The 115,343-nt window shown below is 71.1% G+C and carries 75 protein-coding genes and 2 pseudogenes (2 of these 77 cut by a window edge); 29 read left to right on the forward strand and 48 right to left on the reverse strand.

What is annotated here, in order from left to right:
- The 4 genes from ACIP63_RS26370 to ACIP63_RS26385 all read left to right on the forward strand — a co-directional run.
- Positions 1-8,638, forward strand: the 3' portion of a protein-coding gene (locus ACIP63_RS26370; protein WP_401520156.1) for an amino acid adenylation domain-containing protein. 5,867 nt of this gene lie to the left of the window's left edge; 8,638 of the gene's 14,505 nt are visible here — the last part of the coding sequence; its start codon lies beyond the left edge, outside the window; it ends in the stop codon at positions 8,636-8,638.
- Positions 8,635-16,206 carry an amino acid adenylation domain-containing protein gene (locus ACIP63_RS26375; protein ID WP_401520158.1) on the forward strand — a complete coding sequence of 2,524 codons (7,572 nt, stop codon included), beginning with the start codon at positions 8,635-8,637 and terminating at the stop codon, positions 16,204-16,206. The genes ACIP63_RS26370 and ACIP63_RS26375 overlap by 4 nt, the downstream gene beginning before the upstream one ends.
- Positions 16,207-16,275: 69 nt before the next feature.
- Positions 16,276-16,728, forward strand: coding sequence for a GNAT family N-acetyltransferase (locus ACIP63_RS26380; RefSeq protein ID WP_401520161.1), 453 nt, complete (start codon positions 16,276-16,278; stop codon positions 16,726-16,728).
- Between the two features lie 418 nt (positions 16,729-17,146).
- Positions 17,147-18,214 (forward strand): NlpC/P60 family protein, encoded by a 1,068-nt coding sequence (locus tag ACIP63_RS26385; protein ID WP_401520163.1) that lies wholly within the window; start codon positions 17,147-17,149, stop codon positions 18,212-18,214.
- A 64-nt stretch (positions 18,215-18,278) separates the two neighbouring features.
- Here ACIP63_RS26385 and ACIP63_RS26390 read toward each other — a convergent pair whose 3' ends face one another.
- The 15 genes and pseudogenes from ACIP63_RS26390 to ACIP63_RS26460 all read right to left on the reverse strand — a co-directional run bounded on the left by ACIP63_RS26390 (position 18,279) and on the right by ACIP63_RS26460 (position 37,406).
- Positions 18,279-19,331 carry a hypothetical protein gene (locus ACIP63_RS26390; RefSeq protein WP_401520165.1) on the reverse strand — a complete coding sequence of 351 codons (1,053 nt, stop codon included), beginning with the start codon at positions 19,329-19,331 and terminating at the stop codon, positions 18,279-18,281.
- A gap of 29 nt (positions 19,332-19,360) precedes the next feature.
- A complete protein-coding gene (locus tag ACIP63_RS26395) occupies positions 19,361-20,641 on the reverse strand; it encodes a TRAP transporter large permease subunit (protein ID WP_401520167.1) in 1,281 nt (426 codons plus the stop codon).
- A 4-nt stretch (positions 20,642-20,645) separates the two neighbouring features.
- Entirely contained in the window at positions 20,646-21,236 is a 591-nt protein-coding gene (locus ACIP63_RS26400) for a hypothetical protein (RefSeq protein WP_401520169.1), read from the reverse strand.
- The gene (locus ACIP63_RS26405) at positions 21,233-23,362 is read right to left on the reverse strand and encodes a hydantoinase/oxoprolinase family protein (protein ID WP_401520171.1); all 2,130 of its coding nucleotides are present in this window, start codon (positions 23,360-23,362) and stop codon (positions 21,233-21,235) included. The genes ACIP63_RS26400 and ACIP63_RS26405 overlap by 4 nt, the downstream gene beginning before the upstream one ends.
- A gap of 141 nt (positions 23,363-23,503) precedes the next feature.
- The gene (locus ACIP63_RS26410) at positions 23,504-25,114 is read right to left on the reverse strand and encodes an FAD-dependent oxidoreductase (RefSeq protein ID WP_401520173.1); all 1,611 of its coding nucleotides are present in this window, start codon (positions 25,112-25,114) and stop codon (positions 23,504-23,506) included.
- A gap of 48 nt (positions 25,115-25,162) precedes the next feature.
- A complete protein-coding gene (locus ACIP63_RS26415; RefSeq protein ID WP_401520730.1) occupies positions 25,163-26,239 on the reverse strand; it encodes a LacI family DNA-binding transcriptional regulator in 1,077 nt (358 codons plus the stop codon).
- A gap of 548 nt (positions 26,240-26,787) precedes the next feature.
- Complete coding sequence (locus tag ACIP63_RS26420) at positions 26,788-27,381, reverse strand: GNAT family N-acetyltransferase (RefSeq protein ID WP_401520175.1); 594 nt, start codon at positions 27,379-27,381, stop codon at positions 26,788-26,790.
- Between the two features lie 21 nt (positions 27,382-27,402).
- Positions 27,403-28,668, reverse strand: a complete 1,266-nt coding sequence (locus tag ACIP63_RS26425) for a hypothetical protein (protein ID WP_401520178.1) — start codon at positions 28,666-28,668, stop codon at positions 27,403-27,405.
- Positions 28,669-29,289: 621 nt separating this feature from the next.
- Complete coding sequence (locus tag ACIP63_RS26430; protein ID WP_401520181.1) at positions 29,290-31,632, reverse strand: tetratricopeptide repeat protein; 2,343 nt, start codon at positions 31,630-31,632, stop codon at positions 29,290-29,292.
- Positions 31,629-32,081: a hypothetical protein gene (locus ACIP63_RS26435; RefSeq protein ID WP_401520183.1), complete on the reverse strand. Its 453-nt coding sequence runs from the start codon at positions 32,079-32,081 to the stop codon at positions 31,629-31,631. The genes ACIP63_RS26430 and ACIP63_RS26435 overlap by 4 nt, the downstream gene beginning before the upstream one ends.
- A gap of 276 nt (positions 32,082-32,357) precedes the next feature.
- Positions 32,358-32,711: pseudogene (locus tag ACIP63_RS26440) on the reverse strand (hypothetical protein); the annotation flags it as partial.
- A gap of 338 nt (positions 32,712-33,049) precedes the next feature.
- Positions 33,050-34,579, reverse strand: coding sequence for a helix-turn-helix domain-containing protein (locus tag ACIP63_RS26445; RefSeq protein ID WP_401520186.1), 1,530 nt, complete (start codon positions 34,577-34,579; stop codon positions 33,050-33,052).
- Positions 34,580-34,759: 180 nt separating this feature from the next.
- On the reverse strand, positions 34,760-34,954 hold the full coding sequence (locus tag ACIP63_RS26450; RefSeq protein WP_401520189.1) for a DUF4236 domain-containing protein: 195 nt from the start codon (positions 34,952-34,954) through the stop codon (positions 34,760-34,762).
- Between the two features lie 93 nt (positions 34,955-35,047).
- Positions 35,048-35,710, reverse strand: a complete 663-nt coding sequence (locus tag ACIP63_RS26455; RefSeq protein WP_401520192.1) for a GNAT family N-acetyltransferase — start codon at positions 35,708-35,710, stop codon at positions 35,048-35,050.
- A 124-nt stretch (positions 35,711-35,834) separates the two neighbouring features.
- Entirely contained in the window at positions 35,835-37,406 is a 1,572-nt protein-coding gene (locus ACIP63_RS26460) for a helix-turn-helix domain-containing protein (RefSeq protein WP_401520194.1), read from the reverse strand.
- 447 nt (positions 37,407-37,853) lie between these two features.
- Here ACIP63_RS26460 and ACIP63_RS26465 point away from each other — a divergent pair, with 447 nt between their 5' ends.
- The 8 genes and pseudogenes from ACIP63_RS26465 (at position 37,854) to ACIP63_RS26500 (ending at position 49,375) form a co-directional block, all read left to right on the forward strand.
- Positions 37,854-39,329, forward strand: a complete 1,476-nt coding sequence (locus ACIP63_RS26465; RefSeq protein WP_401520196.1) for a purine-cytosine permease family protein — start codon at positions 37,854-37,856, stop codon at positions 39,327-39,329.
- A gap of 102 nt (positions 39,330-39,431) precedes the next feature.
- Entirely contained in the window at positions 39,432-39,938 is a 507-nt protein-coding gene (locus ACIP63_RS26470) for a nucleoside deaminase (protein WP_401520198.1), read from the forward strand.
- Positions 39,935-41,293 carry an amidohydrolase family protein gene (locus ACIP63_RS26475; RefSeq protein WP_401520200.1) on the forward strand — a complete coding sequence of 453 codons (1,359 nt, stop codon included), beginning with the start codon at positions 39,935-39,937 and terminating at the stop codon, positions 41,291-41,293. The genes ACIP63_RS26470 and ACIP63_RS26475 overlap by 4 nt, the downstream gene beginning before the upstream one ends.
- A gap of 291 nt (positions 41,294-41,584) precedes the next feature.
- Positions 41,585-44,305, forward strand: coding sequence for an aconitate hydratase AcnA (gene acnA, locus ACIP63_RS26480; RefSeq protein ID WP_401520202.1), 2,721 nt, complete (start codon positions 41,585-41,587; stop codon positions 44,303-44,305).
- 167 nt (positions 44,306-44,472) lie between these two features.
- On the forward strand, positions 44,473-45,186 hold the full coding sequence (locus tag ACIP63_RS26485; protein ID WP_401520205.1) for a response regulator transcription factor: 714 nt from the start codon (positions 44,473-44,475) through the stop codon (positions 45,184-45,186).
- Positions 45,183-46,768, forward strand: a pseudogene (locus ACIP63_RS26490) (sensor histidine kinase). The gene ACIP63_RS26485 and the pseudogene ACIP63_RS26490 overlap by 4 nt, the downstream one beginning before the upstream one ends.
- Positions 46,765-48,087 carry a DUF3500 domain-containing protein gene (locus ACIP63_RS26495; RefSeq protein ID WP_401520207.1) on the forward strand — a complete coding sequence of 441 codons (1,323 nt, stop codon included), beginning with the start codon at positions 46,765-46,767 and terminating at the stop codon, positions 48,085-48,087. Before ACIP63_RS26490 ends, ACIP63_RS26495 begins: the two are co-directional and overlap by 4 nt.
- A 58-nt stretch (positions 48,088-48,145) precedes the next feature.
- A complete protein-coding gene (locus ACIP63_RS26500; RefSeq protein ID WP_401520210.1) occupies positions 48,146-49,375 on the forward strand; it encodes an ROK family protein in 1,230 nt (409 codons plus the stop codon).
- Positions 49,376-49,413: 38 nt separating this feature from the next.
- Here ACIP63_RS26500 and ACIP63_RS26505 read toward each other — a convergent pair whose 3' ends face one another.
- The 6 genes from ACIP63_RS26505 to xylA all read right to left on the reverse strand — a co-directional run bounded on the left by ACIP63_RS26505 (position 49,414) and on the right by xylA (position 56,436).
- Positions 49,414-50,475: a YihY/virulence factor BrkB family protein gene (locus ACIP63_RS26505; protein ID WP_401520212.1), complete on the reverse strand. Its 1,062-nt coding sequence runs from the start codon at positions 50,473-50,475 to the stop codon at positions 49,414-49,416.
- Positions 50,476-50,626: 151 nt separating this feature from the next.
- On the reverse strand, positions 50,627-52,006 hold the full coding sequence (locus tag ACIP63_RS26510) for a GH1 family beta-glucosidase (protein WP_401520215.1): 1,380 nt from the start codon (positions 52,004-52,006) through the stop codon (positions 50,627-50,629).
- A gap of 9 nt (positions 52,007-52,015) precedes the next feature.
- Positions 52,016-52,870, reverse strand: coding sequence for a carbohydrate ABC transporter permease (locus ACIP63_RS26515; RefSeq protein ID WP_401520218.1), 855 nt, complete (start codon positions 52,868-52,870; stop codon positions 52,016-52,018).
- 5 nt (positions 52,871-52,875) lie between these two features.
- Positions 52,876-53,847, reverse strand: coding sequence for a carbohydrate ABC transporter permease (locus ACIP63_RS26520; RefSeq protein WP_393764494.1), 972 nt, complete (start codon positions 53,845-53,847; stop codon positions 52,876-52,878).
- Positions 53,848-53,858: 11 nt separating this feature from the next.
- Positions 53,859-55,121, reverse strand: coding sequence for an ABC transporter substrate-binding protein (locus ACIP63_RS26525; RefSeq protein ID WP_401520221.1), 1,263 nt, complete (start codon positions 55,119-55,121; stop codon positions 53,859-53,861).
- A 145-nt stretch (positions 55,122-55,266) separates the two neighbouring features.
- Positions 55,267-56,436: a xylose isomerase gene (gene xylA / locus ACIP63_RS26530; protein WP_401520224.1), complete on the reverse strand. Its 1,170-nt coding sequence runs from the start codon at positions 56,434-56,436 to the stop codon at positions 55,267-55,269.
- A gap of 324 nt (positions 56,437-56,760) precedes the next feature.
- On the opposite strand from xylA, the gene yicI reads away from it, so the two are divergent.
- A complete protein-coding gene (yicI, locus tag ACIP63_RS26535; RefSeq protein WP_401520227.1) occupies positions 56,761-58,998 on the forward strand; it encodes an alpha-xylosidase in 2,238 nt (745 codons plus the stop codon).
- Between the two features lie 76 nt (positions 58,999-59,074).
- Here the strand turns inward: yicI and ACIP63_RS26540 are convergent, their stop codons facing one another.
- On the reverse strand, positions 59,075-60,409 hold the full coding sequence (locus ACIP63_RS26540) for a diaminopimelate decarboxylase (protein WP_401520229.1): 1,335 nt from the start codon (positions 60,407-60,409) through the stop codon (positions 59,075-59,077).
- A gap of 181 nt (positions 60,410-60,590) precedes the next feature.
- Positions 60,591-62,231 (reverse strand): PucR family transcriptional regulator, encoded by a 1,641-nt coding sequence (locus tag ACIP63_RS26545; protein ID WP_401520232.1) that lies wholly within the window; start codon positions 62,229-62,231, stop codon positions 60,591-60,593.
- A gap of 160 nt (positions 62,232-62,391) precedes the next feature.
- On the opposite strand from ACIP63_RS26545, the gene ACIP63_RS26550 reads away from it, so the two are divergent.
- Positions 62,392-63,015, forward strand: a complete 624-nt coding sequence (locus tag ACIP63_RS26550; protein ID WP_401520234.1) for a histidine phosphatase family protein — start codon at positions 62,392-62,394, stop codon at positions 63,013-63,015.
- 6 nt (positions 63,016-63,021) lie between these two features.
- On the opposite strand, the gene ACIP63_RS26555 is transcribed toward ACIP63_RS26550, so the two are convergent.
- The 7 genes from ACIP63_RS26555 to ACIP63_RS26585 all read right to left on the reverse strand — a co-directional run bounded on the left by ACIP63_RS26555 (position 63,022) and on the right by ACIP63_RS26585 (position 71,853).
- Positions 63,022-63,228 (reverse strand): DUF397 domain-containing protein, encoded by a 207-nt coding sequence (locus ACIP63_RS26555; RefSeq protein WP_401520236.1) that lies wholly within the window; start codon positions 63,226-63,228, stop codon positions 63,022-63,024.
- Positions 63,212-64,057 carry a Scr1 family TA system antitoxin-like transcriptional regulator gene (locus tag ACIP63_RS26560; RefSeq protein WP_401520237.1) on the reverse strand — a complete coding sequence of 282 codons (846 nt, stop codon included), beginning with the start codon at positions 64,055-64,057 and terminating at the stop codon, positions 63,212-63,214. Before ACIP63_RS26560 ends, ACIP63_RS26555 begins: the two co-directional genes overlap by 17 nt.
- 17 nt (positions 64,058-64,074) lie before the next feature.
- Positions 64,075-64,740 (reverse strand): signal peptidase I, encoded by a 666-nt coding sequence (gene lepB, locus ACIP63_RS26565; protein WP_401520239.1) that lies wholly within the window; start codon positions 64,738-64,740, stop codon positions 64,075-64,077.
- Positions 64,741-64,850: 110 nt separating this feature from the next.
- Entirely contained in the window at positions 64,851-65,489 is a 639-nt protein-coding gene (locus ACIP63_RS26570) for a class F sortase (protein ID WP_401520242.1), read from the reverse strand.
- 64 nt (positions 65,490-65,553) lie between these two features.
- Complete coding sequence (locus ACIP63_RS26575) at positions 65,554-66,279, reverse strand: hypothetical protein (protein WP_401520244.1); 726 nt, start codon at positions 66,277-66,279, stop codon at positions 65,554-65,556.
- A 184-nt stretch (positions 66,280-66,463) separates the two neighbouring features.
- Complete coding sequence (locus ACIP63_RS26580; protein WP_401520246.1) at positions 66,464-67,924, reverse strand: hypothetical protein; 1,461 nt, start codon at positions 67,922-67,924, stop codon at positions 66,464-66,466.
- An 80-nt stretch (positions 67,925-68,004) separates the two neighbouring features.
- The gene (locus ACIP63_RS26585) at positions 68,005-71,853 is read right to left on the reverse strand and encodes a GH92 family glycosyl hydrolase (protein ID WP_401520249.1); all 3,849 of its coding nucleotides are present in this window, start codon (positions 71,851-71,853) and stop codon (positions 68,005-68,007) included.
- A 499-nt stretch (positions 71,854-72,352) separates the two neighbouring features.
- Between ACIP63_RS26585 and ngcE the strand changes: the two genes are divergently transcribed.
- The 9 genes from ngcE to ACIP63_RS26630 all read left to right on the forward strand — a co-directional run bounded on the left by ngcE (position 72,353) and on the right by ACIP63_RS26630 (position 84,476).
- Positions 72,353-73,801 carry an N-acetylglucosamine/diacetylchitobiose ABC transporter substrate-binding protein gene (gene ngcE / locus ACIP63_RS26590; RefSeq protein ID WP_401520251.1) on the forward strand — a complete coding sequence of 483 codons (1,449 nt, stop codon included), beginning with the start codon at positions 72,353-72,355 and terminating at the stop codon, positions 73,799-73,801.
- Positions 73,802-73,851: 50 nt separating this feature from the next.
- Positions 73,852-74,775, forward strand: a complete 924-nt coding sequence (locus ACIP63_RS26595; RefSeq protein WP_401520254.1) for a carbohydrate ABC transporter permease — start codon at positions 73,852-73,854, stop codon at positions 74,773-74,775.
- A gap of 97 nt (positions 74,776-74,872) precedes the next feature.
- Positions 74,873-75,790, forward strand: a complete 918-nt coding sequence (locus ACIP63_RS26600; RefSeq protein ID WP_401520256.1) for a carbohydrate ABC transporter permease — start codon at positions 74,873-74,875, stop codon at positions 75,788-75,790.
- 268 nt (positions 75,791-76,058) lie between these two features.
- Positions 76,059-77,258, forward strand: coding sequence for an ROK family protein (locus tag ACIP63_RS26605; RefSeq protein WP_401520259.1), 1,200 nt, complete (start codon positions 76,059-76,061; stop codon positions 77,256-77,258).
- A 119-nt stretch (positions 77,259-77,377) separates the two neighbouring features.
- Positions 77,378-78,490, forward strand: coding sequence for a sugar ABC transporter substrate-binding protein (locus ACIP63_RS26610; RefSeq protein WP_401520260.1), 1,113 nt, complete (start codon positions 77,378-77,380; stop codon positions 78,488-78,490).
- 189 nt (positions 78,491-78,679) lie between these two features.
- Positions 78,680-79,468, forward strand: a complete 789-nt coding sequence (locus ACIP63_RS26615) for an ATP-binding cassette domain-containing protein (RefSeq protein ID WP_362939014.1) — start codon at positions 78,680-78,682, stop codon at positions 79,466-79,468.
- Complete coding sequence (locus ACIP63_RS26620) at positions 79,465-80,742, forward strand: sugar ABC transporter permease (protein WP_401520263.1); 1,278 nt, start codon at positions 79,465-79,467, stop codon at positions 80,740-80,742. The genes ACIP63_RS26615 and ACIP63_RS26620 overlap by 4 nt, the downstream gene beginning before the upstream one ends.
- A gap of 173 nt (positions 80,743-80,915) precedes the next feature.
- Positions 80,916-82,829, forward strand: coding sequence for a 1-deoxy-D-xylulose-5-phosphate synthase (dxs, locus tag ACIP63_RS26625; protein ID WP_401520266.1), 1,914 nt, complete (start codon positions 80,916-80,918; stop codon positions 82,827-82,829).
- A gap of 144 nt (positions 82,830-82,973) precedes the next feature.
- Positions 82,974-84,476: an amino acid permease gene (locus ACIP63_RS26630; RefSeq protein WP_401520269.1), complete on the forward strand. Its 1,503-nt coding sequence runs from the start codon at positions 82,974-82,976 to the stop codon at positions 84,474-84,476.
- Between the two features lie 5 nt (positions 84,477-84,481).
- On the opposite strand, the gene ACIP63_RS26635 is transcribed toward ACIP63_RS26630, so the two are convergent.
- Positions 84,482-84,889 carry an NTP pyrophosphohydrolase gene (locus ACIP63_RS26635; protein WP_401520271.1) on the reverse strand — a complete coding sequence of 136 codons (408 nt, stop codon included), beginning with the start codon at positions 84,887-84,889 and terminating at the stop codon, positions 84,482-84,484.
- Between the two features lie 17 nt (positions 84,890-84,906).
- On the reverse strand, positions 84,907-86,001 hold the full coding sequence (locus ACIP63_RS26640; RefSeq protein ID WP_401520274.1) for an LCP family protein: 1,095 nt from the start codon (positions 85,999-86,001) through the stop codon (positions 84,907-84,909).
- 329 nt (positions 86,002-86,330) lie between these two features.
- Here ACIP63_RS26640 and ACIP63_RS26645 point away from each other — a divergent pair, with 329 nt between their 5' ends.
- Positions 86,331-87,455, forward strand: coding sequence for a hypothetical protein (locus tag ACIP63_RS26645; protein ID WP_401520277.1), 1,125 nt, complete (start codon positions 86,331-86,333; stop codon positions 87,453-87,455).
- An 84-nt stretch (positions 87,456-87,539) separates the two neighbouring features.
- Here the strand turns inward: ACIP63_RS26645 and ACIP63_RS26650 are convergent, their stop codons facing one another.
- From ACIP63_RS26650 to ACIP63_RS26690, 9 genes are all read right to left on the reverse strand, one after another.
- Positions 87,540-89,549 (reverse strand): glycosyltransferase, encoded by a 2,010-nt coding sequence (locus ACIP63_RS26650; protein ID WP_401520279.1) that lies wholly within the window; start codon positions 89,547-89,549, stop codon positions 87,540-87,542.
- Between the two features lie 34 nt (positions 89,550-89,583).
- Positions 89,584-91,080, reverse strand: coding sequence for an SDR family NAD(P)-dependent oxidoreductase (locus tag ACIP63_RS26655; RefSeq protein WP_401520282.1), 1,497 nt, complete (start codon positions 91,078-91,080; stop codon positions 89,584-89,586).
- A gap of 86 nt (positions 91,081-91,166) precedes the next feature.
- Positions 91,167-93,182 (reverse strand): hypothetical protein, encoded by a 2,016-nt coding sequence (locus tag ACIP63_RS26660; protein WP_401520285.1) that lies wholly within the window; start codon positions 93,180-93,182, stop codon positions 91,167-91,169.
- A 313-nt stretch (positions 93,183-93,495) separates the two neighbouring features.
- Positions 93,496-94,497, reverse strand: coding sequence for a signaling protein (locus tag ACIP63_RS26665; protein WP_401520288.1), 1,002 nt, complete (start codon positions 94,495-94,497; stop codon positions 93,496-93,498).
- Positions 94,498-94,680: 183 nt separating this feature from the next.
- The gene (locus ACIP63_RS26670) at positions 94,681-96,810 is read right to left on the reverse strand and encodes a 3-hydroxyacyl-CoA dehydrogenase NAD-binding domain-containing protein (protein WP_401520290.1); all 2,130 of its coding nucleotides are present in this window, start codon (positions 96,808-96,810) and stop codon (positions 94,681-94,683) included.
- On the reverse strand, positions 96,807-98,033 hold the full coding sequence (locus tag ACIP63_RS26675; protein ID WP_401520292.1) for a thiolase family protein: 1,227 nt from the start codon (positions 98,031-98,033) through the stop codon (positions 96,807-96,809). The genes ACIP63_RS26670 and ACIP63_RS26675 overlap by 4 nt, the downstream gene beginning before the upstream one ends.
- Positions 98,034-98,292: 259 nt before the next feature.
- Complete coding sequence (locus ACIP63_RS26680; protein ID WP_401520295.1) at positions 98,293-99,567, reverse strand: HRDC domain-containing protein; 1,275 nt, start codon at positions 99,565-99,567, stop codon at positions 98,293-98,295.
- A gap of 117 nt (positions 99,568-99,684) precedes the next feature.
- A complete protein-coding gene (locus ACIP63_RS26685) occupies positions 99,685-100,347 on the reverse strand; it encodes a response regulator transcription factor (protein ID WP_033300087.1) in 663 nt (220 codons plus the stop codon).
- Between the two features lie 224 nt (positions 100,348-100,571).
- A complete protein-coding gene (locus ACIP63_RS26690; protein ID WP_401520299.1) occupies positions 100,572-101,231 on the reverse strand; it encodes a DUF3000 domain-containing protein in 660 nt (219 codons plus the stop codon).
- Positions 101,232-101,323: 92 nt separating this feature from the next.
- Here ACIP63_RS26690 and hemE point away from each other — a divergent pair, with 92 nt between their 5' ends.
- Positions 101,324-102,433: a uroporphyrinogen decarboxylase gene (hemE, locus tag ACIP63_RS26695; protein WP_401520302.1), complete on the forward strand. Its 1,110-nt coding sequence runs from the start codon at positions 101,324-101,326 to the stop codon at positions 102,431-102,433.
- Between the two features lie 52 nt (positions 102,434-102,485).
- On the opposite strand, the gene ACIP63_RS26700 is transcribed toward hemE, so the two are convergent.
- A complete protein-coding gene (locus tag ACIP63_RS26700) occupies positions 102,486-103,865 on the reverse strand; it encodes an FAD-dependent oxidoreductase (protein WP_401520304.1) in 1,380 nt (459 codons plus the stop codon).
- Between the two features lie 83 nt (positions 103,866-103,948).
- Complete coding sequence (locus ACIP63_RS26705; protein WP_401520307.1) at positions 103,949-104,929, reverse strand: DUF4349 domain-containing protein; 981 nt, start codon at positions 104,927-104,929, stop codon at positions 103,949-103,951.
- 127 nt (positions 104,930-105,056) lie between these two features.
- Here ACIP63_RS26705 and hemG point away from each other — a divergent pair, with 127 nt between their 5' ends.
- Both hemG and hemQ read left to right on the forward strand, forming a co-directional pair.
- On the forward strand, positions 105,057-106,544 hold the full coding sequence (gene hemG, locus ACIP63_RS26710; RefSeq protein WP_401520309.1) for a protoporphyrinogen oxidase: 1,488 nt from the start codon (positions 105,057-105,059) through the stop codon (positions 106,542-106,544).
- A gap of 4 nt (positions 106,545-106,548) precedes the next feature.
- On the forward strand, positions 106,549-107,262 hold the full coding sequence (gene hemQ, locus ACIP63_RS26715; RefSeq protein WP_401520311.1) for a hydrogen peroxide-dependent heme synthase: 714 nt from the start codon (positions 106,549-106,551) through the stop codon (positions 107,260-107,262).
- Between the two features lie 278 nt (positions 107,263-107,540).
- Here hemQ and ACIP63_RS26720 read toward each other — a convergent pair whose 3' ends face one another.
- From ACIP63_RS26720 to ACIP63_RS26730, 3 genes are all read right to left on the reverse strand, one after another.
- Positions 107,541-108,317 (reverse strand): TIGR04222 domain-containing membrane protein, encoded by a 777-nt coding sequence (locus tag ACIP63_RS26720; protein ID WP_401520314.1) that lies wholly within the window; start codon positions 108,315-108,317, stop codon positions 107,541-107,543.
- Between the two features lie 117 nt (positions 108,318-108,434).
- Positions 108,435-109,448 carry a TIGR04222 domain-containing membrane protein gene (locus ACIP63_RS26725; protein ID WP_401520316.1) on the reverse strand — a complete coding sequence of 338 codons (1,014 nt, stop codon included), beginning with the start codon at positions 109,446-109,448 and terminating at the stop codon, positions 108,435-108,437.
- Positions 109,449-109,454: 6 nt separating this feature from the next.
- Complete coding sequence (locus ACIP63_RS26730; protein ID WP_401520318.1) at positions 109,455-110,747, reverse strand: DUF692 domain-containing protein; 1,293 nt, start codon at positions 110,745-110,747, stop codon at positions 109,455-109,457.
- Between the two features lie 530 nt (positions 110,748-111,277).
- Here ACIP63_RS26730 and ACIP63_RS26735 point away from each other — a divergent pair.
- On the forward strand, positions 111,278-112,636 hold the full coding sequence (locus ACIP63_RS26735; RefSeq protein WP_401520321.1) for a family 43 glycosylhydrolase: 1,359 nt from the start codon (positions 111,278-111,280) through the stop codon (positions 112,634-112,636).
- Positions 112,637-112,642: 6 nt separating this feature from the next.
- Here the strand turns inward: ACIP63_RS26735 and ACIP63_RS26740 are convergent, their stop codons facing one another.
- Positions 112,643-113,395 (reverse strand): DUF4142 domain-containing protein, encoded by a 753-nt coding sequence (locus ACIP63_RS26740; protein ID WP_401520733.1) that lies wholly within the window; start codon positions 113,393-113,395, stop codon positions 112,643-112,645.
- A gap of 192 nt (positions 113,396-113,587) precedes the next feature.
- Positions 113,588-114,535, reverse strand: coding sequence for a LysR family transcriptional regulator (locus ACIP63_RS26745; protein WP_401520323.1), 948 nt, complete (start codon positions 114,533-114,535; stop codon positions 113,588-113,590).
- Between the two features lie 114 nt (positions 114,536-114,649).
- On the opposite strand from ACIP63_RS26745, the gene ACIP63_RS26750 reads away from it, so the two are divergent.
- Positions 114,650-115,343, forward strand: partial view of an NAD(P)H-binding protein gene (locus ACIP63_RS26750; RefSeq protein WP_401520326.1) — the 5' portion only. 200 nt of this gene lie beyond the right edge of the window; only the first 694 of its 894 coding nucleotides appear in the window; the start codon lies at positions 114,650-114,652; its stop codon lies beyond the right edge, outside the window.

Below are 115,343 nucleotides of genomic sequence, written 5' to 3' on the forward strand. Positions count from 1 at the left end.
GACCGCCGCCCGGTTCGTCGCCGACCCGTTCGAGGCGACCGGCGCCCGCATGTACCGGACAGGCGACCTCGTACGGTGGAACCGGCACGGTCAGCTCGACCACGTGGCCCGCGCCGACGACCAGGTCAAGCTCCGCGGCTTCCGCATCGAACTGGGCGAGGTCGAGGCCGCGCTCCAGGCGCGGCCCGGAGTCACGGCCTCCTGCGCCGTGATCCGCGAGGACCTACCCGGCCGGCGCCGGCTCGTCGCCTACGCCGTCACCGGGGACCCGGCCCTGCGCCCCGCCACCCTGCGCGACGGCCTCGCCGAGACTCTTCCCCACTACATGGTGCCCGGCGTCGTCGTCGTCCTGGACGATCTCCCGCTCCTGCCCAACGGCAAGGTGGACCGGCGTGCCCTGCCCGAGCCGGAGCCGGGCGACGGCGCTCCCGCCGGACCGGGACGGCGCACCCTCCAGGAGGACCTGCTCGCCGGGATCTTCGCCGACGTCCTGCACCGGCCGCTCGTGGGCCCGCACGACAGCTTCTTCGACCTCGGCGGCCACTCGCTCCTCGCCATGCGCGTCGTCAGCCGTGTCCGCACCGTCCTCGGCGCCGAGATCGCCGTACGCACCCTCTTCGAGCACCCGACCGTCGCGGGTCTCGCCCGCGTCCTCGACACGCCGGGCGGGGCCCGCCCGCCGGTGGTGCCCGCGGCGCAGCGGCCCGATCCGCTGCCGCTGTCCTCCGCGCAGCAGCGCCTCTGGTTCCTCAACCGGCTCGAGGGCCCCAGCTCCGCCTACAACATCCCGCTCGTCCTCGAACTGGACGGCACCCTGGACACCGACGCCATGCGGGCCGCCCTCCGCGATGTCGTGTGCAGACACGAGGCGTTGCGCACCCTCTTCCCTGAACGGGACGGCGTACCGCACCAGTTGATCCTCCCCGTCGACACCGCCACGCCCCGCCTGCCTGTCGTGGCCGTGGCCCCGGGGGAACTGGAGGAAGCCGTCCTGGCCGCCGTGCGCGAGCCGTTCGACGTCGTCGTGGATCCGCCGCTGCGTGCCCTGCTGCTCCGCACGGCGCCGGGACACCACGTCCTGGTGCTGGTCCTGCACCACATCGCGGGCGACGGCTGGTCCCTCGCCCCGCTCGCCCGCCACCTCGGCGACGCCTACCGGGCCCGTATCGAGGGCCGGGACCCCGGGCTGTCGGCCGGTACGCCGCTCCAGTACGCCGACTACACCCTCTGGCAGCACGCGGCTCTCGGCGACGGCGTCGCACCGGAGAGCGCGCTGCGGCAGCAGCTCGACCACTGGCACTCGGCCCTGGCCGGTCTGCCCGGGCTGATCGACCTGCCGCTGGACCGGCCACGCCCGGTCACCACCGACCCGAGGGGGGCCGTCCACACCTTCGACGTGCCGCCCTCGGTGTACGCCCAACTCCTGCGTCTGGCACGTGAGTCGGGAAGCAGCCTCTTCATGGTGCTCCAGGCGGCGGTGGCCACCCTGCTGCACCGGCACGGCGCGGGCGACGACATCCCGCTCGGTTCACCCGTCGCCGGCCGCACGGACGAGGCGCTGGAGGATCTGGTCGGGTTCTTCGTCAACACACTCGTCCTGCGCACGGACCTGTCCGGCAATCCGACCTTCCGCGCACTTCTGGTACGCGTCAGAGAGTTCGACCTCGCCGCCTACGCGCACCAGGACGTCCCCTTCGAGCGCCTCGTCGAGAGCGTCAACCCCGTCCGGGCGCGCAACCACCACCCGCTGTTCCAGACGATGCTGGTCCTGCAGAACCAGGAGACCGACCGCCCCGACCTGCCGGGTCTCACCGTCGAGGACCGGCTCGTCCACAACGGCCTGAGCAAGTTCGACCTCACCTTCGCCTTCACCGAGGAGCAGGGCACGGGCGGCGAGGAGCAGGGCGCGGGCGGCCTCACCGCCGGGATCGAGTACGCCACCGCCCTCTTCGACCGGGCCACCGTCGAAACCCTCGCGGCGCGCCTGGTCCGCCTCCTGGAGCAGGTGGCCGCCGACCCCGGCCGGCCCCTGGCGGGCTACGGCCTGATGACGCCGGACGAGCACACCCGGGTCACCCACTGGGGCACCGGCCGCGGCCTGCCGGACAGCGCGGACGCCACCCTGCCCGCGCTCTTCGCGGCCCAGGCGCACCGCACACCTGACGCCGTGGCCGTGACCGACGGCCACGACACCCTCACGTACGCCGGGCTGGAGGGCGTCTCCGCCGCCCTCGCCCACACCCTGGCGGGCCTCGGGGTGGGCCCCGAGTCCGGGGTCGGCGTGCTGCTCGCCCGGTCGCCGGCCGTGGTGTCGGTGTCCCTGGGCGTGGTCCGCGCGGCCGGCGCCTACGTCCCGCTGGACGCCCGCTGGCCCGGGGAACGGCTCGACCAGGTCGCCGGGGTGGCGGCCGTGCGGGTCCTCGTCGTCGACGAGGAGGCCCGCGCCACCCCCTGGGTCACCGCGACGGCACGCCGGATGCCGGTCGTGGTGGTGGACCGAGCCGGGCGGGTCCTCCTGGGCGCCCCCGAGCAGCCCGGCCGCCCGGCAGCGGTGCCGGGCCCCGACGCGCTCGCCTACGTGATGTTCACCTCCGGCTCGACCGGTTTGCCCAAGGGCGTCGGCGTCACGCACGGCGACGTGGCCGCGCTCACCGCCGACTCCGCCTGGCGCGGCGGCGCCGCCGACGCGGTCCTGATGCACTCGGCGTACGTCTTCGACGCCTCCACGTTCGAGATCTGGGCCCCGCTCCTGAACGGCGGCCGGGTCGTCGTCGCACCGGCCGGCGTCCTGGAGGCCCGGGTCCTCGGCGACGCCGTCCACGAGCACGGCGTGACCGCGGTGTTCCTGACGACGGCCCTGTTCAACGTGTTCGCCGAGACCGACCCCGGCGCCTTCTCCGGTCTCCGACTCGTCTGCGCCGGCGGGGAACTGGCCTCACCCGACGCGATGCAGCGGGTCGCCGGCACCGCACCCGGCGCACGCGTCCTCCACGTGTACGGGCCCACCGAGACCACCACCTTCGCCACCCGCCACGACGTGGCGGCCGACCTGCCCCCGGGGCCGCCGCCCATCGGGCGCCCCCTGGACGGCATGCGCGGTTACGTCCTCGACGGCTCCCTGGGCCCGGTCCCGCCGGGTGTCGTGGGCGAGCTGTACCTGGCCGGACGCGGCGTGGCACGCGGGTACACCGGGCTCCCGGGCCTGACCGCCGCGCGCTTCGTGGCCGACCCGTTCGACCCGGCGGGCGGGCGCATGTACCGCACCGGCGACCTCGTCCGGTGGACCCACGACGGCCGGATCGCGTACGTCGACCGCGCCGACGGGCAGGTGAAACTGCGCGGCTACCGCATCGAACTCGGTGAGATCGAGGGCGTGCTCGCCTGCTGCGAGGGTGTCGCCGACTCCTTCGCAATCGTCCGCGAGGACACACCCGGCGACCGCCGGCTGGTCTCGTACGTGGTGCCCGCCGGCGGCGCACGCCCCGAACCCGGCGAGCTCGCCCGGGCCGTCGGCAGGTCCCTGCCCGCCTACATGGTGCCCTCCGCGTTCGTCCTGCTCGACGCGCTTCCGCTGACCGTCAACGGCAAGGTGGACCGGCGCGCTCTGCCCGCCCCCGACCATCGCGCTCCGGCCCGCGGGCGCACCGCGCGCACCGCCCGCGAGGAGATCCTGTGCGGGCTCTTCGCGGACCTGCTGGGCCTCGAAGGGGCGGGCGTCGACGACGACTTCTTCACCCTGGGCGGCCACTCCCTGCTCGCCACCCGCCTCGCCGCGCGCATCCGCACCGTGCTCGGCGTGGAGGTCCAGGTCAAGGCCGTCTTCGAGCACCCCACGCCGGCGGCGCTCGCCGCCGCGCTGGACGGCGCCGAAACGGCCAGAAGACCCCTCGTGCGCGCCCCGAGCCGCCCCGATCCGCTGCCGCTTTCCTACGCGCAGCAGCGCCTGTGGTTCCTCAACCGGTTCGAGGGGCCCAGCGCCACGTACAACGTGCCGCTCGTGCTCCGCCTGCACGGACCGCTGGACCCCGACGCCCTGGAGAGCGCCCTGTCGGACGTCGTCGAGCGCCACGAGAGCCTGCGCACCGTCTTTCCCGACACCGACGGTGTGCCGCGTCAGCTCGTCCTCGACGCCGGCGGCGCCGACATCGACCTGACGCCCCGCGACACCGCGCCCGCCCGCCTCGACGAGGTCCTGGGCGCCGAGGTGGCGCACACCTTCGACGTCGGCACGGACATCCCCGTACGGGCCAGGCTGCTCCGGGCGGGGGCCGAGGACCACGTCCTCGTACTGGTCGTCCACCACATCGCGGGCGACGGCTGGTCCCTCGCCCCGCTCGCGCGCGACCTGGGCGAGGCGTACCGCGCGCGTACCGAAGGGGTGGAGCCCTCCTGGACGGAACTCGGCGTCCAGTACGCCGACTACACCCTGTGGCAGCGCGCGCTGCTCGGCGACGAGAGCGACCCGGCCGGCCAGGCCGCCCGCCAGCTGGAGTTCTGGCGGACCGCGCTCGCCGGCGCACCCGAGCTGCTCGGCCTTCCCTGCGACCGGCCGCGCCCCGCCGTCACGAAGCACCGCGGCGACGCGTTCGCCTTCCCCGTCGACGCGGACACCCACCGGGCCCTGGCGGAACTCGCCCGTGCCCGTGGATGCAGCCTCTTCATGGTGCTCCAGGCGGGTCTGTCGGTGCTCCTCTCCCGGCACGGCGCCGGCGAGGACATCCCGCTCGGCACCGCCGTCGCCGGACGCACCGACGAAGCCCTCGACGACCTGGTGGGTTTCTTCGTCAACACGCTCGTCCTGCGCACCGACCTGAGCGGGGACCCCACCTTCCGCGACGTACTCGACCGGGTACGGGACTTCGACCTCGCGGCCTACGCCCACCAGGACGTGCCGTTCGAGCGGCTGGTGGACGCTCTCGGTCCGGTCCGGGCGCAGAACCACCATCCGCTCTTCCAGACCATGCTCGTCCTCCAGAACCAGGGGGGCGCCGTGGTCGACCTGCCCGGGCTCACGGTGACGGAACAGCCCGTCCGCACCGGCATCAGCAAGTTCGACCTGACCTTCACCTTCACCGAGAAGCACGACGGCACGGGCCGCCCCGCCGGCCTCGACGGCGTCCTGGAGTTCTCCACCGAACTCTTCGACCACGACACCGCGCACACCCTGGCCGGCCGGCTGACCCGCCTGCTCGCCTCACTCGCCGCCGACCCGGGCCGCCGCGTCCACACCACCGACGTCCTGGACCCGGCCGAGCGGCGGGACCTCGACCGCGCCGCCCACGGCCCGGTGCGGCCGGTGGCGGCACGTACGGCGCCCGAGGCCTTCCGGGCGCAGTGCGCACGGACCCCCGCGGCCACCGCCGTGGTGGACGGCGCGCACCGTCTCACCTTCGGCGAACTCGACGTGCTCTCCGACGATCTGGCGCACCACCTGCGCGCCAGGGGCATCGGGCGCGGCGACCTCGTCGCCCTCGCCCTCGAAGGCACCGCCGACCAGGTCGTGGCCATGCTGGCGGTGGCCAAGGCCGGGGCCGCCTACCTGCCCGTCGATCTGGAGTATCCCGAGGCGCGCGTCGCCCACATGCTCGACGACGCCCGTCCGGCCCTGCTCCTCACCCATGGAACCGCACGTGCCGCGCGGTACGGACCGTCCGTACCCTGCCTCGCCCTGGACGACCGGGCCGCCTGGTCCACCGGCAGGACCGGGCCCCCGGCCGCCGCGCCGGACCCGCGCGACGCGGCGTACGTCATCTACACCTCGGGCTCCACGGGGCGCCCCAAGGGCGTCGTCGTCACCCACGCCTCCCTCACCAACCACATGGCGTGGATGGCGGACCACCTCGGCCTCACCGACGAGGACCGGGTGCTCGCCCGCACCTCGCCGAGCTTCGACGCCTCGGTCTGGGAGACGTGGCTCCCGCTCCTGCACGGCGGCTCCACCTGCCTCGTGCCGCCCGCCCTCAACCACGACCCGGCGGCTCTGCTGGCCCGGATGCGCGAAGTGGGGACGACCCTCGTCCAGTTCGTGCCCTCGCACCTCTCGCTCGTCCTCACCGAGACGTCTCCCGACGAGGCGCCCACGACGCTGCGGGCCGTCCTGTGCGGCGGCGAACCCCTGCCGCGGAACCTGGCGGAGCGCGTCGGGCGGACATGGCGGACCGAGGTGCACAACCTCTACGGGCCCACCGAGGCGACCATCGACGCCACCGCCCACCACCACCGGCGTACGGACGCTCCGGCGGGGGAGGGGAACGTGCCGCTCGGCCGCCCCGTCGACAACACCCGTGCGTACGTGCTCGACGCGGGTCTCCTGCCGGTGCCCCCGGGCGTCACCGGCGAGCTCTACGTCGCGGGCGAGGGCCTCGCGCGCGGCTACCTGGGGCGCGCGGGGCTGACCGCCGCACGCTTCGTGCCCGATCCGTACGGCCCCGCCGGCAGCCGCATGTACCGCACGGGCGACCTCGTCCGACGGGACACCGACGGCCTGCTCAGCTATGTCTCGCGCGCCGACGACCAGGTCAAGCTGCACGGCTTCCGCATCGAACTCGGCGAGATCGAGGCCGCTCTCACCGCGCTCGACGGCATCACCGCCGCCTGCGCCCTCGTCCGCGAGGACCGGCCGGGCGAGCGGCGTCTGGTCGCCTACACCGTCTCCGGCGGGACTGCCGGCGCCGTAGCCCTCACGGACGGCGAAGTGCGCGCCCGTCTGATGACGGCCCTGCCGCCGTACATGGTGCCCGCCGTCCTCGTCCCCCTCGACGCGCTGCCGCTGCTGCCCAACGGCAAGACGGACCGGCGCGCCATGCCCGTCCCGGAGCGCCCCGCCGCCCTCCGGCCGGGCGGAGAGCCGCGCACCGCGCGGGAACGCGTCCTGTGCGAGGTGTTCGCCTCCGTCCTGCGCGCTCCCGCCGTCCGCGCCGACGACGACTTCTTCGCCCTCGGCGGCGACAGCATCCTCTCCATCCAGCTGGTCAGCCGCGTCCGCGACGCGGGCCTCGGCGTCACCCCGCGCGATGTCTTCGTCCACCGCACGCCCGAGGCCATCGCGGCCGTCGCCACCGCCCTCGGCCGGGAGACCGCCGTACCGGCCGGGCAGGGCACCGGCGAGATGCCCCCGACGCCCATCGTCGCCTGGTTCCTGGAGCGTCCCGGCACCACCGACGGATACAACCAGTCCGGGGTGCTGCGCACACCCGCGGGCGCCGACGAGGACTCCCTCGTAGCCGCCCTCCAGCTCCTCATCGACCAGCACGACATGCTCCGACTGCGGACCAACCGGTCGGCCGACGGCGCACCCGTCCTCGAGGCCCTGCCGCCCGGCGCCGTCCCCGCACGGCGCCGCTTCACCCGGGTCGACGTCGCGGGTCTCGACGCCGAAGCCGTCCGCGCCGCCGTCACCGAGGCGGGAGAAAAGGCCCGCAGACGGCTGCGGCCCGCGCACGGGGAGGTGGTCGAGGCCGTCTGGTGCGACGCCGGGCCCCGCACCCGCGGGCGGCTGCTGCTCGTCGTGCACCACCTGGCCGTCGACGCGGTGTCCTGGCGCATCCTCGCCGCCGATGTGGCGCACGCCTGGCAGGCCGTCACCGAGGCCGCGAACGAAGGAGGACGGCCGCCCGCACCACGCCCGGCCACCACGTCCTACCGGCAGTGGGCGCGGCTCCTGGACTCCCAGGCGCGTGAACCGAGGCGTGAGAACGAACTCGCCCTGTGGCAGACGGCGTTGAGCACACCCGACCCCCAGCTCGGATACAGGCCGCTCGACCCCGACCTGGACACCGCCGACCGGACGCGGACCCTCGTCACCCACCTGCCCGCCACCTGGACGAAGTCCCTGCTCACCACCGCCCCCGCCGCATTCCACGCCGGGGTGGACGACGTCCTGCTCACCGGCCTGGCCCTCGCCGTCTGCTCCTGGCGTGCGGAACGGGCCGCCGCCCTCGGCGGGTCCCAGCGGGGCAGCACCGCCGTCCTGCTCGACCTGGAGGGACACGGCCGCGAGCAGATCGCCGACCACCTCGACCTCTCCCGTACGGTCGGCTGGTTCACCAGCCTCTACCCGGTCCGGCTCGACCCCGGTCCCGTCGACGCCCGAACCCCCGGACGCTTCGACGCCGCTCTGGTCGAGCGTGCTCTCAAACGCGTCAAGGAGCAGCTGCGCGCCGTCCCCGACCACGGTGTCGGCTACGGAATGCTGCGTCACCTCAACCCCGCCACCCGCCGGGTGCTGGCGGCCTCGGCCGATCCTCAGATCGGCTTCAACTACCTCGGCAGGTACGCCGCTTCGCCCGTCGAGGCGGGCGGGGGCGACGGCGCCGACTGGGACGTCCTGCTCGACGGCGGCGGGCCACGCGCCCAGGACCCCGACATGCCCGTGCACCACGTCCTCGACATCAACGCGCACACCGAGGACCTGGCGGACGGCCCGCGTCTGGTGACCCGCTGGACCTGGCCCAGCGACCTCCTCAAGGAGGAGGACGTGGAGGCCCTGTCCCACGCCTTCACCCGCGCCCTGCGCGCCGTGGCCGAACACGCCGAACGACCCGACGCGGGCGGCTACACACCGTCCGACCTTCCCCTGGTCTCGCTCGGCCAGGCCCAGATCGACCGACTGCAGAACAAGTGGGGTGGCCGCAAGTGACCGGGTTCCGACTGGAAGACGTACTGCCGCTGACGCCGTTGCAGGCGGGCATGCTCTTCCACGCGCTGTACGACTCCCGCGCTGTGGACGTCTACACCGCGCAGTTCGTCTTCGACCTCGAAGGCGCCGTGAGCCTTCCCGCCCTGCACGCCGCCGTGGGCGGTCTGCTGCGGCGGCACGCCAACCTGCGGGTGGGATTCCTCCACGAGGACCTGGACGAGCCCGTGCAGGCCGTCGCCGCCGAGGTGCCGGTTCCGCTGGAGGAACTGGACCTGACCGGTCCGGACGGTGCCGGCACGGCACAGGAGCGCCTCACCGCGTTCCTCGCCGCCGACCGGACCCGCCGCTTCGACCTCACCACCCCGCCGCTGATGCGGTTCACCCTCGTGCGCACCGCCCCCGAGAGCCACCGGCTCGTCATGACGAGCCATCACATCCTCCTCGACGGCTGGTCGATGCCGCTGCTCGTGCGGGAGCTGTTCGAGCTGTACGCACACGAGGGCGACGACAGCACTCTGCCGCGCGTCGTCCCCTACCGCACCTACCTCGCCTGGCTGGCCCAGCAGGACCGTACCGCCGCCCTGGACGCCTGGCGCACCGCCCTCGCCGGTGTCGAGTCGCCCACCCTGCTCGCCGGCCGGCACGGGGCGGACGTGCCGGGCTCCGGCGAGCTGCCCGAGACCCTCGTCCTCGGTCTGGACGCGGCCACGACGCACCGGCTCCGCGAGACGGCCCGCGCGCACCGCCTCACCCTCAACACACTGGTCCAGGGCGCCTGGGGCCTGCTGCTCGCGTACCGCACCGGACGCTCCGACGTCGTGTTCGGCACCACCGTCTCCGGCCGCCCGCCGGAGATCCCCGGCATCGAGTCGATGGTCGGCCTGTTCATCAACACCGTGCCGGTACGGCTCCGCCCGGCACCCGGCGAGACGCTGGCCGCGCTCCTGACCCGGCTCCAGGAGGAGCAGAGCCGCCTCCTCGGCCACCAGTACGTGGGCCTGACCGAGATACGCGGTGTCACCGGGCTGGACGAACTCTTCGACACCCTGGCCGTGTTCGAGAACTACCCGATGGACGCGGAGGCCCTGCGCACCGCGCGGCAGGGGCTGCCCGGTCTCGCCGTCACCGGCTTCAGCGGCACGGACGCGGCCCACTACCCGCTCACCCTCACCATCGCTCCCGGCGACACCCTTAACATCACCTTCGGTTACCGGGCCGCCGTCCTCGACCATGACGAGGTGGCCCGCACGGTCGCCCGCATGCGACGCCTGCTGACGGCGATGGCGGACGGGCTCGACAGCCGCGCCGACGCCGTCCCCGTCCTGCTGGACGGCGAGCGCGAGACGTTGCTCTCCCGGGGGACCGGCGCCGCACTCCTGCGCGGCACCCTGGACGAGAGCATCCCGGCCGCCGTCGCCCGGCGTGCCGCCCTCCACCCGGAGGCAGTGGCCGTTTCCGGAGCCGGCGAGCGGCTGACCTACCGGCAGCTCGACGGGCTGTCAGCCGAGCTGGCCGGCGCGCTGACAGGGGCCGGAACCGGTGTCGAGGACGGCGTCGGCATCCTCATGGGCCGCTCGACGGCCCTGGTCACCGCGTCCCTGGCGGCCCTGCGGGCGGGCGCCGCCTACGTACCGCTCGATCCGGGCTGGCCCGCCGCACGGCTCACACGCGTCGCGGAGGTGGCGACCCTCCGCGCCCTGGTCGTCGACGGGACCACCCGCACGCACCCGTGGGTGCGCGGCCTCGGACCTGAGGTGCACGTGGTGACCGTCGACGCGGCGGGCCGGGTGGTGGAAGGAAGTCCTCCCGCCCCGGGGGCCGGGCACGCCGTCGCGGGCGGCGGCCGGCTCGCGTACGTGATGTTCACCTCCGGTTCCACCGGACTGCCCAAGGGGGTCGGCGTCACCCATGCCGACATCACCGCCCTGGCGTCCGACCGGACGTGGGGTGACGGCGCCGCCGACGCCGTCCTGCTGCACTCGGCGTACGTCTTCGACGCCTCCACCTTCGAGATCTGGGCCCCCCTCCTCAACGGGGGCCGTGTCGTCGTGGCTCCCGAGGGCGCCCTCCAGCCCGCGGTGCTGCGCGACCTCGTCGCCCGCGACGGCGTGACGGCGGCCTTCCTGACGACGGCCCTGTTCAACGTCATCGCCGAGACCGACCCCGGCGCCCTCGGACTGCTCCGCCTGGCCGCCTCGGGAGGCGAGGCCGCGGCGCCCGGCGTCCTCCAGAGCCTCGCCGCCGCGCACCCCGGCACCGCCTTCCTCAACGTCTACGGACCCACCGAGACCACCACGTTCGCCACGCTCCACCGCGTACGCCCCGGCGACACCCCGGACGTCGTGCCCCCGATCGGCCGCCCGCTCGACGGCATGCGCGCCTACGTCCTGGACGGGGCGATGCGGCCCGTGCCGTCCGGCGCCGAGGGCGAACTGTACGTCGCGGGCCCGGGTGTCGCGCGCGGCTACCTGGGCCGCCCCGGCCTCACCGCCACCCGCTTCGTCGCCGATCCGTTCGCCGGTACGGGGGCGCGGATGTACCGCACCGGCGACCTCGTGCGCCGGGACCCCGACGGCACCCTGCACCACGTGGCCCGGGCCGACCAGCAGATCAAGCTCCGGGGCCACCGCATCGAGCCCGCCGAGATCGAGGCGGTGCTCCGCACCGACCCGTCCGTGCGCGCCGCCTGCGTCCTGGTCCGCGAGGACCTGCCCGGCGACCGCACCCTGACCGCCTACGTCGTCCCGGCGCCCGGACGTACCCCGGACCCGGAGCTGCTCGCCGCCCATGTCGGAAGTCAGCTGCCCGCCTACATGGTGCCGTCAGCCATCCAGCCGCTCGACGCGCTCCCGCTGACCACCAGCGGCAAGCTCGACCGGTCGGCCCTGCCCGCCCCCGCCACCCTGCGGGGCGCCGGCAGACGCCCGCCGCGCACCGCCCACGAGGAGATCCTCGCGGGGCTGTTCGCCGATGTGCTGGGTGTGGACCGCGTCGGTATCGACGACGACTTCTTCGCCCTGGGCGGCCACTCCCTGCTCGCCACCCGCCTCGTGGGCCGCGTCCGCACCGCCCTGGACACCGAGACGGAGATCCGCACCCTCTTCGAGAACCCCACCGTCGCCACGCTCGCCACCGCCCTGCGGGACGCGGACCGTCCCGCCCGCCCCGCTCTCGTCCCGCAGGAACGCCCCGCCGCGCTCCCGCTGTCCTACGCCCAGCGGCGCCTGTGGTTCCTCCACCGGCTCGAAGGGCCCTCGGCCACCTACAACATCCCCTTCGCCCTGCGCATCGACGGACCGCTCGACACGGAGGCACTGCGCCTGGCCCTCCGCGACGTCGTCACCCGGCACGCCGCCCTGCGCACCGTCTTCCCCGAGTACGACAGCCGGCCGCGCCAGCACATCACCGACCCGGACGACGTACGCCTGCCGTTCTCGGTCGAAGCCGTCGACGAGCAAGGACTGTCCGACCGGATCAGGGCGGCCGCGGCCGCACCGATCGACATCGAGCACCGTCTCCCGCTCCGGGCGACCCTGCTGCGCCTGACCGAGGACGCCCACGTCCTGGTCCTCGTGATCCACCACATCGCCGCCGACGGCTCGTCCCTCGCACCGCTCGCCCGCGACCTCGGCGCCGCCTACCGCGCGCGCGTCCGCGCCGAGGCGCCGGGGTGGACGGAACTCCCCGTCGACTACGCCGACTACACGCTCTGGCAGCGCCGCCTGCTCGGTGACGAGCACGACCCCGAAAGCCTCGCGGCACGACAGCTGGCCCACTGGAGAGACGCGCTGGACGGGCTGCCGGAGATGGTCGCCCTGCCCTGGGACCGGCCGCGCCCCGCCGCCCCCCGGCACACCGGCGCCACCCACGACTTCGCACTCGGCCCCACCACCGCCCTGCGGGTCGCGGCCCTCGCCCGCAGCACCGGATGCAGCGTCTTCATGGTGCTTCAGGCCGCCCTCTCGACCGTCCTCTCCCGGCACGGCGCCGGCCACGACATCCCGCTCGGCACGGCCGTCGCCGGGCGCACCGACGAGGCGGCGTCGGACCTCGTCGGCTTCTTCGTCAACACACTCGTGCTGCGCACGGACCTGACGGGCGACCCCACGTTCCTCGAACTCCTGGACCGGGTGAAGGAGTTCGACCTCTCCGCGTACGCGCATCAGGACGTCCCGTTCGAGCGCCTGGTGGAACTGCTCAACCCCGCCCGCTCGCAGAACCACCACCCGCTGTTCCAGACCATGCTCATCCTCCAGAACCACACCCCGGCCGCCCCCGTGGACCTGCCCGGTCTCACCACGAGCGGTGTGCCGGCCGCCCCCGGCGTCAGCAAGTTCGACCTGTCGTTCACCTTCACCGAGACGTACGACGACGGCGGCACGCCCAGCGGCATGCGGGCCGCCGTCGACTACGCGACGGAACTCTTCGACGCGGCCACGGTCCGCGACCTCGCCGCACGGCTCGTCCTGCTGCTCGACTCCGTGACCGCCGACCCCGACCGCCCGCTGAGCACGTACGACGTGCTCACGGCCGCCGAGCACACCCGCCTCGCCGCCTGGGGGACCGGCCCCGTCGAGAACCTGCCGGAGTCGACCGTCCCCGCGCTCTTCGAGCAGTGGGCCCGCCGCACCCCGGACGCCCCGGCGGTCCGCGACGCCGGCACCACCCTCACCTACGGCGAGCTCGACGCCCGCGCCGACGCCGTCGCCCGGCACCTCGCGGCGCGGGGCATCGGCCCCGAGGACCGGGTGGCGGTCGCCCTGCCACGCACCCACGACCTCGTGGTGACCCTGCTCGGGGTCCTCAAGGCCGGGGCGGCGTACGTGCCGCTCGACCCCGACTATCCGGCCCCGCGCCTGTCGTACATGCTCGACGACGCCCGGCCGCGCCTCCTCCTCACCACGCCCGCCATCCGCCGCCGTCTCCCGGAGTCCCCGGTGCCGTGCCTGTACACCGGCGACCTGGAGACCGGCACGCCGGCGCCCGCGCACACCGGTCCCGCCCCGGCCCTGCTCCCGGCACACCCGGCGTACGTCATCTACACCTCCGGCTCCACCGGCCGCCCCAAGGGCGTCGTGGTCACCCACCGGGGCGCCGGCGCCATGGCCAGGACCCAGACCGAGCGGCTGCGCGTCGCCCCGGGCAGCCGGGTGCTGCACCTGGCCTCCGTCAGCTTCGACGCCGCGTTCTGGGAACTCTGCATGGGGCTGCTCTCCGGGGCCTGCCTGGAGATCGACGAACGGGAAGCGCTGCTGCCCGGCCCCACCCTCGCCGCACTGGTCCGCGAGCGGGGCGTCACCCACCTCACCCTGCCGCCCGCCGCCCTCGCGGTCATGCCGCCGGGTTCGCTGCCCGCCGGGACGACGATGGTCCTCGCCGGAGAGGCGTGCGCGCCGGCCCTGGTGCGCGCCTGGGCGGGAGACCGGTACCTCGTCAACGCCTACGGCCCGACCGAGACCACCGTGTGCGCGACCATGAGCACCTTCCAGCACGCGGACGGGCCGCACGCCCCCGGCCGCACCGTGCCCATCGGGGTCCCCGTCAACGGCACCCGCGTCCACGTCCTGGACGACAGGCTGGCCCCCGTACCGCCCGGCGTCGTCGGCGAACTGTACGTCTCGGGCGAGGGCGTGGCCCGTGGCTACCACGGCCGGGCGGCCCTGACCGCGACCCGCTTCGTGGCCGACCCGTACGACCCCGCGGGGGGCCGCATGTACCGCACCGGTGACCTGGTGCACTGGACGGCCGACGGGGAGCTCGTCTACGTCTCCCGCGTCGACGACCAGGTCAAACTGCGCGGCTTCCGGATCGAGCTGGGTGAGATCGAGGCAGCCCTCACCGCCCTGCCCGGCGTCGCCGCGGCCTGTGCCGTCGTCCGCGAGGACCGGCCCGGCGACCGGCGCCTGGTCGCCTACACCGTGCCCGCGGACGGTGCGGACGGCCCGGACGACGCCCGGATACGGGCGCACCTCGCCGCCACCCTGCCCGGCCACATGGTCCCCGCGGCCCACGTACGGCTCGACGCCCTGCCCGTCACCCCCAACGGCAAGACCGACCGGCGCGCCCTGCCCGCACCCGGCCGTGCCGTACCGGCCGGCGGCCGTGCGCCGGACACCGCTCTCGAACGCGCCCTGTGCGAGGCCTTCGCGGAGACGCTCGGCGTACCCGAGGTCGGCGTCACCGACGACTTCTTCGCCCTCGGCGGCCACTCGCTGCTCGCCGTGACCCTCGCCCGGCGTATCGAGGAACGCTGCGGCCGGCGCCCCTCCCTGCGCGCCCTGTTCGCGGCGCCGACCGTCGAGGGAGTGGCCCGCCTCCTGGAGAGCGAGGCGGGGGAGGAGGACCAGGCGGGCTCCGCCCCACCGGACCTCGCCGCCGAGGTCCGCCTGGCCGCGGACATCACCGGCACCGGGCGGGACGGCACAGCGACGGGCCGGAGGATCTCCCGCCCTTCCTCCCGGCCGCTGCTGACCGGTGCCTCCGGATTCCTCGGCGCCTTCCTCCTGCGCGACCTCATCGAGGCCACCGACGGCCCGGTCGACTGCCTCGTACGTGCCGAGGACGAGCAGCGCGCCGCACACCGGCTACGGGCCAACCTGGAGCGCTACGGCCTGTGGCGCCCCCGGTACGCGGGCCTGATCCGCCCCGTCCCAGGGGACCTCGCCGCCCCCGGCCTCGGCCTGTCACCCGAGGGCCGGGCCGCCCTGGTCCGTCGCCTGGGACCCGTCGTCCACAACGGCGCACGCGTCAACTTCGCCGCCGGTTACGGCGATCTGCGCGCCCCCAACGTGGCGGGCACCGAGGAACTGCTGCGTCTGCTCTCCGACTCCGCGTCGCCCGGGATGCATCACGTCTCGACCACGAGCGTCTACGCCCCGGTGGCCGGCCCGGATCCCGTCACCGTCACGGAGTCGACCCCCACAGGACCGGCGTCCGGCCTGCCCGACGGATACGCGCAGAGCAAGTGGGTCGCCGAGCAACTGGTCGGCCTGGCCCGCGAACGCGGGCTGCCGGTGACCGTCTACCGGCCCGGCCGCATCAGCGGCGACACCACCACCGGCGCCTGCCAGGACCGCGACCTGCTGTGGCAGCTCATCAAGGGGTGCCTTCAGGCGGGCGCTGTGCCGGACCTGCCGTACGGGTCGACCGACTGGGTGCCCGTGGACCACGTCAGCGCGGCAGTGGTGGCGCTCGCGCTCTCCGCGTCCGGCCGGACGGGTGCCGAGACCTACCACCTCACCAACCCGGACGCACCGGGCCTGGACCGTGTCTTCGACGCGGCCGCCCGCCTGGGCCACGAGCTGCGCACCGTCCCCGCACCGGACTGGCAGGCCCGCGTCGCGGCGCAGCACGACAACGCGGCTCAGCTGTTCCTGGGCGACGCGGGGCAGACCGGGCACGAGGCGATGGACCACCGCGACTTCGACTCCAGCCGCACGGCCAAGGCGGCAGCGGCACTGGGCGTCCACATGCCGCTCCTGACGGACGACACCCTGACGCGCTACCTGACCTACTTCCAGGAAACGGGTTTCCTGCCCACTCCGCGGGGTGTACGGGCGACGAGGTAGCCGGCCGCGCGCCGGAGGCCGACGTTCCGCCGCCGGGACTGTCAGTGGCGGGTGCCAGACTCCGTCGGCATGAGTGAACAGGTGCGTCTGAGAGATGTGGATGAGTCCGATCTGGAGGTGTTCTTCGCGCAGGAGCACGACCCGGAGTCCGTGCGCCGGTCGAACTTCCCGCCCCGGGAACGCGAGGCCTTCATGAGGCACTGGAGGACGAAGGTCCTGGGCGAGCCCTCCAACCTGGTGCAAGCCGTCACCGTGGACGGGGAGCTCGCGGGCAACCTGGTGGCGTGGTGGGAGGAGGACCGGCGCTTCATCGGGTACTGGCTCGGCCGGCAGTACTGGGGCCGGGGCATCGGCACCCAGGCGCTGGCTCTCTTCCTCGACAGGGAGACGGCACGGCCCCTGCACGCCGACCCCTTCGCGGGGAACACCGGCTCGGTGCGGCTGCTGGAGAAGCACGGTTTCCGTCGCACCGGGACGGTCATGTACGGCGAGCAGGAGCACATCATGCTGGTGCTCCCCTAGCCCGCCGACGCGGCACCAGGGCCAACTCATCGGCGTCGTCGACGAGTTCGTGGCCGGTCTGAAGGCCGGTCGACGAGGTGCGCGCGAACGACGAACCGGTCTCGCATCCGGGAGTCACGTACCGGCGCGGCTCGGGCGACGCGGCGCGCTGAACAAGCCCCTTCCCGGACACGCCGTCAGGTCGCCGCCGCGCGGCGTGTGTTGACAGCCCGCACATGCCGCCCGTGTCGACATTCACGCTGTGAAGATTGCATGGATAACGGGATGGTTACTAAGGTCAGGCCTCGAACCTTCGCACGGTTGATTGCCCACCCGGGGTGACGGCGAAGGAACCGCCGAGTCCGTGACCTGCACGGAGCCGGGGATCACTTCCCCCCACAGCCCGGTTGGCGGCTCGAGGAAGAAGGAGCCCGCCTCCGTGGCGTCCCACCGTCGTCCCAAGCAGCCGAGCCGCACCCGCGTGACCGTGCTCACCGCGACCGCCGCCGCGGCCGTGGCCCTGACCTCCCAGGCCGCCCACGCCGACCCCAAGCCGACCAAGAGCGAGGTCAAGGCCAAGGTCGACAAGCTCTACCACGAGGCCGAGGTCGCCACCGAGAAGGCCAACGGCGCCAAGGAGCAGCAGGACAAGCTCAAGAAGCAGGCCGACGCGCTCCAGGACAAGGTCGCCCGCGGCCAGGACGAGCTCAACACGCTGCGCGGTCAGCTCGGTTCGCTCGCCACCGCGCAGTACCGCTCCGGTGGCCTCGACCCGTCGGTCCAGCTGCTGCTCTCCTCGGACCCGGACAGCTTCCTCGACCAGGCCTCCGCGCTCGACCAGCTGTCGGCCAAGCAGGCCGAGTCGCTGCAGAAGATCCAGGCGAAGCAGCGCACCCTGGCGCAGCAGCGCAAGGAGGCGCAGGGCAAGCTCACGGCCCTCGCCGAGGTCCGCGAGACGCTGAACGAGAACAAGAAGAAGTCCCAGGGCAAGCTCGCCGACGCCCAGAAGCTGCTGAACACCCTCACGGCCGCCGAGCGCGCCAAGATCGCCGAGGACGAGCAGCGCGCCAGCCGCGCCGCAGGCGAGCGGGTCGACATCGGCGACAAGACCTCCACCTCGGGCAGCGGGCAGGTCGACCTCGGCAACGAGGTTCCCGCCTCCGCCCTCGGCGCCGCCGCCCTCCAGGCCGCCCACACCCAGGTGGGCAAGCCGTACGCCCGCATGGGCACGGGCCCGGGCTCCTACGACTGCTCGGGGCTGACCCAGTGGGCCTACGCCCAGGCCGGTGCGCAGATCACCCGCACCACCTTCACGCAGATCAACCAGGGCACCCGCATCGCACGCAGCCAGTTGAAGCCGGGCGACCTGGTCTTCTTCAACAACACCTCGCACGTGGGCCTCTACGCGGGCAACAATACGGTGCTGCACGCCCCGTACCCGGGCACGTACGTCCGCTACGAGTCGATGAGCACCATCGGCAGCTTCCAGGCCGCCGTGCGCATCTGACCACGCCCGGGGCTGCGCCTCCGGGAGAGCGGCGGCCCGTCCACGGACGGGCCGCCCCCTTTCGCTACCTGCCGCGCGCGACGGCGATCGCGCCCTGGAGGCGCTCGCCGGCTTCGTAGATCATGTACGGCACCCCGTTCTCCGTACCGAAACTCGGTGACGCCGTGCGGCCGTTGTCCTGGGCGCCGTCCATCGAGTCGTGGAAGACGCCCAGGTGGTCGCGGCGGGAGAAGTCGTTGCCGACCTCGGTGATCAGCAGGTCGCCGCCGCTCGCCTTGTCCTTGTTGTAGACGACGTACGCGCTTCCGCCCCGGGTGAGCAGATGCGGTCCGCCCACGTTGACCGCTCCGACCTCGGAATGCCGGATCAGCGGCTCCTGGTCGAAGGTCCAGTCACGCCCGTCGGCCGACCAGCCCCAGGCGATGTCCCGGTGGTTGCTGGTGTTGTTCAGCATGAAGAGCATCACGTACCGCGCGCCGCGTGCCGGCAGGTCGTGCCGGAACACCCGCGCGTAGGACGTCTCGGTGGACCCGGCAGGCAGCATCGAGGTGGAGAGCACGACCTTGTCGTACGTGAAGTGGATGCCGTCCTTGGACCGGGCGAGCCGGGTGGTGGTGTTCTCCCCGTGGAAGTACAGCCACATCTCCTTCTCGTCCTCGTTCCACAGGACGTGCGGGGAGGAGACGTGGCTGACCTTGTAGTGCGGCTGCCAGTCGTTGGTGACGAGCGGATTGTCCGGATGCTCGGTGAACGGGCCCTCCAGCGAGTCGCCGTAGGCCAGGCAGATGCCACCGGGCGCGTCGTGCGGCGCGTAGTAGAGGTAGTACCGGCCCAGGGCCGAGGAGAGCCGGTTCACCGTGCCCCGGACGCACGGGAAGATGATCTCCCCGGTGGGGTTGTACGCGAGGTCCTCGGGCCTCAGCAGGGTCCTGACGTAGGTGTAGTCGGGAAAGCCGCCGGGTGCCGCCGAGGCGGAGGACGCCGTACCCGCGCCGATGGCGAGGGCCGTGCCGGTGGCCGCCGCGCCGCGCAGGAAGACGCGGCGGGAGAGGAAGGCGGGGAGGCTGTCCCGCTGCGGGATGGCGTGCGGCTCGTTCGTGTTCTGTGGCTCGTTCATGTTCTGACTCCGTCCCGGGAGAGGGGTGTTCAGAGGTAGGTGGCGGCCGTGACGCAGAAGCCGGCCAGGGCAACGGCCCACACGTAGGGCAGGGTGCGCACCATCACCTGCTGCGGGCCGACGCCCGCGTACTGGGCGCTCCACACGGTCTGGGTGCTGGTGGGGTCGGCGACCCCGAAGACCTGGTTGTAGGAGGCGGCGATACCGAGCACCGCGACCGCGGGGTAGATGCCGGCAGCGATGAGGACTCCGGCGATACCCGCGCCGAGGCCGTAGACGTTCAGCGGGCCGCGGTAGAGGCACAGCGGCACCAGCAGGGTGAAGACCAGGACGAACAGCACCGGGTTCTGCGGGCTGACGGCCTTCACCAGGGGTTCGAGCGCCTCGATCGCGCCGGGCAGCTTCACCGCGGCGAGGAGGATGCCGATGGCGATGAACAGCGCGATGGGCGGCGCCGCGACCTCGAACCCGCCGTAGAGGGTGCGCAGCAGCCGCTTGTTCATCTCACGCGGCCGGGTCGTGGTGACCAGGGCGTAGAGGACGCCGCCCAGCAGCGAGGGGATGATCGCCACCTCGAAACCGAGGGCCAGGACCAGCGGTACGACCGGGGTGAGCAGGGCGTACCAGGGCGCGTCGCCGAGCCGCTCACGGCGTGAAGGCGGCTTGTCGGCAGCCGTCTTCAGCGACCAGGCGTGCTCGACGCCCCGGCGGCGGGACTCGATCAGCACGAACGCGACGGCCGCGACCAGCGCCGGCGGGAACAGCTTCACCATGAAACCGCGCACGGTCTCCACCGGCAGGTCGAGGGCGGTGGAGAAGAACTGCCAGATGGGCAGCTCGAACGGGACGCCCACGGCTATCCCCATCAGGATGGTGCCCGCGGCCGTGACCTTCGGGATGCCCACCGCGACCATCGCCGGGATCCCGATGATGCCGGCGAGCATCGCGGCGGGCGCCGAGCCCGTCACCGTGCCGATCAGCGCGGACACCGCGAGGACGCCGAGCGCCACGACCGTCGGCCGGTCGCCGCCGAACTCCACGATCTTGCGGACGATGGTGCCCGCGATCCCGGTCTCGTCGAGGAGCTTGCCGAGCCACGATCCGAGCAGCACCGCGATCATCGTGGAGGCGAGCATCGGGGCGCCCTCCTGGAGGACCGTGTCCAGGACGCTCTCCTTGCCGGTGAGCGGTGCCCCGGCGACGAACGCGATGACGACACCCAGCAGGACGAGGGCGAAGGCGGTGGGGAGTTTACGGGTGAGCATCGCGGCGACACCGGCCGCCATGACGATCAGGATGACTACGCCCATGGCGCTACTTCTCTCTCTGGGTCACGGCGTCGGCGAGCGCGGCCGTGAGATGCAGGGGGCTGCGGCCGAGTCCGCAGACGGTACGGGCGTAGGCGTGGGCGGCGATCTCCTCCGCGCCCGCCACGTGCCCGAGGATCCGGAAGCGGCCCGCGCGCAGGACCACATGGCCCAGGGCCCGCTTCAGCGCGCCCTTCGCCGGGCCGTGGTGGAGCTGTTCGTGCACCGCCTCATGGGCGAGCGCCGCCTCGCGCACCGAGCCGTGCGGGTACCAGTGCCGCCAGCCCCGCGCGTCGATCAGCGCCTCGGCCGCCGCGATCGTGTCGGTGTAGAGCTCCACGGCCGGAGCGGGCCGCGAGGTGTAGCGGGCCAGCAGGCCGCGCTCCAGGCCGTCGGCGCGCTCGGTGATCCTGGCCCGGCACGGCACGGGGGCCAGCGCCGAACCGAACGCCTCGGCCGTACGCGCCCAGTGGCGCAGCAGTTCCGGGTCGCGGCCCTCGTGGGTGGGGGTCGCGGCCAGCAGCCGCACCGCGAGACCGAGATCGTCGGTGTCCTCCCGGCCGGTGTTCTCCCACGAGGTCACCGCGGGCGCGTTCATATGCGTACCTCCAGCACGGCGACCACCGGTTCGTCGGCGCCGCGGGCGTCCAGCTCGCTGCGGGCGAGCGCGAGCAGCGGCTGCGGGTCCAGCACGCCCGACAGGTCCGCGATACGGGAGCCGAGCAGCAGCCGCACGGCCGGGGCGCGGACCCCGCCGTCGCCGTACGACGTGGTCTCGCGCACCAGGCGGGCCAGCACCTCGGGCGCCTCGGCGACACGCGTGGTCTCCACCCGTGCGTCGGAGACGTGCAGCCGGATCACCCCGTCGGCGTCGACGATCCGCACCGGGTGCCGGGTGGTGCGCAGAGGCCGGCGTATCTCGGCCCCGTACACCGTGTGGGCGGGGGTCCCGGCGAGGACCGTGACCCGTGACGGGTCGGTCCTGAGGCTGGCCGCCGCCGTGCGGAGCCGCTCGGCCTCGTCCGCGCGGTGCGCCCGGTCCTGGGTGCGCAGCTCGGTGGCGCCGGTGGCCACGGCCCGTACGGTGCTCGTCTGCGGGTCGACGGTGACCTCGACCTCCACCCCGTCGGCCGCCGCGCCCTGGGCGATGACGGCGGCCTCCGCCTCGGCGCGTACGGCGAGTATCTGTTCCTGCCCCGCGCCGGGGATGATCCGCTCGACCTGCTCCCGCACCAGGGCGAGCGCCACCCCGATGGGGCTGATCACCTCGCTGTGCCGGGCGATGCGTCCCTCGAGACCGCTGACCGCGGCCAGGTGCGGGGTGACGGAGGCGGCTCCGCCGCCGCCACCGACGAGGAGCGCGGTGTCCTTGTCCAGGCGGTAGTCCCGGATCATCGTGTCGACGACCGCCTCGACCTGTGCCGTCCCCGCGTCGAGGAGCCGTGCCGCGGCCGTGGCGGTGTCCACGCCGAGGGCCGCGGCGAGCGGGGCGAGCGCCGCCCGGGCGACCTCCTGGTCGCTGCGGGCGAAGTCCCCCTCGGGGACCCGGCCCAGGGCGTTCGCCGCACAGGTCATGGTGATCGCGAAGCGACCACCCGCCGCGTCGAGCACCGCGTAGTCCTCCGGGTCGCCCGCCATCGGACTGACGGTGGTGAGCCTCGCGTCCCGCAGGTCCTTCGCTGCGGCGAAACACGCGTAGGGCAGGCCCGCGATGTGAGCGCTGCGCGGCCCGACCCCGGTGACCTTGCCACCGCCGATCCGCACCATGGAACCGCCGCCGACACCGACCGTGCGTACGTCCAGGGCGTTGAGGTAGGACTTCCTGCCGAGGATCGTGGCGTGCCGGACGGCCACCTTGCCGCGTCGCACGACGCTGATGTCGGTGGAGGTGCCGCCGGTCTCCAGGAACACGCCCTCGCTGATCCGTTCCTGCATCAGCGCGCCGGCGACACCTGCCGCCGGACCCGACAGGACCGTCAGCAGAGGCCTGCGCCGCATCTCGTCCAGGGACATCACCCCGCCGTCGCAGCGCATCACCATCAGCGGGGAGCCGACCCCGGCCTTGGTGATCGAGGCGTCGACGAGATCGGCGGTGGCGAGCATGCGCGGCAGGATCGCCGCGTTGACCACCGCGGTACGGGTGCGCTTGTGCAGCCCGTACAGGGAGGTGATCTCGTGCGCGGCGGTCAGCGGCAGCCCGACGGAGCGGGCGGCCTCCATGACGGCCTGCTCGCCCTCCGGCCGGTCCACGCTGAACGGCTCCGTGGCGACCAGCACCTGGGCGCCGTCCTGGGCCAGCGCCTCGGCGGCACGCCGGACCGACGCCGCGTCGTCGGGGTCGGGGACATGGGCGTAGACGAGCGGAAGGGTCTTGCCCGGGGTGAGTTCGAGCCTGCCGAGCGCGGCGAGCCGGCGGGTGAGCGCGGCGGACGGGCCGCCACCGATCCCGATCAGCCCCACGGTGGCGACATCGCCCTCCAGCAGGGCGTTGGTAGCCTGGGTCGTGCCGTGCGCGAGGAAGGCGACGTCCTCCGGCGCGCGGCCGGTCTCTTCCAGCAGACGGTCGAGTGCTTCCACGATGCCGTGGGCCACGCCGTCCTCGTGATGATGGCTGGTGGGGACCTTCACCTGTCCCAGGAGTTCCAGGGTCGTGGCGTCGACAGCCACGGCGTCGGTGAAGGTTCCGCCCACGTCGATGCCGACGCGGATGCGGTGGGTGGTCATGGTTGGGCACCTCCTTGTGCGGGTGGGCAGTGCGCGGGCGGGCCGGGTGGGACAGGTGGAGCTGTCCCGCCCGGCATTTCCGCGTGGTGGAGCGCCGTTCAGGGGTGGTGACGGGCCTCGTCGCCCTTGGGCGGGCCGTTCTCAGTAGCCGCGTACGTCGGGCCAGTGGCGCTGGACCCCGTTCGAGTCGAGCAGCCGGGCGAACTCCTCGAACCGCTTGTCGTCGGCCTGGACGGCGTGGGGTTCGACGCCCTCGGAGACACAGTGCGCGGCCAGCGCGCCCGCGACCTCGCCGATGTTCCACTCCACCGGGTGGAGCCGGTAGCAGCCGTTGGTGATGTGCGTGGTGCCGATGTTCTTGCCCGCGGGGAGGAGATTGCGGACGCGGCGCGGCACGAGCGCGCCGAGCGGGATCTCGAAGGGCACCGAGCCGATGTCGATGTAGTTGTCGCCGCCCGTCGAAGGGTGCAGGTCGATCCGGTAGTTGCCGACCCCCACCGAGTCCCGGTACGCCGTCCGCCCGTAGGGGCCGACGGCGTCGATCGCGACGTCCTGCTCGACGACGGTGGTGACGGCCTTGATGCGCCGCGATTCCCGGACGTAGGGCGCCTTGGCGAGCCCGTCGGCCGTACCCGTGACGTCGGGGCGCGGCCGCAGACCGGGGAAGCCGATCCCGCCGTCCTCGCGGGGGGCCTCGGTCTGGAGCCAGTGGAGGACCGAGAGCGACAACTGCCGGGCCTCCGCGACCGCCTGGGCCGAGGTCTCCGGGCCGCCGCCGATCAGCGGCTTCAGCCAGTAGTCGTTGAGCGGCCAGTTGGCCAGGGTGACGTCGGAGTCGAAGGAACCGGGCCGGTGCATCTTGCGGGCCAGGATGCGGCGGAAGCCCCACAGCTCCTTGTCGCCCGCGTCGGCGCTCTGGTCGGCGTTGACGGCGAGCGGATCGACCTCCGGGTTCGGCACGAACGTACGGGGCACGGCCTCCAGTGACCGCGGGTCCGGGGCGAGGAAGCCGAGGAGCGGGCCCGGCCAGAAGTCCGGCCGGTAGGAGCGCCAGAAGTCGTAGTCGGCGGGCCGGTCGATGACGTGGTTCTCGCCCTCGTGGTGGGAGACCGCGAAGCAGACGGTGATGCCCTGCTGGTTGAGGGGCTGCGCCTCCTCGGGGGCGTGCGGCTCCCCGAACTCGGCGCGCGACTCGGCGCCCACGGCGTGCTCGACACCGCCGAGTTCGAGGAGCTCACCGGTCTCCGTGGCGTCGATGACGTACCGCGCCCGGATCGTGGTCCGGGACCCGTCGCGCAGGCTCTCCAGGGTGACCGGGCCGATGACATCGTTGTCCGACTCGGCGGCGACCGCCCGGTGCTCGGTGAGCAGGGTCAGCCGCCCCGACGCCCGGTGGGGAGCGATCATGCCCTCCAGGACGGCGAGGGCGACCCGCGGCTCGTGGCAGAGCTTGCTGACCCGGCCGGCCCCCGGGTTGAGACCGGGCAGCGCGAGCGCCTCGGAGCGCATCGGGTACCACTGCCGGTAGTAGTCGCGGATGCCCTCGCGCAGCGCCCGGTAGGTGGCGGTGGTGCCGAACTGCTCCACCCAGGGATGCTCGTCCGGCGGGACGGCCTGGCTGGTGAGCTGGCCACCGATCCAGTCGGTCTCCTCGGTGAGGACGACGGTCCGGCCGGCCCGGCAGGCGGCGAGCGCGGCGGCGACGCCGCCCAGGCCGCCGCCGACGATGAGGATGTCCGGTTCGGGGATCACAGTTCTCCTTGTGCGGTACGGGGTCGTGCGTGTGATGGGGTGTACGGGTCAGCCGGGATCCGGTCGTGCGCCGGGCGGCGGACCCGCCGTGGCGCCGGCCCGGTAGGCGCAGGCGACCAGCGCCACCAGCCGCTCCGGGACGTCCTCCCCGGCGACCAGCGTGGCGAGCAGGCGTACGGCCTCCGCGCCCAACTGCGCCCGGGGGATGTCGAATCCGGTGGGCTCCGGATCGCCGGCGAGGTCCGGCGGGGGACTGCCGAGCAACGCCAGGGAGAGATCGCGGGGACTCTCCAGGCCGGCTTCACGGACAGCCGTGCTCAGCGCCCGCCAGGCGGCGCCGCTGTCGGTCTCCTCGGCCACGAACGCGGTGACGCCATCGGCCAGCCACCGCCGAAGGCGCTCCGGGGTGAGGTCGAGTGCCGGGTCCGCACTACGGAACACCGCCTCGGCGTCAGGGAGTTCCGCCGCCCGAAGGCCCTCCAGGAACCCCTGTTCACGGTCGGTGGAGGCCGGCGCCTCGTCGTCCTCGCGCACGAGGACGATGCGGCGGTGCCCGAGCGCCGCGAGCTGCTGGACGACCTCGCGACTGGCGCTGACATAGTCGGCGCCGACCCAGGCGAGGCCCTCCGGTTCGTCCCTGCGGCCCAGGTGGACCACGGGGAACCCGTCGTCCACCAGCCTGCGCAGTTCGTCCACCGGCGCGTGACGTCCGAGCAGGAGACAACCGTCGGCGAGCCGCGCCCGGTTCAGGGCGTGCGGGCCGGCCGCTCCCGCGCCGCCGGAGCTGGACCCGGTGAAGAGCACCAGGTCGTACCCGCGCGCGGCCGCTTCCCGCTCCACGCCGACCAGGAACGGGTAGTACGAGTGCTGGACGTCGGTGGGGAAGGTGGCCGTGAAGCTGAAGACCCCGAGAAGGTCGTTGCGCGCGGCGGCCAGCCGGCGGGCCGCGGGATCCGGTACGTAACCGAGGCGGCCCGCGGCGTCGAGCACGTTCTGCCGGGTCTCCTGCGAGATGGCGGCGCCCTGCGGCTTCCCGCCCAGGACCAGGGAGACCGTCGCCTGCGAGACCCCCGCGAGCCGGGCGACCTCCGCCTGACGCGGCCGCCCGGTACGCCCGGCCGGCACGGCCGCCCGGCCTCGCCTGACCCGCTTGGTGGGTTCCTCCGGCACTGTTCCTCCAGACTGTTAATGCGTATTAGTGATGCGCATTAACGAGTACTGTGCGCGCGCCGGGAACGCGGGTCAAGAGGTGGAACACAACTTTGTGGCCCGGGGATCCGGCTCGGCGGCTCAGGGGCCGAACGCGGCGGGGAGGCCGACGGGAGCGCGAGCGCCTTTCATGCCGTGGGCCTCGGCGGAATCGCCGTCATCGGCCGCGTCCGGCCTGCGAGGTGTGCGGCGTGCGGGCGTGCCCTCACCCTGCATGTGTCGGGGCGCTGCACGTCGAGCGATGAGAACTACCACTGGGACTATGGCGCCAAGACCGCAAAGTGAAGTCCAACTTCCACACCGTGACCTGCAACTGCCGCTCCTGCCGGCAGCCTTGACCACCGACGACCGGTCAGGTTCCGGCGTCTCCGGCCCCGGGAGCCCAGCAGGCACCGCCGGCCCCGGTGCTGGCTACGGCTGAAGGCTCCCAGGGCAGCCCCGGCGCGCGCCGGCCTGGGGGCGGGTCAGGTCGCTCCTGCCGCGAACCCACCCGCCGGAGCGCCTGCCTTCGCGGTGCGATCGGTCGCGAGGTAGAGCGTGTCCACTCCGTCGGCGCGGTCGTCCTGGAGACGGAGGATGGTGGTGAACCCGAGTCGGTCGAGGAGTTCGAGGTGGCCGGTGTTGGTGGACCACGTGCGCAGTACGACCCACGGGGGCAGGGATGCCGGGAGGGCGAAGAGCTCCTCGTAAAGGGCGCGTGCGATGCCGTGCCGCCGGTGGCCGTGCCGTACGGCGATGGTGCTCACGTACAGGCAGGGGCAGAGATCGGCGTAGCGCGGGTCCTGGTGGTTGCTGCGGAAGGAGACGAAGCCGGCGACCTCGTCCTCGCGCCGGGACATGATGAGCTCCTGCTGGAGCATCTCGTCCAGGTAGCCGTTCCCGGGGGAGGGCGCGGCCCCGGGGCCGCGCTCGCGAAGGTCGGACACGGCGGTCCCACCGCGCAGGGTGAGCGGGGGGACGAACTCGCCGGCGACCTCCGTGAACATGTCTGTCAGCTCACGGACCTGGACGGCGGGGATCGCCCCCGGCCGGTACCACCGTGTGCTGATGTCGTTCACGCCACTCCTTCGCCGGGCCGCTCACGGTCGTCGGCGCCGCCTCCCGAACCGTCGGCGCACACCGGTGAAATCTACTGCGAACAAGGCCCAGAAACCAAGCAGGGGAATGACCGTGGCCACCACGTGGAGCAGGGTGAATCCGACGTCGGTGAGGGAGGGCACGAGGCTGGCTATGCCGGCGGCTGCCGAGATCGCGAACAGCACCTGGACCCGGCGCAGTTCGGTCTCGTTGTTGTGGTCCGCCAGCTGACGGGAGTGATTCTCGAGGGCGTGCAGGAGCGACATGGCGGTCTCCTTGTGCCTGCGGACCTTGAAGTTGGTCTCCAGGTACTCCGCGACCCGCAGCAGGACGGGGTCCTTGAGCATGACGTCGAGATTGTCGATCTCGGAGAGGTCCTGCACGAGGGCCGTCTGATTGGCGGAAAGGACGTGGGCGCCCGCCAGCCGACGGCCCGCGCCTCCTTGCCCTCCCCGCAGGTCGTGGGCGTTGATCCACAACTGGCATACGTACCACTGGGCGTGGACGAGGTTCAGCAAGGTGGTGACCGTCTCGGCCTCGGCGGCCACCGCTCCGGGCTCCCCCCGGACCACCGTCGACCAGCCGGAACTCGCGACCTCCAGGCCCCTGAACCCGAGCGGGTGGGTGAGTCCGTCCTCAGGGAGGGCGGCCTCACCGTCGGACAGCCACAGCAACTGCCGCACCCGCTCGTCGGGGAGGCTGTCGGAGTCGCCGATGAAGCACAGGCGGAAGTCGTGGAAGGCGTAGAGGAACGGCCTTGGCTCGATGATCCCGGCCGTGGCGCTCCGCAGGGCCCGCACCGCGGAGCCGTGCGCCTCGGAGTCACCGGCCCGCAGGCCAGGGGGGATCCGGAGGCTCAGGTTGTCGCTGAGGGCGTGGCACCGCTCGAGGTAGGGCAGGTAGTCCCGGTTCTTCCACTCGACCAGATCGTCGTAGAAGCGCTCGATGTCGGCTACGCCCTCGACGAGGGTGAACGTGTAGTCGACCGAGACCACGCCGAGCCACGGGTACACCCGCATGCGGCAGTCGAAGGACCACTTGGCCCCGGCGAGCACCGTCTCCCCTTCGGAGAGCGCGCACGAGAGGACCGGTGAGTGCCCGGCCAGATACGACAGGTTCCAGCTGCGCAGCATGGTCATGTCCACGCCTACGGTGCCGTGACGGGCCTCCACCGCCTGCATCAGGCGCCTGGTGTCGAAGATGGTCCCGCCGAGGTCGTACTTGATGGGTACAAAAACCTTCAGCTCTGCAGTGCGATGCGCATCCACGCACCCTCCCCCGAGTCGGAGCCCCCAGCCGGCGCGCAGCCCAGACGTCCAGCATACGTCCTGTGGCTGGCGGAAGCTGCAACTCCCCTTCTGGCGAGGGTACTTGGCGCGCGCCTGCTTGCTGTGCAACCCGGCGTGTTCGCGGCCGGGATCGAGGCTGCAACACCGAACGGCGAGAATTCTGCTCTCCGTGAGAACGCGGTGGACGAACTCCGAGGCGGAAATGTCGAAACGCTGTAATGGCTCCAGCGGGTCGACTCGGGCCATCACCGGCCATGTGGCCGGGCCCTGAGCGGGGTCGGCCGGCCAGTAGTACTCCTCCTCGATGAAGGAGCAGCCCCTGCACAGGACCCGTTCCCGGGTTGTCGTCACTCGGTAGAGTCGCGTGGTTGGCGCGAACCGACTGCGAATCCTCGTTCGCCTCCAGGATCAGGGGATGGTCACTGAAAGCGCCCCAGGGAGCGAAGTGGCGACGCAGGTCTTCGAAATCAGCGGGTAGAGGGCGCCCAGGAAGTCCTCGGTGTCGCACCAGTCGGGTTCGCCGGTTTCGCCGACCCAGGCGGGTCGACGGTGGCTGCGCCGGGCACAGTCACCTCATGCGACAACCCCGACGCTTGCTCTTCAGTCCAGGGACCATCGCGGATTTCGGAGTACGGCCCGCCGCCGCGGTTCGTCCAGGGCGGTCAGGGCCGCTTGTGCGGCTGATTCAGCCGTGGAGACCTGATCGGGTGTGGCGGCCCCACCGAGGCCCTGAAGCGTCGTGAGCCGGCAGAGCGTGGCAAGCGCGCGGCGGTGCACGTCGCCCGCCTGCTCGGCTCGATCTGCGGCTCGCGCGAAAAGGGTCGCGGCCTGGCCCAGGTCTCCTTGCGCGCGGTGGGCTTCCGCCAGCCCGCCGTACGCGGCGCTCAGACCGTACGCGTCGTCCAGTGCGGTGAACTGGTCGACCGCGAGGGTGAACAGGTCGACGGCCTGGGGCCACTCTTGTTGCTGCGCGCGCACGGCGCCCAGGTGGCAGTGCATCCATGCCTGTCCGAGCCGGTGCCCGACGGCCTCGAACGCCGCCAGGCCGGGCCCGTAGCACGCCTGCGCCTCGGAGAGCCGGTTCTGCGCGCGGAGGGTGGCGAGCAGATTGGCTGTGGCCCAGCCGGTCACGGTGCGGTCGCCGAGCCGGGCGGCGATCGCGGCCGCTTGGCGCAGGTGGACCGCAGCCTCCTCATATCGCTTGAGGCGGCGCAGGGTGTGCCCGAGGTTGTTGTGGGACTGGGCCAGAGCATGGCTGTCCTTGCCGGTGAGGGCGTCGACGGCCAGGCTCAGGTGGCTGATCGCCTCGTTGTATCGTCCACGTTCGCGCAGGAGCATGCCGGACTGGAAGTGTGCCTGGCCCACCAGTGGTGGCTGCCCGAGGTTCTGGGCGCGTTGCAGGGCGTCGGCTAGACGGTGCTCGGCGCCGGTGTGGTCGCGCAGGAGGCGGCTGCGGTCGCCGAGGCCGAGCAGGAGGCGTACGGCGCAGGCTTCGTCACCCGAGGCGACGGCGTGGTTCAGGGCGCTCTCGTACGCCCGCCGCCATGCCTCGTAATGGCTGCCGGCTTCGAACCAGGGCTCCAGGCACAGGGCGAGAGCGACGGCATCGGCCGCGCCACCGCTCTGGGGTGTCGACTGTTCCACGACGGTGACGAGGACCGTTCCTTCCGCGTCCAACTGTCGGCGGGCGCGGTCGGCTTCCGCCGTGTCCGGGGAGTGCAGCGCCTGGATGTTGTCGGTGGCGAGGGCGAGGGCCCAGGCGCGCAGCCGGGCCATGGCCCTCGCGCACTCCTGCTCGCCGTCCTCGTCCCGGGCCTGTTCCCGGGCGAAACGCCGTAGCAGGTCGTGGAGATGGAAGCGGTCGCCCTCCGGGCCCGACGGCTCGGCAAGGTAGGCGTCCAGCAGTTCGTCGTGGGCGTCCTCCACGTCGTCCTCGCCGAGACCGGCCAGAGCGGCGACGCAGGGCACGCTGAGGGAAGTGGCGGCGACGAGTCCTTGACTGCGAAAGACGCGTGCCGCGGTGGGAGAGAGAGCTCGGTATGACAGCGCGAAGCCGGCTCGTACTTCGGTGTCGAACGCGCCGTGGCGGCGACCCTCCTCGGCCAGACGTCGCGCGAACGTCGTCAGGGAGCGGCGTTTCCCGGAGGGCGAGTTGAGCGCGGATGACGCCAGCTGAACCGCCAGCGGCAGACAGCCGCAGGCACGGACCACATCGAGGGCTGCTGAGGGTTCGGCCGCGCACCGTTCCGCCCCGATCTCACGTTGGAGCAGTTCCAGCGCGGCGTCTTCGGACAGGCGGTTCAGATCCACGACATGAGCTCCCTGCAGCCCGACGGTCTGACGCCGTGACGTGATGAACACGTACGCCTGCGAAGCCGGGATGAGAGGAGCGACCTGCTGAGCGGACTCGGCGTCGTCAAGGACTATCACGGCGCGCATCCTGGCGATGGTGGAGCGGTACAGGGCGACACGTCGTTCCAGGTCGTCCGGGATGTCGCTCTCGGAGACGCCGAGAGACCACAGCAGATGCTGGAGGGCCGCTGCGGTGGAGAGGGTACGCAGGTTCTCCCCGCCGAGTTTGAGGTACAGGTGGACGTCCGGATAGTGCTCCGTCATCCGGTGGGCGGCTCCGATCGCCAGCGCCGACTTGCCGACGCCTGCGCCGTCGCGAACGACGGCGATACGGGTGGCGTCGCCGGTCGGTTGCGGGCCGGTGAGGGCGGCGAGTTCGGCTGCGCGTCCGACGAGCTGTACGGCTGGGGGCAGTTGAGAAAGGGCACGTACAGTGGTGCGCTGCGGCAGGACGACCGACAGGTCGCGGCCGGCGACGTACTGCCCGCTCTGGTGGACATCCCGTCCCGCGGTGAGACCGGAGTCCTGGACGGCGGTGACGGGGCCGACGGGGCCGTCAGGGGGCGTCGTTTCCGCAGGGCCCTCGGTCACGGCTGCGCGCCTGGGTCCTGCGGCGTCCGGTCACCGATGTGCAGGTCCCGGCCCGCCACGTAACGGCCACGCTGGGAAAAGTCCCGGCCTGCGACGGCACCGGCATCCGTGACGCTAGTTGCGCCGCCGGGCCCGTGGGCCCGGTTGAGCGCTTCAACCACCTGGTCGGCGAACCCTCGATCCTGAGCGAGCATGTCCGCGAGGGCGGCGCGGAACGTGCCCTGCCACAGGGTGCTTTCTGGTTCCTGCGCCAGCCGGTCGAGCAGGAGCGCGGTGGCTGGCTCGACGTCGAAGCGTTCACGGACAACGGCGTAGACGGGTTCGGCACCGGCCGGCAGCGGCTGAGCGTCGCTTTCGTCGCGTGGCGTCCCCTCTTGCCGGCGTCCTAGGAACTGGAGCACCGGCCCCAGCATGGACGACACCGCCGTGACCATGGCCTCGATCTCCACCGTTCGCCCTCCACCAGACCCCGTCGGCTCCCGTAACTGTTCGCAACATCGTCCTCGTCACTGGTCGGACACCTGAGACCACGTCAGCAACTGCCGGATACCGCAATGTAGACCATGTCCGCGATCGTCGTGGCGATGATTTCGATGGCTCAGGGGTGGGTGGCGCCAGAACGGTGTGCGCGGTAACGATGACGGCGATGCCACGTACTGACGGCAGGTAGGGGGAGAGCTCCAGGCACTTCGTCCGGGCTCTTGTTCGGCTTGATGTGGCCGTAAGGCGTCTTCCCATACGGCGCGGACGGTGCGGCCGACGAGTGTGCGCAGCACCGGCCACAGCTGGAGGAGCAGGGCCTGGTTGAGGTAGCGGGGCAGGTCGTCGTGCAGGCCCTCGTGCAGGACGGTGCGGTACAGGCCCATACACTGGCGAGGTTTGCCCAAGTCGTACGACGTCATTCCGGACCAGGCCATGTGCAATGGCAACTCCACAACTCCCTGGATCGGGCCGTGCAACTCGTCCAGCGACTCCGGCAGACGCCGCCGGAACTTCTCCCGGTACAGCGCGAGATCCTCAGCGGCCGCGTCCGAGAGGCCGCTCGGCGCGGGCACGGGGCGCTGCGGGATGGAGGGCATGCCTCCACTATGACCGTAGAGGAGCGGTAAGGGGCATGATGTGCGAGCTTGCGTCCGCAGTGAGCGGGACGGGCTCGTGGAGGGTGTCTGAGCGTGACAGCAAGGCAGTGAGCCGGGAACCCGGCCGACCTGTCCTCTCCCATGATCCGCTCATGCCAACACCCTGCCCGTGACCCATCACGTGGAGTGCCGGGCAATTCCGCCCCCAGCCCCGAGACCGGCAGTCTCCCGGCTCGGTCCAAAAGTCCCTGAGAAGTCCCACAGGCGAAGCCGAGTCCCCTCCTGGCTCGCATACGTGCAGGTCAGGAGGGGCTTCGCGTTACCTGTTCATGGAGCTTTCAGATGTCCCGGAAGATCTCGATCTGCGCACCCACCGAGTTCAGCCGCTCCGCCAGCTCCTCGTAACCCCGGTTGATGACATACACGTTGCGCAGCACGGACGTGCCCTCGGCCGCCATCATCGCCAGCAGTACCACCACCGCCGGCCGCAGTGCCGGCGGGCACATCATCTCGGCGGCGCGCCAGCGGGTCGGGCCCTCGACCAGGACGCGGTGCGGGTCCAGGAGCTGGAGCCGGCCGCCGAGGCGGTTGAGGTCGGTGAGGTAGATCGCGCGGTTGTCGTAGACCCAGTCGTGGATCAGGGTCTTGCCGTGCGCGGACGCGGCGATCGCCGCGAAGAACGGCACGTTGTCGATGTTCAGCCCGGGGAAGGGCATCGGGTGGATCTTGTCGATGGGCGCCTCCAGCTTGGAGGGCCGGACCGTCAGGTCCACCAGCCGGGTACGGCCGTTGTCGGCCGCGTACTCCGCCGTGCGGTCGCAGTCGACGCCCATCTCCTCCAGGACCGCGAGCTCGATCTCCAGGAACTCGATCGGGACCCGGCGGATCGTCAGCTCGGACTCCGTCACCACGGCGGCGGCCAGCAGGCTCATCGCCTCGACCGGGTCCTCGGAGGGGGAGTAGTCGACGTCCACGTCGATCTCCGGCACCCCGTGCACCGTGAGGGTCGTCGTCCCGACGCCGTCGACGCGCACGCCGAGCGCCTCCAGGAAGAAACACAGGTCCTGGACCATGTAGTTGGAGGAGGCGTTACGGATGACCGTCGTGCCGTCGTGCCGGGCGGCGGCCAGCAGCGCGTTCTCGGTCACCGTGTCGCCGCGCTCGGTCAGGACGATGGGGCGGCCGGGCCGGACCTCGTGGTCGACCTGGGCGTGGTAGAGCCCGTCGGTCGCGGCGATCTCCAGGCCGAAGCGGCGCAGCGCGATCATGTGCGGCTCGATCGTGCGCGTGCCGAGGTCGCAGCCGCCGGCGTACGGCAGGGTGAAGCGGTCCTCGCGGTGCAGCAGCGGGCCGAGGAACATGATGATGGAGCGGGTCCGGCGCGCGGCGTCGGCGTCGATGGACTCCAGCTCGAGCCGGTCGGGCGGCAGGATCTCCAGGTCGACACCGTCGTTGATCCACCGGGTGCGTACGCCGATGGAGTTGAGGACCTCCAGCAGCCGGAAGACCTCCTCGATGCGGGCCACCCGGCGCAGCACGGTGCGGCCCTTGTTGAGCAGCGAGCCGCAGAGCAGCGCGACGCACGCGTTCTTGCTCGTCTTCACGTCGATGGAGCCCGAGAGCCGACGGCCGCCCACGACACGCAGGTGCATGGGGCCGGCGTAACCGAGCGACACGATCTCGCTGTCGAGGGCCTCGCCGATGCGGGCGATCATCTCAAGGCTGATGTTCTGGTTGCCACGTTCGATGCGGTTGACGGCGCTCTGGCTCGTGGCCAGCGCCTCGGCGAGCTGACTCTGTGTCCAGCCACGGTGCTGACGGGCGTCACGGATGAGCTTGCCGATACGTGCGAGGTAGTCGTCTTCCATGGCTGCACGCTATCTCAGATATGAGATGAAGATCGTGCCGGGGGTGTGGGATTCAGGTGACGGTCGGGTGCCCGGCCGTGTGGGAGCGCCTGTTTGAAGGGTCGGGCGTGCCCGGCGGCCCGGCGTGCGGAGCTCGGCCGAACGGGTGAGGCCGGCCGAGCCCGCGACGGCGGTGTGAGGTCAGCCGCGGCGGCGTGTCGTCCTCCGCCAGCCGAACGGGCCCGGCAGGTCCATGGACGTGGTGCGCCGGCCGGTGCTGCTCGTGGTGCGCCTCGGTCCGTGCCGTCCGCCCGTCGTGACGGACCACGAGCGGCGGTTGATGTTCAGCCGGACGCCCGGGAGGATCTGGAAGCTCTTTCGGAAGGTGAGCGGCATCTGTGCCTCCTCTGTCAGGAGTACGGGTATCCCGAAGCCGCCGGGTCATGCACGCGGGCGCGGCCCAGGCGGGCCCATGAGTCGCGGGCGCGGTCAGTGCCGCGCCGGGTCAGACCCCCGCAGGGCGTTGGCCAGCGGTGCCGACACGGCCCATCCCGTGCTCTCGTACAGGGCCCGGCCCTCCGCCGACGAGGCCAGCAGGCCGACAGTCGCACCCCGCCCGGCGGCCGCGTCGGTGAGGGTGCGCATGATCAGGCGGCCGAGACCGCGGCGCCGGTGGGCGGGCTGGGTCTCGACCTTGTCGATGACCGCGGTGATGCCGGTGACGGCCGCCTGGCCTCGTGCGGCGAGCGTGCCGTCGGCCGCGCACACCCGGGCGTACGTGACGCCGTCCTGGGTCCAGGTGCGGAGCAGGTAGCCGTCGGGGAGGAGGGCCGGGGGGCGGGCGGGGCGGAGCGGGGTGGACATCAGGTAGCCGGGTTCGTCGGCGACGGACCAGCCGGGCGCGACCCAGGCCGCGAGCGACTCCGCCCGCACGAAGGCCTTCAGCCGGACGCCGGGCCTGGTCGTGCCCGCGGTTATCTCCCGCACCGTCGCCGCGTCGGCGGTGGTCAGGACATGGCTCGTGGCGTGGGCGGGCGGCCCCGTGTTCACGGTGAAGCCCCAGGAGGAGAGGGCCGGTTCGGCCGCTCCCCGTGAGAGGGCCCAGCCGTGGACCCATGCCTGTACGGTCTCGGAGGTGCGGGTGAAGTGCACGGTGCCTTCCCTGGCGGGCGGGTGGTCGGCATCGAAATGTACCGGTCCTGCCGCGTGCGTCGCCGCTGCCGCCGCTGCCGCCGCCGAGACGAGGCTGCACCCGGGACAGGCCCCGCGGGGTGGCCTACCTGATTCCGAGCGCCAGGCAGAAGTCCACCCGGTCGTGGAGTGTGGCCAGGCTGTGGCCCGTGAGCTGTTCGACGCGCTGGAGCCGGTAGCGCAGTGTGTTGACGTGGACGTGGAGCTGCTCTGCGCACCGCTGCCAGGAGCCGGACGCGTCGAGGAACGCGCTGAGGGTGCCCACGAGGTCGCTGTGGTGCTCGGCGTCGTACCGCTCCAGTACGCCGATCAGCCGCTCCCGGTACATGAGGCGCACCTCGTCGGGGACGGCGGCGAGCAGCATCAGGTGCGAGGAGAGCGCCTCGGTGCCCGCGACCCGCACGGGACCTGTGCCGAGCCGGGCGACGCGCTGGGCGTGCCGGGCCTCCTCCAGCGCCCGGCGCAGCCCGTCCTGCCCCGTCGAGGGCCCCGAGACGCCGATCGCGGCCCAGCCGTGCGCGAGGAAGGGGCCGAGCCGGCGGGCGGCCTCCGCGAGCAGTCCGGAGAGGCCGTCGTCCCGGCCGCCGCTGCCGGAGGCCGGGACGAACATCAGATGGCCCTCCGCCGCCGCGAACGGAGCCGAACAACCGGGTATCTGCTCGTGCACGTCGTCCAGGATCACTGCCGCGAGCTCCGTGCCGTACGGGCGGCCGGTCGTCGTGACGTACGCGACGGCAGGCGGCGCCTCCAGGTCGAGCCCGAGGCTGCGCAGGCGCCCCGCGGCGGGTTCGGTGCGGCCCTCGCGCAGGAGGTCCACGGACTCCCGCAGCAGCCGTTCCTCGATGCGCCGGCGTTCCTGCCGGGCGACCCCGTCGAGGGCGAGCAGCGCGCACACCTCCGCGGCGGCGTCCGCGATCCCGGGCGCCCAGTCCCGGTGGTCCCCGGCCGCGGCCAGGTAGCCCGCGGGCGGGCGGTGGGCGACGGGGGACTGCACGGGCAGGAAAGTGAGGTGCCCACCGCCGGGCAGTGGCTGTACGGAGGGGAAGGCGCCGGCGGCGAAGGCCGCCCGCAGGGAGCGCCGGACATGACGGGGTGACACGTCCGGCACGGCACCCGCGGTGAGTCGCCCGGTGGCCGAAAGCACCGCGCAGTGCACGCCCGTGGACCGGGCCAGCACCTCGACCAGGCCCTCCGCGCCGGCTCCGGACGCCATGCTGGCCACCAGGCCGCGATGGAGTCCGGCGCCGGGGGAGCGGCCGACGGGGCCGGCGAGCACGGCGAGCACGGTCTCGGTGAGCGCGGCGTACGACACGTCGTCACCGACCGCCAGCAACGGCAGCCCCTGCCGCTCGCAGGCGTCGGTGAGCGCGCCGGGCAGCTCGCCGACGGCCGCCGATCCGGCCACCAGGGCCGCTGCGCCCGCCGAGGCGAGCGCAGCGACGAACACGTCGGCGTCCCGGGGCTCCCGGTACCAGGTGGTGGAGGTGAGGACCAGCTCCCCGCCGTCCAGATAGCGGCCGGGGTCGGGCAGATCCGTGGTGCAGACGCCGGTCACCCGGCGGTCCCTTCGCGCCGGGAGCAGCGGGGTGAGGCCGAGGCCGGGTATCCCGAGGAGTTCGGACAGCAGCACCTGGTTCCTGCCTGACGGGAGAGGCACGGCAGGAGCGGCCGGGCCTCCCGTGGGTGTGTTACGGGCGTGCACACCGCTGGGCACGGGGTTTGGAGAATAGTACGGGGTCACCCTCCTTCACCGGCCCTCCGTCTGGAGGCCCGTACCGGTCCGCCCGCCGTTCGCCGGGGGTTCACTGAGGGACATCGCAGGACCCGGCCGCACCCCTCCGCCGTCCGGACCGTGCGCCCTCGCGGGACAACGGAGTCCGCGTGCCGCAGCCGGCCACCCGCGCCGCCCCCGCAGGACCACACCACCTGCACCCCCCGGGACCGCACCACCCCGAACCCGCACCCCCCCGCGGGACCGCACCACCCGAACCCCCGCAGGACCACACCACCCGCCCTGAGCCGCATGTCCCCGCTGCCTCGACGCCGCGTTCGACCCGTTCGGTCCCGGCGTCCGGTCGCACTCCCGTCGCCCTGAGGAGATCCCGTGCGCGCCGAACCGCTGCCCACCAGTCCACCCTCCGTCACCCCGCCCTCCGTCACCCCGCCCTCCGCCGACGGCCGTGCGCCCGCGCGGGACCGGGGGCCGGGGGTGCCCCCGCCCGGCATCGAGCGGGCCGGTGTCGACCCCGTGCCGGTGGACCGCCGGCACGGCCGGCCCCGGTCGCTGTTCACGCTGTGGTTCGGCGCGAACGTGCAGTTCGCGACGCTCAGCGTGGGCGCCCTCTCCACCTCCGTGTTCGGTCTCGACCTGCTGCCGGCGGTCTTCGCGATCGCTCTGGGGACCGCGCTCAGCGCGGTGATGGTGGGCCTCTTCTCCACCCGTGGCCCGCTCACCGGCGTGCTGCAGCTCATCCAGACCCGAGGGCCGTTCGGGCGGCTCGGCGCGCTGCCGTCGGCCGCGTTCACCGTCGTCAACGGTGTCGGCTGGTGCGTCGTCGACACCCTGCTCGGGATGTTCATCCTCCGTGACCTGACCGGCCTCGGTTTCGCCCCCGCGCTGCTGCTCATGGCGGCGGCGCAACTGACGGTGGCGGTCCTCGGCTACCGGATGATCCACGCCGTCGAGCGCTGTCTCGCGATCGCGCTGGTGGTCGTCTTCGCCGTGGTCTCGGTCTACGGATTCGGCGAGGCCCACGCGACCGCGCCGACCGATCCCTCGGGTGGCCCCGTCGCCGCGTTCCTGCTGGTCACCGCGGTCACCGCGGCGCGGGGACTGGGCTGGTCGGCGTACGCCTCCGACTACAGCCGCTACCTGCCGGCCACCGCCCGCCCCCGCCGGGTGTTCCTCGCGGCGGGCGGCGGCAGCGCGCTCGCCGGGGTGTGGATCGGTTCGCTGGGCGCGGCGATCGGCACCGTGGCCGCCGTCGACGACCCCAGCGCCATGGTCAGCGGCCTGCTCCCGCACGTCCTCGGCACGATCGTCCTGGTCGCCCTGCTCCTCTCCACCCTCGCGTCCACCGTCATCGACCTGTACTCGGGTGCCATGGCCGCGCTCGTGGCCGGATTCGCCCTTCCCCGCTGGGTGTCCGTCCTGGTCGTCGGCGGCCTGGGCACCGTCCTCTCGTGGTACGCCGGACACGGCGACTTCGCGGCGCAGTTGCAGGACTTCCTGCTGATGACCGGCTACTGGCTGGCGCCCTGGGGCGCGGTGCTCGTCACGGCGTACTGGTGGCGGGAGCGCGGCCTGCACGACACGGCCCGGCTGTACGACTCCCGGCACCGCTTCGGCTGGGGGCTGCCGTCGATACTGATCGCCCTGCTCGCCGAGATCCCGTTCATGAACCAGTCCCTCTACACGGGACCGCTGGCCGCCGCCCACCCGGCCGTGGGGCCCTTCGGGCTGCTCGTGGGATTCGCCGTGGCGGCCGCCGCGTACGCCGCGCTGACCGCCTGGCGTCCCACCCCGCCCGGCGGCCTCCCCGCCCCCGGCACACCGGCCGAGGCCCTGCCCGCGGCCTGACCCGCAGCCGCCCTCCGCCCCTCCGCCGGTCCCGCCCCGCCCCCTCCAGCCGCCCATGCGCCCAGGCGCCCGTACCGCACCCGCACCGACCGAGGAGATCCCTTGAACCCCGCAGCCCCCGCCGCCCTGGCCCCCGACGAGGAGGCGTTCCTGACCGCTGCCATCGACCTCGCCGCCCGTTCACGCAAGGAAGGCAACCACCCCTTCGGCTCCCTGCTGGTCCTGGACGGAACCGCCGTCCTGGAGGCCGGCAACACCGTCACCACCGGTCGGGACGCCACCGGCCACGCGGAGACCAACCTGGTCCGGCTGGCGACCGCCGCGTACACCCGCGCCGAACTCACGCGCGCCACCCTGTACACCAGCACCGAGCCCTGTGCGATGTGCTCGGGCGCCGTCTACTGGAGCGGGATCGGACGCGTCGTCTACGCCCTCGGAGAGGACGAACTCCTCGCCCTGACCGGCGCCGACGAGGAGAACCCCACCATGGCGCTGCCCTGCCGCACCGTCTTCGCCTCCGGTCAGCGGCCCGTGGAGGTCTCCGGACCGCACCTGCACGACCGGGCCGCGGCCGTCCACGCCGGCTTCTGGACGGGAGCCGGCGCATGAGCGCCCGTCACCCCCGCACGCTGATCCGCAACGGCATCGTCCTGCCCTGCGAAGGGCGCAGGGCGGTCCTCGACCCCGGGTCGGTCCTGATCGAGAACGGGAGGATCACCGCTGTGGGCCCGGTCGCGGTCCTGGACGCGGCGGCCGCCGACGCCGTCGTCGTGGACGCCACCGGTCACGCGGTCGTCCCCGGACTGCACAACACCCACCTGCACTCCGGACTGCTGCGCGGCACCGCCGAGTCCAAGTCGCTGTGGGACTGGCTGCGCGACTACGTCGACCCCGCGCACAAGGCCCTCACCCCCGAGATCGCCGAGGCCGCGTCCCTCCTCTGCTACACCGAGTCGCTGCGCGCGGGGACCACCTCGGTCATGGACATGTGGCGCCACATGGAGGGCTCCGCCCGGGCCGCCGCACAGGTCGGTATCCGCGCCACCCTTGTCCCCTATGTCGCGGACCTGCCCGGTTACGACTACTTCGAGACGCTCGGCACCAACCGCCGGCTGCTGGAGGAGTACCGCACCCACGCCGAGAACCGCGTCCGGACCTGGGTGGGTCTGGAGCACCTCTTCTACTGTTCGGAGGAGGCGTTCAAGGCGGCAGCGGCCCTGGCCGACGAATTCGACACGGGCCTGCACACCCACTCCTCGGAGACGACCTGGGAGGTGGAGGAGTCCCTGCGGCTGACGGGCCGCAGGCCGATCGAGGAGTTCCACCACCGGGGCATCCTCGGCCCCCGCACGGTCGTGGCGCACTGCGTCTGGCTCGACGACCACGAACTCGACCTCCTCGCGGGCACCGGCACGGCGGTCGCGCACTGCCCCTGCTCCAACATGAAGCTCTCCTCCGGGCCCGCCCGCATCATGGACATGCGGAGCCGGGGCATCACGGTGGGCCTCGGCAGCGACGGCGAGAAGGAGAACAACAACCTGGACCTGCTGGAGGAGATGAAGTTCGCGTCCCTCCTGCAGAAGCTGACGACGCGGGACCCCACGACCGGCGATCCGTGGGACATCCTCGCCATGGCCACGCTCGACGGTGCCCGGGCCCTCGGCCTGGACGGAGAGACCGGCTCGCTCGAAGCGGGGAAGAAGGCCGACGTCGTGACCGTCGACCTGCGTGCCCTGCACACCACCCCGCTGCTGCACGGACCCGACTTCAACGCCGCCGCCCACCTGGTCTTCTCGGCCGGTGCGGCCGACGTGGCCGACGTGTGGGTGGACGGCCACCGGCTGGTGGAGGACGGCCGGGTCCGCAGCGTCGACCCGGTGGCGGTCCGCGACCGGGCCCAGAGCGCCGCCGAGGACCTCTTCCGCAGGAGGGCGGCGCTCCCCGCGACGACTCCGGGGGCATGACGGCCGTGCCCTGACCGGTGCGATCACCGCACGAGCGGGTAGGCGGCCCGGGTAAGGGCGCCTGCCCGCGTCGGTGCGGCGCAGGACACGGGTGCCCGGGCATGACCGCGCGGCGGCGATGTACTAGAGTTATCTCGACATCGAGATATCTGCCGAGGCGCACCGCAGCCGCCGCTCGGTAAGGGTTACCTAACTAATCCTTACCTTAGCGGATGGTGGGGGCCGCAGGCGGCGCCGGCCGCACATGAGGCGCGGCGCGGTTGAACGCGCACATTGAAGAAGGAGACTGTCGTGTCGGCGAACAGCTTCGACGCCCGCAGCACGCTGCGCGTGGGTGACGAGTCGTACGAGATCTTCAAGCTGGACAAGGTCGAGGGCTCCGCGCGCCTCCCTTACAGCCTGAAGGTGCTGCTGGAGAACCTGCTCCGCACGGAGGACGGCGCGAACATCACCGCCGACCACATCCGGGCGCTCGGCGGCTGGGACTCCCAGGCCCAGCCCAGCCAGGAGATCCAGTTCACGCCGGCCCGCGTGATCATGCAGGACTTCACGGGTGTCCCCTGTGTCGTGGACCTCGCCACCATGCGTGAGGCCGTCAAGGAGCTCGGCGGCGACGCCACGAAGATCAACCCGCTGGCCCCGGCCGAGCTGGTCATCGACCACTCCGTCATCGCCGACAAGTTCGGCACCAACGACGCGTTCGCCCAGAACGTCGAGCTGGAGTACGGCCGCAACAAGGAGCGCTACCAGTTCCTGCGCTGGGGCCAGACCGCCTTCGACGAGTTCAAGGTCGTCCCCCCGGGCACCGGCATCGTCCACCAGGTCAACATCGAGCACCTGGCCCGCACGGTCATGGTCCGCAACGGCCAGGCGTACCCCGACACCCTCGTCGGCACCGACTCGCACACCACGATGGTCAACGGCCTCGGCGTGCTGGGCTGGGGCGTCGGCGGCATCGAGGCCGAGGCCGCGATGCTCGGCCAGCCGGTCTCCATGCTCATCCCACGCGTCGTCGGCTTCAAGCTGACCGGCGAGCTCCCGGCCGGCACCACCGCCACCGACCTCGTGCTGACCATCACCGAGATGCTCCGCAAGCACGGCGTCGTCGGCAAGTTCGTCGAGTTCTACGGTGAGGGCGTCGCCGCCACCTCCCTCGCGAACCGCGCCACCATCGGCAACATGTCGCCGGAGTTCGGCTCCACCGCCGCGATCTTCCCGATCGACGACGAGACGCTGAAGTACCTCCGCCTGACCGGCCGTGACGCGCAGCAGGTCGCGCTCGTCGAGGCGTACGCCAAGGAGCAGGGCCTCTGGCTCGACCCGGCCGCCGAGCCGGACTTCTCCGAGAAGCTGGAGCTCGACCTCTCCACGGTCGTCCCCTCCATCGCCGGCCCGAAGCGCCCGCAGGACCGCATCGTCCTCGCGAACGCCAAGGCGCAGTTCGCCCAGGACGTACGCAACTACGTCTCCGACGACGAGGAGGCGGGCAAGGAGTCCTTCCCGGCCTCCGACGCCCCCGCCGCCTCCAACGGCGTCCCGTCGAACCCGGTCACCGTCACCGCCCCCGACGGCACGACGTACGAGCTGGACCACGGCGCCGTCACCGTCGCCGCGATCACCTCCTGCACCAACACCTCGAACCCGTACGTCATGGTCGCCGCGGCGCTCGTGGCGAAGAAGGCCGTCGAGAAGGGCCTGACCCGCAAGCCGTGGGTCAAGACCACGCTCGCCCCGGGTTCGAAGGTCGTCACCGACTACTTCGACAAGGCGGGCCTGACCCCCTACCTCGACAAGGTCGGCTTCAACCTCGTCGGCTACGGCTGCACCACCTGCATCGGCAACTCCGGCCCGCTGCCGGAAGAGGTCTCCAAGGCGGTCAACGACCACGACCTGGCCGTCACCTCGGTGCTCTCCGGCAACCGTAACTTCGAGGGCCGGATCAACCCCGACGTCAAGATGAACTACCTGGCGTCCCCGCCGCTGGTCGTCGCGTACGCCATCGCGGGTTCGATGAAGGTCGACATCACCAAGGACGCCCTCGGCGTCGACCAGGACGGCAAGCCCGTCTTCCTCCAGGACATCTGGCCCTCCGAGGCCGAGGTCAACGACGTCGTCGCCAACTCCATCGGCGAGGACATGTTCAACAAGTCCTACCAGGACGTCTTCGCGGGCGACGCCCAGTGGCAGGCGCTGTCGATCCCGACCGGCAACACCTTCGAGTGGGACTCCGAGTCCACCTACGTGCGCAAGCCCCCGTACTTCGAGGGCATGACGATGGAGACGACCCCGGTCGAGGACATCACCGGCGCCCGGGTGCTCGCCAAGCTCGGCGACTCGGTCACCACCGACCACATCTCCCCGGCCGGTGCGATCAAGGCCGACACCCCGGCCGGCAAGTACCTCACGGAGCACGGCATCGAGCGCCGTGACTTCAACTCCTACGGCTCGCGCCGTGGTAACCACGAGGTCATGATCCGCGGCACGTTCGCCAACATCCGCCTGCGCAACCAGATCGCGCCGGGCACCGAGGGCGGCTTCACCCGCGACTTCACCCGGTCCGATGAAGGCGCCCCGGTGTCGTTCATCTACGACGCCTCGCAGAACTACCAGGCGGCCGGCACCCCGCTCGTCATCCTGGCGGGCAAGGAGTACGGCTCCGGCTCGTCCCGCGACTGGGCGGCCAAGGGCACCGCGCTCCTGGGCGTCAAGGCCGTCATCGCCGAGTCCTACGAGCGCATCCACCGCTCGAACCTCATCGGCATGGGCGTCCTCCCGCTTCAGTTCCCGGAGGGCCACACCGCCGAGTCCCTCGGCCTGACCGGTGAGGAGTCCTTCTCCTTCACCGGCGTGACCGAGCTGAACGACGGCACCACGCCGCGCACGGTCAAGGTCACCACCGACACCGGTGTGGAGTTCGACGCCGTCGTCCGCATCGACACCCCCGGCGAGGCGGACTACTACCGCAACGGCGGCATCCTGCAGTACGTCCTCCGCAGCCTGATCCGCAAGTAAGGGCACCGCGAAGTGAGCGAGGGCCGCACCCCCCGGGGTGCGGCCCTTCGCGTTCCGGTGTCCCGATGCGCCTGGGCAGCCGTCGCGGTCGCCCGCGCGGACAGGTTCCTCGCTCCGGCACAGCACCCGCACAGCCGGCTCCCAGGTGACCGGCCGACGATGGGCGGATGCCCGGTATCCGCACCGACCCCGCCCGCGTCCTCATCGTCGACGACGAGGCGAACCTGACCGAGCTGCTCTCCCTCGCCGTGCGCGACGCGGGCTGGCAGCCGTTCGAGGCCCCCGACGGCGCTTCAGCACTGCGCGCCGCCCGCAGCTGCGCCCCGCACGTCGTCTGCCTCGACGGGATGCTGCCCGACATGGACGGCCTCCACGTCCTGCGCTCGCTCCGCGCCGAGCAGCCCCGGCTGCCCGTTCTGATGCTCACCGCCCGCGACGGCCTCGACCACCGCATCGACGGGCTCTCCGCCGGCGCGGACGACTACGTCACCAAGCCGTTCAGCGTGCGGGAAGTGGTCCTGCGGTTGCGCGCGTTGCTCCGCCGGGCCGGTGCCGAGCGCGCGCCCGAGCCGGAAGCGCTCGTCCTCGGGGGCCTCGTGCTGGTCGGCGCCACGCGTGAGGTGCACCGGGACGGCGAGCCCGTCCACCTCACCGCGAAGGAATTCGACCTGCTCGCCCTGCTGCTGTCCCACCCCCGGCAGGTACTCAGCAAGGCACAGATCCTCAGCCGGGTGTGGAGCGAGTCCTTCGACGGCGGCGGCAACCTCGTGGAGGTCTACATCTCCGGCCTCCGCCGCAAGATCGACCGGGGGCGCGCACCCATGATCCGGACAGTGCGGAACGTGGGCTACGCCATCGGACCACCGGACGCGCAGCGATGACCGGGAGGCGGCTGCCACGTCCCCGACGGCTGCGAACCCGCCTGCTGGTCTTCATCGTGCTCACCTTGGCCGTCGTCTGCGGGGCGATGGCGCTGACCACCGTGCTGGCCGGCCGTGACTTCCTCCTCGGCAGCCTCGACGAGCGGGTGACCGATGCCGCCGAGCGCGCCCAGGGCGGGCTCCAACGCAGGATGGACGACGGCGGGAAGGCGCGGGACCTGTCGTTCCTCGACGAACGGGGACAGACCGTGGGCACCCTCGGAGCACGGCTGTCGGGCGATTCCACCGTCCTGGCCGCCGCCGTCGTCCCTGAGGACGGCGAGCTCGTCGCCCTCGACGCCGGACAGCTCGCCGCGCTCGACGGCATCGAGGCCGACGGCCGGACCCACACCCGCAGCATCCCCGGCCTGGGCACCTACCGGCTGAGGGCGCTGGCAGGCGACGGCGAGCCCGTCCTCGCGGGGCTGCCCGTCGGCGAGGTGGAGCACCTGGTGGGGCGTCTCATCACCGTCGGGACCGCCGTGTACGCGACGGGGCTGCTGGTCGCGGGGTGCACCTGCGCGGTCGTGATCGCCCGACAGCTGCGACCCCTCGGCCGGGTGGCGGCCACGGCCGCCGACGTCGCGGGGGCACCGCTCGGCCACGGTGAGGTCGGCCCGCTCACCCGGGTGCCGGCCCCCGACACCGATCCGGTGAGCGAGGCCGGGCAGGTGGGCGCCGCCCTCAACCGGCTCATCGACCACGTCGAGGCATCCCTCGCCGAACGACGCCGCCACGGGGAACGCATCCGTCTCAGCGAGGACCGGATGCGGAGATTCCTCGCCGACGCCGGTCACGAACTGCGCACCCCCCTGGCCTCGATCGTCGGGTACGCCGAGCTCATGAACCGCCCCGTGCCGCCCGTGGACCCCGCCCTGGCCTGGCGGCGGGTGGACGCCGAGTCCGCCAGAATGGCGGGACTGGTCGAGGATCTGCTGCTGCTCGCCCGGCTGGACGAGGGACAGCTGGGCGACGGCCGGCCGCCGGCGGAAGGACCGACCGAGGGGGAGGACGTCGACCTCGCGGGCCTTGTCGCCGAGGCGGTCTGGGACGCCCGGGCGGCCGGCGGCGGTCACCACTGGCAGGTGGCACTGGAGTCCGCCGACGGCGCGCTCACCGTACGGGGGGACCGGCCCCGGCTCCATCAGATCGTCGCCAACCTCCTCACCAACGCCCGCGTCCACACCCCGCCCGGCACCTCCGTGCTCGCCTCGGTGACGACGGACGGGGCCGGGCACGTCCTCGTACGGGTACGTGACGACGGCCCCGGCATCGACGCGTCTCTCCTGCCGACCGTCTTCGAGCGCTTCACCCGCGCCGACACCTCCCGCTCGCGCGCCACCGGCAGCACCGGCCTCGGGCTCGCCATCGCGGCGGCCCTCGCCCACGCGCACGACGGGCACTCGAGGTGGAAAGTGTCCCGGGCCGCACGGTCTTCACCCTGCGGCTGCCGGTTTCAGGTGCGGCTCAGGTAGGCGGTACAGAGTCGGGCCGGGCGGTCCGCAGGGGACGCGCCCCGAGTGGAAGGAGCGGACCGGAGTGAACGAGCAGACCGGTACCGAAGACGTCGCGGGTCCGACCGAGCAGCCGGGCCGGCACCGCGCCCTCACCGACCGTCGCAACTTCCTGCGCAAGGTGTTCTTCGCGAGCGGCGCCACCGCCGTGGCGACCATGGGCGGAGTCGGAGCCTGGTCCGCCCTGGCCGACGACACCACGACCACGCCGTCGGCGGCCCCGAGCGGCGCACCCAGCGGCGGGCCGGGTGGCGGCGGTCCGGGCAACCAGTCGGTCACCGAGGACTTCTTCGGTCTCACCACCGACGGCAAGCGCGTGGACGACCTCTACACGGTCCACTCCACCAAGGTGGCCACCGGTCCGGTGATCAAGGCGGCCGCTGCATTCCTCGCCGGGCTCAGCGACGACCAGAGGACCCAGACCCAGTACACCGTCCACTCCACCGAGTGGCGGCTGTGGAGCAACGTCGACGCCTACGAGCGCCAGGGCGTCAGCCTCGCCGACCTCTCCGACACGCAGAACGCCCTCGGCACCGCGCTGCTCGCGGCGGCCCTGAGCGCCGAGGGCCTGGAGACGACGGAGAAGATCCGCCGCCTCAACCAGGCGGCGGGCGAGGCGATCGGCAACACCACGGCGTTCAACGAGGACGCGTACTACTGGACCGTGATGGGCACCCCCTCCGCGGACGAGCCGTGGGGCTTCCAGTTCGACGGCCACCACCTGGTCGTCAACTACTTCGTGCTCGGCGACCAGGTCGTCATGAGCCCCTGCTTCTGGGGCTCCGAGCCGACGTCCATGGAGATCGACGGGGAGACGGTCTCCGTGTGCCAGGAGGAGGTGACGGCGAGCCTCGCCTTCATCAACTCCCTCACGGACGTCCAGCGGTCCGCCGTCATCGAGTCCGCCACCAAGTCCAACGAGTCGATGAAGGCGGGCGCGTTCTCCGACAACACCGTGCAGGCGTACACCGGTCTGCGGTGCAACACCCTGACAGGTACGCAGAAGACCAAACTCCTCGCCGTCGTCGAGGCCTTCGAGGGTCGCGCCAGGTCCGACGCGGCACGGGTCCGTATGAGTGAGGTCCGCAAGCACCTCAACGACACCTACGTCACGTGGGCGGGTGGCACGGCGGACGACTCCGCCTTCTACCTACGCGTCCACAGCCCCGTCGTGTGGGCCGAGGTCGACTGCCAGGGTCCCGGTCCGCTCGCCGGAGCCTACGGGGCCAAGCAGGGTGACGGTGCGACGCAGAAGCACGTCCACTCCATCCTCCGCACGCCGAACGGCAACGACTACGGCAAGGAACTGCTGCGCCAGCACTACCTGACATCGGCACACCACCGCTGACGTGTCCAAGGGCCGCACCCCCGGGGTGCGGCCCTTCGCCGTTAGGCTTGCAGGTCCGATGAAGAACACCCTCACCTCGCCCGCGGCCAAGGCCGGACACGAGTCCGTGCGCCGTCACAACCTCAGCCTGGTCCTGCGGACCGTCCGTGACGAAGGCGAGGTCACACGGGCCCGGGTGGCGAGCCTGGTGGGGCTGACCAGGGCCGCCGTCTCCTCGCTGGTCGAGGAGCTGCTCGCGCTGGACTGCCTCAGCGAGTCCGGCAAGACCTCCAGCGGATCGGCGGGCCGCCCCGGCACCGTGCTGAAGCTCTCCCGCACCGGTCCGGCGGGGCTCGGCGTGGAGATCAACATCGACTACGTCTCCGTGTGCGCCGTCGACCTCACCGGCACCGACCGGGTGCGGGTCACCGAGCACACCGACCACCGGGACGTCCCGCCCGCCGAGGTCCTGGCCCACGCCGCCCGGCTCACCAACCGGGTCATCGCCTCCACCAGGGAACAGGAACTGCGGGTCGTCGGCGTCGAGCTGGCGCTGCCCGGCCTCGTCTCCGGCGGCGTCGTCCGGCAGGCTCCGAACCTCGGCTGGAGCAGGGTCGCGGCCGAGGGCATCTTCGGGCAGGCGCTCAGCACGCTGCGCCCGGCCGGGCGGGCGCTGGCCGTCGGCTCCGACAACGAGGCCAACCTGGCGGCTCTGGCCGAGCTGTGGTTCGGCGGCCTCGGCGGCGTACGCACCTTCCTCTATCTCACGGGTGAGATCGGTGTGGGCGGCGCGCTCGTGGTCAACGGCGAGATGCTCCGGGGCGCCCACGGGTTCGCCGGGGAGATCGGGCACGTCGTCGTCGATCCGCAGGGACCCCTCTGCCGGTGCGGCGCGCGCGGCTGCCTGGAGCAGTACGCCGGCCGGGCGGCCCTGCTGCGCGCCGCCGGGATCGTCCCGGACACGGGTGTGCGGGGGATTGACGAGCTGGAGCAGCGGGCGGCGGCCGGTGAGAAGCGGGCCGTCTCGGCGCTCCGGGAGGCCGGGGACCGGATGGGCGTGGTGCTGGCCGGCGCGGTGAACCTCTTCGACCCGGAGGCGGTCGTCCTCGGCGGGATCTACCGCAATCTGATGCCCTGGCTGGAGGAGTCCGCGGACGCCCAGCTCAGCGCGCGGGTGGTGTCGGGCCGCTGGCACGCGAACGGCAGCCGGCTGCGGGCCTCGTCCGTATCCGGTGACGCGGCGCGGGGCGCGGCGGCCCGGGTGATGTACGAGGTGCTGGAGAACCCGGCGGCGTACGCCCTGCGGTGAGGGCGTACGCCGCACGGCCGCCCCGAGCCGGTGGCCGATCAGCCGAGGTGGCGGTGGTCCTCCTCGGTCCACTTGGTGGTGTCGCGCGGTTCCACGTACGGCTCCTCGGTTTCGGGGTGGCCGCCGTCGATGGCCCGCTGGCGGGCCATCTCCGCGTCGAATTCGAGGCCGAGCAGGATCGCCAGGTTGGTGATCCACAGCCACACCAGGAAGATGATCACGCCGGCGAGGGCGCCGTACGTCTTGTTGTACGAGGAGAAGTACGCCACGTACAGCGCGAAGCCGGCCGAGGCGATCATCCAGAGCAGCAGGGCGAGGAAGCTGCCGGGGGTCACCCACTTGAAGCCCCGGCCCCGGGCGTTGGGCGCCGCCCAGTACAGAAGCGCGATCATCACGATGACGAGCAGGACCAGGACCGGCCACTTTGCGATCGACCAGGCCGTCATGGCGGGGCCGCCGACTCCCAGGGCGGAACCGGCCCGCTGGGCGAGGGGACCGGTGAACACCACGATCAGGGCGCTGACGACCGCCAGCACCATCAGGGTCACCGTCAGCGCCAGGCGCAGGGGCAGCACCTTCCACACCGGTCGACCCTCGGGCATGTCGTAGACGACGTTGGAGGAGCGGATGAACGCCGCGATGTAGCCGGAGGCCGACCACACCGCCAGCAGCAGACCGACGACGGCCATCAGCGATCCCGTGCCGCCGTTGCCCTGCAGTTGCTGCACCGCTCCGGAAAGGATGTCCCGGACCGGCCCGGGGGCGAGCTTCTGCAGGTTGTCCATCACCTGCTGGGTGGCGGACTCGCCCGCGATACCGAGCAGGGACACCAGCACGAGCAGTGCCGGGAAGAGCGAGAGGACGCTGTAGTAGGTCAGGGCGGCGGCCCGGTCGGCGAGTTCGTCGTCCGTGAACTCGCGCACCGTGCGCTTCAGTACCGCCCACCACGACCTCTTGGGCATGGCGGCCGGCCCGTCGGGTGCGTCGCGCTCCACCTCCGGGTCCGGCCCGACGTGATCCGGCGTGCGGGTGGCGTCGTCCGCGTAGCGGTCGGAGCCGTCGTGGGTGTGGTGAGCCTGTGGTTCCGGTGTCCGTGCCATGGGAGTCCGGTAACCGCCCAGGCCGGACGGAAACCGGCCGGCCCGGATTCGCTCAGGCACCGTCCCGCGGCCACCGGCGCGCGGGAGGGACACGCACGGGGCCCGGGACGGCTGTCCGACCGTCCCGGGCCCGCGAGCCGTAACCGTGCGATCAGGCCTTGTGCGCCGCGATCAGCTGCTGATACCAGCGGTAGCTGTCCTTCGGGGTGCGCTCCAGGGTGTCGTAGTCGACCCGGATGATCCCGAACCGCTTCGCATAGCCCAGCGCCCACTCGAAGTTGTCCAGCAGCGACCACACGTAGTACCCGCGTACGTCGACACCGGCGTCCATCGCCGCGCGCAGCGCCGTCAGATGGGTGCGCAGGTACTCCACCCGGTCCGCGTCGTGGACGGAACCGTCGGCCTCGACGCTGTCGAACTCCGCCGAGCCGTTCTCCGTGATGTGCACCGGCGGCAGGGCGTCGCCGTAGGTCTGCTTCAGCACGGTCAGCAGATCGGTGAACGACTCCGGGACGACGGGCCAGCCCATGGCCGTCTTGCGGACGTCCGGGTAGTTCCCCTCCGCGTACCGGTTGTCCGTGGCCACGCGCAGCGCCGGGTCCGCCTCGCGGTGCGGGGCGGCGGCGACCACGATCGGCCGGTAGTAGTTGATGCCAAGGAAGTCCATCGGCTGGGAGATCAGCTCCAGGTCACCCTCGCGGCGGAAGTCCTGGCCGGTGATCAGCTCGCCCCAGGTCTCCTCCTCGGTGGCCGGGTAGCGGCCCGCGAGGAGCGGCTCGGTCCACACCAGGTTGTGCTGGGTGTCCGCGCGGACGACCGCGGCGAGGTCGGCGTCCGACTCGGTGGCCGGGACGTTGCGGTCCAGGTTGAGCGTGATGCCCGCCTCGCGGACGCCCGCCGCGCGCAGCGCGTTCATCGCGTGCCCGTGGCCGACCAGCAGGTGGTGCGCGGCGGCCAGCGCCCCGCGGCCCTCCTGGGCGCCCGGCGCGTGCCGCCCGACGGAGTAGCCGAGGAACGCGCTGCACCAGGGCTCGTTGAGGGTGATCCAGCGCGGCACCCGGTCGCCCAGGTGCTCGGCCATGATCGCCGTGTACTCGCCGAAGCGCTCCGCCGTCTCCCGTACGCGCCAGCCGCCCTTGTCCTCCAGGGCCTGCGGCAGGTCCCAGTGGTAGAGGGTGGCGGCCGGCTCGATGCCCGCCTCCAGGAGCGAGTCGACGAGCCGGGAGTAGAAGTCCAGCCCCTTGGGGTTGACCGCCCCGCTGCCCGTGGCCTGGATCCGGGGCCAGGCGATGGAGAAGCGGTACGACTCCACGCCCAGGTCGCGCAGCAGCGCCACGTCCTCCGGGTAGCGGTGGTAGTGGTCGCAGGCCACGTCGCCCGTGTCGCCGCCGTCCGTCCGTCCGGGCGTGTGGCTGTAGGTGTCCCAGATGGACGGGCCGCGGCCGTCTTCCTCCACGGCGCCCTCGATCTGGTACGAGGCCGTGGCCGCGCCGAAGACGAAACCGGGCGGGAAGACCGGGAAGTCACTCATGGAGAACCTTTACTTGACCGAGCCGCCGGTGATCCCGGCGGCGATGTACTTCTGGGACAGGACGAGGAGAACGGCAGCGGGTACGGCCGAGAGCACGGACGCGGCCATGACCGAGCCCCAGTCGCCGACGTGCGCGCCGATGTACTGGTAGATGCCCAGGGTGATCGGCTTGACGTCGTCCGTCGTGTTCAGCGTGAGCGCGAACATGAAGTCGCTCCACGCGTAGAGGAACGAGAACAGCCCGGCGGTGATCAGGGAGTTGCGGCTCATCGGCAGGACGACCTGGACGAACGTACGGATGCGGCCCGCGCCGTCGACCTCGGCGGCCTCGATGACCTCACGCGGGATCGACACCATGAACGACCGCATCAGCACGATGGCGAAGGGGATGCCCAGCGAGGCGTCCGCCAGCATCAGGCCGAAGTAGGAGTTGACCAGGCCGAGGTCCACGTACGCGCTGTACAGGGCGTTGGCGATGACGATGCCCGGCACCATCTGGGTGATGAGCGTGCCGAAGACGATCGTCTTGCCGCCGCGCAGGTTGAACTGCGCGAGGCCGTACGCCGCCGGCGCGGAGATCGCCAGACAGATGGCCACCGCGCCGAGCGCCACGGCCAGCGAGGTCAGCAGGTTGCCGCCCTGCTCGCTGATGGCGGAGGTGAAGCCGGAGAAGTCGATGCCCGTCGGGACGGGGCCCACGTCGACCAGGCTCGCGTCCGGCTGCAGCGCGGTGTTGATCATCCAGTACAGCGGGAACAGCATGACCGCGAGGACGACGACGCCGAAGACGGTCGCACCCCAGCGGCGCTTGGGCCGGTGGACGGCGGGTGCCGGGGCGGCGGGGATCTGGGTGGTGGTCGCCATGCCGGTCACTTCCCCTCGTTGCGGTTGACCCGCAGGTAGAACACCGCGAAGACGGCGGAGATCAGGATCAGGATGTTGCCGACCACGGCACCGGCCCCGAAGTCCATCTGGACGAAGGAGTTCTGGTACGTGAGCGTGCCCAGCGTCTGGGTGGAGTCGGCGGGGCCGCCGTCGGTGAGGGCGAGGACCAGGTCGAGGATCTTGACCGTCGACATGAAGCCGAGCACCAGTACCACGGTGATGACGGGCTTGAGCATGGGCAGGGTGACCGAGCGGAACGTACGCCAGGCGGAGGCGCCGTCGAGCGCGGCGGCCTCGCTCAGCTCCTTCGGGACCTCCTGGAGGCCGCCGTAGAGGATCACCATGTTGAACGGGATGCCGATCCAGATGTTCACCAGGATCACCGAGATCAGCGCCATGCTCGTGCTGGTCAGCCAGGGCGTGTCACCGGGGAGGCCGACGGTGCCCAGGAAGGAGTTGAGAACACCGGTGTCCTGGTCGAAGATGCGCCGCCAGACGATGCCGGAGACGACCATCGGGACCAGCCACGGCAGCAGGATCAGCGAGCGCAGGATCCCGTTGAGCGGGAAGCGGCGGGTGAAGAAGACGGCGAGGGCCAGACCGATGCAGAACTGGCCGACGAGCGATCCGACGGTGAAGAGGATCGTCTGCCAGAGGGCCTTGCCGAACAGCCCGTCGTTGAAGACGTTGCTCCAGTTGTCCGTGCCGTTGAACGGCGCCTCGCCGGTGAAGAAGGTGGACGGCGAGTAGTCCTGGAAGCTCATCACGATGTTCCGGACGAGCGGGTAGCCGAAGAACAGCGCCATGAAGATCACGGCGGGGGCGATGAACCCCCACTGGGCCAGCGACTTGCGCCGCCTGGCGCTCCGCGGGTTCACGGGCTTCTTGACCGCGCCGGCCGCGGGGGCCTTCGGGTCGGCGGGCAGCGCGGCGGCTGAGGCTGTGGTGGAAGACATGGTTCGTTACCTCAGTTCCCGCTCGTGACCTGCTGCTGGGCACGCTTCAGAGCGGCCTCGCTGGACTCGCCGGTGAGCGCGGACTGGAAGGCGCTCTGCAGGGCGAGCGACACCGACGACCACTGCGCGCCGACCTTCGCGGTACGGGAACGGGCCGTGGCGACCTGGTCGGCCAGCGCCGCCAGCTCGGGGGTCTTCTTCCGCCAGATGTCGGCCGCCTTGGTGTTGGCCGGGACCATCCAGCTGTTGATGGCGTAGGAGATCTCCTCCTGCTCGCCCGACATGCATCCGATGATCTTGGCAGCCGTCTTCTCGCGCTCGGTGTCGCCGGTGTTGGGCACGGTGAGCACACCGCCGCCCAGCGGGCCGACCGAGTCGTCGCCCGCCTCGGGCACCGGGATCTCGGCGATGCCCCAGTTGAGCCCCTTCTTGGCGTTCAGGGTCTCGACCTGCCACGGGCCGTTGATCATCATGGCGGCGTTGCCGGCCATGAACTGGTCGTTCACATCGGCCTGGGTCCAGTTGACCGTGGACTTGGAGAGCGAGCCGTCCTTCAGGAGCGCCTTCCAGTAGTCCAGCGCACCGGCGACCTCGGGGGTGTCGAGCTTCGACTCGTCACCGCCGTTGGACCACATGAACGGGGTGAACTGGAAGACGCCGTCCTCCGCGCCGCCCGCGCTCAGTGCCAGGCCGTACCGCTTGCCCTGGGTCAGCTTCTTGGCCGTGGACTGCATCTCGGCCCAGGTGGTGGGCACCTTCAGGCCGGCCTTGTCGAGGGTGTCCTTGTTGTAGAACAGCGCCAGGGTGTTCACCGTGCGCGCGGCCCCGTAGTACTCCCCGTCGAACGAGCCGAAGTCGACGATCCCCTCGGGGATGTCCGTCGTGGTCAGCCCGAGGTCCTTCAGCGGGATCAGCCCGCCGGCCTCGGCGAAGGTCGGCATCTCGGAGGCGTCCAGCTGGAGGACGTCCGGCAGGGACTTCGAGGACGCCATGCGCAGCGCCTTCGTCATCAGCTGCGCGGCCGGCACGCTCTGCTGCTCGATGGTGATCCCGAGCTGCTTGCTGCAGCGCTCGAGGGTGTCACCGTCCCAGCGGTGGTACGACTCGTCGGTCGAGGAGTTCATGACGGTGAAGACGTCGTCGTCCCGCTGCTGGCCGCACCCCGACAGGACGGTGCCGGCGACGATCGCGGAGACGACGGTGAGAGGGACGACGATCCGCCTGCTGCGACGGGTGCGGCGTCCGGTCCGCCCGTCGGGGGAAGGTTCTGTCACGGTGGTGCCCTTGCGGTGAGAGGGTGGCCGGGCCCATGGGAACGCTCCCACGGGATGTTCGTCAAGCCCCTGCGCGGATCCGGCGGTGTCACGGGCGGGGAGGGGCGGGCGCCCGGCTGGTGGGCCGGGTGCCCTGGGGGTGGTGTCAGCGGACGCCGATGAGGTGTTCCATGGCGAGCTGGTCGAGGGCTTCGAAGGCCATGGAGCGTTCGGCGGCGGTGTTCGCGTCGAAGTCTTCGTAGGCGGACCTGTCGGCGAGGAGGGCCTTGAGGCCGTCGTCGGCGGTGGGGCGGGCGAGTTCGTCGAGGCGGGAGGCGGTCAGGGCCTCCTGGACGGCGGGGTCGGCGCGGAAGGCCGCTGCGCGTTCCTTGAGGATGAGGTAGTTGCGCATGCAGTTCTTCGCGGATTCCCAGACGCCGTCGATGCCGTCGGTGCGTACGGGCTTGAAGTCGAAGTGGAGGGAGCCGTCGTAGCCGGCGGTCTCCAGGAGGTCGACGAGCCAGAAGGCCTGGCGCAGGTCGCCGGCGCCGAAGCGGAAGTCCTGGTCGTACTTGATGCCGGACTGGCCGTTGAGGTCGAGGTGGAAGAGCTTGCCGGACCACAGGGCCTGGGCGATGCCGTGGGGGAAGTTCAGGCCGGCCATCTGCTCGTGGCCGGTCTCGGGGTTCACGCCGACCATCTCGGGGCGTTCCAGGCGCTCGATGAAGGCCAGGGCGTGGCCGATCGTGGGCAGGAGGATGTCACCGCGGGGCTCGTTGGGCTTGGGCTCGATCGCGAAGCGCAGGTCGTAGCCCTGCTCGGTGACGTAGTCGCCCAGCAGGTCGAAGGCCTCCTTCATGCGGTCCAGGGCCACGCGTACGTCCTTGGCACCGCCGGACTCGGCGCCCTCACGCCCGCCCCAGGCCACGTAGGTGGTGGCGCCGAGCTCGACGGCCAGGTCGATGTTGCGGATGACCTTGCGCAGCGCGAAACGCCGCACGGCACGGTCGTTGGAGGTGAAACCGCCGTCCTTGAACACCGGGTGGGTGAACAGGTTCGTGGTGGCCATCGGGACCTTCATCCCGGTGCGCTCCAGCGCGTCCTTGAACCGGCCGATCAGCCGCTCCCGCTCGGCCTCGGAGGACCCGAACGGGATCAGGTCGTCGTCGTGGAACGTCACCCCGTGCGCACCGAGCTCGGCGAGCCGCTCCACCGACTCGACCGGGTCCAGCGCGGGACGCGTCGCGTCACCGAACGGGTCGTTGCCACGCCAGCCCACGGTCCAGAGACCGAAGGTGAACCTGTCCGCGGGAGTGGGGGTGAAGCGGTCCGACATTGCACAGCCTCTTGCTCGACGTCAGGCCCGACGACAGCTCCGCCGACCGGCCAATTTGTTTGCTTGCAGTACTAATACGCCATCCAGCCAACCGTTTCTAGACCATTTCCGTGACGTGTCGGTTACGTGGCGCCAACATGGCAGTTCCGGGGCGTCGTGCCATGGTTCGGTTTCTCGGGCAATACGGGAATTCCCCCTGCCCACCGCCCTTCTCGGCCAAATTTGTTTTGTGTACGATCAAAATCGAGAGGACCCGCAGCCGCGCTCGCCGCAGGCGCCCTGACGTCCCGCCCAGCACCCCCGGATCGGCTAAGGACCACCCCCATGAAGTTCACCGACGGTTTCTGGCAGATGCGCAGTGGTGTGCACGCCTCGTACGCCACGGAAGTCCGCGATGTCCGCCTCGATGACGACCGTCTCGCCGCCTACGCCGCCGTCAAGCGCGTCGAGCGCCGCGGCGACACCCTGAACGCTCCGCTGATCACCGTGGAGGCCCACGCCCCGGCCGAAGGCGTCATCGCGGTGCGCCTCACCCACCACGCCGGCAAGCGCCGCAAGGGCCCCGACTTCGGACTGCCGGGCGCCGCCCCGCAGTCCGCAGCCACCACCCGTACCCAGGGCGCGAGCGCCGAGCTGACCAGCGGCCCGCTCACCCTGCGGCTGCCCACCGAAGGCACCTTCGGACTGGAGTTCCTCGACGCGGACGGCCGGGTCCTGACCTCCGCCGGCCGCAAGGGCAGCGCGTTCGCCACCGTCGACGACGGCAGCCACCACATGTTCGCCCAGCTCGCCCTCGGGGTCGGCGAGACCGTCCACGGCCTCGGCGAGCGGTTCACGCCGTACGTGAAGAACGGCCAGACCGTCGACATGTGGCAGGCCGACGGCGGCACCAGCAGCGAGCAGGCGTACAAGAACATCCCGTTCTACCTCTCCTCACGCGGCTACGGCGTCTTCGTCAACCACCCCGGCAAGGTCTCCTTCGAGGTCGGCTCCGAGGCCGTCGGCCAGGTGCAGTTCAGCGTCGAGGACCAGACGCTGGAGTACTTCGTCATCGCGGGGCCCACCCCGAAGGACGTCCTCTCCCGCTACACCGCCCTCACCGGCCTCCCCGCCCTGCCCCCCGCGTGGTCGTTCGGCCTCTGGCTGACCACCTCGTTCACCACGTCGTACGACGAGGCCACCGTCACCTCCTTCGTCGACGGCATGGCCGAGCGCGGCATCCCGCTGAGCGTCTTCCACTTCGACTGCTTCTGGATGCGCGAGTACCAGTGGTGCGACTTCGAGTGGGACCCGGCCGTCTTCCCCGACCCGGAGGGCATGATCGCCCGGCTCAAGGACAAGGGCCTGAAGATCTGCGTCTGGATCAACCCGTACATCGGGCAGAAGAGCGCCCTGTACGAGGAAGGCGCGCGCGAGGGCTACTTCGTCCTCACCCCCGACGGCGACGTCTGGCAGTGGGACAAGTGGCAGGCCGGCATGGCGCTGGTCGACTTCACCAACCCCGAGGCCACCGCCTGGTTCCAGAGCAAGCTCAAGGGCCTCCTCGACCAGGGTGTCGACGGCTTCAAGACCGACTTCGGCGAGCGCATCCCCACGGACGTCGTCTGGCACGACGGCTCCGACCAGGAGCGCATGCACAACTACTACACGCACCTCTACAACAAGGCCGTCTTCGAGCTCCTGGAGAAGGAGCGCGGCCAGGGCGAGGCCGTCCTCTTCGCCCGCTCGGCCGCCGCAGGCGGCCAGCAGTACCCGGTGCACTGGGGCGGCGACTGCTGGTCCTCCTTCGAGGCGATGGCGGAGTCCCTGCGCGGCGGTCTCTCCCTGTCGCTGTCCGGCTTCGGCTTCTGGAGCCACGACATCGGCGGCTTCGAGGGCACCCCCGACCCGGCGGTCTTCAAGCGCTGGCTCGCCTTCGGCCTCCTTTCCTCGCACAGCCGGCTGCACGGCTCGTCGTCGTACCGCGTGCCGTGGGAGTTCGGTGACGAGGCGGTGGACGTGGCCCGGCAGTTCACCCGCCTCAAGCACCGCCTCATGCCGTACCTCTACGGCGCGGCCGTCGAGGCCCACCGCACCGGCGTCCCGGTGATGCGCCCGCTGCTGCTGGAGTTCCCGGACGACCCGACGGCCCGCACCGCGGACCGCGAGTACCTGCTGGGCCCGGACGTCCTCGTCGCCCCCGTCTTCACCGACGACGGCGAGGTCGAGTACTACGTGCCCGAGGGCACCTGGACCCACCTGCTGACGGGTGGCACGGTCACCGGCCCGGCCTGGCGCCGCGAGACCCACGGCTTCGACAGTCTGCCCCTGCTGGTCCGCCAGGGCGCGGTCCTGGCGCTCGGCGCGGACGAGACCCGCCCGGACGGCGAGTGGCTCGACGGCCTCGAACTCCGCGTCTTCGCCCCCGCCGGAACGGGCGACTTCACCCGCACGGTGACCGTCCCCGACCGCACGGGCGCGGTGGCCGCGACGTACGAAGTGGTCCGCGAGGGCGGCGAGGTCCGCGTCACGACGGACACGGACCGGCCGTACACGGTCACGGTGGTGGGCGAGAAGGCCTGACACCCGGGCGACCGCCCGCCCCCTGGCAGCAGGGTGCGGGCGGTCCGCCGTGAGGCGGGTGGGTTCCGCGGCCCGCTCACAGCGCCACGAGGGCGTCCGCGTGGGAGAGGCCGCTCTCCTCGACGACTTCGCGCACGCTCTGGGCGTCGCGGACCGCGGCGAGGCGGACCTGCCCGGCGGAATCCGTGCGATAGCCGTACACAGCGGGCCTGGGCAGCGAGTTGTACGAGAAGTGGGAGGAGAAGTAGTACGCCCCGGTGTCGTACAGAGCCACCACGTCCCCGGGCTCGATGGCCGGGAGTTCGCGGGCCGTCGCGGTCAGGTCCCCGGCGAAGCAGCACGGTCCCGCGATGTCCACGACCTCCGGCGGCCCCTCCTTGGGGCGGCCCGCGGCGTCGAACACGCCGACGCGCAGCGGCCACGCCTCCGGCATGAACACCGTGCGGGTGGCCACCTGGGCTCCGGCGTGGGTGACCGCGATCCGCCGGCCGCCGGCCGACTTGGTGTACTCGACGACCGTGCCGATGGTGCCGCTCTTCGCCAGCAGCGAGCGGCCGAACTCGGTGACGAGGACGTAGCGGCCGTCGAAGAGCCCCGGGGCGGCGTCGCGCAGCTCCGCGACGTAGTCGGCGTAGGTGGGCCGGTCGTCCTCGCCGTCGAAATTGACGGGCAGGCCGCCGCCGATGTCCAGGCCGGTGATCCGGGCGTGGCCCAGCTGATTGTTGATCCGCTCCGCGAGCTCGTACGCGGCGCCGACCCCCCGGGCGATGAGCGGGAGGGGGCAGCCCTGGGAACCGACGTGCGCGTGCAGGCGGTTGAGCCAGGGGCGCCGGGTGAAGGCGTCGATCACCGCGTCCACGGCCCCCGGGTCGCGCAGCGCGACGCCGAACTTGGACGTCGCGGTCGCGGTGCTCATCGCCCCGATGGCGCCCGCGCCGACCTGGGGGTTCACCCGCAGTCCCACAGGCCCGGCGGGCTCGCGCCCGGCCAGCAGGCGGTCGACGCGCTCCAGCTCCTGGAAGTTGTCCAGGTTGATCGCGACACCGCGCTCCAGTGCGAACTCCAGCTCCGCGACCGTCTTCGCGGGGCTGTCGAAGACCAGCCGGCCGGGGCTGAAGCCGGCCGCCAGCGCCTGTTCCAGCTCGCCGGGCGACGCCACCTCGCACCCCATCCCGGCCTCGGCGAGCAGCCGCAGCACCGGCACCAGCCCGCACGCCTTGGCCGCGAACGTGTGGTGGACCGTGGCCGGCCCCTCGAACGCCTCGTTCAGCGCGTCCACCGCGGCCAGCACCCCGTCCACGTCGAGCAGACCGACCAGGGGGGAACCGGGGCCGAGCAGGCCCTTCTCGACGGCACCGGCGAGCGCCGCCTCACGGGCGCGCTCGCGCTGGGAGACCGAACAGGATGTCACCTGAAGCACACTCCTACGTGGTGGGTCGCCCGTGCGCCGCTCGTCCGGCCGCGGACCGTGGTGACCAGCTTCGGTGCGCGGACCCCGGTACGTCTTCGTCCGCCACCACCAGGCCTGACCGGTACACCTGTCCGGCGCCACAACCGAACGATCATGGGGTCGGCCGTCCTCCCGTCACGGCTCACCCGGTACGCCGGCCCAGACGCAGTCCGACGTCCGCCAGGAGCCGCACGGCCGGATCGGCCAGGTCCACGCCGAACAGCTCCCGGGCCCGGCGCAGCCGGTACCGCAGAGTGTTGGGGTGCACGCCGAGGCGCCGCGCGGCAGCGGCCGTGTCACCGAAGGCGTCGAGGTGCGCGGCGACCGATTCGCCGTACCGCGAGCCGTGCGCCCGGTCGTGCTCCATCATCGCGTGCACGGGTCCCGGCACCGCCCCCCACAGCGGCTCCACCCGGTCGAGCAGGCGCAGTACCGCAGCCTCGGCCGCCACCTCCTCGTACGACGCCACCGCCGACACGGCCACGGCAGCCGGCAGACGCGTGGCCCGTTCTCTCAGCACGCGCACCACCAGCTCCGCGGCGTCGCGGGAGGCGGGCAGCTGCGCCAGGTCCGCCACGACGGGTCCGGCACCCGCGAACACCACGCCTCGCTCCACCGAACGGACCGTCGCCAGCAGCGTGCGCGCGGGGTCCGTCTCCCCGCCCATGGCCGGCACCACGGCGTACAGCCGCCGCCCCGACCGCGCGGTCACACACCCCGGACGGTAGGCGGCGGCCCGCAACGCGAGTACGTCGAGCACCCGTTGCCCGGCGTCCCCCGGTGCGGTCTCCCGGCCGTCGTACGCCTCCGCCACCATCACGGCGTGCGGCCGGTCCCGCGCGATCCCGACGTCGTGCGCCGCCTGCGTGCTGCCCGCCAGGAGCCCGTGCACCGCGCCCTCGCGCGCCCGGGCGGCGGCCCGGCCCCACGTCAGGTGGTGCGACAGATGCGGGACCGCGGCGCGCCCCGCCGTCCGGAGCGCCGCCACCGCGTCCTCCGCCAGCGGCCGCCCGTCGGCGGCGGCCCATATCGAGCCGAGCACTTCGGACCCGTGCCGCACCGCGACCGCGAGCCGCTCGGCGTACCGCCCGTCGGCGGGCAGCCGTACCACGTCGTCGGTGTTCCACAGGGCCTGGAAGAAGCCGCTCTCCCGCAGCTCGACGACCCGCCAGCGGGGCACCTCCTGGCCGAGGATCGTGAGCCTGCGCATCGGATCGGGCTCGTGGTCCATGCGCGAGTACGCCAGCACCCGCGACTGCGGGTCCTCGATCGTGATCGCGCCGCCGACGAGGTCCGCCACGGTGTTGGCCAGCCCCGGCAGGTCACCCAGCCGCAGCCCGCCCACCCCGGCCGCACCCGCGGACCGGTCCGTCCCGCTGTGCACCAGCGCCGTCCGCAACCGGCCGAGCACCTCGGTCCAGCCCTGCCCGGGCCGTCGCGTCAGCAACGCCGTACGCCCCCGCCCCGCAGCCTCCAGCAGAGCCGCCCGCGGCCCGCGGGTGCCGCGCCGCATCACCACGGCCGCAGCCCCGGCACGGTCCGCGGCACACAGCACGTCGACCGCGTCGGGCGAGGCGACCTCGACGCCGACCGCGAGCAGGACCAGCCCGGTGGCCGCCCACACCTCCTCGTCCCGCTCCTCACCCGGATCGTGCAGGACCACGTCGGACACCGGCACGCCGGTGCCGCACGGTGCCACGACGACGTCGAGCGTCCCGGCGGCGATCAGCGCGAGGAGCTGGGCCAGCGTGGGGCCGGGGTGGTCCGTCTCGGAGATGCGCATCGCCTCATCCTCGCCGCTCGGCGTCCCGGACGGCCATGCCCGTGGTCAGGACACCGGGGCGAGCCGCCCCTCGCCGGGCCCGATGGAATGCGATCGTTGGCCCGCAGGTTGGCACCAGCGGTACATACCCTCGAGTACGGCACAGAGAGCGGAAGCATCCATGGGCGAGTTGATCCTGATCAGGCACGGCGAGACCGAGTGGTCCCGGTCCGGGCAGCACACGAGCTGGACCGACCTGCCCCTCACCGAACTCGGCGAACGCCAGGCCCGCGCCCTCGTCCCGCTCCTCGCCGAACGCGAGATCGGGCTCACCCTGGTCAGCCCCTACCTCCGCGCCCGCCGCACCGCCGAACTGGCGGGTCTGCCCGCACCCCGCGAGACACCGGACCTGCGGGAGTGGGACTACGGGGCGTACGAGGGCATCACCACGGTCGAGATCCGCCGCACCCGCCCCGACTGGAACCTCTGGACCGACGGTGTCGCGCCCGGCCCCGAGGAGCACCCGGGGGAGAGCCCGAAGGAGGTCGGCGACCGGGCGGACCGGATCCTGGCCGAGGTCCGCGCGGCGGCGTCCCGTCTCGGCGAGGCGGACATCGCGCTCGTCGCCCACTCGCACTTCCTGCGCGTGCTCACCGCGCGCTACCTGCGGCTGACCCCCGCGAGCGGGGAACTCTTCCAGCTCGCCACGGGCGCGGTCTCCCGCCTCGGCACGGAACACGGCAAGCCGGTCGTGAAGGCGCTGAACATGGCGCTGCCGGAGAGGCTGTTCAACGCCATCGGATGACAGGCCTCAGAGCGAGCCGACCCTGAGGGCCTCCACGAACTGCGCCCAGCGGGCGGCCCCGAACGCCAGCACGGGGCCGTCGGGGGCCTTGCTGTCGCGGACGGGGACGAGGCCGGGGAAGCCGTCGGCGATCTCGACGCAACTGCCACCGTCGCCGTTGCTGTAGGTCGACCTGCGCCAGACCGTCGTACGGGGATCAGGGGCGGTTCCCATGAGCTGCGTGCTCCTTCGCTGCCGATACGAGCATGGCCTGCGAGGCCTCCGGTGACAGGGCCATGGCCCGCGCCAAATCGTATGCGGCCTGGGTGTCAGCTACCAGCCCAGGGTCCTCAGTGAGTTGACCGGAGTACGCGCCTTCCGTGTACGCCGCCGGCGGGGCGTCAGCGAACGACATCAGCGAGACCATCGTGTTCAGGAAGGGGTGCACTCCCGCGGCGAACGGAAGGACCTGGACGACCACGTGGGGGTGTGTCCTGGGCACCTCGACCAGGCGCGTGAGCTGAGCTGACATGATGCCTGAGCCGCCGACAGGCACGCGCAGGGCGGCCTCGTGCAGGATCGCCCAGAACATCGGGGGCGTGTCGCGCAGCAGCATGCCCGCACGTTCCATGCGTGCACCGACCTGGCCCTCCACCGTCTCCTCGGAAGCCAGCCGTCGGCTTGCCCGGGTCACGGCCTTCGCGTAGTCCCGTGTCTGGAGCACGCCCGGCACGAGCATCGGCGCGTACTCGCAGATGCTCGTGGCCCGTGCCTCCAGCTCCGCAGCGTCCGCGAAGTAGTCCGCGACCTTCGCCTGCTGGGCCAGCAGGCTCAGCCGCTCCAAGTGCTCACCGCTGCCCAGTAGTTCGTCGAACCTCCGGGACATATCCACCTGCGGTCGCCGCTCGGCCGCCTCGAAGAGCCCGATGTAGGTGCCCGAGCAGAACGCCCGCTCACCCAGCTCGTTCTGCGACAGTCCCGCCGCCTCGCGCAGGCGGCGCAGCTCAGCGCCGTAGAAGGCACGGGGATTGGCGTACGGGTCCAGGTCCTTCGGCAGCGGCATGCTGCGGAAGGTATCGGCTACCCCACCCCGGTATGCCAGGTTTCCGTGGACATCACCCGGACGGGTGGCCGGCGCTTCCTCCGCGCGGCAATCCCCGACACGAGTGCGGCGACGAGCAGCAGCAGACCGAGCAGCATCGTCAGCCCCAGCCTCACGGGGCCCGAGCGGTCGTCAAGGGCCCGGGCCACAACGGTCGTCGACGGTACGGTGCCCGACCGGTCGTCCAGGAAGGAGCGGGAATCCCTGGCGTTGGCGCGGAAGTCGCCGAGCACGAAGAGGCGTCCTTCGGGGACCACCACGTCGTAACCGGTCGCCATTCCGGACGGATCGCCGTCCCTGACGTACGGCTCGGTGAGCGTGGTGCCGTTCAAGGTCACGGCCCCGCCGGGCTGTTGTGTGACACGGTCCCCACCGACGCCGATCACCCGTCCGAGCGTGGCCAGACCCTGATAGCGCTCCGGCACGCGGTACAGGACCACGTCCCCACGCCGTACCTCATCCGCGTCGATCCGCTGGAGGAGTACGCGTTTGCCGATGGAGTACGTCGGCTCCATGGAACTGCCGGACACCTCCGCCGACGTGTAGCCCGTCGCGAACAGCGCCACGGGCCCCACCAGCAGCAATGCCCCGATGACGCCCGAGGCCCAGGCAGCCCGTCGCAGCCCTCGTCCCACCCGGCTCATAGTTCCCCCCTTCGCACGTGTGTACGTGCGTGCGGGGAGATTAGCGCAACGGCGGACGGCCGGTACCTCGCCCCCGAGGTACCGGCCGGTTCCGTGCGGCGTGCCCGGTTTCAGGCCGCCTTCTTCTTCAGAGAAGTGAGGTGGGCGAAGACGACGACGTTGGCGGAGTAGCCGTTCTTCTTGTCGAAGCGCCCGCCGCACGTCAGGAGCCTGAGCTCCGGACGGCCGGTGGCGCCGTACACCTTGTCGTCGGGGAACTCGTCCTTGGTGTAGGTCTTCACCTCGTCGACGGTGAACACCGCGGTCCGCTTGTCCGCCCGGGTGACCTTCACCGTGTCCCCGCGGCGAAGGGCGTTGAGGTTGAGGAAGATCGCCGGCCCGGTCGCGGTGTCCCTGTGACCGACGAGCAGCGAGGTTCCCGCCTCTCCGGGGGACGGGCCCTTGCGGTACCACCCGACCAGTTTTGGCTTGCTCAGCGGCGGGGCGCCGAGCCTGCCCTTCTTGTCGAGGGCGAGACCGGTGACCGGGGCCTCGATGAAGATCGCGGGGACGGCGACCTTCACCGGCCGGGAGTGCACCAGCGGGGCGTGCGATGCGGGCACCGTCTTCTGCGGCTTGTGCGGTGCCCTCCTGAACGGCGGTGCCCCGCCGCCCGCGGCGTCGCTGCCGCGGGCGGCGGTGACCGACGAGGCGTCCTCGGGCGAGCCGGAACTCGCCCACACGACGCCGGTCACCAGCGAGAAGGTCACGCACAGGGTGATCGTGAGCCGGCATGCACGGCTCGGTCCCCGTCGTCGCCGTCGGCCGCGCGGGTTATGCCTCGTTGCGGGCACGACGGCGCGCGGATCGACGGACCATGATCAGCCCCGCGATACCGGCGGCACCGGCGACCAGCGCGGCCGAGGTGCCGACGTTCGACTCGCCCTCGGAGCTGACGCTCTCCATCTCCGGGACGCCGCCGCCACCTGCCGGCACCGCGCCGGACGGCTTCTCGTAGATCTCGGAGGCGCCCTTCTCGCCGCTCTCCTCCGCGCCCTTGTCCGCCTGGGCGCCCGTCTCGGACGAGCCCCGGCCGCCCTCGTCCTCACGGTTGCCGTTCTGGCCGCTACCCTGGGCGGGACGCGAGCAGTCGACCTCGAAGCTCCTCTGCTTCGGGCCCGCCGGGACGGTCCACACCAGCTGGTACGTGCCCTCCGGGAGCAGGTACTGCTGGCTGCGGGCCTGGCCGTTCACGAGCGGAAGGGTGCCCAGCAGCGTGTCGCCCGGGGGGACGGTGGGCGGCTGCTCGGTGATCGTCCAGGGGACGGAGGGGAAGGACTCGAAGTTGCTCGCCTTGAGCACGAACTTGCAGACCTCGACGCCGTCGCGGTCACCACGTGAGTGCCAGCCGACCGAGGTGACCTCGATGTCGCCGCTGTCCCCGGGCAGGGCGTAGGCGGCGGGGGCTCCGGCGAGGGTGGCACCGGCGACGGCGACCGCAGCGGCCATCGTGACGCCCGTGCGGGCGCCGCGGGAGCGGACGGAAGTGGAAATGCGCATGCTGGGCTCCTTCAAGCCGAGATGATTGTCGTACTGATCACCTGATCGCCTAAGAGATGACATGGATCGTCAAAAGAGTCTGTCGGGACACCGTAAAAACGCCCAAAAGTACCCTGACTAGCCGATAGCAGTCAGTGGATCCCCGGGCGGAAACCGCCCGAGTGCCCGGAAAAGGGAGGCCGGATCAGGCGGACCGACGCCGACGGCGCAGGTGCGCGGCCGTCAGAGCAAGGGCCACGACAACACCCGCGGTGATCGAGCCCCAGACGACGGGGCGCAGGAAGGCCCGGTAGGCCGGGGCGGGCGAGGCGTCGAGCGGGATGACCGCGGTGTCGTTGCCGGGGGTGCGGTCGTAGGGGTTGTACGCCCGGATCGTGCCCCGGGCACCCGAGACCTGGCGGTCGATGCGGACGTGGAACACGAGGGACGTCGTGCCGTCGTCCTCCGCCCAGGCGAACGCCTCACCGCCGAGGTCGCAGACGAACGCCCCGCCGGGCTTCTTCGGCTGCTCGCACCCCCACTTCAGGTCGCTGTCCTCGAAGGAGTACGGGACGGAGGTGACCGTGGTGCCCTCCGGCGGGACCACCTCGAACCGGCCCTTCACCTCGTCGCCCTGCACCTTGCCGGGGCCCAGGTCCCGCACCCCGAGCCGTACCTCCACCGTGTCGCCGACGCGTCCACGGACGGTCCCGGTGACCGGCCGGTAGTCGGCCTGGACCGTGGTCGCGACCCGGACGGTCCCGTTGACGCCGTCGAACCGGCCGTCCGCCGCGCGGACCAAGGTGAGGGGAGCACCCGTACCGCGCACGGTGTGGCCGGCGGGCCTCGTAGGGGCCGACGACCAGGTGTAGGAGAGCGTGCCGGACAGTTCGCGCTCCGCGGCGACGTAGGCGAGCGGGGCGCCGGTGCGGTACGCGGTGCCCGGTGCGGCCTTCGTGGGGAACACGCACCACGCGGAAGTGGGGGAGGCGCCCTCGTAGTAGCAGTTGCTGTGACGGTTCTCCAGGGTGAGGCCGTCGGCCGCGGTGAGGTGCAGGGCGACGCCCCGGTCCGCGGTGAACCGGGTGTGGTTGGCGAACTCCGGTGTCAGCGGGGCGGGTCGGCCCGGCCCGACACCGCTGACCTTCAGCTCCTCGCCGGGCGCGTCCAGTGTGGGGCCGCCGACGACCATGCGCGTGGTGCCGGTGACGGGTGCCGCGTTCCCGGCGCTCGCGGTGTAGGTGACCGTGCCGCTGTCGCCCGGCTTCACGCCGTCCAGCCCGACGATGTCGAAGGGCGCGTTGCTCTCACCGTCGTTCCGGAGCGTGCCGTACTCGCAGGTGTAGACCCAGCCGCCGCCGGTGCAGTTCCCGTAACCGCCCTCGACCACGCGGGCGATGTTCTTGAGCCCCGACGCGTCCACCACGACTCTGATGTCGCGGGCCGGTTCCTTGTTGCCGGGGACGACGGCGACCGGCACCTGGAAGTCCCCGTTCGTGGCCTCGGCGCCCTCGTCCGCGTTGTAGACGACCATGGTGCGCGGGACGTCCTTCAAGCTCAGTGAGACCGCGTCCGACGCGGTCGCGGTGGCCGGTGCGAAGGCCACCGCGAGAAGGGCGGCGAGAGCCGCGCGTCCGGTGATCCGCGCCCATGTCCGTGGAGCCATGCGGAGCATCATGCCACCGGGGGCCGGCCACCCGCTCGTGCGGACGGCCGGCCCCCGGCTCCGTAACTCCCCTCAGGCGGTCAGGAGATCAGCTCGATCTCCGCCAGCGTCGCGGCGGCTGTGCTCACCAGCCGGTACTTCGCGTACGCCTGCGGTGCCTGCACCGAGAACACCCGGGTCTGCTTGTCCCAGGCGAACGTCTGGCCGGACCTCTTGTCGATGTCCTTCCAGGACGTGCCGTCCGCCGATCCCTGCAGCACCCAGCCCGTCGGGGCCTTCGCCGCCGTGGCCGAGGTCAGCGTGTACTGCACGGCCTTCGTGCCTTCGGCGGCCGGCAGGTCCACCGACTCGACCGGGGCCGAGGTGGCAGAGGTGTTGTCGTACAGCGCGCCGTCGCCCTTGAGCGCATCGCCCTTCGGCGTCGGCACCTTGTCGTCCTTGGTGACCGAGACCGGGGCCGCGTTCCTGCCCGTGCCCCATGCCGAGGGCTTGGAGCCCATGTCGAACTCCAGCACGCCGCCCTTGGCGAGCAGGTCGTGCGGCAGCGAAGTGGAGGTCCACTTCTTGCCGTTGACCTTCAGGCCCTGGACGTAGATGTTCGTCGCGCTGTTCTTCGGAGCCTTGACGACCAGGTCGCGGCCGTTCTCCAGGTGCACGGTCGTCTTCGTGAAGAGCGGCGAGCCGATGGCGTACTCACCGCTGCCCATGACCAGCGGGTAGAAGCCGAGCGAGGAGAAGAGGAACCAGGCCGACTGCTCGCCGTTGTCCTCGTCGCCGTGGTAGCCCTGGCCGATCTCGCTGCCGGTGTACAGACGGCCGAGGACCTCGCGGACCTTCTCCTGCGTCTTCCAGGGCTGCGAGGCCGCGTCGTACATGTACGTGGCGTGGTGCGCGACCTGGTTGCTGTGGCCGTACTGGCCCATCCGCACGTCGCGCGCCTCGGTCATCTCGTGGATCACGCCGCCGTACGAGCCGACGAACTCGGGACCGGCCGTCTCCGGGGTCGAGAAGTACGTGTCCAGCTTCTTCGCCAGACCGTCACGGCCGCCGTAGAGGTTGGCCAGGCCCCGGCTGTCCTGCGGGGCGGTGAAGGCGTAGCCCCAGCCGTTGGTCTCCGTGTAGTCGTAGCCCCAGACACGGGGGTCGTACTGGTCGGAGGGGAGGCGCCAGTCGCCGTTCGGCTTCTTGCCCTGGAAGAAGCCGGCCTTGTCGTCGAAGAGCTTGACGTAGTTCTGCGCGCGGTTGAGGAAGTACTCGGACTCCTCCTTGTAGCGCTGCTTCTTCGTCTTCTTGTAGAGGGCCTGGCCCATCTGCGCGATGCCGTAGTCGTTGAGGTAGCCCTCCAGCGACCAGGACAGGCCCTCGTGCGTCTCGGTGTTCGCGTAACCGGTGAAGACCGAGGTCTCCATGCCCTTGCGGCCGACGCCCGAGGACGGCGGGGTGACCGTGGCGTTCTTGACCGCCGCGTCGTACGCCGCCTCGGCGTCGAAGTCCACGCCCTTGACGTACGCGTCGGCGAAGGCCACGTCGGAGCTGGTCCCGGTCATCAGGTCGGAGTAACCGGGGGAGGACCAGCGGGAGATCCAGCCGCCGTCCTTGTACTGCTGGACGAAGCCGTCGACCATCTTGCCGGCCTGCTTCGGCGTGAGGAAGGAGTACGCCGGCCAGGTCGTCCGGTAGGTGTCCCAGAAGCCGTTGTTGACGTACACCTCACCCTTGACGATCTTCGCGCCGGTGTGGGTCGGGGTGTCCGTGCCGGTCTGCGGCGAGAAGGGGCTCGCGTAGGTGCTCTTCCCGTCGACCTGCTCGAAGCCCGAGTTCGGGTAGAGGTAGAGCCGGTAGAGGCTGGAGTAGAGCGTGGTCAGCTGGTCGGCGTTCGCACCCTCGACCTCGACCTTGCCGAGGATCTTGTCCCAGGCCTTCTGCGCGTCCTTCCGGACCTCGGAGAAGGAGTCCTTCGCCGGCAGCTCCATGGCGAGGTTCTTCTTCGCCTGGTCGACGCTGATCAGCGAGGTCGCCAGGCGCAGGCCGACCTTGCGGTCCTTGCCCGCGTCGAAGCGGAAGAAGCCGGTGACGTCGTCACCGCCGCCGCCCTTCAGCTTGCCGCTGTCGGTGACCGGCGCGTCGAAGGAGCCGTATACGAAGAGCCGGGTGGCCCCGGTGGAGCCGCCGCTCTTCACGTCGGAGTAGCCGGTGAAGGAACCGGTCTTCGCGTCGAGGGTGAGGCCGCCGTCGTTGGAGACGTTGTCGAAGACGAGGCTCGCGTCGTCACCGGGGTAGGTGAACTGCATGCGGGCCGCGTGGTCCGTGGGCGTCATCTCGGCCTTGAGGCCGTTCTCGAACGTCACCCCGTAGTAGTGCGGGGTCGCCGTCTCGTTCTCGTGGCGGAACGGCAGCTCGCGGGCCTCGCGGGAGGCGTCGGGGGTGCCGGAGGCCGCCGAGGGCATCATCTGGAAGGTCTGGCGGTCGCCCATCCAGGGGCTCGGCTCATGGCTGGCGCTGAACGCCTGCAGCGTGGGCAGGTTGTCCTCGTTGTTGCCCCGCGCGTAGTCGTACAGCCAGCTCGTGGAGCCCGCGTTGGTCACCGGCGTCCAGAAGTTGAAGCCGTGCGGGACCGCGGTCGCCGGGAAGTTGTTGCCGCGCGAGAAGCCGCCGCTGGAGTTGGTGCCGCGCACGGTCGACGCGTAGTCCGAGAGGTGCGCCTTGCGCTTCTCCGGGGCCTTCGGGGCGATCGAGATGTCGTCGACCCAGCCCTGGAACTTCGACGGGCCCTTGGGGGAGTCGTACGCCACCAGGATCCGGTCGACGGTCTTGCCCGCCGCGACCGTCCCGATCCGCGAGGCGACCTTGTTCCACTGGTTCACGTACAGCCGCTTGGCGTCGGCCTGGCCCTGCGGGGTGAGCAGCCCGCCGTGGCTGTCGGTGGCCTTCAGCTCGCTCAGGTAGGTGCCGTCGGTGAAGGCCAGGTCCACCGCCACGTGCGTCGCGGGGTAGTCGAGGTCCGTCTCGGCCATCTGCGGGTAGACGAGATACGAGAGCTGGGTGTCCTTGGTGATCCTCGTGTCGACGTCGAAGACCTTGTTGTACGAGTAGGCGTGGCCGTCCGGCTTGTGCGTGCCCGCGTAACGCAGAGCCTTCTTCCCCGTGAACCCGGCGCCCTGCTTGGCGGTGGGGGAGCCCGAGGGGCCGCGGTCGGCCTGCGTGCGCATGTCGTCGGGGGCGGGGGTGGAGGTGTCCCCGTCCGAGAACTGCACGTCGGCGAGCTGGAGGGCGTCGGACGCGCCGTTGTTCTTCGTGAACTCCAGCCGGAAGTGCTGGTAGGCGGTGTCCGTCGTGAGGTCGTACGACGTGGTCTGGAGGCGCTCGGAGAACGTCTGGCCGGTCCGGGTGTCCAGGTCCGTCCAGGTCTTGCCGTCCGCGGAGCCCTTCAGGGTCCAGTCCTTGGGGTCCCGCTCGTCGTGGTCGTTGGCCGAGGTGAGGGCGTACGTCACGACCTTGGTGGGCTCGACGAGGTCGAACTCGACCCAGCCCGTGGGCTGGAAGGCCAGCCACTTGGTGCCGGGCTCGACATCGACCAGGTTCTCCTTGACCTCACCGCCGTCGGTGTTCTCACCACTGGCGCGGAGATCCGTGACCTGATCGGTGATATTGCCCGGTATTCCGGCGGAGAACCCGCCGTCGACACCCGATGCCCTCTTCTTTCCGTCAGCACCTTCTTCGACGGTATTACGCCAGTCCGGCTGCTTTTCGTCCGTCTCGAACGAGGAGCTGAACGAGGTGTCGCCGGAAGGCTTCTCGGCGGCGCCGGAGGGCTGGGCGAGCGCCGCGGTGGGGGCCGCCAGGGCGAGGACGAGAGAGGCCGCGAGGACCGCGGCGGAGCGGTTGTGTCTGTGGCGAGAGCCGTGCTGAGGACCACGTAGGGGCTGCATACGGAGCCGTTCCTCCCGGGGACATGCTTTGGACAACGTTGTCATTCGAGGATGCGGGTTCCAGTAGGGAGCCAAGTGACGGGATGTGTCAAGGGTGTTGCGCGGTGTTGACGCCGGTGATTCGACCGTATTGCGGAAAAAGGCGATTCCGTGCGGAGGCGCGCGGTGCCGAGGTGTCCGTGAGGTCTCAACTCGGGAAAGACTGCCGCTCAACCATGCATTCGATCTTGCTCAGTTGGCGGCAAGTGGACTATACCTGTCGGCGTCTGCACAGCCGCTTCACAACGGCACGCGGGCACGGGGGAGGGTGGAACAGCTGTGGGCGCCGCGAGGCGTTCTGCCGTACGTTCCCCCGGAACTCCCCCACTGCATCTGGCAATCCGGCAATCTGCACGACCCAAGCGCAACTGACCGCGGTGGCGGGGCCCTTCGCCTGAGGCGAATTCTCTACGGGTGACCGGTACACCGCCTGAGTCCTGGAGAAGGCGAGGACTTGAGCATGGGATCCACCTCCGGCCGCACGAATGAGGGCCTTGGCCGTCGCGATGTGATCAAGCGTTCTGCCGCACTCGGCCTGATCGCTGTTCCGACGATGAGCTTCCTGTCGGCGTGCGCGAGCAGCGACGGCGGAAGTGACGAGAAGGTCGAGAAGGGCACCAAGAGCGCGAAGAACCCGCTCGGTGTCAACGAGACCGCAGCCCTCGAGGTCGTCATCTTCAACGGTGGCTTCGGCGAGCAGTACGCCATCGACGCCGAGAAGAAGTACAACGAGGCCTTCCCCAAGGCACCCAAGGTCAAGCACTCCGCGACCGAGAAGATCCAGTCGATCCTGCAGCCGCGCTTCAACGGCGGCACCCCGCCGGACCTGATCGACAACTCGGGTGCCGAGCAGATGGACATGGGTGTCCTGGTCGGCAAGAAGCAGCTGGCCGACCTGACGCCGCTGATGGACGCCCCGTCCTACGACGACCCCGCCAAGAAGGTCCGCGACACGCTGCGCCCCGGTGTCCTGGAGATGGGCCAGTTCGACGGCGACCCGGTCTGGATCATGTACTACGCGTACACGGTCTACGGCGTCTGGTACTCCCAGACCAACCTCGAGAAGCTCGACGCGGCGTACCCGGAGACCTGGGACGACATGCTCGCGCTCTGCGCGAAGGCGAAGAAGAAGGGCATCGCCGGCTGGACGTACCCGGGCAAGTACCCGTACTACCTGCCGTTCTCGCTCTACCCCTTCATCGCCAAGATCGGCGGCCGCGAGGTCCTCGACAAGATCGACAACCTGGAGCCCAACGCCTGGAAGGACCCGGCCGTCAAGGCCGCCTTCGAGGCGTACTACGAGCTCTTCCAGAAGGGCTACATCCTCAAGGGCACGCCCGGTCTGACGCACATCCAGTCGCAGACCGAGTGGACCAAGGGCAAGGCGCTCTTCATCCCGAACGGCTCGTGGGTGGAGAACGAGGCCGCGCCCACCACGCCCGAGGACTTCAAGATGATGGTCGGGGCGCCGTCCAGCCTGGACTCCTCCGACAAGATGCCCTTCGGCACCCTCTGGGCGTCCGGCGGTGAGCCGTTCATCGTGCCGGCGAAGTCGAAGAACCCCGAGGGCGGCATGGAGCAGCTGCGCATCATGCTCAGCGAGGACTCCTCGAAGAACTTCACCAAGTCGGTCAAGTCCCTCACCGCCTTCAACGGCGGCACCGACGGGCTGACGCTCTCCACCGCGCTGCAGTCCGGCGTCGACGTCCTGGCCAAGGCCGGCGACAACGTGGTGAACCCGCGCATGCAGGACTGGTACGCGAAGCTCCAGAAGGAGCAGATCGGTATCGCCGGCATCGGCGAGATGATGGCCGGCCGCGCGACCCCGGCGGAGACCATCAAGAAGATCCAGGCCTTCGCGGACGCGGCGGCCAAGGACCAGTCCATCAAGCACTACAAGCACCAGTGAGCAACCGTCACCAGCGGCGGCACCCGCTCGGAAATCGGGGTCGGTAAGCGATGCAGCACGGCAAGTACCGGTTCATCGTGGGGTTCCTGGTAGCCCCACTGGCGTTGTACGCCATCTTCGTCATCTGGCCCTTCGCCCAGTCCATCTACTACTCGTTCACGGACTGGACCGGACTGAGCTCCGACTTCAAGATGGTCGGCTTCGACAACTACAGCCGGATGCTCGGCGACGACATCTTCTGGAAGTCGCTGCAGCACAGTGTGCTGCTGGCGCTGCTGCTGCCGCTGGTGACGCTGGGCCTCGCGCTCTTCTTCGCCTTCATGCTCAATGTCGGCGGCCGGCGGCGTAAGAACGCCGCGGTCGCCGGTGTGCGGGGCTCCGCTTTCTACAAGGTCGCCTATTTCTTCCCGCAGGTCCTGTCGATCGTGATCGTGGCCCTGCTCTTCCAGTTCGCGTTCAACCCGACCTCGGGAATGCTGAACGCGACGCTCAAGGCCGTGGGCCTCAAGAGCCTCCAGCCGGACTGGCTCGGCGATCCCGACCTGGCGCTGTACTGCGTGATGGTCGTGCTGATCTGGTCGACGGTCGGATTCTTCGTCGTCCTCTTCTCCGCCGGAATGGCGTCCATTCCGAAGGACTTCTACGAGGCCGCGCTGCTCGACGGCGCCGACCGCATCACGACGTTCTTCAAGATCACGCTGCCGCTGCTCTGGGACACCGTGCAGTCCGGATGGGTCTACATGGGCATCCTGGCGCTCGGGGTGGAGGCCTTCACCGCCGTACAGGTCATGACGGTCGGCCCCGGCGGTCCCGACTACTCCACCACCGTCCTGCCGCTGTACGTCTACCAGACGGCCTTCCGGGACGCCCAGGCCGGCTACGCCACCACGATCGGTGTCGGCCTGCTCATCGTGACCATGCTCTTCGCGGCCGTCGTGATGAAGCTGGGCCGGCGCGAGCGGCTGGAGTTCTGATGCGGTTCGTTGCGGGGTACGGCGACCGGGTGACCGGCGGCGCGCAGAACAGTTCGGTCCCGGCGGCCGGCTCGACAGTTGTACGAGGTGAGCACCCATGAAGGTCACTGAGACTCCTCCCGCCGTCCCGGCCCCGCGCTCGCCGGTGACGAAGACGGACCTCCCGGCGGGCGAGCCGGCGAAGAGCAGCGAGGGCAAGGTCCTCAACGTCTTCTCGCACGGTGTGCTGGTCATCTGGGCGGTACTCGTCGTCATGCCGCTGCTCTGGGCGGTGATGTCGTCCTTCAAGACGGACGACTCGATCCTGTCGACGCCCTGGTCGCTGCCGGACAAGCTCCACTTCGAGAACTGGTCACGGGCCTGGAACCAGGCCCACATGAGCGACTACTTCCTCAACACCATCCTGGTGGTGGGCGGTTCGCTCATCGGGACCCTGCTGCTGGGCTCGATGGCGGCGTACGTGCTGGCGCGGTTCGACTTCCCGGGGAACCGCTTCATCTACTTCCTCTTCATCGGGGGGATGAGCTTCCCGATCATCCTGGCGCTGGTCCCGCTGTTCTTCGTCATGAACAACATGGGCCTGCTGAACTCGGTGCACGGACTGATCCTGGTCTACATCGCGTACTCGCTGCCGTTCACCGTCTTCTTCCTCACCTCGTTCTTCCGGACCCTGCCGACATCGATCGCGGAAGCGGCCATGCTCGACGGCGCGTCGCACACCCGGACGTTCTTCCAGGTGATGCTGCCGATGGCGAAGCCCGGTCTGATCAGCGTGGGCATCTTCAACTTCCTCGGTCAGTGGAACCAGTACATGCTGCCGACGGTGCTGAACACCGACCCGGACGGCAAGGTGCTCTCCCAGGGCCTGGTCGAACTGGCCACCAGCCAGGGGTACAAGGGGGACTGGTCGGGTCTCTTCGCCGGCCTCGTCATGGCGATGCTGCCGGTCCTCGCCGCGTACATCGTCTTCCAGCGCCAGGTCGTCGCGGGGCTGACGGCGGGGGCGCTCAAGTAGCGGCGCGCGCGTTCCGCTGTCAGGTCTTGTCGTCACTCGGGTAACAGGAGTCACCAGAAACGAACAGGCTTCCCGAGCAGGGAACCACCCTCCGGCCACCGGCCGGGGGGTGGTTTTCATGCCCTTTCCGATGCTTTCGCGCCCGTCGGAATGTGGAGGCCCCATGCTCATCGGAGGCTGCGGCTGCTCAAGGTCTTGACGGGGAGCACCCCAAAACGCTCAGCTTAGGGTTCACATGTTAGAGAAAACGGCAGGAGTGAGTGAGTCGATGGAGACTCCGGGGTCGCAGACATCTCTGCATCGGGCCAACCTTGAGCGGGTCGTACGTGCCGTAAGGATGGCAGGGTCGCTGACCCAGGCCGAGATCGCCAGGAGCACCGGCCTCTCCGCAGCCACCGTCTCCAACATCGTCCGTGAACTCAAGGACGGCGGCACGGTCGAGGTGACTCCCACCTCGGCGGGCGGGCGCCGTGCCAGGAGTGTCTCCCTGAGCGGGGACGCAGGGATCGTCATAGGGGTAGATTTCGGGCATACCCACCTTCGGGTGGCCATCGGCAACCTGGCCCACCAGGTGCTGGCCGAGGAGTCCGAGCCGCTCGATGTCGACGCCTCGTCGGCTCAGGGCTTCGGGCGGGCGGAACAGCTGGTCAACCGCCTCGTCGAGACCACCGGCATCAGTCCCGGGAAGGTGATCGGCGTGGGGCTCGGCGTGCCAGGCCCGATCGACGTCGAATCCGGCACGCTGGGCTCCACCTCGATCCTGCCGGGCTGGACGGGCATCAACCCCAGCCAGGAGCTCGCCGGGCGCCTCGGTGTCCCGGTGTACGTGGACAACGATGCCAACCTGGGGGCCCTCGGCGAGCTCGTCTGGGGCAGCGGCAGGGGGGTCAGGGACCTCGCGTACATCAAGGTCGCCAGCGGCGTCGGCGCCGGTCTGGTGATCGACGGGCACATCTACCGGGGCCCCGGAGGCACGGCCGGCGAGATCGGCCACATCACCCTCGACGAGTCGGGCCCTGTCTGCCGCTGCGGCAACCGCGGCTGCCTGGAGACCTTCACCGCCGCCCGGTACGTCCTGCCCCTGCTCAAGCCCAGCCACGGGGCCGATCTCACCATGGAGCGGATGGTCCAGCTGGCCCGCGAGGGTGATCCGGGCTGCCGCCGGGTCATCGGGGACGTCGGCCGGCACATCGGCAGCGGGGTGGCGAACCTGTGCAACCTGCTCAACCCGAGCCGGGTGGTGCTCGGCGGATCCCTCGCGGAGGCGGGGGAGTTGGTGCTGGCACCCATCCGTGACTCGGTCTCGCGGTACGCCATCCCCAGCGCCGCGCGGCAGCTCTCCGTGCTCCCCGGGGCGCTCGGCGGGCGGGCCGAGGTGCTGGGTGCGCTGGCCCTCGTGCTGAGCGAGATGGGGGATTCAACCCTTTTGGAGAGCACCCTCCCCGCCGCGACTCCTGCCTTCACTTAGATAACGAATGGCACCGTTGTCATCTCGTTAAGTATTTACTCCTTGACGCTGACGTCGCGGCCGAGTTGACTTCCAGCCACCTCGGCCGCAACGTCGCGGCCTCGTCAGGGAGGTTCGAAATGAACACGCGTATGCGTCGTGCCGCCGTTGCCGTTGCCGCCACCACCATGGCCGTCTCTCTCGCTGCTTGCGGGAGCGCCAAGGAGTCCGGCGACAAGACCAGCTCGGAGTCCGCGAAGAAGGGCGACGACCTCAAGATCGGTCTGCTCCTTCCCGAGAACGCCACGGCCCGTTACGAGAAGTTCGACAAGCCGATCATCGAGAAGAAGGTCAGCGAGCTGACCGGTGGCAAGGCGGAGGTCGTCTACTCCAACGCCCGCCAGGACGCCACGCTGCAGGCGCAGCAGGTCGACACCATGATCACCAACAAGGTCGACGCGCTCATCATCGACGCCGTCGACTCCAAGGCCATCGAGAACAGCGTCAAGAAGGCCAAGGACGAGGGCATCCCCGTCGTCGCCTTCGACCGCCTCGCCGAGGGCCCGATCGACGCCTACACCTCCTTCGACAACGAAGAGGTCGGCCGCGTGCAGGGCACCGCCCTGCTGGAGGCCCTGAAGGGCAAGACCAAGCCCACCGTCGTGATGATGCACGGCGCGATCACCGACCCGAACGCCGCGCTCTTCAAGAAGGGCGCCAAGTCGGTGCTCGACGGCAAGGTGACGTACGGCAAGGAGTACGACACCAAGGAGTGGAAGGCCGAGAACGCCAACGCCAACATGGAGGGTGCGATCACCTCCCTCGGCAAGGACAAGATCGAGGGCGTCTACTCCGCCAACGACGGTCTGGCGGGCGGCATCATCCAGGCGCTCAAGTCCGCGGGCGTCACCAAGCTCCCGCCGATCACCGGCCAGGACGCCGAGCTCGCCGGTGTGCAGCACATCGTCGCGGGTGAGCAGTTCATGAGCGTCTACAAGTCGTACCCGCAGGAGGGTGTCGTCGCCGCCGAGATGGCCGTGGCGCTCGCCAAGGGCGAGAAGCTCGACTCGATCGCCACCTCCACGGTCGACAACGCCAGCACCAAGGGTGTTCCGACGGTCCTCGTCCCGGTCGTCTCGCTGACCAAGGACAACATCAAGGACACCATCATCAAGGACGGCATCTGGACGATCGACGAGATCTGCACGGCCAAGTACAAGGCCGCCTGCGACTCGATCGGTCTGAAGAACTAACTCCCACCGCGCGACCGGCCGCCGGCCGGAGACGCGCGGACCCGAGGCCTGTCCGGCGCCCCGCCCACCAACTGTCCCGCTACCGGGCGGGGCGCCGGACGGAACGCCTCAGCGGTTTCTTACTCTTCTGCTCGACCACCGCGCCTCCCCCCAGGCGCGGCATCCCCGCCGGGTCAGGCGGCGAAGGAGATGGTTCACGTGTCCGCTACGCCCGTGTTGGCGTTGCGAGGGGTCTCCAAGCGATTCGGTGCCGTCCAGGCGCTCACCGATGTAGAGCTTGAGGTCCACGCCGGTGAAGTGGTCGCCCTGGTGGGCGACAACGGTGCCGGTAAATCAACGCTGGTCAAGACGATCGCCGGTGTACACCCGATCGATGACGGAGTCATCGAGTGGGACGGCCGGCCGGTCCAGATCAACAAGCCGAACGACGCCCAGAGCCTGGGCATCGCGACCGTCTACCAGGACCTCGCGCTCTGCGACAACATCGACGTCGTCGGCAACCTCTACCTCGGCCGGGAGATCCGTAAGTACGGAATCCTCGACGAGGTCGAGATGGAGCGCCGCTCCCGCGAGCTCCTGTCCACGCTGTCGATCCGCATCCCCAGCGTCCGCATACCGATCGCCTCGCTCTCCGGCGGACAGCGCCAGACCGTCGCCATCGCCCGATCCATGCTCGGTGAGCCCAAGCTCGTCATCCTCGACGAGCCCACCGCCGCCCTCGGCGTCGAGCAGACCGCGCAGGTCCTCGACCTGGTCGAGCGGCTGCGTGAGCGCGGTCACGCGGTCATCCTCATCAGCCACAACATGGCCGATGTGAAGGCCGTGGCCGACAAGGTCGCCGTGCTCCGGCTCGGCCGGAACAACGGGGTCTTCGATGTGAAGACCACCTCGCAGGAAGAGATCATCTCCGCCATCACGGGCGCCACGGAGAACGCCGTGACCCGTCGTGCGGCTCGTAACGCGGAGGTCAAGAAGTGACAACCGACAAGACGTCCACGGCCGTGGTCAACCCGGAGGCCGCCAAGGGCGCGGACACCGCGGTCGACCCCCGGCTGCTCGTGCGCGAGCAGGGCTTCGGCGGGTACATCACCGAGTTCAAGCGCAAGATGCGCGGTGGTGACCTCGGCTCGATCCCGGTGGTCATCGGCCTGATCATCATCTGCGTGGTCTTCCAGAGCCTGAACTCGGAGTTCCTCTCCGCGAAGAACATCAGCGACATCGCCGTGGCGATGGTGGCCACCGGCATGATGGCCGTCGGCATCATCTTCGTGCTGCTGCTCGGTGAGATCGACCTGTCGGTCGGTTCGGTCAGCGGTGTCTCCGGCGCCGTCGTGGCCGTGCTCAGCGTGACCAACGGCATGAACGAGTGGCTCGCCCTCGTCGTCGCGATCGTCAGCGGCGCGGTCATCGGTGCCATCCACGGCTTCTTCTTCGCCCGGATCGGCGCCCCCGCCTTCGCCGTCACCCTCGCCGGCCTGCTGTTCTGGCTGGGTCTCATGCTCCAGCTGCTCGGTGACACGGGCACGATCAACCTCGACAGCGACGGTGTGGTCGGCAAGCTGACCACGTACTACTTCACGGACGTCGCCGCCGCCTACGGTCTGGCCGCCGTCGCGGTGATCGCCTTCTTCCTCTCCGCGTTCCTGGACAGCCGCCGCCGTGAGGCCGCGGGCGTCCCCTCCCGGCCGCTCACCGACATCGTGGTGCGCACGGCCGTCCTCGCGGTGTTCGCCTTCGCCGCGGCGTACATGTTCAACCAGTACCGCGGTCTCCCGCTGGCCCTGGTCCTCTTCCTCATCGTCCTCGTCGGCACGGACTTCATGCTGCGCCGTACGACCTACGGGCGGAAGATCTTCGCGCTCGGCGGCAGCGTCGAGGCGTCCCGCCGCGCCGGCATCAACGTCACCGCGATCCGCGTCTCGGTCTTCGCGATCGCCGGCACCTTCGCGGCCATCGGCGGCCTCTTCTGGGCCTCCAAGATCGCCGCCGTGAACCAGGGCTCCGGCACCGGTGACCTCCTGATGAACGTCATCGCCGCGGCCGTCATCGGCGGCACCAGCCTCTTCGGAGGCCGGGGCCGCACCTGGAACGCCCTGCTCGGCGTGATGGTGATCGTCTCGATCCAGTACGGCCTGTCGCTGGAAGGCATCAAGACCCCGGTCCAGTACATGATCACCGGTGGTGTGCTTCTCGCCACGGTCGTCATCGACTCCGTCACCCGCAAGACGCAGAAGACCGCCGGCCGCGCCTGACCGTCGCACCTGCGCACATGTGCCCGGCATCCTCCGTGATGCCGGGCACCGGCGCGTCCGGCGGGGCCCGGCGCGGCGCGACGGAATGCGCCGCCCGATGACCGGGGCCGCCGACGGAACATTAGACTCATCGGATCGGCAAGCTCGATCAGCTCACACGCAAGGAGGCACGGGTGGATCTGCTGACCCGCATCAGGGGACCGCGCGACCTGGACCGGCTCGGCCTCGAGCAGCTGGACCAGCTCGCCGGGGAGATCCGTACCTTCCTCGTGGAGGAGGTGTCCAAGACCGGCGGCCACCTCGGCCCGAACCTGGGCGTGGTCGAGCTGACCATCGCCCTGCACCGGGTCTTCGAGTCCCCGCAGGACAAGGTCCTCTTCGACACCGGCCACCAGAGCTACGTACACAAGCTGCTCACAGGCCGGCAGGACTTCTCGAAGCTCAAGAGCAAGGGCGGCCTCTCCGGATACCCGTCCCGTGCCGAGTCCGAGCACGACGTCATCGAGAACTCGCACGCCTCGACGGTGCTCGGCTGGGCCGACGGCCTCGCCAAGGCCAACGAGGTCCTGGGCAAGGACGACCACGTCGTCGCCGTCATCGGTGACGGCGCGCTCACGGGCGGTATGGCCTGGGAGGCGCTGAACAACATCGCCGCCGCCAAGGACCGCCCCCTCGTCATCGTCGTCAACGACAACGAGCGCTCGTACGCCCCGACCATCGGCGGCCTCGCGAACCACCTCGCCACCCTCCGCACCACCGACGGGTACGAGCGGTTCCTGGCCCGCGGCAAGGACCTCCTGGAGCGCACGCCCGTCGTCGGCAGGCCGCTGTACGAGACCCTGCACGGCGCCAAGAAGGGCCTCAAGGACTTCATCGCCCCGCAGGGCATGTTCGAGGACCTCGGCCTGAAGTACGTCGGGCCCATCGACGGCCACGACATCGAGGCCCTGGAGTCCGCGCTCCAGCGCGCCAAGCGCTTCGGCGGCCCGGTCATCGTGCACTGCCTCACCGAGAAGGGCCGCGGCTACACCCCCGCCCTGGAGGACGAGGCGGACCGCTTCCACGCGGTCGGCAAGATCCACCCGGACACCGGCCTGCCGATCTCCACCTCCGGCCTCGACTGGACCTCGGTCTTCGGCGAGGAGATGGTCAAGCTGGGCCACGAGCGCGAGGACGTCGTCGCCATCACGGCGGCCATGCTCCAGCCCGTCGGCCTCGGCAAGTTCGAGGAGGCCTTCCCGGACCGGATCTACGACGTCGGGATCGCCGAGCAGCACGGCGCGGTCTCCGCGGCCGGCCTGGCCACGGGCGGGCTGCACCCCGTCTTCGCGGTCTACGCGACCTTCCTGAACCGCGCCTTCGACCAGGTCCTCATGGACGTCGCCCTGCACAAGTGCGGCGTGACCTTCGTCCTGGACCGGGCCGGCGTCACGGGCACCGACGGCGCCTCGCACAACGGCATGTGGGACATGTCGATCCTCCAGTGCGTGCCGACCCTGCGGATCGCCGCCCCGCGCGACGCCGACCAGGTCCGCGCCCAGCTGCGCGAGGCCGTCGACGTGGACGACGCACCCACCGTCGTCCGCTTCTCCAAGGGCGCGGTCGGCCCCGCGGTCGACGCCGTGGGTAAGGCCGGAGGCATGGACATCCTCCGGGCGGCCGGCACGGACACGCCGGACGTCCTCCTGGTCTCCGTCGGCGCCCTCGCCCCGATGTGCCTGGAGATCGCCGCTCTGCTCGACGCCCAGGGCATCTCCACGACCGTGGTCGACCCGCGCTGGGTCAAGCCCGTCGACGAGGCGCTCGCCCCGCTCGCGGCGGAGCACCGGGTCGTCGTCACCGTCGAGGACAACAGCAGGGCGGGCGGTGTCGGCTCCGCCATCGCCCAGTCCCTGCGGGACGCGGACGTGGACGTACCGCTGCGCGACTTCGGCATCCCGCCGGTCTTCCTCGACCACGCCTCGCGCGGCGAGGTCATGGCCGAGATCGGGCTGACCGCACCGGACATCGCCCGCCAGGTCACCGGCCTGGTCGCCAAGCTCGACGGCCGCTACGAGAGCCGCGCCGTGGAACCCGTACGCGACTGATCCCTCGGCGACGCTCCGGGCCGGTCGGCCACCCCACTCGGGTGGTCCGACCGGCCCATTCGCGTGAAATCGGGGCGTACCGCACATCCGGGGGCGATCCGTTCCGAATCATGGCGTGCACGACGAGTGCGTGGAGGTACGCCGGTGAGCACGCAGCAGGACACGCCCCCCAGCGGAAAGGGACTGTTCCGGACCAAGACGGTCGAACAGTCCATCCGTGATACCGAGGAACCGGAGCACGCGCTCAAGAAGTCCCTCTCCGCACTGGACCTCACGGTCTTCGGAGTGGGTGTCATCATCGGCACCGGCATCTTCGTCCTCACGGGCAAGGTCGCCAAGGAGACGGCGGGCCCCGCCACGGCGCTCGCCTTCGTCGCGGCGGGCATCGTCTGTGCGCTCGCCGCCCTCTGCTACGCCGAATTCGCCTCCACCGTCCCGGTGGCCGGATCGGCGTACACCTTCTCCTACGCCTCGCTGGGCGAGCTGGTCGCCTGGATCATCGGCTGGGACCTGGTGCTGGAATTCGCGCTGGGCACCGCGGTGGTGGCGGTCGGCTGGTCCGGCTACGTCCGCTCGCTCATGGACAACATCGGCTGGACGATGCCGGAGGCGCTCTCCGGCCCGGACGTGGCGAGCGGCTTCGGCTTCGACATCCTGGCGTTCGCCCTGGTGCTGGTCCTGACGGTGATCCTCGTCCTCGGGATGAAGCTCTCCGCCCGGGTGACCACGGTCGTCGTCGCCATCAAGCTGGCGGTCGTGGCCATCGTGATCATCGCCGGCGCGTTCTTCATCAAGTCGGCCAACTACTCGCCCTTCATCCCCGAGGCCGAGAACCAGCCCGCGGGTTCGGGCCTGGACGCGCCGCTGGTCCAGCTGATCTTCGGCTACCAGCCGACGAACTTCGGCGTCATGGGCATCTTCACCGCCGCCTCCATCGTCTTCTTCGCCTTCATCGGCTTCGACGTCGTGGCCACCGCGGCCGAGGAGACCAAGCTCCCGCAGCGGGACATGCCGCGCGGGATCCTCGCCTCACTCGTCATCTGCACGCTGCTCTACGTCGCCGTGTCGATCGTGGTCACCGGCATGCAGCACTACTCCGAACTCTCCGTCAGCGCCCCGCTCGCCGACGCGTTCAAGGCCGTCGGGCACCCCTTCTACGCGGGCGTCATCAGCTTCGGCGCCGCGGTCGGACTCACCACCGTCTGCATGATCCTGCTGCTCGGCCAGACCCGGGTGTTCTTCGCGATGAGCCGTGACGGGCTGCTCCCGCGGTTCTTCTCGGTGACGCACCCGCGCTTCGGGACCCCGTACCGCCCCACCATCCTGCTCGGCGTGGTCATCGCTATCGTGGCCGGCTTCACGAGCATCAACGAGCTGGCGACCCTGGTGAACATCGGCACGCTCTTCGCGTTCGTGGTCGTGGCCCTCGGCGTCATCGTCCTGCGCCGCACCCGCCCCGATCTCCACCGCGCCTTCCGGACGCCGTGGGTGCCGCTGCTCCCGATCGTGTCGGTGGCGGCCTCGGTCTGGCTGATGCTGAACCTGCCGGCCGAGACGTGGCTGCGGTTCGGGATCTGGATGGCGCTCGGTGTGATCATCTACTTCGTGTACGGGCGCCGCAACAGCCGTATGGCGAAGTCCTCCTGACCCCGTCAGACACCTCGTGAGGGCGGCGGCAGCGGCCGTACCGTACGCGGGCCCGTGCACCGGGCCCCGTACGCCTCGACCCGCTGCCGCAGCCCGCGGTCGGCCGTGACCACGACGCAGGGCCGTGCACCCTGGGCGGCGGCGGCCAGTGCGGCGATCAGATCGTCCCCGCTGCCGGACGCCGCCTCCACGCGCACGCCCGGCACGGAGGCGACCTGCCGCGCGGCGCCCTCCACGACGAGCACGAGCTCGACGGGACCGGCGGCGTGTCCGGTCAGCCCCTCGGCGGCGTACGGGACCAGTGAGTCCCGCAGCCGCTCGGCGGCACCGTGCCGGTCGCGCCACCAGTGGTCGGGCACGGAGCCCACCACATTGGCGGCGTCGACGATGACGAGGGCCTTCTCACCGGTCATCCCCGAAGGATGACAGGTCAGCCGCCGGTCGCCGGCGACTTCTTGGCCGACTCGGGGATCGTGCCGTCCTTCCGGATCGCCTTCCACAGGTCGCCGGCCTGCGGCTCGGCGGCCACGACGCGGTTCGGGTCCTGCTTGTCGTAGGCGACCGGCAGCATGATCGTCTCCATGGAGGAGGGATCGACGCCGTTCATCGAGCGGGCGAAATCCGCGAGCGAGGTCAGCGAGGCGAGCCCCTCGTCGGTCGTGAGCGACTTGGTCGCGGAGTTGGCGATCTTGTAGGTGCTCGTCGGACTGCCCAGCAGATCCTGCGACTTGATCTCCGTCAGCAGGGCGAGCAGGAACTGCTGCTGGAGTCCGATGCGGCCGAGGTCGCTGCCGTCGCCGACGCCGTGCCGGGTGCGGACGTAGGCGAGGGACTCGGTGCCGTTGAGCTTGTGCGTACCGGCGGTCAGGTCGAGACCGGAGGACTTGTCCTTGATCGGCTCCTCGACGTCGACGGTGACCCCGCCGATCGCGTCGACGAGGTCCTTGAACCCGGCGAAGTTGATCTCCAGGTAGTGGTCGATCCGGATCCCGGACATCTTCTCCACGGTCTTGACCACACAGGCCGGACCGACCTGGGAGTACACGGAGTTGAACATGACCCGGTTCGCGGACGCCATCTTCGAACCGTCGGCCTTGACGCACTCGGGCCGGGTCACGAGGGTGTCGCGCGGGATGGACACGGCGACGGCCTCGGTGCGGCCCTCGGGTATGTGCACCACCAGCGCGGTGTCGGACCGCGCACCGCCGACGGCGCCGCCACCGCCCAGCTCCTTGTTCTCCGCCCCGGCGCGTGAGTCGGAGCCGAGGACGAGCAGGTTCTGACCGGTGGTGGGGAGCTTCTCGGGACGGTCCTCGCCGAGCGCCTTGTTGATGTCGACGCCCTTGATGTTGCCGTCGAGGTCCTGGTACATCCAGTACGCCGTACCGCCGCCGGCGAGCAGGAGAACGAGCAGGACCCCCAGCGTGATCTTGAGGCCGCGGCGGCGCTTGCGTTCCTTCTTGCGGCCCCGCTTCGGTGCTTCCGCCCGTCGTGAGGCGCGTGGAGGTACGGCGTCGTGGCTCATCCTGCGCGAGTCCCTTGGTCTGTGGCCCGTGAGGACCGGGTGTGGAGTCGGGGACTCGGGTGGGGCCGGTCCATGCGTGTGGGGACGCTAAGTGTGCACTATAGACATATTTTCGATTCTCGTGTACTTCTTCACGCAACCTTCAGGGCGCCCTCCCGACTTGTTCCGTCTCGCGTGATAGAGCCGCCACTTCGCGCGGGGTCGGGAGCGCCTGTCCCGGCGGCGGCCGGGGCTTCTATGATGGGGCGTGTGTTCGGTTTGCCGCGTGCCGGAACGCAGGGGGGCACCGGGCGCGGGGCCGAGAAGCTCGGGAAGGACAACCTCACGTCATGCCGGTCAGATCCAGGCGCGCCAACCAGGGGAAGGCACCGGTCCAGGGGACCGCGAGCCCCGACACCGGCGCGCATCACGCGGTGCGGGAGGTGGCCGGTGGCCGCTGGCTCGTTCTGGGCAAGGACGGCAGGCTCAGTGCCTACGCCCTGGGCGACGAGGGAGTGCTGCGCTGGACAGAGTCACGTCCCGGGAGCTCCGAGTGGGTGGGGCCGGAACTCATGCCCGTAGCTGGACTGACCTCCCTCGTGGTGGCTCAGGGCCCCGACGGTTTCGTTCACTTCGTGGGTCGTCGCGCGGTACACGCCGACGGTGGCCCGCCGGTCGTCGATCTGGTGAGCGCCACCCAGTTCCAGACAGGCCGTCCCGTCACTCAGTGGCGTTCCCTCGGCAATCCGCACGGTGAACAGGCGAAGGCCGCGCTTCTCGGTGTACCGACCGCAGCGGTGGACGCGGCAGGGATGGTGCACGTCTTCGTACGGAACGAAAGCGGCGGCCTGCTGCTGCGCTGTGAGAAGGCGGACGGCAAGTGGGAGGCCTGGCGGGACCTGAAGGTCCGGCGGGTCCAGGACGGTACGGCAGTGGTGACTACCACGTCCGGACGGGTGGACGTCTTGGCCCCGGCCGCAGGGGCGACCCTGCGGCTTAGCCGGCGCGAGTCCGGTGGTGCCTACCAGCAGGACCAGGACATCCCCTTCGCGCACACCCCGGGCAGCGCCGTCGCACTCGAGACAGCGCAGGACAGGGTCACTTACTACTGGGCGGACGAGTCCACAGGAGGAGTCGTCGCCTACCGCCCCGGGACCTGGGCGATTCCGCTGGGTGGCTACCCGTCCACCGGTCCGGTCGCGGCCATGCGGGTCATGCTCGACGGCTACGACTGCACCGTGCTCGCCCACAGCACGCCCGACGGTCAGGTCATGCTCACCGCTTGCGGTACGGAGAACGAGGGCGGCGGCGTGTGGTGGTCTCCCACCGGCGAGTACTGCACGGGCGGCCCGGCGCTCGCTCACGACGCCTATGGGCGGGTGGTGCTCGCGCTCATAGGGAGGGACGGCGAGCTGCGTATCGCGCGACAGAACCACGAGCCGGGTCTGGCGCTGGACCCGTCCGTCCAGGTCTGAGGACCACGGGGCGTGGTGGGAGGGACCGAGGACCCGCGGGACCCTCCCGCGGGTCCCGCCTTCGGACGGTGAGCCGACGTGGGATCAGGAAGCCAGCTTCAGCCCGATCGACAGGTAGTTGCTGTCCGTGTAGTACGGGTGGAACGCAACCGATCGACCCTGAGGGGTGGCGACGGACCGCTTCGGGAAGACGTTGACGGGCTTGCGCTTGACGATGTCGTCGCCGAAACGGCCGATCCGCAACCGGTGCGACGTGCCCGTGACCGTCAGGTTTCCCGGGATGCTCAGGGAGAGATCCCAGATGGTGTCGAGCTCGACCATCCTGTCGGCGTACTGCTGGAGATCGATGGTGAAACTCGCGCCCCCGTTCGAGAACGCGCACGGGATCGTGAAGAACGACTCCTTGTTCTTCCGGCTCTGGGCGATGACGTGGGCGCCGTCCCCGGCGACGTCCACCTGTGGGCCCCCCTGGGCGGCGTCGACTCCCAGCGCGAAGATCTGCACGTGCAGATGCGAACCGGCCGTCTCGACGGAGAGCACCTCCGCGTGCGCGGGAAACTCGCGGGAGACAATCTGGAGGTACCCGCCATCCTCGGAACGGGTGAAGGACCGGAAGCGCACCGGACTCGCGTGCGCAGGGCTGGAGATGAGGGAGTTCGCCGACTGCTGGAGCTCCTTGGTCTTCACCCGCCGCATCACTCCGTCGTCCTCACGGCGCAGGAGGACGTTCCAGGTGCCCTGGGCCAGCCGGAGGTGCCCCGGTATCGTCACATAGTGGCCGTTGGACGTCTGTTCCGCGGCCCCCGCCATCAGTGCCTGTCGTCCGTCCGCCGCGTTCACGCACAGGACGGTGAAGCGGCTGCCGGGCGCACAGGTGGGGTCGACGACGAATTCGAGGTCTCCCGCGGACGTGGCACGGCACAGGGCCTCGGGCCGGTAGTCGCGCGCCATGAGCAGGCGGGAGAGGTACGTCTCGTACGTCTGGGCCTGGGCCTCGTTGCTGTAGTTGCGGGCCTTCTCAGCGGCGTTCGCACCGAGTTGCACCCGCGTGTCGGCATCTCCCATGAGCCAGTCGAGGTTCTTGGCGAACGCGTCGACGTCCCCGACGGGGGACAGGGCCCCGTCCACCCCGTCCGAGATGATCTCGGAAGGCCCGTGCGGGCCGGCGGTGCTGAGCACCGGGACCCCACAGGTCATCGCTTCCACGATCGTCAGTCCGAACGTCTCGTCCGTGGAGGTCGACGTGTGCAGTGCCGACTTGGCGAGTTCCTCACGGAGGTGCCTCGTGTGCCCCATGAGAAGGATGCGCTCGGTCGCCCCGAGATCGTCGATGAGCTTACGGAGCTTCGGCTTCTCCACACCGCTGCCGTAGACACGCAGTGTCCAGTCGGGATACTTCCTGCCGAGCTGGGCGAAGGCGTTGATGAGGAGGTCGAACCGCTTCCAGTCGACCATGCGTCCCGATGAGGTGACGATGCGGGATTCCCGTACGTCGGATCGCATGAACGTGCTGGTCACCGCGTTGGGGATGGCATGGAAGTCGGTCCCGACCGCGCCGTAGGCGTCCCGGTGGGTCTGGGCGTCCTTCGCAGTCACCGTCACGAAGCCGTCCAGCTGCGGGATGGCGAGGTCCAGCATCTTCCGCGAAGCCGGGCTCTGGTGGTGGTAGTGCGTGTGCGCTTGGCCCAGGGTGACGTACTTTCCGGTCCCCAGGATGGTCAGGAGCGCGATGGTGTTGGGCGCCGTCGCGATGATGACGTCGGCATCGGCGCTCTGCAGATAGACGGCGGCACGTTCGTCCATGAGCTTGCTGTAGCGGTTCGGATCCTCGGGCTTCCACCCGGCACCGGGGCAGTGCTCCGTGGCGATCGAGTGCATCGGATGATCGAGGTCCGAGGAGCCCTGGCGGGTGTCCACGAGCGTGCGCAGCTTGATGCTCGGGTCGAACCGGAGTGGCGGGACGTCGTGGTACTGGAAGACGCTCACCAATTCGACCTCATGCTGTCTGGCGGCGAGGGAGTTGGCGAGGGTCTGGGTGGCGACGGACGTACCGGCCTGGCCGTAGGCGCTGTACATCAGAAAAGCGATCTTCACGTGGTCCTCCTGGATCAGTGGCCGTGGGCCCGGCTCAGACGGGCTGATTCTCGGAGTGGTGCAGGACCTGTGAGAGCGCCGACTCAAAGGCCGAGTCGGCTGCCGCCGTCGGATCTTGCCGGCGTACGTCGATCACGTGGCCCGTCATCTCGGAGAGGAGTACGTCCAGGGAACTGCGCGCGACCTCTTCCGAGGAGAGCAGCGAACCGCTTGGCTCCTGCCCGAACGCCTTGGTCCGCATCGGGGTCGCGGTCCGCTCCGGATTCACACAGTTGACCCGTATGCCGTCCTCGGCCCACTCGTCGGACAGTGCCTGGGTGAGGTTCACCATGGCGGCCTTCGTGGAGGAGTACAGGCTGTACTCCGCGCGCCCCCGGGTGTAGCTGCTGGATGTGAAGAGCAGCAACTGCCCACCGGTCTCCGCGAGGTACTTGTAGGAGGTGCGGGCGATGTTCACGGGCGCGAGGTAGTTGACCGCCAGCGCCTCGCGGACCGTGGAGTCGTCGGCCTGATCGAGCCGGCCGATCCGGAGAACCCCCGCTGTGTTGACGACGAAGTCGATCCTGCCCGTCTCCGCGTACGCCTTGGCGAAGGCCTCGTCCACGTGGTCGGGGTTCTCGACATGGGTGCCGGTCGTGGAGCGTCCGAGGGCGTGGACCCGCGCCCCGTAGCTCTCCGCGAGCCTGGCGATGTCGCTGCCGATTCCGTACGAACCGCCGAACACGAGCATGGTTCTGCCCGCCAGCCGGTCCCGGTAGAAGTCGTCGCCACCGGGTGCGGGAACCGTCGTGGAGGCCAGCTGGAACAGCTTGTCGGCGATGAAGACGTCTACGGGCTGGGTGACCTTCATGTTGTACTCGTCGCCCGCCACCACGTGGACAGGCACGTCGGGCAGGTACTTCACGATAACCGAGCAGTCGTCGGTCGCCTGGAAGAACGGGTCGGCGGCCGCCCGTTCGTACGCCGCGCGGATGGTGGACAGCCGGAATCCCTGCGGGGTCTGCCCCCGCCTGAGCCTGGCACGGTCGGGAACCTCGGTGATGAACTCGCCCGCGTCCCCGTGTGTTCTGGTGACGATCACGGTGTCGGCGGACGGGATGGCCACGTCCACGGCGTGGTAGCGGTCCAGCGCCGCCACGCATTCCTTGACCACGCGCTGGGACAGCAAGGGGCGTACGGCATCGTGGAAGAGCAGATTGCAGTCCTCGCCCGCGCCGAGCTGCCCGGTGACCGCCTGGATCGCGATGTTCGTCGTCTCGCTGCGGGCGCTGCCTCCGGCCAGGACCGCCGATACCTTGCGCAACCCGGCCCCGGTGACGATCTTCGCGGCCTCGGCCGTGTGGCTGGGTGTCATCAGCACGATCACGTCGTCGATGTCCGGCGCGCTCTCGAAGACGCGCAAGGTGTGCTCCAGGATCGACTTCCCCGCGATCTTCAGGAGCTGCTTCGGGATGGCGAGCCCGATGCGCTGGCCGGTACCACCGGCGAGAACAACTGCGACGGTACGGCGGCGGGTGGCGCGCGTGGTCAAGACGTTCCTGCTTCCTGTTCGCGGTGAGGATGAGCGAGAGGCCCCGGACGGGGGCGGAGAGCCTCGCGTACGCAGCGACCGTGAGGTCAGGCCGGCTGGTGGGGCTGCTGTTCGGGGAAGCCGTGCTGGTCCCCGTACTCGATCGGGAAGTCCCGCAGTCCGCGATGGTAGAGATCGTTCGCGGCGTGGGCGAAGCGGACGGTCGACGGCGGACTGTCTGGCCCCAGCAGGTATTCCTTGAGCTGCTCCCGGTAGGGGGCCATCACGTCCTGGTCCGCGGAGAACATGGCGGTGAGGGCCATCTCCAGGCCGTTGCACTCGGCATCGAGCAGGTACGAGGCGTAGGCGGTCCGCTGCTCGTTCCTGAACTCCGCGTCCGGCAGGCCCTCCAGGTTGAAGATCGCGTACGGCTTCCTGGTCGCTACGAAGTCGGAGACCACGCTCGACATGTCTCCGATGAGCAGATCCGAATGGTTGAAGCAGTCGTACAGGGTCGGCACCCGCTCCGTCACCACGTGGTGGGCGTCGACGGGCAGGGAGTCCCAGTAGAGCGTGCCGGCCTGGTCACGGAACTTGCGGATCCGGGTGGTCCGCTCCTCCTCGGTCAGGTCCGGGTACCTGGAGCGGACACCGCGCTCCTGGAGAGCGGCGAGCCGCTTGTCGATGCGCGCCAGCCTGCGGGCGGCGGCCTTCGAGTCCATGACCTTCCGGCCGAACCTGCGGGCGTTGTCCTCCTGCAGGAGCGCGATGATGCGCCGGTGCGCGGCCGCCGCGGCGGGAGAGCGCGTACCCGTCAGCGGGTGAGGCTTGTAGATGACTCTCAGCTGACGCTCGTGCGAGAGCAGCATGCGTATGAGCTGCTCACCTGCGGGGATGACCGAGGTGTAGCAGGCGTCGTCGGTCCAGCCCTCCCAGGTGGGGGCGTAGATGACGGTGGGCGTCTCGTTGCTGACCGACCCCGTCCACCGGCGCAGCGGCATGAGCTGCGGACGTCCGACCTCCACGATCTGGTTCGCGGACACGGCGTGCTTGATGCGTTCGTAGCGGTCGCGGCCGGCGCGGCCGGCGACCCAGATCTCGTCGAAGACCTTGCTCACGCGGTTGCTGCTGGCCAGCTTGTCGCTGTCGCCGTGGCCGATGAAGACGTGCTTGACCTCGTGGCGCTGCAGCATGTGGACGTTCTTGCCCGCGTTGCCCGGGTAGAGGGTGACGCGGAGCTCCGGCATCTCGACACGTGCCAGGTTCTCGGCCTTCGGGACGCAGATGACCGGCACGGAGGTGGCGTCCAGGAAGCGCAGCGTGGCCCGCTCGCGCAGGACGATGATCGGGCGCAGATCCATCGCCTCCAGCGACTCCAGCCACATGTTCACCTGGTACATGAAGTCCCGGGAGACCGCGGCGAAGGTGAAATAGAGCGCGACCTGAGGCCGATACTGCGCGAGCTGCCAGTTCAGCTCGTCCAGGGCGTCGTCAGGGCTGGGCAGGATCAGGGCGTTCCTGGCTCCCGGCAGCAGGACCAGCACCGCGACGACAGACAGCCAGACGGCCGCGATCCCACCGAACGTGACGTAGCGCCAGTCGTCCGTGGCGATGGTGCCGATGGCGCCGGCGACCAGGGGGACGTCCAGGTGGAGCATTTTGCGGACGTGCTTGTTCATCAGGAACGGGTGCGGCAGGCGGCGGATCCCCAGCGCCTCAAGGTCCAGCCCACGTGTGGTGAAGGGCAGCGCCGCGCGCTCGGACCGGACCCGCTTGAGCAGGGCTCCGTAGACGAGTTGCAGTACGAAGAGGAGCAGCAGCCCGACCGTCGTCATCTGCACGACGAACGAGTCGAGGTCGATCATGACGCCGCAGAGGGCGAGCAGCAGGAACTGGCGGATCAAAAAGCGGATGGTGAGGCCGAAGCGCGAGTCCCTGAGGCGGTCCAGCGTCGAGGACTGGGCGGTGTGAAGGAGGAGGTCCGCTCCGTAGCTGACTGCTGCGGCGTAGGCGAAGACAGGAAGGGAAACCATCACGACCGCCACCATCATGGTGACGAAACTGCCCACCAGTGCGGCTGTGATCAGAATACCGAGCGCGGCTTGCCGCTGTGGCTTGCCCATCGGGGGACAGCCCCTCCTTCAGTGATCGTGCGAACGCACGGCGACGGTGCCGGCGGGAGCAGGGAGTGCCGCACGTCATCACAGTGGGGGCCGAACCGCAGGATCTATCCGAGAGGCGGACGGTGCGTATGGAGCTCGTGAAGCATCAGACCGAACTGTAGACAGTCGTGAAAGATTTAGTGAACTTTCAGAGGGGAAAAGTCGAACATTTGACGACCGGATACCGAACAGTTATGAAGCGCTTGCTTTTCGTGATCGCGTGCGGGGCGACTCTCACGCTCGGTGACCGTCTGGCCGACACGAGCGCTCACCGCTACGACGGACACGCGTAGACCGCGAGTCGTCGTCGCCCTCCGGATGTCACCGAGAAGGCCACGCACAAAGCCTGGTCGGGCACGGGGCGAACGGCGAGACCCTCCGGCTCCCGGAAGGGCAGGTGGGGAGCGACGGAGACCTTGCGTCGCCCCACGGTCTTCCCGCTGCGCATATCGATGGCCGATACGAAAGTGTTCCCGCCCGCCGACGGCGGATTATCTCCTCCCGTCTCCGTGTAGGGCGTTCCCGTGAGCTGGTAGACGAGGTCCTTGTGCACGGCGCAGCCCTGGAGCGTCTCCCCCTTGCGCAGGGCGAGGTTTCGGAGGTCCGCCAGTGGTCGGTACGACCCGGACAGGAATTCGTCGAGGGCATAAGTCGTATAGCGGTGAGCGTCACCCGCCCGATGGCTCACCAGGAGGCGGTTGGCGGCGACGTCGACGGCCGGGTGGATCCGATGACTGCGAGGCAGGGGCCGGTGGTGACGAACCGCAAGTGAGGCGCTGTCCAGGACCGTGTCGTTGCGGAAGGGGATCCGCGCCACGGCACGTCCGTAGCCGGTCCGTTCGTCGGCGTCGGATTCCACCCAGAGCTGGGGGCCCGTTCCGGACGGCTCCACGCCCATCGAGATCCCGTGACCGAATCCGCGCAGGTACATGTGCTGTGGCGCCGCGTCGCGGTGGCGATGGGCAGTGACGCACATGTCGCCGGCCAGCCGACGTGCCTTCCCGGACATTGTCCGCCGTTCGTCGGGCAGCCGGATCCCGTTCTGCATGACCTGAAGCGAGTAGAGCCGGCCCTGGTCGTCGAAGGCGATCGACTGCGGCCCGGTGGTGTGGTGCAGCGGGGTGGGGGGCAACAGCTCCGAAGCCGCGTCGATGTCGAACAATCCGACGGTGCCGACGGGGCCGGGAACGTGCCGCTCCCGACGGCCGAACGCCACCCCGACAGCAGCGGCGGCGACCACGGTGCTGCCGCCTGCCAGCATTGCTCTCCGGCTCATCGGCCTTGGGGTGATGGCCATGACTGCCCGCGACCGTCGATTCTTCCGGGAACGGGTGACCCGTCCATGCTTTGGGGTGAGGTGCGGCATTCTGTCATGGGTCCGCTTGGTCCGGAAAGCTCGGCGACAGAGAAGGGTACGGCCCGTTGCCGAGCCGTACCCTTCGCGCCTGTCAGGCAGGTGTTACGCCGGGACGCTCGCCACGCCCTGCGCCAGGAACGGCTTGCCGTTCACCCGCTGCGAGACGCCCTCGCGGTCCAGGTACGGCGTGATGCCGCCCAGGTGGAAGGGCCAGCCCGCGCCGGTGATCAGGCAGAGGTCGATGTCCTGCGGCTCCGCGACGACGCCCTCGGCCAACATCAGGCCGATCTCCTGGGCCACCGCGTCCAGGACGCGGGCACGGACCTGGTCCTCCGTCAGGACGGTGTCGCCCTGCTTGAGGAGGGCGGCGACCTCGGGGTCGAGGACCGGCGCACCGGAGTCGTAGACGTAGAAGCCGCGCTTGCCCGCCTTGACGACCGCCGCGAGGTTCTCGGAGACCGTGAAGCGGTCCGGGAACGCGCGGTTCAGGGTCTCGGAGACGTGGAGGCCGATGGCCGGGCCGACCAGCTCCAGCAGCACCAGCGGGGACATCGGCAGGCCGAGGGGCTCGATGGCCTTCTCCGCCGTCTCGACCGGGGTGCCCTCGTCGATGATGTTCTGGATCTCGCCCATGAAGCGGGTGAGGATGCGGTTGACGACGAACGCCGGGGCGTCCTTCACCAGCACCGCGGTCTTCTTCAGCTTGCGGGCGACGCCGAAGGCCGTGGCCAGCGAGGCGTCGTCGGTCTGCTCGCCGCGGACGATCTCCAGGAGCGGGAGGACCGCGACCGGGTTGAAGAAGTGGAAGCCGACGACCCGCTCGGGGTTCTTCAGCTTCGACGCCATCTCGGTGACCGAGAGGGACGAGGTGTTCGTGGCGAGGATCGCGTGCGCCGGGGCGACCGCCTCGACCTCCGCGAACACCTGCTGCTTGACGCCGATCTCCTCGAAGACGGCCTCGATGATGAAGTCGGCGTCGGAGAAGCCCTCCGCCTTGTCCAGCACACCCGAGACCAGGGCCTTGAGGCGGTTGGCCTTGTCCTGGTTGATGCGGCCCTTGCCGAGCAGCTTGTCGATCTCGGCCTGGACGTAGCCCACGCCCTTGTCGACGCGCTCCTGGTCGATGTCCGTGAGGACGACCGGGACCTCCAGGCGGCGCAGGAAGAGCAGCGCGAGCTGGCTGGCCATCAGGCCCGCGCCCACGACGCCGACCTTGGTGACCGGGCGGGCCAGGGACTTGTCCGGGGCACCGGCCGGGCGCTTGGCGCGCTTCTGGACCAGGTCGAAGGAGTAGAGCCCCGAGCGCAGTTCACCACCCATGATCAGGTCCGCGAGGGCCTGGTCCTCGGCGTCGAAACCGGCGCTCAGGTCGCCGCTCTTCGCCGCGGCGATGATCTCCAGCGCGCGGTACGCGGCGGGGGCCGCCCCGTGCACCTTGGAGTCGGCGATCGCCTTGCCGCGGGCGACGGCCTGGTCCCAGGCGTCACCGCGGTCGACCTCGGGACGCTCGACCGCGATCTCGCCCTTGAGGACGGACGCCGTCCAGATCAGCGACTGCTCCAGGAAGTCCGCGCCCTCGAAGATCGCGTCGGCGATCCCGAGCTCGAAGACCTGCTTGCCCTTGAGCTGACGGTTCTGGTTGAGCGAGTTCTCGATGATCACCGAGACGGCGCGGTCGGCGCCGACCAGGTTGGGGAGCAGCGCGCAGCCGCCCCAGCCGGGGACCAGGCCGAGGAAGACCTCGGGCAGCGAGAACGCGGGGATCGCGGTGGAGACGGTGCGGTACGAGCAGTGCAGACCGATCTCGACACCGCCGCCCATGGCCGCGCCGTTGTAGTACGCGAACGTCGGGACCGCGAGGCCGGACAGCCGGCGGAACACGTCGTGGCCGCCCTTGCCGATGGCCAGCGCGTCCTGGTGGTTCTTGAGGAGCTCGACGCCCTTGAGGTCGGCGCCGACCGCGAAGATGAACGGCTTGCCGGTGACGCCGACGCCGACGATCGCGCCGTCGGCGGCCTCCTTCTCGACCTGGTCGACGGCGGCGTTCAGGTTCGCCAGCGACTGGGGGCCGATGGTGGTCGGCTTGGTGTGGTCCAGGCCGTTGTCCAGCGTGATGAGCGCGAAGCGCCCCGCACCGCCGGGCAGGTCGAGGTGGCGTACGTGCGCCTGGGTGACGACCTCGCCCGGGAACAGCTCGGCCGCGCCCTTCAGAAGCTCAGTGGTGGTGCTCACTTGTTGCCTCCGGCGTTCTCGAAGTGCGGGTTCTCCCAGACGACCGTGGCGCCCATGCCGAAGCCGACGCACATGGTCGTCAGGCCGTAGCGGACCTCCGGCTGCTCCTCGAACTGGCGGGCCAGCTGAGTCATCAGGCGGACGCCGGAGGAGGCCAGCGGGTGACCGTAGGCGATCGCGCCGCCGTACTGGTTGACGCGCTGGTCGTCGTCGGCGATGCCGTAGTGCTCCAGGAAGGCGAGCACCTGCACGGCGAAGGCCTCGTTGATCTCGAAGAGACCGATGTCGTCGATGGAGAGACCGGCCTTGGCGAGGGCCTTCTCCGTCGCCGGGATCGGGCCGTAGCCCATGACCTCCGGCTCGACACCCGCGAAGGCGTACGACACGAGGCGCATCCTGACCGAGAGGCCCAGCTCGCGGGCGGTCTCCTCGGAGGCGAGCAGCGAGGCGGTGGCGCCGTCGTTGAGACCCGCGGCGTTACCGGCCGTCACGCGGCCGTGGGCGCGGAACGGGGTCTTCAGACCGGCCAGCGACTCCAGGGTGGTGCCCGGGCGCATCGGCTCGTCGGCGGTGACCAGGCCCCAGCCCGTCTCCCCGGCTTCGGCGTTGGTGCGGCGCACGGAGACCGGCACCAGGTCCTGCTGGATCTTGCCGTTGGCGTACGCCTTGGCGGCCTTCTCCTGCGAGCGGACCGCGTACTCGTCGGCGCGCTGCTTGGTGATCGAGGGGTACCTGTCGTGCAGGTTCTCCGCGGTCATGCCCATGAAGAGGGCGGACTCGTCGACCAGCTTCTCCGACACGAGACGCGGGTTCGGGTCCACGCTCTCGCCCATCGGGTGGCGGCCCATGTGCTCGACACCGCCGGCGATGACGACGTCGTACGCGCCGAAGGCGATGGAACCGGCCGTCGAGGTGACGGCGGTCAGGGCGCCCGCACACATGCGGTCGATGGAGTAACCGGGTACCGACTGCGGCAGACCGGCCAGGATTCCGGCGGTGCGGCCGAGCGTGAGGCCCTGGTCGCCGATCTGCGTGGTCGCGGCGATGGCGACCTCGTCGATCTTCGCGGGGTCCAGGTCCGGGTTGCGGCGCAGCAGCTCCCGGATGGCCTTCACGACGAGATCGTCGGCGCGGGTCTCGTGGTAGATGCCCTTCGGGCCCGCTTTGCCGAACGGGGTGCGGACGCCGTCGACGAAGACGACGTCCCGGATGGTACGAGGCACGGTGGCTCTCCTCCAGGGTGCGGGATGGCACTGCTGCGGGCGCACGCATCGGCGCGCCACGACCCTCATGCTACTTGCGGGTAACCGGACTGCCCACCCCCCACCACCGGAGCGGTGAACGTCACACGCGGAGGGGGCCGGGAAGACCGGGTAAGTGGCGTGAATTCGATCCTCCTCGACGGACCGGCCCAGGGTGCGGCCCCGACACGCGTACGCCCCCTGCCGGATCCGGCAGGGGGCGTACGCGAGGCGCGCGGTGTCAGGCGCTCGTGTCGAGGGCACGCAGCAGCAGAGGGCCGACCTGGCCGATCTGCCAGTTGCGCGCGCCGTGTGCCGCCAGCGCGGTCTCGACCGCGTCCGGGGTCAGGACCTTGGGCGGCTCCCAGCAGATCCGGCGCACGGTGTCCGGGGTGATCAGGTTCTCCTGCGGCATGTGCAGCCGCTCGGCGAGCTCCGACACGGCGGTGCGGGCCGCCGACAGCCGGGCCGCGGCGGCCGGGTCCTTGTCGGCCCACGCGCGGGGCGGCGGCGGTCCGGCGGGCTGCTGGCCGGGCTGGGGCAGCTCCGACTCGGGCAGCTCCTTGGCCCGGTCGACGGCCGCCTGCCACTGCTCCAGCTGACGGCGCCCCATGCGGTGCCCGAAGCCGGGAAGCGCGGTGAGGGCCTGCACATTCGCCGGGAGCGCCAGGGCCGCCTCGATGATCGCGGCGTCCCCGAGCACCTTGCCGGGCGAGATGTCACGGCGCTGCGCCACCTGGTCACGGGCGGTCCACAGCTCCCGTACGACCGCGATCTGACGGCGCCGCCGCACCTTGTGCATGCCGGAGGTCCGGCGCCACGGGTCCTTGCGCGGGGGAGCGGGCGGTGCCGAGGCGATCGCGGCGAACTCCTCCAGCGCCCACTCCAGCTTGCCCTGCCGGTCCAGCTCCTCCTCCAGGGCGTCGCGCAGGTCCACCAGCAGCTCGACATCGAGCGCGGCGTAGCGCAGCCAGGGGTCGGGCAGGGGGCGGGTGGACCAGTCGACCGCGGAGTGGCCCTTCTCCAGGGCGTAGCCGAGGACGTTCTCCACTATGGCGCCGAGGCCGACGCGCGGGAATCCCGCCAGGCGTCCGGCGAGCTCCGTGTCGAAGAGCGAGGTCGGGGTCATGCCTATGTCGCGCAGGCAGGGCAGGTCCTGGGTGGCGGCGTGCAGGATCCACTCGGAGCCGGTGAGGGCCTGGCCGAGCGTGGACAGGTCGGGGCAGCCGACCGGGTCGATCAGCGCGCTTCCCGCACCCTCGCGGCGCAGCTGCACGAGGTAGGCGCGCTGGCCGTAGCGGTAGCCCGAGGCGCGCTCGGCGTCGACGGCGACGGGGCCGGTGCCCGCGGCGAAGTCCGCGACCACCCGGGCGAGCGCGTCGTCGGTCGCCACCACCGGGGGGATGCCCTCGCGCGGTTCGAGCAAGGGGATCGGCGCCGGGGCGACGTCGTCCGGGGGAGCGCCCCCGGTGGTTCGCAGTGAAGTGTCTGCTGCGGTCTCTTGGGCGTCGGTCACATGCCAAGGGTATCTGTGTATGTGCGTCGCCCGTCGACGGAACGTTCCGTCGACGGGCGGCCATGCGCCTAAACCGGCCGGTTACGCATCCGCGCAGGTACCGGCGGGGTGCAGGGGTCAGTGGATGATGCCCGTGCGCAGGGCCACGGCGACCATTCCGGCGCGGTCTCCGGTGCCGAGCTTGCGGGCGATGCGGGCGAGGTGGCTCTTGACCGTGAGGGCGGAGAGGCCCATCGAGACGCCGATGGCCTTGTTGGACTGGCCTTCGGCGACCAGGCGGAGCACCTCCACCTCACGGCCGGAGAGTTCGCGGTAGCCGCCCGGGTGGCTCGGGGAACCGGGAGGCCTGCGGTGCATGCGGGCGGCATTGGCGCCGATCGGGGCGACGCCGGGACGGGTGGGGTGGCCGATGTTGGTACGCGTGCCGGTGACGACATAGCCCTTCACGCCGCCCGCGAGGGCGTTGCGAACCGCGCCGATGTCATCGGCGGCGGAGAGGGCGAGGCCGTTCGGCCAGCCGGCGGCTCGGGTCTCGGACAGCAGGGTCAGCCCGGAACCGTCGGGCAGGTGGACGTCGGCAACGCAGATGTCGCGCGGGTTGCCGACGCGGGGGCGGGCCTCCGCGATGGACGACGCCTCGATGACGTCACGAACTCCGAGGGCCCACAGATGGCGGGTGACGGTGGAACGGACGCGCGGGTCGGCCACGACGACCATGGCCGTCGGCTTGTTCGGGCGGTAGGCGACCAGGCTTGCGGGCTGCTCGAGGAGAACGGACACCAGGCCTCCTGGGGAGTGGAGTGGGGGGACGGGCCGGCTCGGGGATGAAGCCGGGGCGAACCGTGCTTGAAGGGTCATTGACCTCTTCGGCAGCAGGTGCGTCCTCCTTTAGGGGAAGATCACGATTTAGTGAGTAACAATTCGGACAAATAGGACGCACGATCGATTGTACGAAAAGAGAGCCGGCCCCCGTGCGACCGGCTCCCCACGAAAATGACGCAGCGTTATGAGACCTGCGGCCCGCGCCTCTGGGGCAGCGTCACCACCGCCGCGTCGGAGGTGCCCGACGGCGGCAGGCCGGCGAGCTGGCAGAGCAGATCGCCCCAGGCGGCCAGGTGCGCCCCCGTGTCCGGCACCCCGCCGCGCCCCTCGCGCGGCGTCCACGAGGCCCGGATCTCGATCTGCGTCGCCGGGCGGCGCGCGGACAGCGCGCCGAAGTAGTGCGAACCGGCGCGCGTCACCGTCCCGCCGGCCTCCCCGTACGAGAGGCCCCGGGCGTCCAGCGCCCCCGTGAGCCAGGACCAGCAGACCTCGGGCAGCAGCGGGTCGGCCGCCATCTCCGGTTCGAGTTCGGCGCGTACGAGCGTCACCAAGCGGAACGTGCCCTGCCAGGTGTCGTGTCCGGACGGGTCGTGCAGGAGGACCAGACGGCCGTCGGCGAGATCCTCCTCGTCCTCCACGACCGCGGCCTCCAGGGCGTACGCGTGCGGGGCGAGCCGCTGCGGCGGGCGTGTCGGCTCGACCTCCAGTTCGGGGCGCAGGCGGGCGGAACGCAGCGCGTCGACCGCCGACCGGAACGCGGGCGGGACGCCGTCGCCTTCCGCGCCCTCCTCGCTGTCAGTGCCATCGGAATGATCGGAAAATTGTCCCTGAGCCGGAGCCATGCGGGGAAGAGTAGGCGGAACCGGAGCGCCGTGCAGGGAGGGACACCCATGCGGCGTCCGGCTCGTTGTCACTCCGTGCGAAGATTCTGTGCGTGAGTGCCAACGACCTTCCCCAAGAGCTCAGCTCCGTCCGATCAGGGGAGGGCCCGTCCTCGGGCCTGCGGACGACCCCCGCCACCCATGACTCGGCGTTCCTCAAGGCGTGCCGCCGGGAGCCGGTGCCGCACACCCCGGTCTGGTTCATGCGACAGGCGGGACGCTCGCTGCCCGAGTACCTGAAGGTCCGCGAGGGCATCGCGATGCTCGACTCGTGCATGATGCCGGAGCTGGTCACCGAGATCACGCTGCAGCCCGTGCGCCGTCACAAGGTCGACGCCGCGATCTACTTCAGCGACATCGTCGTACCGCTCAGGGCCATCGGCATCGACCTCGACATCAAGCCCGGCATCGGCCCGGTGATCGCCGAGCCGATCCGCACCCGCGCCGACCTGGCCCGGCTGCGCGACCTCACGCCCGAGGACGTCCCGTACGTCACCGAGGCCTTCGGGATGCTCACCGCCGAGCTCGGCGCCACGCCGCTCATCGGGTTCGCGGGTGCGCCGTTCACCCTCGCGAGCTACCTCGTGGAGGGCGGCCCGTCCCGCAACCACGAGCGCACCAAGGCCATGATGTACGGCGAGCCGGAGCTCTGGGCCGACCTGCTCGACCGGCTCGCGGAGATCACCGGCGCGTTCCTCAAGGTCCAGATCGAGGCCGGCGCCTCCGCCGTGCAGCTCTTCGACTCCTGGGTCGGCGCCCTGGCCCCGGCCGACTACCGCCGCTCCGTGATGCCGGCCTCCGCGAAGGTCTTCGACGCCGTCGCGCCGTACGGCGTCCCGCGCATCCACTTCGGCGTCGGCACCGGCGAGCTGCTCGGCCTGATGGGCGAGGCCGGCGCGGACGTCGTCGGCGTCGACTGGCGCGTCCCGATGGACGAGGGCGCCCGCCGGGTCGGCCCCGGCAAGGCGCTCCAGGGCAACCTCGACCCGGCGGTGCTGTTCGCGCCGACCGAGGTGGTGGAGGCGAAGACCCGCGAGGTGCTCGACGCCGCCGCCGGTCTCGAGGGCCACATCTTCAACCTCGGGCACGGCGTCATGCCGGCCACCGACCCGGACGCCCTGACGCGCCTGGTGGAGTACGTCCACCAGCAGACGGCGCACTGACGGCGGCCTCCGACGCCGTGCGCTGATCCACCAGGGATTACGGGACCAGCCCTCAGCCACCGGCCGCCCGCACCGCCGTCACGGCCTTGCGGGCGGCCACCAGGACCGGGTCCCAGACCGGGGAGAACGGCGGCGCGTAGCCGAGGTCGAGGGCCGTCATGGCCTCCACCGTCATCCCGGCGGTGAGCGCCACGGCCGCGACGTCCACGCGCTTCGCCGCCCCCTCACGGCCGACGATCTGCACACCCAGCAGCCTGCCGGTCCGGTACTCGGCGAGCATCTTCACCGTCATCGGCTTCGCCCCCGGGTAGTAGCCGGCGCGGCCCGTCGACTCGATCGTCGCCGTGACGAAGCGCAGGCCGACCGCGCGTGCGTCCTTCTCGCGCAGCCCGGTCCTGGCGATCTCCAGGTCGCACACCTTGCTCACCGCCGTGCCCACCACGCCGGGGAACGTGCCGTAACCCCCGCCGACGTTGGACCCGATGATCTGGCCGTGCTTGTTGGCGTGGGTGCCGAGCGCGATGTGCCGGGTGCGGCCCGCGACGAGGTCCAGGACCTCGACGCAGTCACCGCCGGCCCAGATGTCGTCCTGCCCCACGACCCGCATCGACAGGTCCGTCAGGAGGCCGCCGTGCGGCCCCAGCGGCAGACCGGCCTCGCGGGCCAGGGCGGTCTCCGGCTCGACGCCGATACCGAGCACGACGACGTCCGCCGGGTAGGTCCCCCCGTCCGTGACGACCTCCGTGACCCGGCCGTCCGGGCCGGTGCCGATGCGGGTGACCCCGGCACCGTTGACCGTGGTGATGCCCAGTCCGTCCATCGCGTCGTGGACCAGTTTCCCCATGTCCGGGTCGAGCGTCGCCATCGGCTGCGCACCGCGGTTGAGCACCGTCACCTCGAAGCCGCGCTTGAGCATCGCCTCGGCCATCTCGACGCCGATGTAGCCCGCGCCGATGACGACCGCCCGGCGCCCCGGAGCCCGTTCCAGCGATTCCAGGAGCGCCTGGCCGTCGCCCAGGGTCTGCACGCCGTGCACACCGGGGGCGTCGATCCCGGGCAGCCCGGGGCGCACCGGCCGGGCGCCCGTGGCGATCACCAGCTTGTCGTAGCCCGTCCAGTACGTCTCGCCGCTGTCGCGGTCCAGCGCCCGCACCCGGTGCCCCGCGACGTCGATCTCCGTCACCTCGGTGCGGGTGCGCAGATCGATCGAACGGGCCCGGTGCTCCTCGGGCGTACGGGCGATGAGGTCGTCCGGCCCCTCGACGTCCCCGCTCACCCAGTACGGGATGCCGCAGGCGGAGTAGGACGTGAAGTCGCCGCGTTCGAAGGCGACGATGCTCATCGCGTCCGGCCCCTTGAGCCTGCGGGCCTGCGACGCGGCGGACATGCCCGCCGCGTCGCCCCCGACGACCACCAGTCGCTCCGCCGTCATGTGCCAGGTCCCTTCGCCGTCGTGTGCGGGGTCAGGGGCCCACGCTACGACGCCCAGGGGGCCGGAGGGGCCTGCGGTCACGCCTAGGGGGCCGGCGGGGCCTGCGGCGTCTCCGGCGACGGCTCCCGTGGCGTCGTACGGCGTCGTGGCAGACAGCCGCGGAGCAGCCGCCACAGGAGCACCAGGACGGCCGCCGCGGCCAGGAACGGCGCCGTGGCGCCGATCGCCACCGCGATCCACCGCAGCATCGTCACGAAGGCGTCCCAGCCGCCTTCCAGGGCGTCCAGGAAGCCGGTGTCCTCGTCCTCGGGGTCCTTCCCGTCCTCGTACGGCTCGCTGAGTTCGAGCGTGACGGTCGCGAGCGAGGTGCGGTCCTCCAGCGACGCCTGCTGCGCGAGCAGGGACTCCAAGTCGGACTGCCGACTGCTCAGTTCGCCTTCCAGCGTCACCACGTCGGTGAGCTTCCCCGCCTTGTCCATCAGGTCCCGGACCCGTGCGACGCTCGCCCGCTGCGTGGCGATCCGGCTCTCGACGTCGACGACCTGCCCGGTGACGTCCTTCGCGTTCGACGTGCGCGACAGCAGCTTCCCCGACCCGGCGAGGCCGTTCAGCACCTCCTCGTACCGGGCCTGTGGCACGCGCAGGACGAGATGGGACATCTCATGGGTGTCGTCGACCCGTTCCGTGGTCTCGTCCGCCACGATTCCACCGGCGCCCTCCGCGGCGCTCCGGGCCGCGGAGGACGCCTTCGGCACGCTCTTCACCTCGATGGAGAGCGTGGCCGTGCGGATGACGTGGACCGCGACCGCGGAGCCCGGATCCGGTGCCGAGGAGGCGCCGTCGGCGGGCTTCACGGCCGACTTCTCGCCGGCACCGGCCCCGGCGGGCGCCGCCGCCTTGTTGTCGCCCGCGGATCGCAGATCCCGCGTGCCGCTGTCGCCGGAGGCGCCGCACGCGCCGGTGGCCATGAGCACCACGAGCAGCCCGGCGGCCGCCGTCACGCGTGATCCGCGGCGGCCGGGGCGAGTGGGTGGATGACTGTCCGTGTGTCGGTCGAAAGGCATAACGCGTCCCCCCAGGGCCGTTGTTGCTGGTGCCGGTTCGACGTAAGGGGTCCGTGTGCGGGTTTCGTGTCCGTGGTTTCGAAGCGGTCACGTTCGGGACTCGGGACGGGTTTGAGAGAGTGGACCCATGCAGCGTTCTTCTCAGCGCGACACCACGCGTACGGGCCACGTCGTCGTCATCGGCGGCGGCATCGCCGGACTCGCCGCCGCCCACCGGCTGCTGGGCTCCGGCCTCCGGGTCACCGTCCTGGAGGCGACCGAGCGGCTCGGCGGCAAGCTGATGACCGGCGAGATCGCGGGCACCCGGGTCGACCTCGGCGCCGAATCGATGCTCGCGCGCCGGCCCGAGGCGGTCGAACTGGCCACGGCGGCCGGGCTCGGCGACCGGCTCCAGCCGCCCGCCACCGCCACGGCCTCGGTCTGGACCCGCGACGCCCTGCGCCCCATGCCCAAGGGCCATGTGATGGGCGTGCCGGGCGACCCGTCGGCGCTCAGCGGCGTGCTCTCGCCCGAGGGTCTGGCCCGGATCGCCGAGGAGCGCGACCTCACCCCGACCGCCGTCGGCGACGACGTCGCGGTCGGCTCGTACGTCGCCGACCGGCTCGGCCGCGAGGTCGTCGACCGGCTCGTCGAACCGCTGCTCGGCGGGGTGTACGCGGGCGACGCCTACCGGATCTCGATGCGCGCGGCCGTGCCCCAGCTCTTCGAGGCCGTGAAGGAGGGCGGCCCGCTCCTCGACGGCGTACTCCGCATCCAGGAGAGGGCCGCCGCCCGGCAGCAGACCGGCCCGGTCTTCCAAGGCATCGAGGGGGGCATCGGCACCCTGCCGGGGGCCGTGGCCGATGCCGTACGGGCCGCAGGCGCCGAAATTCTGATGGAGACCCCGGTGCTCGGCCTGACCCGGACCGGCGAGGGCTGGGACGTGCGCACCGACAGCCGGGTGATCGCCGCCGACGGCCTCGTCCTGGCCACCCCCGCCTGGTCCGCGTCCACCCTGCTCGCCGCCGAGTGCCCGGCCGCCTCGGTCGAGCTCGCCGCCGTCGAGTACGCCTCGATGGCCCTGGTCACCATGGCCTTCCGGCGCGCCGACATCGAGGGCACCGAGGCGCTCCGGGGGCGCTCCGGATTCCTCGTGCCGCCCGTCGACGGACGCACGATCAAGGCCGCCACCTTCTCCAGCAACAAGTGGCAGTGGGTCGCCGACGCGGCCCCCGACCTCTTCGTGCTGCGCACCTCCGTCGGCCGCTACGGCGAGGAGGAGCACCTGCACCGTGAGGACTCCGAGCTCGTCGCCGCGTCCCTGGGCGATCTCGAATCCGCTGCCGGGCTGACGGCCCGGCCGGTGGACACCGAGGTCACCCGGTGGATCGGGGGGCTGCCGCAGTACCCCGTGGGCCACCTCTCCCGCGTCGCCAGGATCCGTGAGGAGGTCGCCAAGCTGCCCGGTCTGCGGGTCTGCGGAGCGGTGTACGACGGCGTCGGGATCCCGGCCTGCGTCGCCAGTGCGCACCGTGCCGCGGACGAGATCGTCCAGGACCTCACGGGTCCGGTCACGGGGGAGATCGACAACACGCCGCCCCGGGTTCGGGGCACCGGGAGCGAGGCGGGACAATAGCCGTATGAGTGCGCCAGAAAAGCTTCCGAACGCAGGCAAGAAGGCCAAGGACCTCAACGAGGTCATCCGCTACACCCTGTGGTCCGTCTTCAGGCTGAAGGACGTCCTTCCCGTGGACCGCGCCGGTTACGCCGACGAGGTCCAGGAGCTGTTCGACCAGCTCGGGGCCAAGGACATCACGGTCCGCGGCACGTACGACGTGTCCGGTCTCCGGGCCGACGCCGATCTGATGATCTGGTGGCACGCCGAGACCTCCGACGAGCTCCAGGAGGCGTACAACCTCTTCCGGCGCACGAAGCTGGGCCGCGCACTCGAGCCTGTCTGGTCGAACATGGCGCTGCACCGCCCCGCCGAGTTCAACAAGTCGCACGTGCCGGCCTTCCTGGCCGACGAGACCCCGCGCGACTACATCAGCGTGTACCCCTTCGTGCGCAGCTACGACTGGTACCTGCTGCCCGACGAGGACCGCCGCCGCATGCTCGCGGACCACGGCAAGATGGCCCGCGGCTACCCCGACGTGCGCGCCAACACGGTCGCCTCCTTCTCACTGGGGGACTACGAGTGGGTCCTCGCCTTCGAGGCCGATGAGCTGTACCGCATCGTCGACCTCATGCGTCACCTGCGGGCCTCCGAGGCGCGGCTGCACGTCCGCGAAGAGGTCCCGTTCTACACCGGACGCAGGAAGACCGTCGCAGACTTGGTGGCCGGACTCGCATAGCCAGCGTTTCCGGTCATCCCGACCCGGAAGATCAGTTGGCGGGCAACGGCGCGTGTGACGCCGCCCGTCGTTCCAGCGACACCGGGTCCGGTGCCGGGTGCACATCGGCCGACGGCCGGCGAACTGTCGTGGCCCGCGGGGGAGTCAGCCATTCCTCTCCGCGGGCCGCCGCTCCTCGCCGGTCCGGCCGATGTGCCCCGGGCCGCACAACTGGATAGCACAGCACCAGGGCCGCCCCGCCGGGGCGGCCCTGGTGCTGTGCGGCCCTCGACCAGGGTTCAGCCGCCGGTCCGCGCCCCGCTCAGCATCGCGGCCCGCAGGCCCGGGTCCTCCAGGGCTCCCACGCCCCTCACCGCCACCGCCGCCAGGAGATCGCGGTCCGCGCCGTGCACCGGGGCCGGCAGCGAGTCCAGCCAGCGCTGCCCGGACGGGGAGGCCCACGCGCTGTACGGATGGTTCTCCACCCGCGCGATGGCCAGGCAGCCCAGCGTCAGTACGAGCGGCAGCCCGAACCACGCGGCCACCGGACCGGCGTCGCCCGTCTCCTGACCGGGCATCAGCATGGCGGTGACCGCCAGGGCCACCACCAGCACCGCCGCGCCCCGTACGGCCCGCACCGCCGACTCCAGACCCGTGCGGGTCCCGTGCGGCACGGCGAGGCCCGTCGCGACGAGGCGGTCGGCCAGGGAGAGTACGGCGTCGGCGGCCGCCGCGGCGGCCCGGATGGGGCCTATCCGGGACTGCCCTTCCGGGCCGATCGCGCGTATCACGGTGCGCTCGACCTCGTCCCGGCCCTCCGGATCGACGACCGTCGCCCAGCCCGTGTGGGCGAGCAGCAGCCGGCGCCGCAGATGCATGGAGACCAGCGCGAGATCGGCCACCCGCTGCGGTCCGCCGGCCAGGAACGCCGTCTCGTACAGGTTGAGTTCGGGGGAGGCGGGCGCCCGCGCGGCACGAGGCTGCGGCTGGGCCGCACCCGCCGTGAGGAGGCACAGCCGGATGCAGGAGACGGCGGCCGCGCCCCACGCGACCAGAAGAAGCAGGACCCAGAGCATGGCCGAGTTCTATGCGAAAACGGCAGGGAAGCGCCATGGGTTGTTCACGATATGGACCAAACTCGGTCACGGACGGTCATGGGTGGCTGAATCCATACGCCTGCCGACCCCGCACCGTCACGAGCCCCCGCCGCAGCTGGACCCTCCGCCACAGCTCGACCCGCTGCTGGAACCGGATCCGCCGCCACAGCTCGACCCACCGCTGCCGCAGCTCGATCCCGAACCGCACGCGGAACCCGAACCCGAGTCACCGCCGCCGCCACTGGATCCGCCGCAGCTCCCGCCGCCGGGGCCCGCCCCGGCGCACCACACCACCGGCACGAACGCGACGCCGGCGGCGGACGAGGACGTGGAGACCGACGAGGAGCGCCCGGCGGGCCGCTGCCTGGCCGCAGCCACCAACTGCCCCTGGAGCTCGGGGTCGGGGAGCGCGGCCGGTCCCCGGGTGGCCACCAGGTGGGCCGGGTCGGTCACATGGGCGTTGGCCGCCCGGCAGCTGTCCGCGGCCCTGCGTCCCGCCCCGGTGAGCCGCGCCCTGGCCGACGCCGCGGTGGCCAGACCGACCACGGCCCCGGCCGCGAGCGCCGGCAGTACCTTCAGGACGAAGGGGAACGGCAGGTCCGCGTACGAGTCGTGCAGGGCGTACTGCGCGACGGTCAGTGCGATGGCGACCGGGAACCCCACGATGCATCCGATGCCCAGGGTGAGCGCCCAGGTACGGCGGGCCCGGCTCTCGCCGGGCGCGACCAGCAGCCCCCGGGCGGCCAGCCCGTCGCCGATCTCCTGCACCGCCGGATGCCGCATCACGGCCTCCCGCAGGGTGTGCAGGGCGCCGCTCGGGGCAGCGGCCAGCTCCTGGAGCACGGCGCGCTCCACGGCGTCCCGGGCCTCGGGCCGCTGGACCACGATGATGCCGGGACCACCGATGCGCAGGCGCCCGTCCGTGTGCATGCGGGTGAGAGCGGTGTCCACGACCCTGGACGGGCCACCGCTGAGAAAGGCCTCCTCGGAGAGGTCGTGCACATACACGGTGGCGCCGCTGTCCCGCAGTCCGGCGCGGCGCGTCGCGACGACCAGGAGCGTGCAGGAGACGGCCACGGCCAGGGTCAGCAGAAGGGCAAGAGCGTTCATGCGAAGTCACCTTCCGAGCAGGGCGGTACGGGCGGCGTGGACCAGACGGGTCCCGCGGCGCGGCGGACGGGGGGCGGCGCGCTCCTGCCACCAGCGGGTCAGCCTCCGGCGGGCCGCGTCGTCGGCCGGGCGGCCGGTGGCGAGCAGCTGCTCGGCGAAGCCGAGCGCGTCACGGCGGTAACCACCGGACATCGGCCGGTTCCTGGCGTACGCCAGGAACGCCTTCCGGTAGCCGTCGCCGAGGATCTCGGGCAGCTCCGGTGCGACCTTGGCGACGACGTCGGCCCGCTTCGCGGCCAGGGCGCGGCTCTGCACCCCGAGGCGCCGGTGGTCGAAGCCGTCCGGGGCGGGCGTGCCGGCCACGAGCGAGGAGAGCAGCGCGGTCTGCGCCACGGCGGTCCGGTCACGGGCCCCGGCCGCGCGGACGGCCGGCTCCGGCGGCCGGGAGGGCCCCTTCCGGGCGGCCCCCGGCGCGCCGGCCGCAGCGGCCAGCGTGGAGCGGATCGCGGTCAGTTCACCGGCCAGCTCGCCGGCCGGCGGGAAGTCGTCGTCGCGCTCCAGGAGGACCCCGGGCGGGTCCACACGGGAGCGGAGCTCGCCCAGCACGTCCAGGACGGGGCGGGTCACGGGGTGGGCGTGCGTGTCGTGCCAGACGCCGTCCTTCTCGACGCCGCCCGCCACGTGGACGTACGCGATGGCCTCCACGGGCAGTTCGTCCAGCGCCGTCGCGGGGTCCTCGCCGCGGTTCACGTGGTTGGTGTGCAGATTGGCGACGTCGATCAGCAGCCGTACGCCGGTGCGCTCGACCAGCTCCGCGAGGAACTGGCCCTCGGTCAGCTCCTCGCCGGGCCAGGAGATCAGGGCGGCGATGTTCTCCAGGGCCAGCGGGACGGGCAGCGAGTCCTGCGCGATCCGCACGTTCTCGCAGAGCGCGTCCAGGGCGTCCCAGGTCCTCGGTACCGGCAGCAGATGGCCCGCCTCCAGGACCGGCGACGCGGTGAGCGGCCCTCCGGCGCGTACGAACGCGATGTGTTCCGTCACCAAGGGGGTGCCCAGCAGCTCGGCGCGTGCGGCGAGGCCGGCGAGGCGGCCGGGATCCGGGCGGTCGGCGCCGCCCAGGCCCAGCGAGACCCCGTGCGGGACGACCGTGACCCCGCGCTCCCGCAGGCGTACGAGGGAGTCGGGGAGATGGTCCGCGCAGACGTTCTCCGCGACCGCCTCGACCCAGTCGATCCCCGGCAGTGCCTCGACGGCGTCCGCGATCTCCGGCCGCCATCCGATGCCGATCCCCAGCTTCATGGTGTCCCCTCCCCGTCCTGTGCAGGGGTCATGGCCCCGTCGTGCGGCGGTGAACCCGGAAGGGGGGACGTTCAGAGCTGAATTTGAGGTTCCCGGACAGGACCGAAGTGCGCCGTTACCTGATCGTGATGCTCCTTGAGGGCTCAGCGGCACCCCACCGACCTGCGGAAACGCGGAGTGGCACAGATATGCCGACGAGCCGGACACTCCGGATTAATTCCACGGCCCGTTGACGGAGATCAACAGGCCTTCGCATGCTGATCGACATGCCATCCAAGGACGGCCGCACCCTCCCGGCGGGGTGTCCGGGCCGGCACCGCACGACCGCCGCGCCGCGCGTCCCGTAGCGCCCGGCGCGGGCGTTGACCGCCGCCCGGCTCCGCCTCCACCGGCGCGTACGTCCGCCGGAGAAGCCCGGCCCGCCCCGAACGAAACCGGCCCAGGAGCGGGCCGGACGATCCGCCGTGCCCGCCGACGGTCCTCGCGGACCGGCACGGCGTCCTGGACGAACGAAGGAGAACGTCACCGATATGACCAGCACCGAGAACAGGCCGCACCTCGGCCGGCGGTCCCTGCTGGCCCGTGCCGCCGGAGTGGGAGCGGCGGCCGCGCTGCCCGTGGCCGCCGCACCGGCGGCGCGGGCCTCGGCCGCCCCTGCTCCGGACCCCGTCCCCGCGGCCGCGGGGAAGCGGCGGTACCCGGCGAACTGGCCCGACCCCGAGCCCTACGGCCTCGCGGACACCCGGCAGGACCTGTGGCCTCGTGAGGACAACTCGTTCGTCCTCCCGCTGGAGCTGCGCCCCCGCGACAAGGAGCGCGGAGTGGTGTGGATGCGGGACACCTATGTCAACTGCTTCGTCGTCGACGGCCGTCCGCTCTACGTCGCCACGGGCACCACCCGCGTGCCCGGCCTCGAAGCGGCCGGTCCGTGGAACGACGGCATCTTCGTCTGGACGGCCCGCTCCCTCAAAGGCCCCTGGAAGCTGGCCGACACGACGGGGATCCGGCCCGGTGCGGAGAAGGGCAAGGTCTGGTCGCCGGAGTTCACCGACGAGAACCGGCCCGGGCGCACGGTCGTCGCCCCGTGGCAGGAGTACTGGTACGACGAGCAGTTCGGCAAGCGCGGCCAGGCGTGGGCCCCGGAGCTGCACCACTTCCGGGGGAAGTGGTACATCGTCGCGTGCATGGGGGACCACTCCGAGAAGGTGGGCTCGTTCATGCTCGTGAGCGAGGGCGGGGTCGAGGGCCCGTACCGGCTCGTCGAGGGCAACCTGGAGAAGCCCTTCGGCGAGTCGTTCATCGGAGGGCCGAGCTTCATCAAGCCCGGTGCCTACCACCACATCGACGGCAGCCTCTACAGCGAGGGCGACGACGCCTGGCTCGTGCTGCACAACAACCTGTACGCGAAGTTCCGCGACGACATGGAGGACATCGTCCCGGCGACGGGCCTCCCCGCGTTCCGGCAGACCCCCTACACGCCCGAGCCGTATCTCGAAGGCGCGTACGTGTTCAAGTACGGGGGGAAGTACTTCCTCCTCCACGCCGCCTGGGACCGGACGTCGGTCGAGGCCGACGGCACCGCACGCCAGGCCTACGACCCGGGCGGCACGGGCCGTGTGCAGTACCAGTACGACGCGGTCGCCGCCGTCTCGGACACCTTCGAGGGCCCGTACTCAGAGCGCTGGACGGTCGGCGTCGGCGCCGGGCACAACAACTTCTTCGAGGATTCCCGCGGCGACCTGTGGGCGACGTTCTTCCGCAACCCCAACTTCGGCCACTGGTCCAACCCGTCACGGCTCGCCGACGCTGCCGTGCCCGGTGTCGTACGGGTGGAATGGACGGGTCCGAAGGGCAACCGCCTGTACGTCCAGCGCCGCGACCGTGACTGACGGGCCCTACGGCTGAGGCAGCGGAGCCATCGTCGGTGGCACCGGGCGGGAGGTGAACGACTGGTCGCCGCTCGGAGTCACCGGCAGCGGGACCTGCGGGACACCCGCACCCGAGGACACGGGAGGCCCCGAGGGGCTGGCCGTCGAAGCGCCGGCCGCTTCGCGCGCCAGGCCGTCGAAGTCGACGAAGCCGGTGCGCTCCAGCATCGTGATGTGGTCGAGCACGGTCTGGTTGGCGTCGGAGGCCAGCTGCCGGATCAGTGAGTTGCGCGTGGTGTGCCGGACCTGCGCGATCAGCGCGAACACCTTGCCGTGCGCGGCGCGCAGGAGATTGGCGAACTTCTGCTCGTACTCCTGGCCGCTCGCCGCGGTGAGCTCCCTGAGCCAGCCCTGCTGCTGCTCGGTCGGCTGGTTCGGGAGCTCCACCCCGAGCTTGGCCGCCACGTCGCGGGCCCGCCGGTCCAGATCCGTGTGACCGACCACCAGGTGATCCCCGGCGAGCTTCACCCCCTCGCTCGGTGCGCGCTCGATGGCCTGCTGCCCCGCCGGCAGCTCCCACAGCCCGGCGAGACGCACCTTGACCAGGAAGTCCCGGTCGGTCGCGGAGAGCGGGCCCCACTGGGTCGCGACGCTGGAGGCGTTCAGATTGGCCTCGCCGGTGCCCGAGCGGTCGGCGTACGACCACACGGGAAAGGCGAGCGCGCCGAGCGTGGCGGCCAGCGCGGCGATGATGAGGGCCGTTCCGTTGATGCGTCGCAGCAAGATGTCTCCCGGGCCGGTGCGTGACAGCTCGAATCAACCGCCAACTGACTCGGCGTTCAACCTACTTGGCGGCAATGCCGGTGCGGCAGTACGGGGAGATACGTATATCGGCGCAGGGATGTTCAGCCGGGCGGGAAACGGTGGGCGCGCCACCCGCCCTGTCCGGTGGGCCGGCGGGGCGGGACCACGTCAGACGGTCGGGCTCCCGGATGTGTGAAGAGTCCGGCGGACGGCGTCGCGGAGCCAGCGGTGGCCTCCGTCGGCTGCGTGGCGGGGGTGCCATGCCATGCCGATGGTCAGCGGCGGCAGGGGCAGGGGGATGTCGAGGAGGCGCAGACCGAGCGTCGTGGCGACATCGGTGAGGGGGGAGGGGGCGGCGCCGGGGAGTGCGGTGGGGATGAGGCAGACCGTGTCGCTGCGGGCGGCGAGGGCCATGGCGGCCATGTGGCTGGGGAGGACGGCAATGACCCGGCGGTGAAGGTTCCGCTCGGACAGGGCGGTGTCCAAGGGGCCGGTGAACCGGCCACGGCGGCTCACCACGACGTGTTCGGCGGCGGCGAGCCCGGCCGGGGTGAGGGGCCCCTCGGTGAGGGGGTGGCCGGGCCGGACGGCCGCCGCCATGCGGAGGGTGACCAGCTCCTCGACCCGGGTCTCCGGGTCGACGTGGTCGATGGACCCGACCTCCAGATCGATCCGCCCGTCGCGGAGCGCCGGTCCCGCTTCCAGGTCCTCGGCCCGGAACCGCAAGGACACCCCTGGCGCCTCCTGCCGGGCCAGCCGCAGCAGTCCGGGGGTCAGCGCCGCGCCGACCAGATCGGCCGCCTGGAGGGTGAAGGTGCTGCGCAGCGCGGCGAGGTCGACACCGGAGCCGGGAGCGAGCAGCGCTCCGAGGCGGTGCACCACCGCGGCGGCCTCGTCGCGCAGGGCCTGGGCGCGGGGCGTGGGGACCATGGTCTGGCCGGCCCGGACCAGGAGGGGGTCCTGAAGGATGCGGCGGAGCCGGGCGAGGGTGCGGCTCATGGCGGCGGGGGACGTGTGCAGGCGGGCGGCGGCGCGGGTGACGCTCTGCTCGGCCAGCAGGGCGTCCAACGCGACGGCGAGGTTGGCGTCGATTCCGGACCCTGGACTGCTGCTCATAGGCGTAATTCCCTCTCAGGCAAGTATTCCGTGCTGAAGTTCCCATTGTGGCAACACTGTGGGCCTCCGCAGGATGAGGGACGTACCGATCCGGCACGACCCCATGAGGTTTCCATGATCGTCATCACTGCTCCCACCGGGAACATCGGCCGCCATCTGCTCCCGCTCCTCCTGGAGGCCGCACCCGCCCACGGCGAGAAACTGCGCGTGATCGTGCGCGACCCCGCACGGCTGCCTGACGCGGTGCGTGAACGCGTCGAGGTGGTCACCGGCTCGCACGGCGAGACCGATGTCGTCGACCGGGCCTTCGAGGGTGCGGACGCCGTGTTCTGGCTCGTTCCCCCGGACTCCTCCCTGCCGCCGGAGGACGCCTACCGCGGCTTCACCGGCCCCGCCGCCAAGGCGCTCGTCGCTCACGGCGTCGGCCACGTCGTGGGCGTCTCCGCACTCGGCCGCGGAACCCCGGCCGCAGACCGCGCCGGACTCGTCACCGCTTCCCACGCCATGGACGACCTCATCGCCGGCACCGGCGTCGCCTACCGGGCCCTGGCCAATCCGTCCTTCTTCGAGAACCTCCTGGAGGAGGCCGGCTCGATCCGCGAGAAGGGTGTCTTCACCGATGCCGTCCGCGCGGACCGCAAGGCCCCACTCGTCGCCGTCACCGACATCGCGTCCGTCGCGGCCGGCCTGCTGCTGGAGCGCTCGTGGACCGGTAACGACAGCGTGCCGGTCCTCGGGCCGCAGGACCTGTCCCCCGACGACCTGGCCCGCATCATGACCGAGCAGCTCGGCCGCCCTGTCCGCTACG

The organism is Streptomyces sp. NPDC088746 (assembly GCF_044751065.1).
Lineage (GTDB): Bacteria > Actinomycetota > Actinomycetes > Streptomycetales > Streptomycetaceae > Streptomyces.

Excerpts from the sequence above, each read along its gene's own strand:
- ACIP63_RS26380 (WP_401520161.1), top strand. The coding sequence starts at position 16,276 with ATGAGTGAACAGGTGCGTCTGAGAGATGTGGATGAGTCCGATCTGGAG.
- ACIP63_RS26390 (WP_401520165.1), bottom strand. The coding sequence starts at position 19,331 with ATGAACGAGCCACAGAACACGAACGAGCCGCACGCCATCCCGCAGCGG.
- ACIP63_RS26395 (WP_401520167.1), bottom strand. The coding sequence starts at position 20,641 with ATGGGCGTAGTCATCCTGATCGTCATGGCGGCCGGTGTCGCCGCGATG.
- ACIP63_RS26400 (WP_401520169.1), bottom strand. The coding sequence starts at position 21,236 with ATGAACGCGCCCGCGGTGACCTCGTGGGAGAACACCGGCCGGGAGGAC.
- ACIP63_RS26405 (WP_401520171.1), bottom strand. The coding sequence starts at position 23,362 with ATGACCACCCACCGCATCCGCGTCGGCATCGACGTGGGCGGAACCTTC.
- ACIP63_RS26445 (WP_401520186.1), bottom strand. The coding sequence starts at position 34,579 with ATGGAAGACGACTACCTCGCACGTATCGGCAAGCTCATCCGTGACGCC.
- ACIP63_RS26450 (WP_401520189.1), bottom strand. The coding sequence starts at position 34,954 with ATGCCGCTCACCTTCCGAAAGAGCTTCCAGATCCTCCCGGGCGTCCGG.
- ACIP63_RS26475 (WP_401520200.1), top strand. The coding sequence starts at position 39,935 with ATGAGCGCCCGTCACCCCCGCACGCTGATCCGCAACGGCATCGTCCTG.
- ACIP63_RS26485 (WP_401520205.1), top strand. The coding sequence starts at position 44,473 with ATGCCCGGTATCCGCACCGACCCCGCCCGCGTCCTCATCGTCGACGAC.
- ACIP63_RS26500 (WP_401520210.1), top strand. The coding sequence starts at position 48,146 with ATGAAGAACACCCTCACCTCGCCCGCGGCCAAGGCCGGACACGAGTCC.
- ACIP63_RS26505 (WP_401520212.1), bottom strand. The coding sequence starts at position 50,475 with ATGGCACGGACACCGGAACCACAGGCTCACCACACCCACGACGGCTCC.
- ACIP63_RS26510 (WP_401520215.1), bottom strand. The coding sequence starts at position 52,006 with ATGAGTGACTTCCCGGTCTTCCCGCCCGGTTTCGTCTTCGGCGCGGCC.
- ACIP63_RS26515 (WP_401520218.1), bottom strand. The coding sequence starts at position 52,870 with ATGGCGACCACCACCCAGATCCCCGCCGCCCCGGCACCCGCCGTCCAC.
- ACIP63_RS26520 (WP_393764494.1), bottom strand. The coding sequence starts at position 53,847 with ATGTCTTCCACCACAGCCTCAGCCGCCGCGCTGCCCGCCGACCCGAAG.
- xylA (WP_401520224.1), bottom strand. The coding sequence starts at position 56,436 with ATGTCGGACCGCTTCACCCCCACTCCCGCGGACAGGTTCACCTTCGGT.
- yicI (WP_401520227.1), top strand. The coding sequence starts at position 56,761 with ATGAAGTTCACCGACGGTTTCTGGCAGATGCGCAGTGGTGTGCACGCC.
- ACIP63_RS26545 (WP_401520232.1), bottom strand. The coding sequence starts at position 62,231 with ATGCGCATCTCCGAGACGGACCACCCCGGCCCCACGCTGGCCCAGCTC.
- ACIP63_RS26550 (WP_401520234.1), top strand. The coding sequence starts at position 62,392 with ATGGGCGAGTTGATCCTGATCAGGCACGGCGAGACCGAGTGGTCCCGG.
- ACIP63_RS26555 (WP_401520236.1), bottom strand. The coding sequence starts at position 63,228 with ATGGGAACCGCCCCTGATCCCCGTACGACGGTCTGGCGCAGGTCGACC.
- ACIP63_RS26560 (WP_401520237.1), bottom strand. The coding sequence starts at position 64,057 with ATGCCGCTGCCGAAGGACCTGGACCCGTACGCCAATCCCCGTGCCTTC.
- lepB (WP_401520239.1), bottom strand. The coding sequence starts at position 64,740 with ATGAGCCGGGTGGGACGAGGGCTGCGACGGGCTGCCTGGGCCTCGGGC.
- ACIP63_RS26575 (WP_401520244.1), bottom strand. The coding sequence starts at position 66,279 with ATGCGCATTTCCACTTCCGTCCGCTCCCGCGGCGCCCGCACGGGCGTC.
- ACIP63_RS26580 (WP_401520246.1), bottom strand. The coding sequence starts at position 67,924 with ATGGCTCCACGGACATGGGCGCGGATCACCGGACGCGCGGCTCTCGCC.
- ACIP63_RS26585 (WP_401520249.1), bottom strand. The coding sequence starts at position 71,853 with ATGCAGCCCCTACGTGGTCCTCAGCACGGCTCTCGCCACAGACACAAC.
- ngcE (WP_401520251.1), top strand. The coding sequence starts at position 72,353 with ATGGGATCCACCTCCGGCCGCACGAATGAGGGCCTTGGCCGTCGCGAT.
- ACIP63_RS26595 (WP_401520254.1), top strand. The coding sequence starts at position 73,852 with ATGCAGCACGGCAAGTACCGGTTCATCGTGGGGTTCCTGGTAGCCCCA.
- ACIP63_RS26600 (WP_401520256.1), top strand. The coding sequence starts at position 74,873 with ATGAAGGTCACTGAGACTCCTCCCGCCGTCCCGGCCCCGCGCTCGCCG.
- ACIP63_RS26605 (WP_401520259.1), top strand. The coding sequence starts at position 76,059 with ATGGAGACTCCGGGGTCGCAGACATCTCTGCATCGGGCCAACCTTGAG.
- ACIP63_RS26610 (WP_401520260.1), top strand. The coding sequence starts at position 77,378 with ATGAACACGCGTATGCGTCGTGCCGCCGTTGCCGTTGCCGCCACCACC.
- ACIP63_RS26615 (WP_362939014.1), top strand. The coding sequence starts at position 78,680 with ATGGTTCACGTGTCCGCTACGCCCGTGTTGGCGTTGCGAGGGGTCTCC.
- ACIP63_RS26635 (WP_401520271.1), bottom strand. The coding sequence starts at position 84,889 with ATGACCGGTGAGAAGGCCCTCGTCATCGTCGACGCCGCCAATGTGGTG.
- ACIP63_RS26640 (WP_401520274.1), bottom strand. The coding sequence starts at position 86,001 with ATGAGCCACGACGCCGTACCTCCACGCGCCTCACGACGGGCGGAAGCA.
- ACIP63_RS26645 (WP_401520277.1), top strand. The coding sequence starts at position 86,331 with ATGCCGGTCAGATCCAGGCGCGCCAACCAGGGGAAGGCACCGGTCCAG.
- ACIP63_RS26660 (WP_401520285.1), bottom strand. The coding sequence starts at position 93,182 with ATGGGCAAGCCACAGCGGCAAGCCGCGCTCGGTATTCTGATCACAGCC.
- ACIP63_RS26665 (WP_401520288.1), bottom strand. The coding sequence starts at position 94,497 with ATGAGCCGGAGAGCAATGCTGGCAGGCGGCAGCACCGTGGTCGCCGCC.
- ACIP63_RS26690 (WP_401520299.1), bottom strand. The coding sequence starts at position 101,231 with ATGGCTCCGGCTCAGGGACAATTTTCCGATCATTCCGATGGCACTGAC.
- ACIP63_RS26700 (WP_401520304.1), bottom strand. The coding sequence starts at position 103,865 with ATGACGGCGGAGCGACTGGTGGTCGTCGGGGGCGACGCGGCGGGCATG.
- ACIP63_RS26705 (WP_401520307.1), bottom strand. The coding sequence starts at position 104,929 with ATGCCTTTCGACCGACACACGGACAGTCATCCACCCACTCGCCCCGGC.
- hemG (WP_401520309.1), top strand. The coding sequence starts at position 105,057 with ATGCAGCGTTCTTCTCAGCGCGACACCACGCGTACGGGCCACGTCGTC.
- hemQ (WP_401520311.1), top strand. The coding sequence starts at position 106,549 with ATGAGTGCGCCAGAAAAGCTTCCGAACGCAGGCAAGAAGGCCAAGGAC.
- ACIP63_RS26720 (WP_401520314.1), bottom strand. The coding sequence starts at position 108,317 with ATGCTCTGGGTCCTGCTTCTTCTGGTCGCGTGGGGCGCGGCCGCCGTC.
- ACIP63_RS26725 (WP_401520316.1), bottom strand. The coding sequence starts at position 109,448 with ATGAACGCTCTTGCCCTTCTGCTGACCCTGGCCGTGGCCGTCTCCTGC.
- ACIP63_RS26730 (WP_401520318.1), bottom strand. The coding sequence starts at position 110,747 with ATGAAGCTGGGGATCGGCATCGGATGGCGGCCGGAGATCGCGGACGCC.
- ACIP63_RS26735 (WP_401520321.1), top strand. The coding sequence starts at position 111,278 with ATGACCAGCACCGAGAACAGGCCGCACCTCGGCCGGCGGTCCCTGCTG.
- ACIP63_RS26745 (WP_401520323.1), bottom strand. The coding sequence starts at position 114,535 with ATGAGCAGCAGTCCAGGGTCCGGAATCGACGCCAACCTCGCCGTCGCG.